Raw genomic sequence first — 94,115 nt, forward strand, 5'->3', positions numbered from 1 at the left:
TGAGCAGGCGCGAAAACAGGGGCATCATTAATTTAAGTCAGGGAAGCTAAGGTTGTGGTCACCAGGGCAGTGACATCATGCACCGCAGGTAAACTATCCACCACCATTGCCGTACAAAGCAACATCATGTAAAGAATCGAATATTTAAACATTGACTTTGCTAGGGGCTGATCAAAGGGATTTTGCTTCAATTCCCAGGCTTTTTGGATAAAAATGGCTCCCAGCACTAAGGCGGCGATCGCATAAAACAGCCCAGATGCGTGGAACGGGAACACCAGCAACAAACTAAAGGGCACAACGATTAATGTATAAATCCAAATTTGATCGACGGTTATTTTTTCGCCCTTGACCACGGGCAGCATCGGCACCTCAACTTCTGCATAATCTTCTTTGATCATCAAGGCCAAGGCCCAGAAATGGGGCGGCGTCCAGAGGAAAATCAGCGCAAACAAAATCCAGGCGGACCAATCCAACTGACCCGTAACCGCCGCCCAACCGACTAGGGGCGGAATCGAACCTGCGGCCCCACCGATCACAATATTTTGTACGTGGTGTCGTTTCAGCCAGTGGGTATAAACCAGCATATAAAACACAATGCCCGATAACGCTAAACAGGCGCTGAGCAGGTTCACAAATACCGTTAACAGGGAAAAAGACAAACTCCCCAAAATCAGCGCAAAAATTAAGGCATGGCGTGGTTGAACGCGACCGGAAGGAATGGGCCGCTTACGGGTGCGCTGCATCGAAAAGTCGATGTCCTGGTCATAGATGCAGTTGAGGGTTTGGGCAGAGGCGGCGGCGAGGGTCCCCCCCAGCAACGTAATCAGTAACTTTACCGGGTCAATGTGACCATGGGAGGCAATCCACATCGAAGCAGCGGTGGTAATCAGCAGTAGAGGAATAATGCGGGGTTTGGTGAGTTGGTAATAGCTTTTGATAACCGCCCAAAAGTTTTCATGGTGCGGAGAAAGGCTGGTGCCGAGCATAAAAATACCTGAATTTAATTAAAGACGCAGAGGAATGGAGAGATAGGGTTTGACTTAACTGGTGTGGGGCTGGCGATCGCGGAACGCAAAAACAGAAAACATCGCCAAAGTCCCAAGGAGGCTCGCCCCAACGGCCTGGTGGGTCACGGTGAGGGGTTCCACTTGCAGATGTAATTTAAAGGTGGCCACCCCAATCAAAATTTGTAAGCACACCAGTAACATGGCGACATTGGCCAGGCTGCGGAGAGTAGGGTGGAGCGCTGGCGTCCGCCAAGCCATGATCACAGTGACGAGCGTTGCGAGAGTAGCAGGGACAACACCGACGATGTGACTGTCCATCACCACACACATATCTCCTTGGAAAAAGCACTGGTGCAAGGCCCACTGGGAGGCGACTAAACCTCCGGACAGGCTTTGGAGATAAATAAAAATGGCTGCCGTCAAACCAAACCAAGGTAATTTTCCGGCGGTGCCGTTGCCGCGATAGTCACTCAAACAACTCCCAATGGTTAGCAGGGTAACAAAAAAGAAGAGGGCCGTACCTAGGTGGGCTGTGACGATATCAAAGCGTAGCAGTTCGGTGACGGTTAATCCTCCTAGGATCCCTTGAAACACAATCAAAAACAGGGCAAAGCTCGCAGCCCATGGCAGCCAACGGGGTAGTGCCGTCCGGAACCAGAGGGTGAGTCCCACCAAGGCGATCGCCGAGAGACCGATCAACATCGCGTCTAAACGGTGGAACCACTCCAAGAAAACCTGTAAATTCATCTGTTGGGTCGGCACCAGTTGCCCGTAGCACAGGGGCCAATCTGGACAAGCCAGTCCCGCATTCATCACCCGTGTTGCACTGCCAATCGCCATTAACAACAAGGTGGCGATCGCCATTTTCCAAACCAAACGGCGAACCCATGTTTTCACCTGATCACTCGCTGGTGAAAAAGAATTTGGAGATGAAATGGAATGAGCCATAAAGCCTCCTCACAAAACGCTTAACAATCTACGGAGTCAGAACTGCCACAGATGTAAATAGCTACACAAATTAGATTTTAGGCTAAGAAAAATAGCTAAATCTCATTAATTAACACTGTAGTGAACCCATTTAGACGCTGCTGTTCAGCGACCTATCCTGTACAAATTCTTTACATTTAAGCAACGAATAACCGAGGAAATCTAAATATAATCTTAAGTTTTTGGCTAGATAGATTACATAATTGAGTTTTAAATAACCTTGATACAAAATCATCAAGATTTGTCATCAGTCAACCATGAAGATTATGACAAACCAAAGGCATTTCCAAACAGTTTGTTTTAACGTGGTAACCAGCAGTTATTCCAAAAAAGCTCCAAAATTTCCCGTGAATATTCCCAATAGCATCACGACCTTGATCGCTGGAATTGCCATTACCCTCATCAGTCTCTGGTACGGTCAAAACCATGGTTTACTACCCGTTGCCGCCTCCGCCGACGCCAATGATGTCGATGAATTGTTTAATCTGATGATGACCATTGCCACTGGTCTTTTTATCTTGATTGAAGGGGTTTTGGTGATTTGTCTGATTCGATTTCGCCGCAAGCAGGGGGATTTGACTGACGGCCCGGCGATCGAAGGCAATGTTCCCCTAGAGATTGTCTGGACAGCGATCCCCACCGTCATCGTCTTTATTTTGGCGATCTATAGCTTTGAAATCTACAACAAAATGGGCGGCCTCGACCCGATGGTCTCTGGGGGCGGTATGGCCATGGCTCACCATCATCAACACAACCCCAATACCATGGACAACATGGTGGCAATGGAACCAGATTCTAAAATTGCCATTGGCATTGGTAAATCCATGTCGGCCAACGATGAAGACCCTTTAGTGGTTGACGTGAATGGCCTACAATATGCCTGGATTTTCACTTACCCCGATACGGGGATTGTCTCCGGGGATCTCCATGTGCCTGTGGATCGTCCAATTCAACTCAACATGAAAGCAGCAGACGTGATCCATGCTTTCTGGCTCCCAGAATTTCGCATTAAACAAGATGTGATGCCCGGTCAGGTTTCACAATTGAGCTTTGTGGCCAACCGAGAAGGCACCTACCCAGTTATTTGCGCAGAATTGTGCGGCTCTTACCATGGCGGCATGAAAACCACGATGACCGTTGAAACGGCAGAGGGTTATGACCAATGGGTGCAGTCGCGCACAGTGGCGCTGCAAGATGGCGAGGGTCAACCGCTACCCGTCGATTCTACGGCCTTAACCGATGCAGCATTTCTCCAGGCCTACGCCGAGGAGATGGGGATTATTGAAAATACCCTAGAGCAGATTCCCCATAATCCTTTGGGAATGATGTCGATGGCCCAGTAAGGTCAGGCTTTTTCCAACAATTAAACCAACTAAACCTGTAACTAATTTTTTAGTAAACGCACGATAACTAATCAACGATCAACCATGAGTGACGCGACAATACACCATGCGGGCGATCGCAAATGGACGGACTACTTCACCTTTTGTACTGACCACAAAGTCATCGGGATTCAATATCTCGTTACGGCTTTCTTGTTTTACTTCATTGGTGGTGCATTAGCAGAGATTGTCCGCACAGAACTTGCGACCCCAGACCCAGACTTTGTTTCTCCCGAAGTCTATAACCAAATGTTTACGATGCACGGCACGATCATGATCTTCTTATGGATTGTGCCCGCCGGAGCCGCCTTTGCCAATTACTTGATCCCGCTGATGATCGGTGCGGATGATATGGCTTTCCCCCGGTTAAATGCCGTGGCCTTTTGGATGCAGCCCGTCGGCGGTATTCTCCTGATTCTGAGCTTCTTTGTGGGCGCCCCCCAGGCGGGTTGGACGTCCTATCCGCCCTTGAGTTTGATCTCTGGGAAGTGGGGCGAAGAACTCTGGATTTTATGTCTGCTGATTTTGGGGACGGCTTCAATTTTGGGGGCGATTAATTTTGTCACCACGATTTTTAAGATGCGCGCCCCGGACATGGACATCCACAGTATGCCGCTGTTCTGTTGGGCGATGCTGGCGACTTCGGCGTTAATTTTGCTTTCGACTCCGGTTTTGGCGGCGGCTTTGATTTTGCTGTCCTTTGACCTGATGGCGGGCACAGCCTTTTTTAACCCGACGGGGGGCGGTGATCCGATTGTCTATCAGCACTTATTTTGGTTCTATTCCCACCCTGCGGTGTACATTATGGTGCTGCCGTTCTTTGGGGTGATCTCGGAAATTTTACCGGTCCACTCCCGTAAGCCGATCTTCGGCTATCGGGCGATCGCCTATTCCGGTCTGGCGATCAGTTTTCTGGGTTTAATCGTCTGGGCGCACCACATGTTTACCAGTGGCACCCCTGGCTGGCTGCGGATGTTCTTTATGGCAACAACGATGCTCGTAGCCGTACCGACGGGGATCAAGATCTTTAGCTGGTGTGCAACCCTCTGGGGTGGCAAATTACAACTCAACTCCGCGTTACTCTTCGCCATTGGCTTTCTTTCGTCCTTCCTGATTGGCGGTTTAACAGGGGTGATGTTGGCAGCAGCTCCCTTTGATATCCATGTCCATGACACCTATTTCGTCGTGGGTCACTTCCACTATGTCCTCTTCGGTGGCTCTGTCTTTGCCCTCTTTGGGGCGGTGTACCATTGGTTCCCGAAAATGACGGGCAAAATGTACAACGAAACCTGGGGTAAAATTCACTTTGCGATGACCTTTATCGGCTTTAACATGACCTTTTTGCCGATGCACTATCTGGGTCTCCAGGGGATGAACCGCCGCATTGCCCTTTATGATCCCCAGTTCCAGCCCCTAAACCAAGTTTGTACCCTAGGGTCTTACATTTTGGCGTTATCAACGTTGCCGTTTTTGGTCTCAATCGTCTTGGGGTTAGTCAATGGGAAAGCAGCCGGACGGAATCCGTGGCGTGCTCTCACCCTGGAATGGCAAACCACCTCTCCGCCGAGTATCGAAAACTTTGATGAACCGCCCGTACTGTGGGCTGGCCCCTATGAGTATGGCATTGACGGGGAACCCAGAGATGAGGATTCCATTGAAGAGATGCTCGCTGAAGTGGCAGAAATGAGTTAGAGGAGTCGCAAAAATGCAAAGTTCAACCACCAATACGGCGATCGCCAGCGATTATCAAGCGCCCCCGACGGAACACCATGGTCATCCTGACTACCGGATGTTTGGCCTCGTGATGTTTCTAGTTGCAGAAAGTATGATTTTCCTGGGGCTGTTCGCCGCTTTTTTGATTTATAAGGTGACGATGCCTGGTTTCACAAAGGAATTAGAATTGCTCGTGCCCACGGTGAATACGATCATCCTGGTCAGCAGTAGCTTTGTGATGCACAAGGGCCAAAGCGCGATCAAAAACGACGATGTTAAAGGTTTGCAGCTATGGTTCGGGATTACGGCGCTGATGGGGGCGATCTTCCTCGGCGGCCAGGTCTATGAATATGCCCACATGGAATTTGGCCTCACGGAGCACCTATTTGGCAGTTGTTTCTATGTGCTGACTGGGTTCCACGGTCTCCACGTGACGGCGGGGCTATTATTTACCTTGGCGGTGCTGTGGCGATCGCGCGAAGCCGGTCATTACAGTGGCCAAGCCCATTTTGGTGTCGAAGCAGCGGAACTCTACTGGCACTTTGTGGATGTGGTCTGGATTATCCTGTTCGGCCTTGTCTATCTGCTGTAATAGCTTCATTTCTTAAATCAATCCTTAAAAAGAGGAGGCCAATAATGTCTCCTCTTTTTTGTTGCTGCATTTATTTTTCACGCTGCAATTTCAACATAGGCAGAAGAAACAGAAGGCTGTGGAATTTCTAAGCCTTCTAATTGCAATCCTTCAAGGTGAAAGGCGATCGCCTCTTGCATATTTTGCGTCACTTCAACTTCTGTTGCCCCTGTTGCGACACAACCAGATAAATCTGGAGAATAGGCTGAATAACCCGTATCGGTTTTTTCGATGACGATTAGATAGCGCATCATTTCTACTTTGTTACTTTAAACCAGCTTGTTTGAGAATACTATTTTGGGTTCCAGGAGCTAGTTCGTCACTGAATTTTCCTGCAACTGTTACTAATCCTAGTTTAGTTGGATGCCTGTACTGACGGTGACTTCCGCGAGTTCTAGTGAGAATCCAACCATCTTGTTCTATGAGTTTGATAATTTCTTTAACTTTCATTATCCATGACTCATACTTGCACTAACAGGGCGACAGCATGGACACAAATTCCCTTTTCCTCACCCATGGCATCTAGTTTTTCATTGGTTGTGGCCTTAACACCCACCTGATCCGGATCAACTCCCAGGGCTTCAGCAAGACATTGAGTCATGGCTTGGATGTGCGGTTTCAGTTTCGGGCGTTCAGCGACAATCACCGAGTCAATATTGCCAATTTGCCAGCCCCGTTCTTGGATAAGTCGATGTACCTGCTTGAGCAATTCAATGCTGTCAGCCCCTTTCCACTGGGGATCCGTAGGCGGAAAATAATGGCCAATATCCCCCAAACTGAGGGCACCCAACATCGCATCCATAATCGCATGGGTCAAAACATCTGCGTCGCTATGGCCATCTAAGCCGAGGTGGTGTTCTAGCTGAATGCCTCCCAAAATGAGGGGACGACCAGGCACGAGACGGTGGACATCGTAACCGTTACCAATGCGGATTTTCATAGGAGTCAGGGGCGGGCATAAAGTCACTGGTTAGGGTAGCATATCTCTTTTTATTTTCTGGGTGTGACGACGATGAATTTCTGGGGCTAAGCTAATTTCTGGGGGAAAGCTGCCTTAGAATCACCTTAAGTAAGTTCACACATTCTGAGCACAATTTTTTGGGTTCAAGAATCCTATCGCGGGAAAAGAGTATGGCAATGAGGCAAGGCTGGCACAGTTTAATCCTGGGGAGTTTACTGCTGGGCACAGGCGGATCGGCACTGCTCTCACCTGTCTTAATACCTCCAACTTTTGCCCAAGAAGCCACCTCTACTACCCAAGAGCGTTCATTCTTTGCGGAGTTGTGGTTATTGAACCAGGGTTTTGTTGGTCTCCGGCCTGACCTAGAAGAGTTCCCTGACAATTTGGCGGCGCTCAACACTGGGACAGCGGCCTTTGATGCAGAAATTTTTCGGAATGATCGGGCTGGCCTGCAACAACTCCAAGAACAGATCCGGTTGCTGGAAGGGCAACTGGCAACGATTCAAAACCCAGCCCAACGGGAAGCTTTAACAACGGCGATCGCCAACCTTGATCAGCAGCTCAATAATCTCGCCAACCTGATTGAACCCTTTGCAGATGGCTTTAATCCGGAAACGATCCGGCGGCTCCAGGAATTTTTAGACTTTTTTGAACGGCGCAACCTCAGTGAAGCGGACTATGGTTTCTACGGTAGCGTCACCCAAACGGAGCTTGAAGAATATCTTGCACAACAGTTAAGTGACCTCAGCGAAACCCTTAAAACCCTGAATGAAACCGCAACCCAAGGGGCGATCGCCCCGGATCTGGCCACCTCGATTGATTATCTCTACACGAGCCTAAGTCTGGAAAATACCGTTGTGGATGATGGCACGACTTTTTCGGCAATGATCCAAACCCTCCAGCGGGATAATCAGCGCCTGCGACAACGCCTGCGTACCACCAATTTTCTCCTGGGGCTGCTCCTTCTGTTAGGCACCGCGACCCTTGCCCTGTTTTATCTACGGAAACCGACCCCAGCAGCTTCGCCTGTCAATCGCTATTTCCCGGATGCGGAACCGGATTCCTTTGATCTCGATCGGCTAGAAGCAAAGCTTATCAAGCGACTCCAAAACACCTACGATCTTTCGCCCAAGGAAAATTTTGCGGCGATCGCCCCGTCGCCAGTAACAACCCAACCCCCCACTATTTCCCTCAACGAAACACCGCATTCACAGCCCCTGGCCACGAATATCCCAGGCGACCTAGAGGCATTCAATCCAGCTTCACAAACGCTCGATTACCTAGAGCCGAATCCTGTGGAAACAGAAATTGATGCAGACACAGACGCTGATTTTCCGGTGCAATTTCTCAATGTCTACGATGCCCTAGTGGAAACCTATAACGCCGATGCCATGGGCCTAGCCCCAGAGGCGATCGCCTTGGCTGTCCAACCGCCTGTGACCCAAGACCCCGAAACTGACGGAGAAACTGAAAATTTCCTGAGCGGGTTATTATTCCAAACCGATGACCAAGGGGACTATTGGGCTATCGAAGTGCAAAATCAGTATTACCTTGTGCCCCGCGCCCAGCTTAAAATCACCCCCGATAATTATGCTTTTTTCCAGCAAACTTTTATCTGCTACGGTAACCAAAAGCCAGATTTACAGACAATTAAATTACTCAAACCTGCTCGCATTGCCACCACAGATCAAGACAATCTTTGGGAATTGGTTCAACCGGGCATTGTTGTTTTAGAAAACGTTGAATCTCTAGCCTAAATTTTGGACGAAATCATTTGGACAAATAATATTTACTCAACCTAGTAACGGCCCTTAATAAGTCCTTTGCGCCCCCGAAACTCTGTGGTAGAAAGCTAAAATTTACCTTAAAATAGCAGCAATTCTGGACAATTTCCGTCCCCTGGTTTTGAGGAGTATAAACATGAGCCTTGCTTGCATCGGCCGACAGCATTTAAGTCACCTGGCGATCGCCACGACTTTACTAACAGGACTCACTGGCGCGATTTACCAATCCACAGCCCAGGCCCAGGCTGCCTATGGTAGCTATGTGGGTGCTGGGGCGAGCGTTGGCGTTTCCTCCGACTGGAACGGTGAAGGTCAACAACTCAGTGCTGTTTTGGCGGCCCGTTATAAGTTTCTGAAATTACCTATTTCCCTCCGGACCCAAGCCTTTATCGGTTCTGGTAGTACCGCCATTGTGCCGACCATTTCCTATGATGTGCCCCTAACCTGGCAACTCGATGCCTATGTGGGCGCCGGCTATTCCTTCGCAACCGGGAGCAACCCTTCCCCCGTCGGCGATCGAAACACCTTGGTGATTCAACCGGGACTTGATTATGCACTACCCAACGGCAACACGGTGCTCTTTACCAATGCGGTGTTTGCCTTTGATGCCTATGAAGGTAAAAATGAAAAGGCCGTTGCGCTCCAAGGAGGGTTAGGTCTCCGCTTCTAAACGGCAACCCGTGGCTTTAAAAAAGTACAATTGAACCGTATGTTAGGCGATCGCCAACCGAGACGATATGAATAGTTGTGTATTAATGGCGCGCATCCTAGGGGAACCAGAACTGCGCTATACCCCCGACAATACCCCCCTGGCTCAGATCACCATCGAATTTCCGGCGCTCCGGGAGGGAGACCCCGCCTGTCGGCTCAAGGCCGTGGGGTGGGGCGATAACCTCAGCCAAGACATCCAGCAAAATTACCACGACGGTGATCAAGTGATCTTGACGGGACGACTGACGATGAACACCATAGAACGACCCGAAGGCTTTAAGGAAAAGAAGGCAGAGTTAGTGATTTCGCAAATCCAAGCTATTGGTGCTGGTCTAGGCCCCACCTCTCCTGGAACGACCATGGCCCCTTCTGCTTCGACTTCACCCGTCACCCCCAGTAATGTGGTGCCCATTAACCCCATGGCTCCCGCTCCTAGTCCTGCCCCGGCTCCCAGTGAACCGGAACCGAACCTCGATGACATCCCGTTTTAGACCGTGAACCTAGGCGATACCATTGTGGCGATCGCCAGTGCCGTCGTCCCAAACCAAGGCAGCATTGGCATTGTCCGTCTATCTGGCGCAGCGGCTCTCCCCATTGCCCGTCAACTCTTTCAAGCCCCTGGTCAGCAGACCTGGGAGAGTCACCGCATTCTGTACGGCTATGTTCGTCATCCCCAAACCCAAGCCATCGTCGATGAAGCGCTGCTCCTGCTGATGCTAGCCCCCCGTTCCTTCACCGCTGAAGATGTGGTGGAGTTCCACTGCCATGGGGGCATTATTCCCGTGCAGCAGGTGCTACAGCTTTGTTTAGGGGCTGGGGCGCGGTTGGCGACGCCAGGAGAATTTACCCTGCGCGCCTTTTTAAATGGTCGCATTGATCTCACCCAGGCCGAAAGTGTCGCGGAATTGGTGGGGGCAAAATCCCCCCAATCGGCCCAGATGGCTCTGGCAGGCATTCAAGGTAAACTGGCTCAACCGATCCAACAACTCCGGGGTCAATGTTTAGATATTTTGGCGGAAGTGGAAGCCCGCATTGATTTTGAAGACGATTTACCTCCCTTAGATGAGCCGCAAATTCAGCGGGATCTGACCCAGGTGCTCGAAAAAGTGGCACAAATTCTCCAGACCTCTGACCGAGGCGAACTATTGCGCACGGGGTTAAAGGTAGCGATTGTGGGCCGTCCCAATGTGGGGAAATCGAGCCTGTTAAATGCCTGGAGTCGCAGCGATCGCGCCATCGTCACAGATTTGCCAGGGACAACGCGGGATGTGGTAGAGTCCCAGCTTGTGGTGCAGGGTATCCCGGTACAGGTATTGGATACGGCGGGCATCCGGGATACAGAGGATGCCGTGGAAAAAATTGGTGTGGCCCGTTCCCTTGCCGCTTCCCAGCAGGCGGATTTGATTTTGTTTACCATCGATGCGGCGGTGGGGTGGACAGCAGCGGATCAAGAAATTTTTCAGCGAATTGTGGCGGCAAAAGCCAATCAACCTTTAATTTTGATCCTTAATAAAATTGACATCGGCCAACCGGAAGCTATTGAAATTCCGCCCCAAGTGCAAGGGGTCGTCAAAACAGCGGCAGCCCAGCACCAGGGTGTGGATGAATTGGAAACGGCGATCGCCAATTTGGTGCAAGCAGGAAAAGTGGGAGCCGCCGCTCTCGATTTTGCGATTAATCAACGGCAATCCGCGGCTTTGACCCAGGCCCAACAAGCTCTCCTTCAAGTGCAAAGCACCATTGCCGAAGGGTTGCCCCTGGACTTTTGGACAATCGATCTGCGTAGTGCGATCCAAGCCCTGGGTGAAATCACCGGCGAAGGGGTGACCGAATCAGTTTTGGATCGGATCTTTAGCCGTTTTTGTATCGGGAAATAGGGTCAGGTGCGGATTTTAAACTGGTTAAGATAACTGGCCCCTTGGTTCGGTAAAAAAGCCCGTTGGTCAATGAAGTGAATCTCTGACTTAAAAGACTCAGGCGGTAAACGCAACCCAAATCCCTGGGCGATCGCCCCGTAGGGTTCTGTAGGATAGGCTGCTGCTACCAGTTCACGGGCATTTTGGGGATATTGCCGCAGCTCAAAATGTCGCCAGCGGACCATCTGGGTGAGGAGCCACAGGCCATGGGATTGCCAGCAATAATTAGCCTGGTCGGGGGCCGTAATCCGTCGCCCTTGGTCGAACCAAATGGGACTATCCCGCCGGGCAATGGGGCGATCGCCGTCTCCCCCGTAGAAATATTGGCCACTGAAGAGGGCGGTGAGGGCGGTGGGATCAAGGTCGAGGTTACTGGCCAAAAGCGGGCCAATGGTGGCCGCATTGGTGGGATCTTGGCAATATTGGCAACCCTGGAGGGTGGCGGCAATGAGAGCCTTAGCTGTATTTGGGTTTTCTTCTCGCCAGCCCGCACTGGTGGTAATCACCGGCCCCGGGTGGCCCTGCCAAATATCCCCTGAGAGATATTGAATAAAACCAGAATCGTTGGCGATCGCCTCTTGTCCCCAAGGTTCTTGGCTGCAGTAACCTTGGATCAACCCTGCCTGCAATTTATGACGCAACTCCGTGGGCGCAAAAGTCACCAATTCTAAATCTCGATCTGGATGGAAACCCAGGGCCGCCCACCAATAGCGATAAAGATAAGCCGTTGTGCTGTAGTCGTGGTCTACCCCAAAGGTTTTTTCCGGTAAAGCCCGCACATAGTCCCGGTAGGCCGCCGCAAATTCTGCAAAATTCGCATAGTCGATGCCAGAACGAATATTATCAGCCCAGGTCTGTTGGCGGCCACAAAAAACACCGCCGTGGCGATGAATCTGCATCAACGCGACCAGATCAACCCTAGGACTTTTGAGCTGATAAATCAGTGGTGTCGAAAAAGAGGTAATCGCCGCATCAAAACGCGATTCTAGTAGCCCCTGCTCCACGGCCTGTTGATCCACCTGGGGATACAGCTCAACTTCCAGGCCATACTGCTCAAAAAAGCCTTGGGTGAGGGCCATCAGCCAGGGGGCGATCGCCAAGTCTGGTACATAACCCAGGGTAAGGGTTTGTTTTTCCGGGGCACTCAGATCTAATACTGACGGAGTTGATTCTAAGTTAGCTTGCTTCGCAGATCTTCCTGGCAGACGAACGGTATCTGGGAGTCGATTGCAAGCAGTGAGACCATAACCCCAGGCAGCAAAGGTTCCGTATTTGAGCAGGTGGCGGCGTTTCATAGGCAAAAATACAGGGAGGCTCCCAAATTTTACGGGTTCGGTTTGGCGATCGCAATTTTCTGTGACGGTTCCACCATCAAAAAATCCCCAGGGCAGCGAGGGGGCACTGGGGATCAAAATCAAAGCACAGTCAATTTTGCTTAAACGGTGGTGGTTGTCTTGGCGGCGTCTTTCTGAAAAAATGCCGCCCGAATGGATTCGGCCATCTGGGCTGGGGTCAACCCGTGGGCCGCTTTTGATTCCGCTGGAGTTGCATGATCCACAAGCACATCTCCAATGCCAAAGCGTTTTACGGGAACAAGCACATCATGATCCTGGAGCGTTTCACAGACCGCAGACCCAAAACCACCCATTAAGCAACCCTCTTCAAAGGTGGCCACTTTACCAATTTGCTTGGCGAGGGGCGCAATGAGTTCAGAGTCCAGGGGTTTCACAAAACGGGCGTTGATCACCGTGGCGCTAATGCCGTGTTCACTGAGAATTTCGGCCACCTGGAGGGTCGAGTGCACCATGGCACCATAGCCGATCAGGAGAATGTCGTCACCATTGCGCAGGATTTCTCCTTTACCGATGGGCAGGGGTTCCCAGCCGTCTTCCATTAACGGTGCACCAATGCCACTCCCCCTGGGATAACGCATGGCGATCGCCCCGTCTGTGTATTCAATCCCCGTGACGAGCATCCGTTGTAGTTCAGCTTCATCCTTGGGTGCCATCACCACAATATTGGGAATCAGGCGGAGATAGGCAATGTCATACATCCCTTGGTGGGTCGGCCCGTCAGCACCGACGATGCCCGCCCGGTCAAGGCAGAAAAAGACTGGTAACTTTTGAATACAGACATCATGGATGATTTGGTCGTAGGCCCGCTGCAGGAAAGTCGAATAAATCGCCACCACTGGCCGCATTCCTTCACAGGCGAGGCCCGCTGCTAGGGTAACGGCATGTTGTTCGGCGATACCAACGTCGATGTACTGTTTTGGTAATTTCTGTTGGAGCTTATCTAACCCGGTGCCAGTGGCCATTGCCGCTGTAATCCCGACAATTTTGGGGTTGTTTTCCGCGAGGGTGGTCAGGGCATGGGCAAAGACCTTGGAATAGCTCGGTGGGGTTGGTTTCTTCGAGGGGAAAGCTTTGCCTGTGGCCAAGTCAAAGGGTTTCTGGGCATGGTAGCCCACTTGATCTTTTTCGGCGATCGCATAACCTTTGCCTTTAACTGTGGCGACGTGGACGAGGGTCGGGCCTTTAGCCTTGTGGGCCTGTTTAAAGGTGCGGATCAACTCTTCGAGGTTGTGGCCATCCACGGGGCCAAAATATTTAAAGCCTAATTCTTCGATGACGGCGCCAACCTTCGAGACCGCCAAGCGTTTCATGCTGTCCTTGAGCCGTTCCATCTCTGGGGTGAGGGAGTCCCCAAGGAACGGGAGGTGCTTGACCTGTTCTTCGAGGTTATCGGTTAAAAACTGGACGGGATCACTGAGGCGGACTTTGTTGAGGTACCGCGAGATGGCTCCCACATTCGGGGAAATAGACATTTCATTGTCATTGAGAACCACCATTAAATTCGTATCGGGTAAATGACCTGCATGGTTGATGGCTTCGAGGGCCATGCCGCCGGTCAAGGCACCATCACCAATGACTGCCACACATTTAAAATCTTCTCCCTTGGCATCCCGTGCCAATGCCATCCCTAGCGCTGCGGAAATACTGGTCGAGGCATGGCCAGCACCAAAATGATCAAACACATTTTCACTGCGCTTAAGGTAACCAGCTACCCCATCCTTTTGCCGGAGGGTGTGGAATTCGTTGTAGCGTCCGGTGATCAACTTATGGGGATAAGCCTGATGACCGACATCCCACACCACCTTGTCGCGATCGAGATCAAGGGTTTGGTAGAGGGCGAGGGTTAGTTCAACCACCCCTAAACCAGGGCCGAGGTGGCCACCGCTTGCGGCAATCGTCTGGAGGTGTTTTTCGCGAATTTGCCGGGCAATCTCTTCCAACTGACGGACGGTCAAGCCGTGGAGTTGGTTCGGATGGGTAATTTCACTCAGGTGCATGGGTGTTTCTAGAGAGCGATCTTATAAAGGGGTCTAGTTCTCAGGATATCAGGTCTAACAATTTTAATCAGAAGATCCCGGTTAGTCTGGATGATCCCGTGGGGTTGTGTGGGAATCTTGGTCAAGGTTCCACAGATGTTTAGGATCTAATATTTACGGGTTTTCGGACTGCACTTTGCAATATTTTTTATTGTGTTTTGGGTACAGGAGTCTGGAGTTGTTGATAAACAATTTGGGCGATCGCCTGGGGATTTTCAAAATGGAGATTATGGCCGCCAGCAACCGTTAAACGTTGGGCCTGGGGGAGAGCCGCTTGGATCGCCTGGAGATCAGCAGGGCGGTTAAATTCACTCTGATCGCCATAGATGAGGGTGATCGGCGCTTGGATATCTTTGAGCAGGGCCAGGTAACGTCGTCTGCTAATGCCATTGAATTCAATGCCCGCCCGGGTACGGAGGAAAGCATCCCAACGCCACTGCACCCCTTTTTCGACGGATTTGGTGCTGCGCTGGGTGAGGAACGCCGAGAGGTCTTTGGGTAGTTGGGGCGTGGCTTGGCGGAGGCGGCGGGCGGCCACTTCTAGGCTGGGGAAGGTCGGGTGCTGGGGGGGCGCGGCGAGGTAATCGAGATGGGTCGTCAGGTGATTACCGGTTTCAGCGTCGTCAATGTCGTTGGGAACAATGGTTTCGACAAGGATCAGGTTTTTTACCTGGGTTTGGCGAATGCCTGCATACATGGCACCGATGATGGAACCCATGGAATGGCCCACCAAGGTAAAGGGGCGATCGCCTAATTGTTTGGCAAGGGCATCTACGTCAGCCAAAAAATCAAGCATGCTGTAGGACTGGGCATGGGCGGATTTGCCGTGACCACGCAGGTCTGGGGCCACAACCCAATAGCCCTGGGCAGCCAACTGGGGGGCGATGAGTTGCCAGGAGGCCCCCTGTTCAAGAATGCCGTGGAGAAGTAGCGCCAATGGTTGGTGGCGATCGCCCCACTCACAGAGACAGGTTTCTAAACCGCGCACCGTCACGAACCGCTCAGCCATGGGGGGCAAGGATTGGCTCTGGGTCGTTAGCTGGGGTTCCTGGGGGAGATCGTAAGCAAACGTTTCGGCCAACTGGATCGTATCCGGCTGGAGAGCAGCGGGCAGGGTAATTGAGCGCCATTTGTCGGCGAGGGCCGGATCAATGGTTTTGTGCTGGAGGAAATTGGGATCCCCGACGCCCATGGACTGTTGGTGGAGGCCATCGGTAAGGCGATCGCCGCTGTAGGGATTGAGGAGCGCTTCGTTAAAATCGACTCCTAGAAAATGGCAAATCTCTGTCAAAACTTGGCGGGGATTACGGACGAGATCCTCATAAATCACCTGGAGATATCGATCCGCAGCGACCGTGCGACCCAGATCTAAAATATTGCGGTTGCTGGTGCGCCAAATGGACTCCGCAAGGGCGTAGGGGTTCTGCTGCTCGGCCCCCAGCAGTTTATCCATCCGCAATCGGGTAAAGGATTCAATCACCGCGTAGGGATGGCGTACCAAGTGAATATATTTGGCCTGGTCAAAGAGGATTTCGCTGTGGTCTAGGATGTGGCGATCGCTGCCGTAGCTGGGAGATTTGTCAATGAGCACACGCTGTCCCGCCTGCCGTTGGAGATAGGCATAGATTTCGGCAATGGGGGTATCCGCTTCGACCCACTGGTTGACCTTCGCCTGGCTTGCCTCTGGGGTGAGGTTTTCTAGATCCATTAAAGCCCGTTGTAACCCTTCGCCGAGGTGGGATAGACCCAATTCCTGGTGGCGATCGCCCATGGTTTCAAAGGGGAGCAAATGCAGCTCCGGCGGCGAATATAGTCCCGGATGTCCGGCCAACATCACCCGCAGCAACGTCGAACCCGACCGGGGGCTAGAGAGGATAAAGGTAATGGGATTCGGGTTTTTGTGGTCAGGTTTTTGCCACTGTTTTTTTGTTTTGACCGAAAGGCTTTGGGAGGGAATCGCTGCTGTCGCCGTTGCTGCTTCGGAATCATGGGCCTTGGTGAATTCCGCCGCTAGATAGGCCGTCAACACATCCAGTCTGGGCCGTTCATAGATTTCCCTGGGGTACAACATCAGTTGCAAATCCTGCTTGAGGCTGGCGATCGCCTCCATGATCATCAGCGAATCCATGCCCAGATCCAACAAGCTATCGTGGCTTTGAATTTGGTCAATCTCTAACTTGAGGATTTGCGCCACAGACCGCCGCAGATAATCCAGCAAATAGTCAGCCCGTTGGGAAGCTTCTAGGTTGATTAATTTGTCAAAAATCGAAGCCGTTGGGGGCACAGCCTCAGCAGAGGGAATAACGGCTGCAAAGTAATGGGTTTTGGCAAATTCGGGGAACTGTTTGGCCAGGTTTTGCCAGTCCGGTTTAAAGACCCCCATTTCCCCCTGGGCGCCCAAGACTTTTTCGAGGATTGCTAGTCCCTGGGGGGGCGGCAGCCACGCTAAATTTTGGTTGCTGAGGGAGTTTGCCATTCCCCCTTCGGCCCAAGGCCCCCAATGGATCGCCAGGGCGGGTAAACCTTGGGCTTGTCGATATTGGGCGATCGCCGTCATGCCCCGGTTTGCGGCGGCATAATTCCCTTGTCCCGGTGAGCCGAGCACCCCTGCCACGGAGGAAAACAACACAAAAAAATCCAGATCGAGCTTTTGACTATGGCGGTGCAGATGCCATGTCCCTTTCATTTTTGCGGCGGCGACGGTCTGAAACTTTTGCCAAGTTTGTTGTTGTAGCAAACCATCGGCTAAGGTACCCGCCGCATGGAAAATTCCTTTGATGTGGGGATAGGTTTGAAACAGCTTTGCCACCTGGGCTGCGTCGGCTAAATCGCAGGGATAAACCACCGCATTAGCAGGTAACGTCTGCTGATCCGCCGCTGGCGCGCGCCGGCTGACGAGAATTACTTTTTCTGCTCCTGCTGCGGCTAGCCATTGGGTAATTTTGCGGCCAATGGCCCCCAGTCCCCCAGTCACTAGATAGGTCTGTTGGGGTTGAATCTGGAGATTTTTCTGAGGCAGTGACGGTTGCTTTTTGAGCTGTGCCCCGTAGAGTTTTTGCTGCCGCACGGCCAACTGCTGCACCTGTCTTTGTTGGCAAATCTGGGCAAAATTTGGCAGAGTTTCATCGACATCAATAATTCCCCCCCACAATTCTGGATGTTCGAGGGCGATCGCCTGGGCGAGGCCCCATAATCCTCCTTGGGCAAATCCGGTGACAGCATCGGTTTCAAGCACCCGTTGGCTCTGGTGGGTCACAAACCAGCAGGGAACCGCGATCTTTTGTTGATACAGGGTTTGGATCAGCTGGAGGGCGAAGCCACTGGTTTGCTTTTGAATTTCATCTAGGTCTTCTGGATCTTCCCCTGGGGGACACAGGTAAAGGATACCCGCTAGATTTTGGGAGCCGACGTGAGTAAATAAATTATCCAAGGCAGCGGGAGATACTTCCCAGGGGGCAGCCGTCGGAAAATGATTGCTTTGGCCGAGGTACACCCGCTGGGCGTTTTTAAATTGGGCTTCAATGGGCTGGTGAGAATGATGGCGATCGCCCAAGATTAACCACAGCTTAGCCGACGGTTCAGGGGCCAGGGGCAAAGTATCCAGGGGCATCCACGCCACCTGATACAACCAATCATTGAGATCGTCAGGGGCTGGGTTCACAGGTTCGGCCTGAATTTTTTGCCAAGAGCCTTGATTAAACCAATATCGCTGCCGTTGGAAGGGATAGGTGGGCAGGATCAGTTTCCGGCAGCGATCGCCAGCTTCCACGGTCTGCCAGTCAATGTTTAGACCTTGCTCATACAGTTTGCCGAGACTGGTTAAGATTTCCGGCCAAGGCTCACTATGGGGACGTAAACTGGGCAACCAAACCGCTTCTTGTTCAGCTAAGCAATGGCGTCCCATACTCAGGAGCACTGGTTTTACGCCGATTTCGAGATAAACATTGACACCCGCTTGGGCCAGGGTTTGGATGCTCTGGACAAATTTGACGGGTTGCGAAACGTGCTTAACCCAATAGTCGGCCTGGGCAATTTCCGCTTCAATCTGACTGCCCGTGACATTGGAAATTAGTGGGATACGAGGCTGGTGGAAAGTAATTTGTTCGGCAATTTCCCGAAACTCCGCCAACATTGGGGCCATCAAAGGGGAGTGGAAGGCATGGGACACCTTGAGGGATTTGGTTTTGATCCCTTGGCTTTGGAGTTTGTGAATACTGGCTTCGAGGCAGGGGGTCTTTCCTGATAGCACCAGATGGGAACCATTTTCGGCCCCGACGGTTAAATGTTCCGATAGGTAGGGTTTAATGACGGTTTTATCGGCAAAAACCGCCGCCATACTGCCATTGCTGGGGAGGGCGTGCATCAGTTTGCCCCGGGCCGTAATTAATTTCATGCCGTCTGCCAGGGAAAATACCCCCGCCAGACAGGCCGCGACGTATTCGCCAACGCTATGGCCCATGCAAAAGTCTGGTGTCACGCCCCAACTGAGCCATAGTTGGGCGATTGCATATTCAACGGCAAAGAGGAGGGGCTGGGTATAGACGGTTTCATGGACCAGGTCAGGATTATGATCACCGTATAACAAGTCGGTGAGGGCAGGGGCTTCGGGGGAATAGGTCTGCCAGAGGCGATCGCACTCATCCAACACTTGCCGAAATACTGGGCTGGTTTGGTACAGTTGTTGCCCCATGCCGTAGTATTGGGAACCTTGCCCCGTGAACAAAAAGGCAATTTTTGCGGGGGAACTGAGGCGATGTTGGGCCAGAAAATCTTGATTTAGGGTTTGTTGTAAATCGGCGACTTGTTTAAAGACAAAAAAACGACGTTCTTTGAGGGGCGATCTCCCGGTATTGGCAGACGAACAAAGATCTCGTGGGTCAACGCCAGGATGTTGAGTCAGATAGTCTCCATAGCTTTTTTGGAGAGTATTCAAGGCCTGGGCATTTTTAGCAGAAAGGGTCAGCAGACGCCAAGGGCGGTCTTGGGTAGCCGGAGGAGCAAGGGGAGATTTTTGTTGAGTATAGTCCCCCACAATCACGTGGGCATTGGTGCCACCAAACCCAAAGGAACTTACCCCAGCAAACCGTTTTTGTGACCCGCCTGACCAAGGCTGATCTTTGCTCGCAATGGTCACTAAACCGTCTAGATCAATGCGGGGATTGAGCTGCTTAAAATGCAAATGTTGGGGAATCATTCCATGCTCTAGGGACAAAATCACCTTGATTAAGCCCGCGATGCCCGCTGCTGCCTCGAGGTGACCAATGTTTGTTTTCACGGAACCCACCACACAGGGCTGTTCCCGCTGCGCCGTTTGTAAAACCGCCTTCAGGGAATTAATTTCAATGGGATCACCCAGGGGCGTACCGGTGCCGTGGGCCTCTAGGTAAGCTAAATCGGCGGCGGTAATACCGGCTTGGGCCAGGGCTTGGCGAATAACGGCCTGTTGCGATCGCCCGTTGGGAGCCGTCAAACCGTTACTGCGTCCATCTTGATTCACCGCCGAACCGTGGATCACCGCGAGAATATTATCCCCGTCCCGTTCTGCCTGGGCCAGGGGTTTGAGGAGGACGACCCCACAACCTTCGCCCCGCACATAGCCATCGGCCCCGGCATCAAAAGTTTGACAGCGGCCCGTTTTACTCATCATGCCCGCCTGGGTAAAAGTCTGGGTCACATCGGGAGTCAAAATCAAATTCACCCCGGCGGCGATCGCCAACTCCGATTCGCCGTTGATTAAACTTTGACAGGCCAAATGAACCGCCACCAGAGAAGAGGAACAGGCTGTATCGATGCTCAGAGAAACGCCCCGGAGATCGAGGAAATAAGACAGACGATTCGCAGCAATACTGTGGGCGTTGCCCGTCCCCATGTAGGGATTGATCGGATTGTTTTCCCGCACCTGCAACTGGGCATAATCACTATTACTAATACCGACAAAAACCCCCGTTTGGGAATGGCGTAAACTTTCTGCCGGAATATTTGCCCGTTCCAAGGCTTCCCAGGTTACTTCTAACAGTAAGCGTTGCTGGGGATCCATTTGTTCCGCTTCCCGGGGAGAAATGCCAAAAAATTGCGGCTCAAACTGGTCAATATTTTCTAAAAAACCACCCCATTCTCCCGTGGCCCAGCGAGTTTTAAGGGGGCGAACTCCATCTTTACCTTGACGTAATAATTCCCAAAAAGCTTCGGGGTTGTCGGCTTGGGGAAAACGACAACTGAGACCCACCACGGCAATTTCTTTGCCCTGAATTTTCGGCACCTGTGGTATTTTCTCTAGCGCTTGATTACCCTGGACCAAAAACTGAGCCAGGGTGCGAATGGTCGGATAATCGTAGGCCAAGGTGGGGTCTAATTTTCGACCTAGCCAATCCTCTAAGTCGGCTGTGACCTGTACTGCTTGCACTGAATCCAGCCCATAACTTGCAAAGGGTTCCGTTTCGTCTAATTGTTGGGGCGTAATGCCGAGGCGATGGGCAATATTATCCTTAAGCCAGGCTTCAATTTGCTGTTGGTGCTGGTCAGGCAGGGGAAAGTTTGTCGATGTTGTCGTAGAAGAGGTAACAGCTTGCATCCCAATTCCATCTCTTTCTTTTTGGTGGCTGGGTTGCCACTCCCCAACCACTGCCAAGCTTCCGTCTAGAAAACCAGCTTTGCAGGCATGGCGACGAATCTTCCCGCTGGATGTCTTGGGAATGCTACCGGGTTTAATAAAACAAATGGCCTGGGGTTGCAGTTGATGTTCGGCGGCGATCGCCCCACGAATAGCTTGGGCTACTGCCGCGACATTTAATTTGCGGGCATATTTACGCTCAACTTCCTGGACAATGACTAACTGTTCTTCCCCGTTAACGTCTACTGATACAGCGGCTCCGGCCCCCTGTCGTAAAGCGGGATGGGCCACTTCGACGGTTAATTCGATGTCCTGGGGATAGTGGTTGCGCCCCCGGATAATCAGGAGATCCTTTAAACGGCCCGTAATATACAGTTCGCCACCTTGCAAAAAACCCAGATCGCCCGTGCGTAAAAAGCCCGTTTCTGCACCAACGTTTCCCTGAAATTGTTGCTGGGTGAGGTCTGGTTTTTGCCAATAGCCCTGGGCAACACTTTCGCCCTTAACCCATACTTCGCCAATTTCACCGACGGCACATTCCGTTAAAGTCTGGGGGTCAACAATTTTGACAATTTGGTCACCAATCACCTCACCACTGCCGACCAAGGTCACCGTTGTTTCTGTCCCTTGGGCAGGGCGAACTTGGTTTGCTTCGATGCCCTGTTTGCTGACGATAATTTCCTGGGGAAGCTGGGCACGACCATTACCACCGGAAACGATCAGGGTGGTTTCAGCCATACCATAGCAGGGATAAAATGCTGATTTTTGAAAGCCTGCTGTAGCGAAGGTTTTCGCAAAATTTTCGAGGGTCACAGCGCGGATCGGTTCGGCCCCGGAAAAAGCTAGTCGCCAACAACTCAAATCGAGTTCTCTGATTTGTTCCGGGGTAATTTGGCTGGCACAGAGATCATAGGCAAAATTCGGCGCACCGCTGGTGGAAACCCGATAATCGTTGATCGCCTTTAGCCACCGAAAAGGTCGCTGCAAAAAGGCCACGGGAGGCATTAAAATTTGCATTGCCCCCACATAGATGGGCTGCAAAATCCCACCGATCAAGCCCATATCATGGTAAGGCGGCAACCAGGAAACGCCCATGCTAGCCTCTGTATCCTGGAATCCTTGGTTAATCAAGCCGGAGTTGTGGATCAAATTGTGGTGGGAAACCATCACTCCTTTAGGATCGCCCGTGGAGCCACTGGTATATTGCAAAAAAGCGAGATCTGTGCCGGAAATGTTCGGTTTTTGCCAGTTTTTTCCTGAAATTAGTTCAACTTGATCTGTAGCCAAACAATGAAAGTCCGTACCTTCTAAAGCTTCGAGGCGATCGGCAATTTTATCTTTAAGTTCTGTTGTGGTAAGGGCAAATTTCGCCTGGGCATCTTGGATAATGCTATGGAGGCGGTCAAAGGATTTATTCGGCCGTGGTGGGTAAGCTGGCACCGCAACAACACCAGCATACAAACACCCCAAAAAGGCACCGATAAACTCTAAACCCGGTGGATAAAGCAATAATGCCCGTTGCCCTTGGGCCTGGTTAGCTTGCAAAAAAGCGGCGATCGCCTGGGCTTTTTGGTCTAATTCTCCGTAGGTCAGGGCCGCAGATTCCGTTTCGCCATCAGCCAGAAAACTAAACACGGTTTTCCGCGCCTGAAGTTTAGCTCTGTACTGGAGCAGATCGACGAAATTTGCAAATTGACCAACCATGTATGCCTTAGCAACTCCTGTGAATGGAAATTCTGGACTCCGTATCCTAGCAATTTTTACGAATACCCACGGGCCATAGCCTAGTTAACCATATTAAACCGTGAGTTCCCTCCCCACGGTAAATCCTCCCAAAATCCGCCGTTCCTTCGATTATGGAGGGCCTGGTTTCAACTGATTTGAGTGTAAAAGCCCCAGGCTATGTTGACTGTTGTCGCCCTAACCAATCGAGTAAATAGCCGTTGACTAATGCCGGGGCTTCATCCTGGGGACAATGGCCGACATTATCGAGGGGAATAAACTCAATCTGAGGATATTGGGCGACAAGGGCACGGCCCAGATCAACCGGTTCCCATGGATCGGCTGTTCCCCATAAAACTGCCGTGGGACAATGCAACTGGGGCAGCAGGTCGTCCGGGAGTGGCCCCTGGGAATAACTCGTAAAGGCCAGGAAAACCGCCGCAGCCCCTGGGTCCTGGGCGGGGGTCAGGATCAGCTCCACCAACTCATCGGTAATCGCCGTTTTATCCCGGTAGGCCTGGGCTAAAATTTTGCGGATTGTTTTCGGCTGGGCCAATTGCTTAAAGAACAAGGAACCGAGGGGGGTTTGGGTCAAGAGTTTTTGGAAGAGGGGAACGCCCCAGCGTTGATAAAAAGGTGCTTTTAAAAGATTGCGCTCATGGAATAGCCGCAGGGAAAAATTGAGTGTCACGACCCCCCGCACCCAGTGGGGATAGGACACAGCCGCCTGCATGACAACGACACAACCAATGGAATTACCAACTAGAAAAGCCGGTTCACCAATGATTTCAGCACAGAACGCCTTAATCTGGGTGGCCCAAGTTTCAAAAGTGTAGTCCGCTTCAACTTCCGGTTGGGGTTTTGCCGATTTCCCAAAGCCCAGTAAGTCGATGGCATAGCAGCGGTAATGTTCCCCTAAAACCGGAAGATTTTTGCGCCAATGACCGGCCGAGGCTCCAAATCCATGGACGAAAAGAACGGGCGGCCCCTGGGTGCCCCACTGACGATAGTTAATATTGAAGCCGTGCCATTGCCAGCTGTAATCGGTATGGGGATGAGCGGGGGAAGTAATGGTCATGGTGAGCGATGGATAAAACCGAAATGGGGGACAAATGTCCTAGGGCGTGTTGTCTAAATCGTGATGGCAAAGATGGGGCACCGGATCATAACCCCCAGGGTGAAACGGGTGACAGCGGCCAAGGCGCTTCAGGGCGAGCCAACTGCCCCGGAGTACACCAAAGCGTTCCACGGCTTCGAGGGCATATTGGGAACAGGTGGGCTGAAAGCGACAACTAGGGGGGAATAGGGGGGAAATCCAGCGACGGTAGCCTTTGATGCTCCAGAGGATTAAGCTTTTCATGGCATTTAGGCAACGGAAGCGGTTTTTTGGAGGTCGATGGTTTGACCAAGGGCTTCGTTGACGAGACGACTAAAGTCTTCGCCTTCGATGGTTTCTTCTTCGATGAGACGATCCACCAGACGATCGACAAGTTGACGATTGTCCCGAATAATTTGCTTGGCAGTTTCGTAGCACTCGTTGATAATTTCGCGCACCTTGAGGTCAATGCGCTGGGCGATCGCCTCGGAATATTCAGGCCGCTCCCCAAACCAATCATTTCTGAGGAAAACTTCACCCCGATTGGTTTCTAGGGCAAAGTGACCCAGTTCTGACATCCCAAACTTTGTCACCATTTGACGGGCAATGTTCGTGAGCATTTGGATATCCTGGGAGGCTCCAGAGGTGATTTCATCGTAGCCAAAGACAATATCCTCGGCGGCGCGTCCCCCCAGGGCCACGGCGATTTGGGCGCGGAATTGGGCTTTGGTCGTCAGACCCTGTTCTTCGTTGGGGGTAAACCAGGTTAAACCTTGGGCGCGGCCCCGGGGAATAATGGTGACTTTCTGGAGGGGATCGTGGTCTTTGAGGATGGTGCCAACAATGGCATGGCCCACTTCGTGGTAGGCAATGAGACGTTTACTTTTGCCATCGGTGAGGGCTGTTCCCTCCATCCCTGCTACGACCCGATCAATGGCGTCATTGATTTCGCTAGTGGTAATTGCTTCTTTGCGGCGGCGGGCGGTGAAAATGGCGGCTTCGTTGAGTAAGTTTGCTAGATCTGCCCCCGAAAAACCAGGGGTACGCCGGGCGATCGCCTCTAGATCAACATCCTCAGCGACTTTTTTATCTTGGGCATGGACTTCGAGGATTGCTAAACGCCCCAAACGGTCTGGATAATCTACAGTCACCTGGCGATCAAAGCGACCGGGGCGCAGGAGGGCTTGATCTAAGACATCAGGGCGGTTGGTGGCGGCGATCACAATAATTCCAGAATTTCCTTCAAAACCATCCATTTCTGTGAGCAATTGGTTTAGGGTCTGCTCCCGCTCATCGTTTCCCCCACCAATGCCTGCGCCCCGTTGGCGACCGACCGCATCAATTTCATCGATAAAAACAAGACAGGGAGCGTTTTCCTGGGCCTTGCGGAAGAGATCCCGTACCCGTGACGCGCCGACCCCCACGAACATTTCCACAAATTCAGAGCCAGAAATACTAAAAAATGGCACCCCAGCTTCCCCGGCGATCGCCTTTGCTAGGAGCGTTTTACCCGTCCCCGGTGGGCCAATGAGGAGCATTCCTCTAGGGATCTTCGCACCAATTGCCGTAAATTTATTCGGTTCTTTTAAGAAGGTGACCACTTCGGCGAGTTCTTCCTTGGCTTCCTCGACCCCAGCCACATCCTTAAACATGATCCCCGTTTCCGCTTCCATCTGAAAGCGCGCTTTAGAACGACCAAAGTTCATGGCGTTATTCTGCATACTGGCCGAGCGGCGAATAATCAGTACTAGTCCCCCGATCAGAATCCCAAAAAGCAGGAGATTGGTAAAAATGGCGATCGCCACCGAATGATCCTGGGAAGGCACCACCTCAAAGTCAACGTTATTTTCCCGGAGAGCGGCGAGGAGTTCTTGGTTATTGTTGAGGAGCTGGATGGTCTGGGCTTCTTCCTCAGTTTGCCCCCGGAGCGTGACCTGGGCCGTATTGGTTTCTGGGTCAAGGACGAAGCGATCCACCTGGTTTTGCCGGATATCCTGGAGCAGCTCGCCGTAGTTCAAGGTCTCTGTTGACTCCGTTGGTGCTGTCGATTCTGTCTGGGCGATCGCCGCCGCTCCCCCTCCCCACAGTAAGGCTTGGCTCAAAAGAAAATTAGCCATCCCAGCCCGCCACTTAAAACGAGGTTTGGCCTGATGCTTCTGCTTGCTCGGAAGGAGGTGACGATAGTGCTTCATATTTCGGAGGGACAACGACAGAGAAACTGTTCTTATTCTAGAGTTTTCCTTTCCTAATCGGGGTGCTTCCCTTGGTTTTACGCCAAAATCTCCCTCTGTTTCCCGCAAATTTCCTCACCCAAAAGCCGTTAACAATAGCCACTTAATCACCATGCAGGGAGTAAATTGAATCTTGATCACAGAAAAAACTCCGACTCTATCCACAGTGATTTTTTGGCTGAACTTTCACCACCCCAAAAAAGTTTAGATCGTGACTCGAATTGCGATCCCAGGCGATGGTTTAGCTTGATCTTTGGAGCGTTAAGGACAAAAACGATGGTTGCTGCCCGTTGATAAATACAGTAGGTTAATTTTTTTTGTAATTTATTTTTGGGCTGCGGTATGGGATGGTGTTTTTGCTAAGTTGAAGCCGAGATTGTTTCAAAAAAGAACTAACCGCAATCTCGAATTTCAGTCAAAAACGGTGCAAAGACAGAAAATATGAATGGGATCCTCCTCGATCTCGGTGTGGTGATCGCCGAGATTATTCTCTTTTTAATCGCGATCACCGTGGGGCAATTTTTAATTATTTTGACCCTGAAACGTCTAGCCCAATGGGTGCCAGAAAAACAAGGACAAAACCCCCTAAATTTAACCCAAAAAATCCTTAATAAATCCCTCTTCGTCATTAAGATCACCGGGGCCATAATCATTGCTGCCTTAAATGGTTATTTATTCTTTCAACAAAAATCCCCTTACCTTTATCTCCTTGATTTAATTAACGGTATCTCTCCGGAACAGTGGCAAAGACTCGCCCTCGGTTTATTAAAAAGTGTTTTACTTCTGTTGCTCGTGAGTTTAATAATCGCTTCTCTGCGGCCACGCCTGAAACGGGCTGGCGATCGCCTCAAAGCTTGGAAAAATATCGAAGGCAATAACCACAGCTTAGATACCCTCTTTAAGGCCATTGATTTGGCGATCGCCAATGGTCTTTGGATTTTGGCCCTGGTGGTGTGCCTCAATTTTTTATTTGTCCCTCCGAGCATTACCCAATATTTTTATCTCGCAATCAAAGTTTATTTTTTGCTTTGCTTTGGGATCATTGCTGTACGGGCATCGTTTTCTTTGCTGGATACTTTAGATGGTTTATCAACGGAATTTATTGCCAAACATCCCCGGTCTCCCCTGCGTTTTTATCCTCGGTTTCGTTATTTATTGGGCCTCACAAAACGTTGTTTAGAAACGGGAATTTATCTGGCGATCGCCGGAGTGATTTGTGCCCAATTTCCCCTCCTCGATCACATTGCCCCCTATGCGATCCCGGCGAATCAAATTATCCTGATTATTTTTATCGCGGCCCTGGTGATCGAACTAAGCAATATCATTGTCGAAAAATTATTGTTGCGATCGCCAAACCTTAGTCCTGTCCAACAACGCCGTCGTTTAACCTTTATTCCCCTGGTGCAAAACACCGTACGCTACTGCATTTATTTTGTGAGTGGCGTTTCAATTCTCTATGTCTTTGACATTGACCCGACACCGATCCTTGCCGGGGCCGGGATCTTGGGTTTAGCAGTAGGGCTTGGGGCGCAAAATTTAATCAATGACCTCGTCAATGGCTTTTCCATTTTGTTGCAAAATTATTACCTTGTCGGTGATTTTGTCGAAACGGATAATGCCACAGGCCTTGTCGAAGAAATGGATCTGCGGGTCACACGCATCCGCGATACAGGGGGACGGCTACATATCATCCGCAATGGCGACATCAAGACCATTGTGAATTACTCCAAAGATTATGTGTATGCGGTGGTCTATGTTGGGGTCGCTTACGATTCAGATTTAGACCATGTGTATCAGGTTCTAGGGGATGTGGGCCACCAAATTCAAGGCTTACACCCTGATGTGCTCGAACCGACACGCATTGATGGCCTCGATAACTTTGCCGAATCTGAACTCACCATCCGCACGGTTACCAAGGTGAAACCAGGAAAACATCTACCGGTGCAGCGTCTCCTGCGGAAGTTAATTAAAGAAGCCTTCGACCGCGAACAGATCGAAATTCCCTTTGCCCGCCGTGTACTCATCTTCAAAAATGAAGCCCCTGACCTCGATTCACTTCGAGATTCGGAAAATATGTAAGACTTTTGTAATAGCTGGGCTCAAAATAGGCGAAATTCAGTCTAATGGGAGCAGTAGTTGTCTAAAATCCAAGATTATTTGTCATGTCTAAAGCTGCCTTATCCGGAAAAATGTTGGCGATCGCCCTTGCAACCCTTAGTAGTGTTGTACCCTTGGGACGCGCCCAAGCCCAAACTGTTTTTGGAGAAGCAGAGATCAACCCCGAATCCATGGCGGCGATCGCCGTCCCCCTCAGTAACGGTGGCTATAACCTCCTCGTGGTCGAACAGCTCGAACGGGAAGACCGCAAAGAATGTTGGGCCGAAAGCGGCGCAAATCCGACCAGCATTGATCCCCTGCTGCTGAACTTTGACTTTACTGGCTATTGTCGCCGCAGCACCGATAGTAATGGCTACTCCATGCGGATCAATGGGCAAGATTTTGGCCAGAGCCACCTATTGCGCATCACTCGCTTCGAAAATGAAATTTTGTTGGTCGCCACTCCCAAAGATAACGATCAAGAAGAAATTGTCATTGGCCGCAGTAATGGTCTCACCGAAGGCTTCCTTAAGTTCAACCTCCTCCCCGGTTGGGAATTTACCCGCCGTACCTTTGAAGAGCGACCCCTGGGCCACTTTTACTTTTCTAACGAGGGCCGCCAGTTCGCCATCCTTAAAAAACCCACCATTGATGACTTAGTTGCGGGCATCACGCAGAGTTCAATTGTGACGGTCGATAGTCTCCCCGGTCTGGCAATCTCCCCACCAGAAATTACAAATCCCTCTGAAACGCCTGATCCCGGCAGTACGGTGGCCCAATTTACTGATATCAGTGGTGATATTTACCGTAACGAAATTGCCCAAGCGGTGAATGTCGGTTTTATCGCTGGTTTTAACGACAATACCTTCCGCCCCACCGATGTCCTGACCCGCGAACAGTTGGTTTCCATGGCCATTGAAGGTCTCCAAGCTCTTCCCAATGCTTCCCTGGCTGTGCCCACCCAAGTTGCGAATGCCCCCTATCCTGATGTGGCTGCCGACCGTTGGAGTGCGGCAAAAATCACCTGGGCCCAGGCGAACAATATTGTCAGTGGCTATCCCGATGGGACTTTCCAACCCACTCAACCCGTCACCCGGGCCGAACTATTAGCTGTTCTCCGTCGCACCGCAGAATATGCCAAGGCCGCCCAAGGTCAACCGATGACCCTCGTGGCCACCAATGGCCCCATTGCTTTTAGTGATACGGCGGGTCACTGGGCCAATGATTTGGCTGCCCAGATGTCTACTTACTGTCGCGTCGCTTCTCCTTTGAATGAAAGTGGCGATCGCTTTTTCCCTGATACCGCTTCCCAACGGAACTATGCCGCCGCTGCCACCCTCCGGACACTCCAATGTAGCGTGCGGTAAATTTGTCCTTTAAATTTTGGCCATAAAAAGACCATAAAAAAATAGCCCTGATGTTTATCCATCGGGGCTATTGCTATATCAGGCTTTTTTTACCAACCGAAAAGTTTAGATAGGCGTAATATTAACCGAATCAAAAAATGCGTTGGCCTCTGGACTATCCACGCGATCGCCTTCCGTCACCATCAAAATTTGGTGGAGGGTGGGGCCGTTGGGATCGATGTAGATTTCAGCGCGGGTGGTATAAACTTCGCCATTATCCTGGGCGGCGTTCATCACCAATTTTTTCCCCGGAATCCCAAACTTATCACTTGGCTCATCAGAAACAATTGTCGAACCTGAGTTGCTGGCCGCCCCTTCCTTGGCCGCTTCAAGTCCCTGGGCCGCATCATATTGATCAGGAGAAACCGGATACGTAACACTACTCACCATAAAAAATTGCGTGTTGGCGTCGTCCGCGTAGGAAGTCATCGTGAACTGTAGTTCACCCAGATCAGAGGGAGTTGTTTGACTTTCCGTTTGAGGCGTGCCTGGAAATTTAACTGCGAGTTTGCCATTTTCCGTTTGAAAATCAACCCAATCCGCCGTGACGTTGGTGGACTCATTCGTCGCGGTTGATTCACTGGTTGTTTCTTCTGTACCTGAAGTATTTTGCTCACCGGACGTATTATTGCCAACGAGTCCGCAGCCGAATAGAGCAGCCTGAAGCGTTGCGACACTCAAAAAAAGTAAAAATTTAGATTTCATAAAATTTTAGACCAACATTTTAAATTGAGCCCGTGACCTCCTCCATGCCAAAAATAACGAGGCACAAAACGATGGGCTGCTTTCTGCAATCCTAAACATTTAGACTAAGGAGATGCACTTCTTTTAATGTTACTTAATTGAGTCTCGCTGCTGAAATATTGATCTACCCTCAGACCCTAGCACAAGACCCAATGAAAAAGGGCTGATCTCTGCGATGAGATCAACCCTAGCTCTTCGTGGGAACGCATTTAGTCGTTACTTTTGCAATACCAGTTTGACGTTCGCATTGTTGAGACCACGTTGCTTAACTTCAGCGAGGGTCTTGTTGATGGCGTACTTCTGGTTGATGGAATTGATCAGTTCAGTTTGGTTATGCTTCTTCGCGACACCCCATAGGTCGGCGATGAGGTCAAAGCTGCCGTCGGCATTGCGAGTCCAGCCGAGGTCATAATCGCCTTCGAGAGTAGCCACGATGTCTGCTTGAATCTGTTGGCCGTTGTAGCCACGAACTGCAGCATCGGTATTCACAGAAATTCCGAGGTCTTGCAGGGAAGTCTTGAGAACTGCGGCATCGGTGATTTTAGTGCGGAGAGTGCTAAAATGGGACATTGGAATAATTCTCCAAAAACAACAACATTTGAGTTTTTTTGTGTAAAGACCACTAATAAAGTGGTTTTTTAAATGCCAACAAGCTGGGAATCTTGTTGACCTTAATCCGGGACAGATTAAGCCTGTTAGAACTCCAATCGCTGGTATTCGGCGACGGAGGCTGAAGCAGGTCGGGCGCGCTGTCTGGCCCAATCGCGGAGACTATTGACCTGTTCAGTCATGGTGCGGGAAAGGGGCAAGGTTGCCTTGATCGCGGCGATAATGTCGAGTTGGGTAAACTCGCGATCTTGGGCAAAGGCCTCGTACATGGCGGCAATGATCGCCTGTTCGATTTCCGCACCGGAAAAACCTTCTGAAATCTTTGCCAGTTGTTCCGTGTCGAAGCGATCGCCGACTGGCCGACGTTTGTGGAGATGGATATTAAAGATCGCTTCCCGTTCGCTGGGGTTGGGGAGATCCACGAAAAAGATTTCGTCGAATCGTCCTTTCCGAAGAAATTCCCCTGGTAGCCGATCCACGCGGTTCGCGGTGGCCATCACAAAAACGGGGGATTCTTTTTCTTGCATCCAAGTGAGGAACGAACCAAAGATGCGGCTGGAGGTGCCTCCATCGGAATCCGCAGATCCAGAGGAACCCGCAAAAGCCTTGTCTAATTCGTCAATAAAGAGAATCGCTGGAGAAATGGACTCGGCGGTTTTAAGGGCACTGCGGAGGTTTGCTTCGGATTTGCCTACGGTGGAGCCATCATATACCCGCCCCATATCGAGACGCAGGAGGGGAAGACCCCATAACCGAGAAGTGGTTTTAGCCAGGAGTGATTTACCACAACCCGGTACACCAAGAATCAACATTCCCTTGGGCTGGGGTAGGCCATATTCCCGTGCGGCTTCGGTAAAGGCATTGGAGCGTTGCTTAAGCCAGCGCTTGAGCTCCTCTAAACCGCCGATGGCGTCAATGGTTTCGTCTTCTTCGATAAATTCGAGAATACCGTTACGGCGAATCAGTTGTTTTTTCTCGGAGAGGACAATTTCTACTTCCGAGGCGGTCAGTTTCTTCGCCTTAACCTGGGCCTTGCGATAGACTTTTTCCGCTTCGTCCTTGGTCAACCCCAGGGCTGCCTTGAGGAGTTTTTCTCGCACGACAGGGGAGATGGGATGCCGGGGGTTGAGGTATTGGGCAAGAACTTGATCGAGTTCGTCAAGGGTGGGGAAAGGAAAATCGAGGACAACAATGTCTTTTTCGAGTTCGAGGGGCACCTTTTGGTAGGGGGACATTAAAATGATGTGCTTCTGCTGGCCCTTGAAACTGGCGATCGCATCCCGTAACCAGCGGACGGTGCTGGGATCGTCTAAAAATGGATGCAAATCCTTAAAGATAAAAATGCCAGAGTCGTTGTGGTGAATGACTTCACGAATGGCCGCTTCTGCTGAGAGGGTGCGAGTTTGGGGCTTCCGGTCGGAACCGTATTCCACCAAGCCATGGGTCATCGTCCAGACGAAAACATTCTGGTATTCGCACAGTTGCGCAATGTGGGCGATCGCCGCTTCGGCCCGTTCCTCCTCAGGGGTGATGAGGTAGATCAGGGGGTATTGAGCTTGAATGAGGGTATTGAGCTCTTCTTTCATGGGTTTAGTCCTGACGTTCTAAAAGGGGGAATTAGGCGGCACCACATCGACCAGAGTGGAGGTAAATCGGGAGAAAAATAAACGGCGATCGCCAATCGGACAGCTAGCAAGTGACTAGTTCTGCCCCATCCGCAGCACCCTTTGCACTTTGCAGATCCTGTGCAATCTCTTCATCAAGGAGTACCGTTGGCTGCCTCTTGAGGGAAACCAGTTGTCCATCCCGGAGTACCACCGCCCCTTCGCAATCGGGACAAATGTGGACACGGTGGGTCTGGCCATAGGTTTCTTGTACTTCTTCTACCACTTCAGGGTGTTGTAGATAGAAGGCCACGGCTTTTTCCACTAAAGCAGACATGGAATCTGCATCGAGGGCTGCCTTGATTTTGAGCTGACGATGGATCGCCGCAGGCAGATAGAGGGTGACTTTTTGCTTATCTTGCATACAACTAATGGAAGCTTTACCCGATGGGGTATACCGCCCTACTGTACCCAGACCATCAGAGACCGTCAAGCTGCTATAGCGTTATGCCGTCTTTTTTGTAATATTCCGTTACAAAATCTAGGCGATCGCCACTGTGAGGAAATTGCCATCTGTCTGGGGGTAGACCCTGGTTTTCTCTGGCCTTTTCCCTGTAAGCTAAAGACTTTGGGAGAATCTCAAAAACCGCAACCGATTCAAGATGTGTCAGTATGCTTAAGGCATTGTGGAAAAAATTAGGAATCACTGGGGCACAACCCGCAGTCGATACCCATCCTTTTCAGTGGCTAAATGCCCTCTCGACCCAAGCGTCCCTAGAAGGAGCCATTGATGAAGCCGTTGCCCAAATCCAAGAAAATCTCTCTGGTAGTGCAGATCTGGCCATTCTCTTCATTTCAGCCGCGTTTGCCAGCGAATATGCCCGGATCTTGCCGCTATTGACTGAAAAATTAGCCTGCAAAGTGGTGATTGGTTGTGGTGGCATGAGTATTATTGGCACCGACGCAACCGGAGAAACCCAAGAATGTGAAGGACAACCCGCCCTTAGTTTAACGGTGGCCCATTTGCCAGATGTGGAAGTCGTGCCTTTCCATGTCACCGAGAAAGATTTACCCGATTTAGATAGCGCCCCAGACCCTTGGATCGACATTTTTGGGGTCACTCCCGAGGCGGAACCGAATTTTATTTTGCTGGCGGATCCCTTTTCGTCGAGTATTACGGATCTGTTGGCGGGCCTTGATTTTGCCTATCCGAATGCGGCAAAGGTAGGGGGACTAACAAGCTCCGGCGGCAGAACAGCCAGCGGTTTGTTTTACTACGAAGCAGACCAAGAACCAACCCTGTTGCGGTCTGGCACAGTGGGGGTGGCTTTAGCTGGAAATATCCAGATGGAGACCGTTGTCGCCCAGGGATGTCGGCCCATCGGTGAGGTGTATCAAATTACCCAATGCGATCGCAATATCATCACGGAATTGTCGGTGGCCGAGGGTGAACAGCTCCGCCATGGCTCCCCCCTACGATTTTTGCAGGAGTTGATCGCCGAGTTGGATGAAGAAGACCAAGCCCTCGCCCAGGATTCTCTTTTTATCGGCATTGCGATGGATGCCTTTAAACAAAAGCTTATCCACGGGGACTTCCTCATTCGCAATTTACTTGGGGTGGATCCCAGGGCTGGGGCGATCGCCGTAGGTGATCGCATTCGGGCGGGCCAAAGGGTACAGTTTCACCTGCGGGATGCAGAGACTTCAGCGGAAGATCTTTCAGTGCTGTTACAACAGTTCCAAGCAAATGATCCACTGGAACCTCCTTTTGGAGCCTTGATGTTTGCCTGTCTCGGTCGCGGCAAGGGACTCTATGGGGAGCCAAATTTTGATTCGACCCTCTTTTCTACGGCCTTGCCAACACCCAATTTAGGGGGATTTTTCTGCAATGGGGAAATTGGCCCCGTCGGCGATCGCACCTTTTTGCATGGCTACACTTCCGTGTTTGGGATTTTGCACCCGAAGGCATAAATTGAATCATCGCTAAATAATGGGGCTGACCTTCGCAACAACAAATTTTAAATAGCGTCCCTCTGGAAAAGCGGCTGGCACCGGATGATCAATAGGTTGTCCGGCCTCGTGGATAATTTGCAGGTAATAATTGGCGGCGGCGGCGGCACTGGCAAGCATTTCTCGGAAGGCTTCGGGGCTGACTTGGCTGGTGCAACTGGCAGAAACCAATAATCCATTAGGGGCGACGCATTGGAGGGCGAGGGCATTGAGTTTGGTATAGGCGCGGATGGCGGCAAACCGATTTTTCTTGCTTTTAGCGAAACTGGGCGGATCGAGGATCACAAGATCGAAGGTTTGTTTTGCTTGGGCGTAGCGGTTGAGCACATCAAAGCAGTCGGCGGTGACAAAGGTGTGTTTGCCTGGGTCAAACTGATTGAGGCGTACATTGGTGTTGGCGACTTCCGCTAATTGTTTACCCACATCGACATTGGTCACCTGGCTGGCACCACCGCGCAGGGCATAGAGAGAAAAGGCTCCGGTGTAAGAAAAACAGTTGAGAACGGTTTTATCGCGGCTAATTTCGCCAATAAATTTGCGATTTTCCCGGTGATCAAGAAATAATCCTGTTTTTTGGCCCGTTTGCAGATTCACCTGGAAAACCAGACCATGTTCAGTCACGGTAATATCGCCCTTGGGTTCCTTGCCCCAGAGCACTTGGATTTTGCTGTCTGTATCGCGATCTTCTAAATTTTCTAAATGTTTGGTGCGCCATAAAATTCCCTGTAGTGGGGCGACTTCCCGCAGCGATCGCACGAGCCAATCGAGCAGTACATTGGCCGCTTCCATATAAGTTTGCACGACGGCGTATTCCCCATAGAGATCCACCGTAATTCCTGGCAGGCGATCGCCTTCCCCAAAGAGCCAGCGGTAGGCGGTGCAATTGCTTTGGCGCAGGGGTTCCCGTAAATCCCAGGCTGTTTGTACCTGCTGTTGTAACCAGCGACGGTCAGGCAGATGCCGTTGGGAAAAAATACGCACAGCAATGGGACTTTTGTTATCCCAAAGGCCGAATCCCGTCCAGTTGCCACATTTAACTCGCAACCATTCCCCCGTTTCAAAGCGGAGACTCTTCGGCAATTTATCGCGATAGATCCAAGGATGGCCTTGCACGAGATGCTTTTTCAGTTGGGGGGAAATGGTGATTTCGCGGAGTTTTGCCATGGGAATCGTAGAATGGGCAGCCTTCTATTATTGATCGTTCCCGTCGGCGATCGCCCCCTAAATAATGAGCTACACCAAAATTCATCAAATGGCTTTTGTGGCTACAATGTAATTACGTTTTGTCGCTAAAATCAGTCAGTCATGGGCGCAGTCATTCGAACCCGCATCGTAAAAATTGGGAATTCCCAAGGCATTCGTATTCCCAAGCTACTTTTAGAACAAAGTGGCATTGACACAGAAGTTGAAATTGAAGTGCAAGGCGACCATCTAACCATTCGCACCGCCCCCCGCTCACGCCGAGGCTGGGATGAAGCTTTTTCGGCAATGGCCCAGCGACAGGATGATATTTTGTTGGACGAAGTTAATGCTACCGATTGGGATCAGACAGAATGGGAATGGTAGCCAAACGTTTTGATGTTTTTTTGGTGAATCTCGATCCCACCGTCGGTAGTGAAATCCAAAAGACACGACCCTGTGTGATCATTTCGCCAGATGAGATGAACTGCCATATCGCGACGGTAATTGTTGCGCCAATGACAACGAAAGGAAGAGCCTATCCGACTCGTGTTACGTGTCAGTTTCAGGGTAAAAGTGGGCAAATTGTTCTGGATCAAATCCGTACAATTGATAAGTCTCGACTCGTCAAAAAGCTGGGTCAAATTAATCAAGATGAACAAAGAACAATGCTTGAAACTTTGGCGGAGATGTTTGCTGAGTGAATTTTAGATTGTTGACTCCGGCGGGCAATTGGGTCAGGGCGATCGCCTTCTGAAACAGGCGAAATTGTGCCGCCATCTGATCGCAACTCCCTACGACGTAGAGCCAGACCAAGGGAGTTGTTCCTCGCCAGTAACGGCAATGTATAAAACACTGCACATCAGATAAGCGGTTCTGTAGAGTTCTGTAACTCTAATCACTCCGTAATTCCAAACTTTCCCTATGATGCAAGTCAGTCCTATTCAGGTCAGTGAAACAGTAAGTTAGCGCACAACTCATCCATGGAATCAAAGAAAAACAGGATGAATTTTGTTGTACTCATGTCTGTTGCACAGTCTATTACTTTCCTGTCCAGGATATTTATTTAGTGGACGAAACGGGGTCATGTTTACTCTCAGAGATGTTTTTTTTGCCTTTATCCTAATTGCGTTACTGGTTTTAGCGGGGCGGTACGTCAAACAAAAAGTGCGCTGGATCCAGAGGCTTTATTTACCTGAATCCATTGTGGCTGGTGTATTAGCACTGCTGCTGGGGCCTCAAGTTTTGGGGGCGATCGCCACTGCTATTTCTGGGGGAACCTCGATCCTGTCAGATGGGCTTTTTTCAGAACCGATTCGCGCCGTTTGGTCACAATCGCCAGGGATCTTTATCAATATTGTCTTTGCGGCCCTATTCCTTGGGGAAGCTATTCCACGACCAAAAGATATTTGGACAAAAACGGCTCCTCAAGTCGTTTTTGGGCAAACGTTGGCCTGGGGTCAATACGTAGTGGGAATCTTGGTAACCCTGCTGATTTTGATGCCGCTATTTGGCGTAAATCCCATTGCTGCTTGCTTGATCGAGATTGGCTTTGAAGGAGGGCATGGCACCGCTGGCGGGATGGCTGAGACGTTTACTGAACTGGGCTTTGAGGCAGGTGCGGATCTGGCCTTGGGCATTGCCACGGTGGGCATTGTTGGCGGAATTGTTGCGGGTACGGCGCTAGCAGATTGGGGCCGGCGTAAGGGCCATGTGACATCTTTTCAGAAAGCTGTAGAAGATTTAGATGGTGTACCGGAACTGACAGAAACGGAATCTCCTGAGGTGCGCCGTCGTCGTGCCCAACTCATGCGTAATCTACTGATTGATCCTCTGTCGATCAATTTTGGCATTGTCGGCGCAGCGATTGTGATTGGTTGGCTTATTTTAGAAGCACTGGTTTGGGTGGAGTCGGTTACCTGGGGACAAACTGGGTTTGAAGTCATCTCCTATGTACCGTTATTCCCGATGGCTCTGATTGGCGGCATCATTGTGCAGTTGGTGATGGAACGTTTGGGGTTAGCGCCTTTGATTATTCGCTCGCTGATGAGTAACATTGCGGGTTTAGCCTTGGATGTGGTCGTGGTGACGGCACTGGCCTCTATCTCCCTGAGTGTAATTGGTTCCAACTTGGGTGTATTTACCATTTTGAGTGTCGTAGGCATCACCTGGAATGTGGTGATGTTTCTTTATTTCGCCCCACGTATTTTTCCGAGTCATTGGTTTGAAAAAGGAATCGGCGATATGGGTCAGTCGATGGGAGTGACGGCCACGGGAATTTTACTCTTGAGAATGGTGGATCCGGAGAACCGCACCGGTGCGTTTGAGAGTTTTGCTTATAAACAACTGTTCTTTGAGCCGATTGTCGGCGGTGGATTATTCACAGCGGCAGCGCCGGCGCTTGTTGTTCGATTTGGCCTGGTACCAGTGCTATTGCTCACGGGCGGGCTGTTGATTTTTTGGTTGGCGATGGGATTCTTGATTATTCGCCAGAACCAGCAACAAAGACGGCGATCGCCTTCCCTTTGAGATTGTGTTTATTGAGGCGATCGCCCTTTCCACCATTTCACTAAGACCTCATAAAGAGCACGATCGGCGCGGTCATCGGTATGTCCATGGTTGGAATACCCCAGATCCACGATGCGACCTTCTAGGGTGAGCCAGTGTTTTTTCCCTTTGGCAGAAACGTAGCAGATGCGCGTTCGGTTCACCCAGTAGGATCGTTTTGCTCCCTCTTCGCGCATTCGGTGCCAAGCAATATCGGCGATCGCCTGGCGCGGTAACCACAGACAATTATGTCGCCCTAGGTTATCAATCAAGCGGCCCACCAGCCCATGGGACAACAGCACAATTCCGTAGCCTTCCTCTTTCCGTTTGCGCAGTCGAGAGCAATGCCAGGTACGGTAGAACGATTGGGCCAGATCCCAGGACATATAAGTGCAATAGCCGATCAAAACCGCCAAGATTAGGAACAATAGAAGCGTAAACCCCAATTCCGGTAAGTTCTGTTGGGTCAGGGTTTGCCAAAGTCGCCCATAACTGCTGGGCTGATAGATGGCCTGGGAAATTAAAGCTGGCACCAGTCCCAGAATGGGCAATGCATACATAATCATGAAGGGCAGTAAGCAGATTTGGACAAACCAATCTGTCTGTGCGCGTAAAAACCGTCCTGGTAGATGGTGGGCGCTTCCCTGGCGAAAGGCAGTCTGATAGGATTCTGGCAGTGCGGTCAGGGGATGTAGCCCTGCCGGGGGAAATGAATTGGATGAAGACCTTAGTTGCTGCACAAGTCAGGCTCTGTCGCTATGGTTAGAGGAGCAGATAGCATTGAGTGTACTGTACCGGAATAGCTTACCTACCGTTATCCCATCTGCAATATCCATAAAAGGCGATCGCCTACCCTTCGAGAGACTTGATCCACTCAAGGTAGTATTGTCCTGATCCCTAAGAGATAATCTTTAGGTGAGCTGTACAATAACACAAAATTCATAATGGAAAAAAAACTGATAAGCCTATTTGCCGGAGCTGGTGGCATGGACATCGGCTTTCACGCTGCTGGCTTCAGTACGGCGGTAGCTGTGGAACAAGATCCGTCTTGCTGCAATACTCTAAGGCTTAATATGCCGGACACTCCAGTCATTGAAGGCGACATCACCTCAATTACAACACAGGCTATCTTAGAAGCGGCAAAGGTCAATCCTCTTGAAATTGACCTAGTTATTGGTGGCCCCCCTTGCCAAAGTTTCAGCCTAGCAGGTAGACGTATGGGAATGGATGATCCGAGAGGAATGCTGGTACTTGAGTTTCTACGTGTAGTCAGGGAGGCATTGCCAAAGTGTTTTGTTATGGAGAATGTCAAAGGAATGATCAATTGGTCAAAGGGAAAGGCTCTTGAGGCTATCATGACAGAAGCATCGCAGCCTATAAAATACGCTGGAAAAGAATATAAATACGCTGTTTCGTATCATGTCCTAAATGCTGCTGATTTTGGTGTTCCGCAATTTAGAGAAAGAGTATTCATCGTAGGTAATCGTTTGGGCAAAACATTCCAATTTCCTGAACCAACTCATGGGCCTAGCAACCAAGCGAGACAGATAGATCTTTTTGGCAAGCAGCTAAAACCTTACAAAACTGTTCAAGATGCAATTAGCACTCTCCCCCCTGCAACCCCTCCTTCAGCGATGGCACTAAGAGTTTCGCAGACTATAAAAGATAGGATAAAGAATCATGGATATTAAAAACGTTCATATCAAAAATCACGAACAAACAGCTCATGCACCTTCCACTCTAGAAAAAATTCGTAAAGTCAAACAAGGGGGTAAACTCTCAGAACAGACAAAGACATTTGGTTCAACCTACCGCAGGTTAGATCCGAACCAGCCATCTCCTACAGTGACCCGTAGTGGTTATCGAGATTTTATTCATCCTTTTGAAGATCGAATGCTCACAGTTCGTGAACTGGCTTGTTTGCAAACCTTTCCCCTTGATTGGGAGTTTACCGGAACTCGACTTGATTCTTATAGTAGTAAACGTAAAGTGGCGATGACTCAGTTTGGACAAGTGGGTAATGCAGTACCACCGTTACTTGCTGAAGCTGTTGCTAAAGCGGTTAGCGAACAGCTTCTGGATGTCATTGATGAAAAATAATCAGTTTGTAAACAATTTCAGTGACCTTGTGACGACAAAAGATGCTCGCAGAAGTGGTTTTCTTGAATATGCTCTTCGTCGCAATAAAGAGTCTATTCCATTTATCGATAAGGCGAAAGCTCTACAAGTATCTCTTCAGAAGAATACAAAGTGTGCAGAGGATATTCTCAAACTCTATGACATCCGAGAAACACTCATTGAGGCAGCGGGTGTATCTGTCAAGGCGAAGGCTCACCTCGATGACATGGACAAAAATGAAATTCTTGCAGGCTTTGTTAAGGAGGTTCTTGCACCTTGTGGCAAAAAGTATATCGATGAGATTGTCTATCGTTACTTGCTCACACTTGGAGATGCTCTTGGTGGTAAAATGCGCAACATTGTTGGTTCTATCGCAGAAGAGAAATTCGTCAGATTTATCGTTGCCCAGTTACAGGTGCATGATATTGAATTTGAACTATTTCCAAAACGTTCGCAATGGATTTCAAACAAAAACTATAGAGCTGAGATGGCTGCACGAACGAAAGCCTTAAGATGGAAAAATAAAACAACTTATCGATCTCTAATTTTCAACATTAATGTTCCACAGGTCAAAAAGAATATTGATATCGTGCTGCTAAATGACAAGATTGAAGGAGTAACCTCGTCTATTTTGGCTAATATCCTTAACGATAAGAATAAGTATCTTGCCATCGGTGAGTTAAAGGGCGGAATTGATCCAGCCGGGGCAGATGAACATTGGAAAACGGCAAATACAGCTCTTAGTAGAGTAAGAGATTCTTTCAAGAACAAAATCCACTTATTTTTCATTGGGGCTGCGATAGAAACCAGTATGTCGGCAGAGATTTACGAACAATGCCAGACAGGTGAACTTAGTAACGCAGCAAATCTCACTGTTGATAATCAATTATCTGCATTGTGTGAGTGGCTAATAACGCAATAACTTTACAAAATCAAACCCGATCGCCTCTCTATTTTGATAAATCTATGTCTACTTCCCCTGTTATATCTGTAGAATCCACCACCCGACTACACACCCCTGAATTGTTGGCGCCGGCGGGAAATTGGGACTGTGCGATCGCCGCCGTAGAAAATGGAGCCGATGCGATTTATTTTGGGCTGGATAAATTCAACGCCCGGATGCGATCGCAAAATTTTGTCGAGTCAGATTTGCCGGAGTTGATGGCGTATTTGCATCGGCGTGGCGTGAAGGGCTATGTGACGTTAAATACGCTGATTTTCACCTCGGAATTGGCGGCAGTCGAACAATATTTGCGGTCAATTATTGCGGCGGGAGTCGATGCGGCGATTGTCCAGGATGTGGGGCTGTGCCAATTAATTCGGCAATTGTCGCCCGATTTTCCGATCCATGGTTCAACGCAAATGACCGTCACCAGTGCCGTAGGGGTCGAGTTCGCGCAAAATTTGGGTTGTGATTTGGTGGTATTGGCGCGGGAATGTTCGATCAAGGAAATCAATAAAATTCAGCAGGAATTGGGGCAACAAAAGATCTCAATGCCGCTAGAAGTGTTTGTCCACGGGGCGTTGTGCGTCGCCTATTCCGGGCAATGTTTAACCAGTGAATCCCTCGGTGGACGGTCGGCCAATCGCGGGGAATGCGCCCAAGCTTGCCGGATGCCCTACGAAATGATTGTCGATGGTAAGCCATTTGATCTGGGTGACAGACGTTACCTACTAAGCCCCCAAGATTTGGCGGGATTACCTGTTTTGCCGGACTTAATTAAAGCGGGCGTCGTGTCGCTAAAAATCGAAGGACGCTTAAAACAACCGGAATATGTGGCCAGTGTCACCCAGGTTTATCGCCAGGCCATTGATCGGGCGGTGCAGGGCATTGAGCAAGAGGTTTCAGACCAGGAAAAATATCAATTAGAAATGGCCTTTTCGCGTGGGTTGTACACGGGTTGGCTCGACGGCATCGATAATCAAAGCCTTGTTCATGGTCGCTTTGGCAAGAAAAGAGGTGTATTCCTTGGTGAAATCAAGCAGATTCGTGATGGTCGCGATAAACAAGTTATTTTGCACTTAGAAGCGCCCCTAAAGGCCGGGGATGGGATAGTCTTTGATCAGGGGAAACCCGCAGATCGCGAACAAGGGGGGCGAGTTTACGCCGTTGAAACCCAGGGAAAAGATACGATTGTCACCTTTGGGCGGCGGGATGTGAACTTGCGCAGGGTGCGGGTTGGCGATCGCCTCTGGAAAACCAGCGATCCAGAACTGGATAAAAAATTACGTCAAACCTTTACCAGTGAAAAAATTCAGTTTCAGCGGCCAATTACGATAGAAATTCACGGAAAAATTGGTGAAAAATTGACGGCGATCGCCCGTGATGGGCAGGGCAATATTGTCCAAGTCACATCAGAAATTCTTCTCGACACCGCAATCAAGAAACCCCTAACAACGGAACGTTTAACGGAACAATTTGGCCGCTTAGGAAATACCCCTTTTTATCTCCAGCATTTAGAGAATAATCTGCTTGGTGAGGCCATTCTCCCTGTGAGTGAACTAAATCGAATGCGGCGGGAAATAGTAGCGCAATTGGAAGCTTTACGCGGTCAGCCAAAACGTTGGCAGCTAAATGGTAACGCATCCCATCAAAATCTTTTACCTCATTTAGAAAAAGCAGCGAACCAATCAACGCAAATCATTGTTTTAGTGCGCAATTTATCACAACTCAAAGCTGTTTTAGGGACAAATATCCAGACCATTTATTGTGAGTTTGAAAATCCGATTAACTACCGTGAAGCAGTGAAACTGACGAAACAAACTGAGCAGCAACCAGAAATTTGGGTGGCACCGCCCCGAATCACCAAACCCAAGGAACAATACATTCTCAAGCAAGTGCTGTCTAGTCAAGCAGATGGCTATTTGATTCGGAACTATGACCAGCTAAACTTTTTTAAAAATGAACGGATTACCGCTGATTTTTCTTTAAATATTTCCAACCCAATCAGTGCCAATTATTTTAAACAAACTTTTCCCCTAGAACGTCTCACGGCCTCCTATGACCTCAATATTCACCAGTTAGAATCACTTCTTAAAAAAGCACCACCCCACTGGTTTGAAATCACGATCCACCAACATATGCCGATGTTTCACATGGAACATTGTGTTTTCTGCGCGTTTCTCTCCGATGGAACCGATTTCACTAATTGTGGTCGCCCCTGCGAAAGTCATGAAGTGAAATTAGGTGATCGCACGGGTATTGAGCATGTTTTAGTTGCTGATGCGGGCTGTCGGAATACGGTGTTTAATGGCACCGCCCAGACTGGCGCAGAATATATGCAGCATTTTATAGATTTGGGAGTGCAGCACTTCCGCGTTGAATTTGTGGACGAATCTCCCGCAGAGATTACCAAGACCATTGATCTTTACCAAAAATTACTCACAGGAAAAATTTCTGGATCACAGCTCTGGCAAACCCTCAAGCTCCAAAATCAATTGGGAGTAACCCGTGGTTCGCTAGAATAAAAAGGCGATCGCCCTGCTTCCTCCAATCAGAACTGTCACAGATCATCGTCAGCAATGGGCCGCACCACAATTATGGGTCGTTAAACAGACTGACCATAGTCATCTCCCCCAAGACGCCACAATCAATCACATCAACGTTCCAGATAAAATTTTATGACTCTACCCTTTAATGCGGCCCCTACCGAAGCACGGGTCAAGCAATTTTGGCAACTCGCCGCCAGTTTCGGGATGGAACGTAATGCCTACCATAATTACCTGAACGAAATCGTCAGCGATCGCTATGCCCTGATCAGCGGCCTCCAGATTTTGCGGGATGAATTGCAATTTGTTGCCTCCGATTCAACGGATATTAAAGCTTGTGGGGCCGATATGAGTTTGCCCAGTGTGGTGACTACCCTCGCCTACACCAACTGCGGCGATCGCATTCACCAGGGGGAAGCCACAAAACGTTATCGAGATGTCGTTGCTTCCCGTTTTGCCACCCTCTCGGAAATTGGCGAATTAAAATTAGAGGCGTTTTTCCCGGCGGGTGGGGGCACCGATGACGGCGAAACCTTAGCCCATGTCACCGTGGCCCACGAGCTAGATGAATCTTTAAAGCGGCGTGTGTACGCAGGCAATCCCCAATCCATTTCCCTTGTGGCCATTGATCTCAAAACCCATGTGGGACGGTTGCGTCAGGATGGCAAGCAGGTCTATGGCAAAACCCGTGAATCGCCATGGCGTGAACCCCGCAACGCCTGTGGTGCAATTGTCGGTACCTTGAAAAATTACAACGCCCACAATCCAATCCATCGCCGCATTCGCAATGATTTAGGGGAAGAAAATTTTCATTTTTTAGCCCACAATGCCGTCCTGACGGATACCAAAAAAATTGACATTACGATGGCGGTGGCGGCCAATATTGTGGCGATTCGCGGCATTCGCAATACAGCGGTGGCGATCGCCCAAGAATTAGACGAACGGGGTTTAGCCCACCTCACTGCCAGTACCACGGTCAATCGTCCTTCCCGCGACGACTTGGTGATTTATCTCGCCCGGGCCACGGTCTTTAACGGCAGCATCAAAATTCAAAGCCTCGGCACCGATGCCCGTTTATATGGCGGCAAAATCGTTGAATATGCGGGCGAAAAACGCCTCCAATTGCATTACGCCGACTGGAATTTAGACAATCTTCCCATCGAAGAAATCCCCTATCAAGTCCGCTCTTCGGGATTGTGAATTATATGTAATGGGCCAGAATGGCATCCCGTAAGCCTTCTAGGGTGTAAACCTCGGCTTCGAGATCAACCCGCTGGAAAAGCTCGAAGCAAGTCTGGGAAGTTTGGGGGCCAATGGAGGCAATTTTCAGCGGTTTTAATAACGCTAAATCCCCCCCCTGCTGCTGAATTAGCTGCCAAAAGTTGCGCACTGTTTTAGAACTCGCAAAGGTTACTAGATCGATGGTTTGTGCTTCGAGAGCTTGCCACACCGCCGCCGGAATTTGTCGCGGACAGCCCGATTCATAGGCGGACACTTCAACCACCTGGGCACCCTGTTGGGCGAGTTCTTGCACTAGGATTTTTCGCCCGCCTGTTTCGACCCGGGGAAAAAGGATTTTTTGATTTTGCAGCGGATCGGGAAAGTTTTCCACCAAAGAATCCGCAATGAAATCAAGGGGAATATAGTCTGCTTTTAGGTCATGTTGGCGCAAAAATTTTTCTGTTTTTTTGCCGACGACGGCAATTTTGAGCTTACCTAAGGCCCGCACATCTTTGCCCAAGGTTGCGAGTCGCTGGAAAAAATATTCAACGCCGTTGGCCGAGGTGAGGATCAGCCAGTCAAAGGTTTCTAGGGTGGCGATCGCCTGGTCGAGGGGTTCCCAGGTGGAGGGCTCACGAATCTCTAAAGCGGGCATTTCCAAGACCTTTGCGCCAGTTTCCGCCAAAAGTTTGGTAAATTCGCTCGATTGCGACGCAGCGCGGGTAATCAGAATTGTTTTGCCACCCAATGGAGCCGGATCCATGTAATCCTCCCGGAGACTAACTACCTGACCCACAATGATCACACAGGGCGAAAGTTTTTGAACCGTCGCCGTTTGCTTCGTAATGGTCTGTAACGTTCCCGTCCAGACCTGCTGCTCTGGCAATCCCGCCGCCCGCACGATGGCCACTGGTAAATGAGGCGATCGCCCCGCTGCCATCAAGCGCCGACAAATGTCCTCTAAATTGCGTCCCCCCATCAAAAAAACCAAAGTTTCCAATTGGGCTAGGGCTGTCCAATCAAAGGCCTCTAGATCATGGGCTGTCCCCACAAAAAAGCCGCGCCCCAAATCCTTGTGGGTAAGGGGAATGCCTGCTAGCAAAGGTGCCGCTAAGGCCGATGAAATGCCAGGGACCACCTCAAAAGCACAGCCTGCCCCTTGGAGTGCCAAAATCTCTGGGTGCGATCGCCCAAAAATATACGGATCTCCCCCCTTCAGGCGCACCACCCGTTTTGGCGATTGTCCATGCTCAACCAAAAGACGATTAATTTCTTCTTGGGGTGTACTCTTTTGGCCGCCTCGCTTGCCGACGAATAACCGTAAACAGTCCTGGGGCAGCAGATTCAACAGTTCTTGGGAACCCAGGGCATCGTAAATCACCACTTCCGCCCGTTGGAGGATCTCCCAACCCCGCACCGTTAAATAGTCCTTTGTCCCTAAACCCGCTCCCAGCAAAAATACTTTTCCCATGTGCGATCGCCCTAAACCACCGTCAAACCTTGCGTTAAAATTAGATGCTAAGACAAAATCAGACAAAAACACCCCGCAACCGTAACGCCAACACGTTACCCAACGCATTAAAAGATCTATGAACTCACCGATTCAGGCTGTACAAGCACCCTACAGAGGTGGCGGCTCCACCTACAGGACACCACCGCCAGATCTCCCTTCCCTACTGCTAAAAGAACGCATCGTTTATCTCGGCCTTCCCCTGGTCTCTCCCGACGAGTATAAAGATCAAATTGGCGTCGATGTGACCGAACTGATCATCGCCCAACTGTTATTTTTACAGTTTGATGATCCCGATAAACCGATTTATATGTACATCAACTCCACCGGGACTTCTTGGTACGGTGGTGATTCCATTGGGTTTGAAACAGAAGCCTTTGCCATCTGCGATACCCTCAACTACATCACGCCGCCAGTGCACACCATTTGCCTCGGTCAAGCGATGGGAACAGCGGCCATGATCCTTGCTGCTGGCACGAAGGGCTGCCGCGCGAGCCTACCCCACTCGACGATTATTCTCCACCAAGCGCGCCAAGGAGCCCAGGGCCAAGCTTCCGATATTCAAATTCGGGCGAAGGAAGTGATCGAAAACAAACGGACAATCCTGCAAATGATGTCTAAATATACAGGTCAACCCCTCGAAAAACTCGAAAAGGACACTGACCGGATGTTTTACATGACACCCCAGCAGGCCCTCGAATACGGCATTATCGATAAAGTGCTCGAAAGTTCGAAGGATTTGCCGTCCCCCGTACCGGCTCTGTAGCCTTCGTGATTGCTTAAAATCACCCCATTTTTTCCCGTTGTTCAGATCAAGGTAAACAAAATCCATGCCCATCGGTGTACCCAAAGTTCCCTATCAAATGCCCGGTCAGCCCTATTCTGACTGGATCAATATCTATGACCGTTTGTACCGTGAACGGATTATTTTCCTCGGTCGGGGTGTCAATGATGCTTTGGCAAACCAAATTATTGCCATCATGCTTTACCTCGATTCTGAAGATCCCAGCAAGCCGATCTATCTCTACATCAACTCCCCCGGTGGCTCGGTGACGGCGGGTCTGGCGATTTACGACACGATGAAACACATCAAGTCGGAAGTAGTCACCATTTGTGTGGGCTTAGCGGCTTCTATGGGGGCGTTTTTGTTGTCTGCGGGCACGAAAGGGAAGCGCCTGGCCCTGCCCCACTCCCGGATTATGATCCACCAACCCCTCGGTGGGATCCAAGGTCGTCGTCAAGCGACAGATATTGACATTGAAGCCAAGGAAATTATCCGCATTAAGCATCAACTCAATGAATTGATGGCAGCCCACACAGGTCAATCCATCGAAAAAATTGAGAAGGATACGGATCGGGATTACTTTATGTCAGCCCAGGAAGCGTTGGAATATGGCCTGATCGATAAGGTAATTGAAGAACGTCCTTAATGTTTGTCTGATTTTTCAACCTTAAATTCGTTGAAGCATTCTTTCTCGCGAAAGGGTGCTTTTTTATGTGGAAAATCTTTCAAATCTCTATTGTTGAGTAATGAGATTGAGGGCTTGCTCAAGGAGATCTGGGGCGGTGTTATCGAGCCAGTGAATATCTGGATTGGCGCGGAACCAAGTGCGTTGGCGTTTGGCAAATTGGCGGGTGTGGAGGACAGTGTTGGCGATCGCCTCTTCTAATGTCCCTTGACCGCGTACATAATCCCGAAATTCTGCATAACCCAGGGTATTCAGGAGGGGCAGATCCCAACCGTATTTTTTACCCAAGCGTTCAACCTCAGCAACAAAGCCTTGGTCAATCATCTGCTGGGTGCGTTGACGGATCCGTTGATCGAGGTGGTCGGGAGCGCAATCGAGACCAATTTCGAGGATCGAATAAGTCGGCGGATTCTCTCCCTGTTGGCGGCTAATCGGTTCCCCGGTGACATAAAAAACCTCTAGGGCACGGAGGGTACGCACTTGGTCATTGGGGTGAATTTTTCTGCAAGCTTCTGGGTCAAGTTTCTGCAGTAGTTGATAACTGTAGGGTTGTCCGAGTTCAATAAATTGTTGGCGCAGATCCGGTTGAGGCGCAACCCGGGGAATTTTTAAACCCTTGGTAATCGCTTTAATGTAAAGGCCAGTGCCGCCGACGAGTAAAACGGGCTTCTGTTCGGCGTGAAATTGCGCGATTATTGCTTGGGCCTGGGCTTGGTATTCCGCCAAGGTGAGCGTTTCTGTCGGTTCACAAATATCGATCAGGTAATGGGGAATTTTCTGCTGCTCTTCAGGGGTTGGTTTCGCTGTACCGATGTCGAATTCTTTGTAAATTTGGCGCGAATCGGCGCTAAGAATTACCATGTCCAGTTTTTTGGCAAGTTTTAGGGCCAAACCGGATTTACCCGTCGCGGTGGCACCACAGATGACGATGAGGGGGGCAGTCATAAAAAATTTAGGGGATCACCACGCCCTGGAGGAGTTGTTCGAGCTGGGCATTAAGGCGATCGCGGTTTTGGAACTTATCGATGCGCTCAATGATCGTGCCATCGTTGAACAAAATTAAAGTCGGGAGGGTTTTGAGGCGATAGGTATTGGCGAGCTTTAGGTTATCGTCGGCATTAACATCGACCAAAAGAAATTGTCCTTCCCATTCCTTTTGCAACTTCACCAAAAAGGGATGGAGCAAATGACACAAACCACACCAGGGTGCCCAAAAGTTCACCAAAACAGGTTGATTGGCTTCTAAAACAGTCTGGGTAAAATCCGCTTCGGTGATTGATAGAACCATAATTGCCTGTTCTTTTCGCTCACATACTCAATATTATCTGTGGTCTCTTATCTTACCTGTATCGGTCCTGGGGATCATCTTTTTTTCCGTTACCAGGGCACTTTAGCCGTCATCACCATCAACCAGGGGTGCCCCCACCAGAGCAGGGCAATGAAGGCTGTAACACCGACATAGGCAGGCTTGAGGAATTCTTCTAGTTTAAGCTGTTGACGTCCCTGGAGAATCGCCAGAAAGGGAATGATCGAGGTGCGTTCTTTCACCGCCAGAAACGTCTGCCCATAACGGGATCTCAGACGGCGATCGCCATGCCAAACCGCAAAAATATGGTGGGCCATCAAACCAATGGAGGTGAGCAACGTGAAAGAACTGCCGATCCAGAGGGTGTGAGCCACGCACCAAATTAACTGACCGACCATCTGGGGGTGACGGGTGATGCGAATGATCCCTTTTTCGTAGAGATGCACCTGGGGCTGCTTGACCGCCGCAATTTCGAGCAAGTTAAATGTCGAAGGATACAAAAAGAAAAACGAAATCGCCGACAGCCACCACACCGTCGGTTTCACCCAAGCGTCCCCCTGGATTTGCCACAACACTAGGCCATCGTAGCGGTGGTTAAAGAAGTAAATAATCAAACCAGTGGCGAAGGGAATACTCACCAAGGCAAAGAGCACCCGGTATAGGCGAGAACCGATTCTTTGTTCGCCCCAGGGACGCAACGCCGCCAAACCACTATGGGCGATCGCAAAACCGAGCAAAAGACCCGCCATAATCCAGTGACTTGTCGAAAACCAGCTCAAATCCGTCATAATTCCGTCGATCGAAGTATTTTGCTTAAAATTAGTACAGGCTATATTATCCATGAAAAGAGATACGATCCCCTTATTATGGTACTGTCAATCATAAAACCAGCCGTGATCCCTCTTTGTCGTCCCTTTTTGCCGAGGCTATATGTCTGACATTCCATTTACCCTGGATCAACTCCGTATCCTCAAAGCCATCTCCACCGAAGGAAGCTTTAAACGGGCAGCAGATAGTCTCTACGTCTCCCAACCTGCCGTCAGCCTCCAGGTACAAAATCTCGAAAAACAGCTCAATGTCCCCCTCTTCGACCGGGGTGGACGGCGCGCCCAACTCACCGAAGCCGGCTATCTTCTCCTCGATTACGGCGAAAAAATTATTACCCTCTGCCAAGAAACCTGTCGGGCCATTGAAGATTTACAAAATCTCCAGGGGGGCACCCTGATTGTCGGCGCCTCCCAAACCACGGGTACCTACCTCATTCCCCGGATGATTGGTTGCTTCCGGCAGAAATACCCCGATGTGGCAGTCCAGTTACAAGTACATTCGACGCGACGCACCTCCTGGGGAGTGGCTAACGGTCAAGTGGATCTCGCAATCATTGGCGGCGAAGTTCCTTCGGAGTTGCAAGATACGTTGAAAATTGTTCCCTATGCCGAGGATGAACTGTCCCTGATTTTGCCCGTGAGTCACCCCCTCGCCAAGGCAGAAACTATTTATCGAGATGATTTGTACAAACTAAAATTCATTGCCCTCGATTCTCAATCGACGATCCGCAAGGTCATTGATCAAGTCTTAACTCGCTGCGACATCGATACCAAACGGCTCAAGATTGAAATGGAACTTAATTCCATCGAGGCAATTAAAAATGCTGTGCAATCGGGTCTAGGGGCTTCCTTTGTCTCAGTGACGGCCATTGAGAAAGAACTGCGGATGGGTGTGCTGCACCGGGCGCGCATTGAAGATGTGGAAGTACGGCGTATTTTAAGTGTGATCGTCAATCCAAACCGTTATCGCTCCAAGGCAGCGGAAGCCTTTTGTCTCGAAATTTTGCCCCAATTTGCCAATCAGTTGAAAAAGTTTGATTTGAGTGAGCTGATGCCCCAGGGTCTAGAATCCGGTCAAAAATAAGGGTTTGATGGGGATTATTCTCGGCTCAGGTAATGGTAGGGATAACGCCGGGGGGAGCCGGGTTCGGTTTCAAGCTCGAAGTTGACAATTTGCCAGCGGTCTTGGCGATCGCCAGCATCATGAAAAAACACGGGGAGGCCGTATAGGTGGGGCACTAAAGGGGTGGCCGCATAGTCCGTTGGGGTTATGTCTCCCCGTCCAGGGGCCGATTTAAAATCGAGGGTGCGCCGCATTAAGGTTTGGTAGCGTTGGGCGATGGTAATTTTGGTAGCCCGTAACCCCTGGGTGTAAAGGCGATCAAGGGCTTCGTGGATTTCAAAGCGAATGCCGTCAGGATGGGTATGTTGACGGTACCATTTTTCTTCCCAGCGTTTCCATTGGCGACTGGACTGGAGATGGACTAAGGTTTCTGTTTCTGGATCTGCTTCAAAAGCACCATGGCGATCGCAGAGATAACTATCCGTCAAAGTTAACGCTGGAATCATTTGACGACAATGGGGACAGGGAATTTCAGCACCAAAAATAGGGTAATGTAAGCTAGATTCAACCATTGCACTTGTGTCGGTATAGTTGGAATAAAAAATTTTGCTGTGCCGTCCTCAAAGTTGTGTTCATTATATCGGAGATTTTTATTCGCTTCAGTGAGCTATGAACCCAGACCAAAGCCTCTCAAGTTATGACTACGACCTGCCGCCGGAACGCATCGCCCAAACCCCTGTCACTCCCCGTGATCGTTCCCGTCTGTTAGTGCTTGATTCTGTCGATAGCATCCAGCATCAGCATTTTTACCACCTGGTTGATTGGCTACAGCCCAATGACTTGTTGGTGATGAACAATACGAAAGTGATCCCGGCACGGCTCCATGGCCGTAAGACAACGGGCGCTCCGGTAGAAGTCCTCCTCTTGGAAGAACGTTCAGCAGATACTTGGCTGGCTTTAGTGAAACCGGGGAAACGTTTTACCCTAGGGTCAGAAATTTTATTCACTGCGCCCCATGATTTAAGCCAAACCCTGAAAGCAACGGTGGTTGATCGAGACCCAGAGACAGGGGGGCGCTTACTCGAATTTCAGTTGCGGCCAAATCAAACCCTTTGGTCTGTGTTAGACGATTTTGGGGAGATCCCTTTCCCTCCCTATGTGACAGATTCTGAAGCAAAGCCCGACCAGTATCAAACGATCTATGCAGAGACTCCTGGGGCTGTGGCGGCACCGACGGCAGGGCTACATTTTACGCCGGAGGTATTTGCAGCACTAGAAGCAAAAGGCATTGAAAAAACCTTTGTAACCCTCCATGTGGGGGTTGGCACATTCCGCCCGGTGGAAGTAGAAGATATCACCGCCCATGATATGCACTATGAGTGGATTGACGTGCCGGAGGAAACAGTGAAAAAAATCCGGAAAACGAAAGCAAAGGGCGGTCGGGTCATTGCGGTCGGGACAACGGTTGTGCGATCGCTAGAGGGAATGGCCGCCGCTTCTCCTAGGGAATTACAGTCTTTCCAGGGACAAACCAATTTATTTATCTATCCGGGTTACGAATGGCAGGTGGTGGATGGGCTGATCACAAATTTCCATTTACCAAAATCGAGCTTGCTGATGCTAGTTAGTGCGTTGATTGGGCGCGAAAGATTGCTCGACGTTTACCAGGCGGCGATCGCCCAGGAATATCGTTTCTATTCCTTTGGAGATGCGATGCTCATTTTGCCTGAGGCGAAAGTCCTTTAGGGACATTAGGATTGAATCGAAAGTTTCCGCTAAGTGGCGTTATTTACAGTTTGTAGGGTACCAGTAGGAAAATTTTATGAGCGATTTTGCCCAGCAGCTCCTGGATCTGGCACGCCAGGGGGGAGCCGAGTTTGCGGAAGTTTACCAGGGAAGTTCTGTCTCCCACCCCATCACCTTTGAGGCGAATCGCCTAAAACAACTAGAAACGGCTGAATCCATTGGCACTGCACTGCGGCTTTGGTACCAGGGACGGCCTGGGCTAGCGGTGGCCTATGGTGATGTAGCACCACAACTGTTAGTAGAAAAGGCGATCGCCTTGAGCCAACTCCAGGAACCGACGCCCCTAGAAGTCTGCGGGCCGCGCCGTGATATTAATCCTCCCATTGGCACTGCCATGGCCGTGGAAACTCTAGTCGAGAAAGGCAAAGCGGCGATCGCCCAACTGCGCGATCACTATCCCGATATTCTCTGTAGCGGTGTATTCGACTGCGAATCGAGCCATACACTCCTGGTCAATTCCGAAGGTCTCTATTGCACTGCCGCCGATATTTCCCTCAGCTATGGCCTAGAGGTGGAGTGGGTGCGGGGGGATGACTTTTTGGGCATTTATGATGGGGATATTACCCAGGATTCCCTCGATCCAGAGGCAACGGTACAAAGGATTCTGGAGCGTCTCCACTGGGCGAAGCAAAATAGTCCGGCCACCACAGGCAAAATACCAGTAATTTTCACCAGTAATGCTGCGCCCCTGCTGTGGTCAACGGTTGCCGCCGCCCTCAATGGGAAAAATATCCTCGAAAAGTCTTCTCCTTGGAGCCAAGCCCTCGGCCAACGGGTCGCCTCATCCCAGATCAGCCTCTACCAAGACCCCACCGCCAAACCTTACATTTGCCACTTTGATGACGAAGGTACCCTGACCCGCTCTTTGTCCCTGGTGCGGGAAGGTTCCGCCCAAGACATCTACGGCGATCGCCAAACAAGTCGAAGCCTTGGGATTCGACCGACAGGCAACGGATTTCGGGCCAGCCTCGGGCGCTATCCAACCCCAGAGCTCGTTAATTTGATTGTTGCCCCTGGCGCAGGCAATCTTAACACAATTATTTCGCAATTAGATACGGCAATTGTCGTCGATCAAATCCTGGGAGGAGACGCAGACCTTTCAGGAGACTTTTCCGTCAATATTGACCTGGGCTACCAGGTACGACAAGGGCAGATCACCGGACGGATTAAGGATACGATGGTCACTGGCAACGTTTATGAGGCCCTCAAACAAGTTATTCAAGTGGGAGGCGATCGCCGCTGGCAAGGTTCTTGTTATACCCCCTGCATTGCCCTCGAATCTTTGTCTATTGTTGCCTAGAAAATTATCCATTGCCTTTGCAAGCGTGCCTACCAGTGCTGTGTGCTGGCATTTTTGGCATAAAAAAGGTGGGACCACCCACCCTGTACATCCTTGAGAGAAAAACACCATCTTTAGAATACCCTTAGTTGATAAATTAAGTCAACAATATTAAAAATCTTTTTTATTAGCTGTCCAGATGGACAAAAAAAGATGGGGAGAATGCCCCATCTCAGAATGCCTAAGTCATGGTGAAAAGTTAAAAAATTTAGCTGGCAACCAGATATTCACGAATTTGCGATCGCCGGCGCCGCAGATGATTCAGGGCCTGGCGTTCTAGCTGGCGCACCCGTTCGCGGCTGAGGTTCATGCGTTTGCCAATTTTCGCTAGGGAAAGTTCTTTCCCATCGTTAAGGCCAAAGCGCAGAATAATCACTTCCTGTTGCTGGGGGGTCAAATCCGCGATCAGGTCGCGCAAATCCTGTTTGAGCAACTCATAGGTAACGTTATTGTCGGGGGATTCGCCGCTGTCTTCGAGTAAATCCATCAACTCGGTATCTTGATTATCGCCAACCCGGACATCGAGGGAGATTGGGTGCCGGGAAACGCGGAAATATTCACGGATTTGGGCCGGTTCTAATTCGAGGGCTTCGGCGATTTCAGCGATGGTGGCCGCCCGGCCTAGGTCTTGGGCCAGTTGCCGTTGGGTTTTCTTAATTTTGTTGAGCTTTTCGGTAATGTGGATCGGTAGTCGAATCGTGCGACCCTGTTGGGCGATCGCCCGGGTGATCGCCTGGCGAATCCACCAGTAGGCATAGGTAGAGAACTTATAGCCTTTTGTGGGGTCAAACTTCTCGACCCCCCGCTCTAAACCAAGGCTGCCTTCTTGGATCAAATCTAAGAATTCTAGGTTGCGCTTTTGATATTTCTTGGCGATCGCCACCACAAGCCGGAGATTTGCCTCAATCATCTTGCGCTTTGCCCGTTCTCCGATTTGGAGATCCCGTTGGAGTTGCTTCGGTGTCAGTTGAGCGGCCTCGGCCCATTCTTCACGGGTTGCTTCGCGATCAAGGGATTCTTCTAGGGTTTGGCGTTTTTCCTGGAGGGCCATCAGGCGCTGAACCTGTTTCCCATAGACAATTTCTTCTTCGTGGGTTAACAAGGGCACCCGACCGATTTCCCGGAGATAGGTACGCACCATATCCGCAGAACTTTTGCCGTTATTGGGGGCTTGTTGAAGATTTACTTTAGGCATTTACGCTTTAACTCCTTAAATCTAAAGAACGAAGAACTATATGGTGCGGCCCAGGGGGGCAGATACTTTACAAAACAATCATCATGTAGGTCACAATCTAGAACACAAAGAATTTTTCTAAAAAATAAACGACATACCCTTTAACTTTCTTACGCTTTATAACTTTTAATTGAGCGCTCACTACTTTAGACGGGCAACAATCGAAAAAGGTTCAACGATTCATTAAAATCTCAGGGATGGTGAATTCATCGGCGTTCTATACTTAATTCTCCTTGATTGACCAAGAGATTGAAAAGGGGAAAAGATGCGGGATTACCGAACTTGGAATATCGACAGACTCAATTGGAAATATAGTGTCGTTGCAATATGTTATTCAATGCGATAAGGGTGGCCCTTTCGGGGAAAACATCTCTCAAAAATAAGACCTCTATTGCAGTAGAGGTACAGGGAGACGCCCATAAATTAAGACTTTTCACTTCTTATAGTGTATCTTTTCGCGCGAATAAGATCAAGTTCGGTGGGGTTAACTCCACCCAGGGATAGACTTTTTTGCCTATGGCGGCAGTATCCCTTGTGATGATCACTACCGTTTAAAAGATTGAAAAAGAATATTTTTTTGACCAATAAGTCCAGTTTATTCAAAAAAAGACGCTTTGTATACCTTTAACAAAAAGATAATCTCAGCAAAATTAAGGGCATTTAGGCCAGAAACGAAGAACGTAGAAGTATTTTGGCAAGTCAGGGATTTCACCTAAAAATCAACGGTTGATAATCCTTCTCAAAAATAACAGAATGTCCTTGTTAGTCCAGGAAACCGAGGTGGCGATCGCCTTTGGATCAAGATCTATCCCTAGGGTTGCAGAATTTGTGCCGTGATGGGATGGCGTTTCGATTTTTGTAACCCGGTGCGATGGATTAGCCAGGTGAGTAGCGATGGATAATTTTTCCGGCCTCTTCACCCCAAAAAGATCTAGCGGCTTCCCTGGGGCATGGGATGATAGGTTAAGCTGTCTTACGGTCTTTTGCCCCTGATTTTTCTATGGTTAGAATTAACGAAAATTACCTCAAACTTAAAGCAGGTTATCTCTTTCCCGAAATTGCCCGGCGAGTGAATGGGTTTCTAGCAGAAAACCCCAATGCGCCCATTATCAAACTAGGGATTGGTGATGTCACCGAACCATTACCCGCTGCCTGTCGAGAAGCGATGGCAAAGGCCATTGACGACATGGGCGATCGCGCCAACTTTAAAGGCTATGGCCCTGAACAAGGCTATGCTTGGCTACGGGAAAAAATCGCTGCCCACGACTTCCAGGCCCGCGGTTGTGACATTGACGCCTCTGAAATTTTTGTTTCCGATGGTGCCAAATGCGATACCGGGAACATCCTTGATATCTTTGGCAAAGACAACACTATTGCCGTCACTGACCCCGTTTATCCCGTTTACGTTGATACTAACGTGATGGCAGGACATACCGGGGAAGCCGACGAGTCCGGTAAATATGGTGGCCTGACCTACATCCCCATCACCGCTGACAATGACTTTGTCGCCCAAATCCCCACAGAAAAAGTCGATCTGATTTATCTCTGTTTTCCCAATAATCCCACCGGGGCAACGGCGACGAAAGAACAGCTCCAAGCTTGGGTGGATTATGCCAAGGCCAATGGTTCAATTATTTTCTTTGACGCTGCCTATGAAGCGTTTATTACCGACGAAAGCCTACCCCACTCAATCTACGAACTAGAAGGAGCGAAGGATTGCGCCATCGAATTCCGTTCTTTCTCTAAAAATGCAGGCTTTACGGGGACTCGGTGTGCCTTTACCGTTGTGCCGAAAAATCTGACCGTTACTGCGAGCAATGGCCAAGCCGTGCAACTCTGGAGCCTCTGGAACCGCCGTCAGTCCACCAAATTTAACGGCGTTTCTTACATCGTCCAACGGGGGGCAGAGGCCGTTTATTCCGAAGCGGGTCAAGCCCAAATTAAAACACTGATCGATTTTTACTTGGAAAATGCGGCCATTATTCGCCGGGAACTCCAAGCGGTTGGTTTTGATGTCTATGGCGGCGTGAATGCGCCCTATGTCTGGGTTAAAACCCCTGCTGGTTTATCGAGTTGGGACTTTTTTGACAAGCTCTTGATCAACTGCAATGTGGTCGGCACCCCAGGCTCTGGTTTTGGGGCTGCTGGGGAAGGCTATTTCCGGATCTCTGCTTTCAATAGTCGCGAAAATGTGCTCGAAGCGATGAAACGGATCACGACAGCATTCCAATAATGATTCAGTCATTTCTAAACATTGGGTTTAAAAATTGACTGTTAATCTTCTGAGGCGCACCGGAGTGCGTCTTTTTTGTGACCTTTACCAGAACATGGGAGAGTGTGGGCGCAAAATATCGCGGACTGTCCGCTGGAGAGACAGGTGATTCATCATAAAAGTGTGCAGTACTGGTAATTGGATCACAGGATCTGCTGGAGAAAGGCGTGTTTCTTCTAGGGCAACAATGCCATCATTAAATTCTTCGCCAAAGGGACTTAAGCTCCCCCTGGGGCCACCGACGCCAGCAATTACCGTGTAGGGTGCATCTAAATTGGGGAGAGCCTTGTAAAAAGCCGGATCTGTTAAATTAAACCCACATTGGCCTGTCCACCAGCGAAAAGGAGGCAATTGCCAAGCCCAAGCCGCTAAACGAGGTGGTTGGTTCGGGGTGCCCAACATCACTACATGTTCTGGGTCTGGGGTTTTCGGGCAAGTGAGGGCAGCCCGCGTCAGGACTCCTCCCAAGGAATGGGCCACGATACTGTATTTTCCGGTTTTGGCGATCGCCTGAATTCTTTGGCGGAGCCGCACCACAATCTGTTCAAAACTTTCCATAGCCGCAAAATAGCCAAACTGCTCCGTTGCCCAACCATGGCGCTCCAAATATTGAGCTAACCCCAGGAGAGAAAAGGGCGTTCGGCTGAGGCCGTGAATACATAAAATTTTCATTGATTACACTGCACAATCGCCGCTCATAATACAAAAACCCTAGGCGGCAGGAATTGTTTTTCTGATCCAATGGTAACGTTTTTGGAGCCACTGGTACGACACCAAATTCAATAAAAGACCAATCCCTAAGAGTAACGTCATCAACACAAGCTGATACCAGGGAGCTTGCACCACAATGTCTGCGATCAAATGGCCCACATTTAGCACTGAATATAATACAGTCACCAAAAAATGTAGTCGCCGAAACCCTTTACTGTTGGTGAAAGTCGTCAAAATGATCAACACCATGGGGATGGTGAAGAAAAAAAGCATAAACCCGAAAACGAGATCTAGGTTGCCTCCAGCATGAGAGTGCTCCACCGCCTGGTCATGGAACAGAGGCATCAATCCCAAGTCCGTATGAAACAAGGTTCCCAAAAGAAAAGCGATCCAAAGGGCGTTGATCTGTGTCGGGTAGCGATTCGCCATTATCCTAAGCTCCACCATGGCCACTTGCCTCAGTCATAGCACTGCCGCACCAACCTAGCCAAGGGAGCATTTACCAAACATTACGCAGGGGCTAATTCCGAAAGTCCCCACCAGATTGAGTGAGGACTTTGATTAGATTCAATGTCTGGGACTAAGCATTTAAAGCGCGGTAGGCGGCTTGTACTTCGGTGATCGTAAACAAGCTAGAAAATTTGAGATTTTGGCTAGCGTAAAATTCGGCCCCTCCCTGCTGACGGTCAACAAGGGCAATAATTTCTTCTACTTGGTAACCGGCATCCCGGAGACGCTCAACGGCTTGGGCGGCGGACTGTCCAGTGGTCACAACATCTTCAAGGACAACCACTTTCGCGCCTGGGGTAAGGGATGGCCCTTCGATATAGGCTTGGGTGCCGTGGCCCTTTGCTTTTTTGCGAATAATCAGAGCCGGAATGGGACAATTTTCGTAGGCTGACACAACACTGACGGCGCTAACAATCGGGTCAGCCCCTAGGGTTAAACCAGCGACAGCAGCAACATCTTGATCGAGCTGAGCAAGGATGAGACGACCGATGAGGAGCGCTCCCATTGGGGTGAGGGTGACCAATTTCCCGTTGATATAGTAGGTGCTTTTTTGTCCGGAAGAGAGGGTGAAGTCGCCTTCTTTATACGCATCTGTGGCGATTTGATTGAGGAGTGTTTGTCTGAGGGTAGCTTGATCAGCGGTCAGGAGGTCAGAAAGGGCAGGCATGGTTGTATATGAAGTTCAGTACAGAGAAAACTTGACCAATTGGGTTTTGTGAGCAAAGATGCTGGTAAAGATTTGACTTATGGATGTAATGCCATGAAAAAATGGTTTCATCATTTAACCACAGTTTTTGTGGTAGGTGCGGCGGTACAGGGAATTGGCCAAGGGGCGATCGCCCAAACGTATCTAGAGGGAAGATACCCCACTTACCCAGAACATACAAATGATGTATTTACCCGCGCCCTCTACTACGAGTTGCAGGATACCTTTGCGAGCTTTAGCACGGGCCAAGTACTCAATGATTATTTTGGTGTTTCCCCCTTTGGCTTAAATGGGGCAGGCTATCCCGAACAACGGGCAAAACGAGATATCAAAAAAATCGATATTCTTTACCGGGATATTTTGTTGCAACAGGTAGACAGTGACCCGGTGCTGCGTACCCAGGATTTGCCGAATCCGTTTAACTCTTCCCTGCAAACGGAAGCTGCCTTCGACTACAACATGGGTTATTAGGGCGCAATAACATTCACCCAAGCGGCAATGCTCCCAAACGAAAGGCGATCGCCTTTGGGGCGTTTTCTTTCGCAACCTTAAATTTGCAAATTTGAAGCTCGAAAACTTATCTGAAAGTCCAGGGTGCAGGAGTTGAACCTGCCTGGGACGAATTATGAGTTCGTTGCCTAAACCGCTCGGCCAACCCTGGCAAATTTGTTGGGGCGATTTTGCCCACAGGCTATCATAGTACAATTTCTTCTTTTCCTTAACTGTTCCCTCGGCGATCGCCCATGAAGTTTCAAACGACCCTGGCTTTTACTTTCCTGCTCCTACTGGCGATGTTTGGTGCTGGAACCGTGAGTGCCCTCTATGGCTTTACCGTCGGTTACGAAGCCCTCAAAGGTGTCAAGCAACCCGAAGGAAATCCGAGTCAGCAACTGATTCGTAGCCGTCAGCCAGACAATAGCGAAGCAGATCCCGCCGAAAATTTAGAATTTGTGTCCGAGCGATCAATCATTGTCTCCGTTTATGATCAGATCCAGGCCCAAGAAAAGGAACTCCAAAAGGCCACCCCGGCAGCAACACCGCAAAAGGACGCCTTTATTGAGGAACAACCTGCAGAAACCGCCGACCAAAAAACCTTTCCCCTCAGCACCAGTGCAGACGATGTCACTTTAGAAATTGTAAGCGGCCAACTTTCTGGCAACGATTGGCTTATGGAAGTAAACCTGCAAAATAATGGCCAGGAAGCGGTGAATTTTTTGTATAACTTCCTTGAAATTAAAACCGAAACGGGACGATTGTTAAGTACCCAAATGGATGGCCTCCCCAACGAAATCCCTGCAAATCGGCAAAAGTATGCTGGCACCATTCGGATTCCGGCGGTGATCCTGGATGAGACGCAAACCCTGTCGCTCCAACTTCAGGACTATCCAGACCGGGAAATTTCCCTAGAACTTTCTCAGATTCCAGTGATACGTTAGGTAGAAACAGTACGCCTGCAAGGGTTATAGCGCAATTCCATGTTATCGAGCGGTGAAATTTTAGTCCGATTATTGTCTGTGTTGTTGTTGATCGCAATTAATGCTTTTTTTGTGACCGCAGAATTTTCGATTGTCTCGGTGCGGCGATCGCGCATTAGTCAACTCATTGCGGAGGGGGATCTCCAGGCCAAGATGGTGCAAGCCCTCCAGTCCCGTTTGGAACGCCTCCTCTCGACGACCCAATTGGGGATTACCCTCTCTAGTTTGGCCCTGGGCTGGATTGGTGAAGATACCATGGCGACGGTTATTGCTCAATTTCTGGTGGGATTGCCTCTCCCCGACGACTGGATTCAACCCTTTGCTGTTTCTATTTCGATCCCTTTTGCTTTTTTCTTAATTGCTTATTTGCAGATTGTCTTGGGGGAACTCTGTCCTAAATCCTTGGCTCTCTCCCATGCCGAAGAAATGGCCCGCTGGTTGGCCCCTCCCAGTTTGGCGATCGCCCGAATTTTTAAACCGTTTATTTGGATCTTGAATCAATCTAACCGTCTCCTGTTGCGCCTTGGGGGCATTGCGCCGATTCAGCAGGGGCTTTGGTATGACCGACTGACACCAGAGGAACTCCAACTGATTATCACCACCGAACAAGAATCCATGGGCCTAGAGGCGGAGGAACGGGAGCTTTTAAGTAATGTCATTGAATTTGGTGATGTGGTTGCCGAAGAAATTATGACGCCCCGCACCAAAATCCATGCGATCGCCAACGGCGCGACCCTCGGCAAACTGTTGCAAAAAGTCAGCCAGACCAATCACTCCGCCTATCCCGTCTACGGAGAATCCATCGATGACATTGTCGGTTTTGTGCGCTTCCGGGATTTTGCCAAACCCTTAGCCGCCGGAGGGATGAATCTCAATACAGCCATTAATCGCTGGGTAAAGCCTATTCCCTTCGTCGCAGAGGGTACCCCGATCGCCGACCTCTTACCGAAAATGCAGCGCACCAAACAACCGATGGTCATGGTAGTAGACGAATTTGGTGGTACCGCTGGGCTTGTCACCCTCAAAGATATTATTAATGAAATTATTGGCGATGAACTCGACAGTCATCCCAATGCGCCACTCCATTTCAAGGCTTTAGATCGACAGACTTTCCTGGTCGATGCCCAAATTGATCTCGAAGAACTCAATGATCTGCTAAGTATCGAATTGCCCTACACCGACGATTACCAAACCCTCAGTGGCTTTTTGCTCTACCAATGGCAAAAAATCCCAGAAACGGGTGAAGTCTTTCACTTTGAAGACCTGAAATTTCAAGTGATGGGTATTGACGGCCCCCGCCTCCAACAGGTCAAGATCACCCGCGACCCTTCTGATATTGAGGCGATCGCCGAATTTGATTTTCCTCCAGAGCCAGAGGACCATCCAGACATGGAAGAAATCCTTGGCCCCGACTTTAAACCCAGCGGCGGAACCGACTAAGACTGATCCTGGGACTCTTTTTTCTGCAAATCTGGAATCAGATCCGGGCGTTTGGCATCTTCCCAACCCGAAGGCCGCTTGGAATTAAAAAAGGCGATCAGACCAATGGATACTGCTGCCACAAAGCCCACCACGTAAACGAGGGTAAAGTATAAAGGAAAGGGTTGGCCAGCAACCGCCAAAAAGAGGGAATGAGAATCGGACATAACTTCTTGATCGTTACAATTCGTTACAAGCTTACCAAGAAACGGGTCTCTGCCTAGATCCGTCCCCGGAGCATCATCGCCATTTCGTTGGGCGTCGGCGATTTTTCTAGGGCGATTTCCTCTGTAATCCGACCTTCTTGGTAGAGGTTAAACAACGACTGATTCATGGTGACCATGCCATCAAATTCGCCATTTTGCATCAGTTCAAGCATTTTGTCGTACTGACCGCTAACGATGTAATCTTTCATGGTTTCGGTATTCACCAAAATGTCATGGTAAGCCGCCCGCTTTCCATCGGTGGTACGGCATAGGCCTTGGGCGATAACAGAAACCAAGGATTCGGCGATCGCCACCTTCATCGCATTCTGCTCATCTGCACTGTAGAGATTAAGAATCCGTTCAATGGTTTTAATCGCACTGTTGGTATGGAGCGTTCCCATGACAAGGTGCCCCGTTTGCGCTGCTTTGAGGGCCGTATTAACCGTTTCTTTATCCCGCATTTCCCCAACCAGGATGATGTCTGGATCTTCCCGGAGGGCCGCTTTGAGCGCATTATCAAACTTTAGGGTGTGCATCCCCACTTCCCGGTGCTTGATTAGAGATTTTCGACTTTGGTGGACAAATTCAATCGGATCTTCAATGGTGATGATGTTCTTTGGGTGGGTTTTGTTGATGTAGTCCACCATTGCCGCCATGGTTGTGGATTTACCCGAACCCGTTGGCCCTGTAACCAGAACGAGGCCTTTTTCTGCATCAGAAATATTCTTAAAGATGGGTGGTAGGCGCAACTGCTCCATGGTCAAGATTTTGAGCGGAATCAAACGCAAGACCAACGAGGGGCCATTTAGAGAATCAAAAATATTGATCCGCACCCGCGCGAATTCGTATTGGGTTGCACCATCAAAATCAAGGGTGTCCTTAAAGCGTTGGATTTCCTGTGGCTTAAGCACTTCATGCAGCCAAGCATAAAACGTATCTTGGTCAGTCACCGGATATTCAGTGATCACCATTTCCCCCCGATCACGATACCGAGGCACTTCCCCGACCCCAAGGTGCACATCAGAAAATCCTTCTTTGTGAGCCCTGGTAACCAGTTCCTTTAAACTCGGTTGCCCTGGCCCCCGTTGGGGAATTCGTTCGGCATTGGCCCCTAAATATTGTCGAGGTGGCGTAGGTAAAGGCGGTGGGGGCGGCATCCGTTGCAGCGGCGGTGGCGGAGGTGGGGAGGCCGGGCGACGTTGTTGGGGTTGGGCCGTGGGCTGGGGACGCCGCTGTTGGGGCATCACAATTTGTGTTTCATCCGCCGAAACAGCAGGTTGGGGCCGTGCAGAGATAATTTGGGTTGCCTCGCTGGCAGGGGGAACGGGAGGACGGGAGCCCGCAGAACGGTTCGGAGGCATGGAATCACTCATAGGTATCTTTCCGCAATGGAGGGGACTGAAAATGAGGGGACTGAAAATGAGGGGACACCCTGGTGTTGTGTGGGTTTAACCGGGGAATTTTGCCTAAATTTATTGGCTGACTTTCCCTATGGTAACTTGAAATCTTCGCTCTGCTAAAGGGGAAATGCTGCGGGCGATCGCCTTTATCCTGACCCAAAAATCAAAGATCGCGTCCTTCATCTTTAACGATTTGCCACCAACACAATCTCCAGCTCTATCTAGGGATCTTTTGTCACAACATTTCTACTGTTTTCTGGGGCAGTCCCCAAGGAGGAAACAATCTCTTTTAAACCGAGCATAAATACCCATGACTTGATGTAAATTAATGTAACAGAATCTCAGGTGTCAGGGCAAAGTTTTGACGACGAAAAAGCGTTTAATAGCAGTCCAGAAACGGCTTTTTATCACCTGAGTATAAATAACTATTTCTAATGACCTAGAGGGAGCAAAAGACTTGAATAATCAGTGGTTTCGATATTTTTTCTTGAATTTCTACCATAAAAAAAGCTTTAGAAATTAATTTATGTAAAGGGATTCTCATTTTCATCTAATTCCTGTTTATACTATTTACTATCGAAGGGCATCAACACCCAGAAATATTGATGCTTCCATTTAAGTTTTTTGACAACTAAACATATCCCTGGGAGGGGACAGATTATGGACTACTCATCGACGCGCAGTTGGGATTCAGCTTACCTATCTGTACTATTAAAAAGCTTTTTGATCTGGAGTTTTACGCTACTGGTTTGCCTTTTGGTTGTCGGTTTTCCAATCGTTGTTTTAATGATGACCATTGGTTCGCTCATGGCCATTGTGCTCCAGTCTATTTTGCCGGTTAGTGCAGTGCTCGTTGTTGCCGGAACGATTATTGGCGGCACCTTGATGGGCATTTTGGTCGCAGCGGCAATGCTAACCGCCAAGGGAGTTCACCCCCAAGAGGTGACTTGGTTAACTTGGCTCCATGGAAATGCAGAGGTCGCATCGGATTCTATTTTTGCAGCCTGCCCTTTAACCTGTGAAGTTAGTTAGAGGCACACCTGTACACTGCCTCGTTGATTAGAGTTTTCCAAAGTTCATAGTGATCTAAAAAAAGATGCTTGTATCTACCCGGTAATTTGCCGGGTTTTTTCGTGACTGGCAAGGGAATCTGTAGAATGGATAAGATCTTTTGGTGAGTGTTTTATGCCCTCAGTTTGTATCACTCTTGGTACCCGCCCGGAAGCGATTAAGCTCGCGCCTGTGATCCGGCAATTTCGCCAGCAGTCTGATTTTAAAACCCATGTGATTTTGACGGGGCAGCACCGGGAAATGGTTGATCAGGTGATGCAGTGGTTTGATCTACGGGCCGATGATGATCTCGAAATTATGCAACCGGGACAAACCTTATCAGACATTACCTGCCGGAGCTTGGCGGGTTTACAGGCGATTTACCAAAAGTTATCCCCGGATATGGTGCTGGTGCAAGGGGACACAACAACAGCGTTTGCGGCAGCTTTAGCGGCGTTTTATCAGCAGATTCCGGTGGGCCATGTGGAAGCGGGCTTACGAACGGATAATCTAATGAATCCTTTCCCAGAGGAAGCCAACCGACGCCTAATTTCTCAGATTGCCCAGTTGCATTTTGCACCGACTCCCCAGGCGATCGCCAACCTGAAAAAAGCAGACATTTTAGGGGGCACCTATTGCACAGGAAATACGGTGATTGATGCCCTTTTAGCCGTCGCGGCGGCAAATCCCCCCTGTGAGATTCCTGGTTTAGATTGGGAGCGGCAACGGGTGGTTCTTTCGACGGTGCACCGTCGGGAAAATTGGGGTGAACCGCTCCAGGACATTTTGCAGGGGTTACATAAAATTGTTACGGCGTTTCCAGATGTGGCGATTTTATTACCGATGCACCGCAACCCCACCGTCCGGGAGCCAATTCAGCAAATCCTGGGCCAACATCCCCAAATTTTTCTCACCGAACCCCTAGATTACCCGCAGTTAGTCGGGGCGATGCAACGGAGTTATCTGGTACTCACGGATTCTGGGGGGCTCCAGGAGGAAGCACCGAGCTTGGGTAAGCCGGTGTTGGTTTTGCGAGAAAATACCGAACGGCCAGAGGCGATCGCCGCCGGTACGGCCCAATTGATTGGTACCGCCCAGGACAATATTTTCCAAGCGACCCAACTCTTGCTCACAAACCAGGAAAAATATGAGCAAATGGCCAATGCGGTAAACCCCTTTGGGGATGGCACCAGTTCCGCGCAAATCTTGCAAATTGTGCGTGATTTTCTGCAAGCTAGGGCAGTGTAAGATCCCGGGCCGGAGCGGAGTTCACAAAATCCCGGAGATTGACAGAGCTTGGGGCTTGGATCATGTCTTGGCCCTGGAAATTAGGATTCTCCTGGGCGGATGTTGCCGGGTCAGGCTGAAAAGAGTCTGGGGGTGTTTGCGAATCGAGGGTCGGTACGCTGGCGACATTGTTAAGAGGGCGATCGCCTGCTGTTTGTCCACTGGGTTGACCCGCACTGGGATTGGGGTTTAGGGGCGGACTGGCGAAGTTTGGAATTCTGATATTCGCCCAATAGTTGGGATAGGGCGGCACAGAAGGCTGGTTGGTGGCGTACTGGGGAATCGCCGTCGGAATGTTGCGGAGTGCTTCGGGGGAGACCGTTTCGTAATCTTTGAGGATCTGTTCGCGACTGTCGTTTTCGGCAAAGGTGGCCGTGGTTGGTTCGTCGGTCATAAAACTTGGCTCGGAGTCGCCATTGCCAAAGGTTTCATTAGCGGCTGTTTCCGTTGTTTCAGCGGGGCGATCGCCTTGACCGAATAAACCAACTGCCGCTGGCGTCAAAATCGCCCCAGCCAGGAATAAACCACCGTATAAAAAATATTCTTTCTTTGCCATCTTGTTCAGATACAGTGCGAACTCATCTTCCTTCTAGCACATTGTTCCGTGTTTCGGTGTCGCGCCAAATTTGCCGATTAACATCCTAGGCGATCGCCGTCCCCAAACAAATTTGAGGAGAACTAACCCAGCATGGCACAATCTAGGGCGAAGATCGATTTACAATGAAGCAGCTCTCAAGTTTTTTTATTTCTCCAAGACGGCCCAATGACTACCGATATCCCCAATCTTCCCAGTCAGTACGATCCCCACAACACCGAGAATAAGTGGCAACAGACTTGGTTTGAACGGTCAGTGTTTCGGGCCGACCCCCAGAAAAAAGGCGATCCCTTTTGCATCGTGATTCCGCCCCCCAACGTTACGGGCAAGTTGCACATGGGCCACGCTTTCAATACCTCCCTGATCGATACTGTCGTTCGTTATCACCGCATGAAGGGGGAAAATGTTCTCTGTCTCCCCGGCACAGACCATGCCAGCATCGCTGTCCAAACCCTCGTCGAAAAACAAATTAAAGCCGAAGGCAAAACCCGTTACGATCTCGGTCGCGAAAAATTCCTTGAAAAGGCCTGGGAATGGAAAGCCGAATCCGGTGGGGCGATCGTCAACCAACTTAAACGCCTGGGACTCTCCGCCGACTGGACGCGGGAGCGTTTTACCCTTGACGAAAATCTCTGCGAAGCCGTTAAAAAAGCCTTTATTACCCTCTACGAAGAAGGTTTAATTTATCGCGGTAATTATTTAGTCAACTGGTGTCCCGAATCTCAATCCGCCGTCTCCGATCTCGAAGTGGAAAACAAAGAAGTAGACGGACATCTGTGGCATTTCCGCTATCCCTTAACCGATGGTAGTGGCTATGTGGAAGTAGCAACGACTCGCCCAGAAACGATGCTCGGTGATACGGGCGTTGCCGTTAATCCTAACGATGAACGCTATAAAAATTTAATTGGAAAAACGTTAACGCTGCCCATTATCGGGCGGGAAATTCCGGTGTTTGCCGATGAGCATGTAGACCCTGAATTTGGGACAGGTTGTGTGAAGGTTACGCCCGCCCATGATCCGAATGATTTTGAGATGGGGAAACGCCACAACCTCGAATTTATTAACATCATGAACCGCGATGGCACGTTAAATGAAAATGCGGGGATGTTTGCAGGACAGGATCGCTTTGAGGCGCGGAAAAATCTTGTCGCCAAATTAAAAGAGGATGGCGTACTGGTCAAAACAGAGGATTATCGCCACAGCGTCCCCCACAGCGATCGCGGGAAGGTTCCGGTAGAGCCACTCCTTTCCACCCAGTGGTTTGTCAAAATTGACCCCCTAGCAGAGAAAACCCTCGCCTTTTTAGACGAAGAAAATCAACCGAACTATGTGCCGGAACGGTGGCGCAAGGTGTATCGGGATTGGTTAGTGAAGCTGAATGATTGGTGTATTTCGCGGCAGTTGTGGTGGGGCCACCAAATTCCGGCGTGGTATGTGGTTAGTGAAACCAATGGCGAAATTCAGGATCACACGCCCTTTATCGTTGCCCATGATGAAATCGAAGCGAAACAAAAGGCGATCGCCACCTACGGTGCAGGTTGTCAGTTAGAGCAAGACCCCGATGTATTGGATACCTGGTTTTCCTCTGGCTTGTGGCCCTTCTCGACCTTGGGATGGCCCGACAATAGCGAAGATTTTCAGAAATATTTCCCCAATAGCGTGCTGGTGACGGGGTTTGACATTATCTTTTTCTGGGTCGCGCGGATGACGATGATGTCCAGCCATTTCACGGGCAAAATTCCCTTTAAGGATGTCTACATTCACGGGCTGGTGCGGGATGAAAACGGCAAAAAAATGTCGAAATCTGCCGATAATGGCATTGATCCCCTGCTGATGTGTGATCGCTATGGCACGGATGCGTTGCGTTATACCCTGATCCGTGAGGTTGCCGGAGCAGGTCAGGATATCAGTTTGCAATACGACCGCAAAACCGATGAATCCCAGTCTGTAGAAGCCTCCCGGAATTTCGCCAATAAGCTTTGGAATGCGGCGCGGTTTGTGATGATGAACCTCGATGGCAAAACCCCCACCGATTTGGGTCGTCCTAAAATGCAGGATCTCGAATTAGGCGATCGCTGGATTCTCTCCCGTCTGCACCAAGTGATTGCCGATACCCACAAAAACCTCGAAGGGTATGGCTTAGGGGAAGCCGCCAAAGCCCTCTATGAATTTATCTGGGGCGATTTCTGCGACTGGTATATCGAACTGGTCAAACCCCGTCTCTATGCCAAGGAAGCGCAAGATCAAGCTTCTCGCACCGTTGCCCAACAGATTTTGGCGTGGGTCTTAGAAGACATTTTGAAATTACTCCATCCCTTTATGCCCCACATCACCGAGGAAATTTGGCAGACCCTCACCCAAGCGGACGGCCAAACATTCCTCGCGACGCAGCTTTTCCCCGCCGAAAATGACCAGTTAGTTGATCCCTCCCTAGAGGATGAATTTGCCCTGCTCATCGAAGCCATCCGCACGATCCGCAATCTCCGTGCAGAAGCGGGCATTAAACCGGGGGCAACGGTCACCGTTATCCTCCAAAGTGAAACGGAAACGGAACTCAACACCTTGGCGAAAGGGGAAGCCTATATTCTCAAATTAGCCAAGGTGGAAACTTTAAAATTGACCAATACCGTCGATAATTCCCTCAAACAGGCGATCGCCGGAGTCGTGGGGACAATCCAGGTCTTAATTCCCCTCGAAGGCCTTGTCGATATTCCTGCACTGCGGTCAAAATTAGAGAAGAATCTCGTAAAAGTGAATAAGGAAATTCAATCCCTCAGTGGACGTTTGAATAACCCTGGCTTTGTCAATAAAGCTCCGGCAGAGGTAATCGAAGGTGCCCGGTCTGCCCTTACCGAAGCTGAAGCACAACAATCTATTTTGACGGAACGTTTACAACGACTTCAGTAATGCGTTTCCTTTACCTGTGATGCGTCACCTTGCTCAAATTCAACGTCATCCCCAATCGACTCAGCTTCAACTTGTGTTTGTGGCGCAAGAGCAGCCTGACGGGAGTTGGCTCATCCATGACCAAGGTGATCGCCCCTCCATGGTTTATTCCCAAACGGAATTTGCTGTGGGGGCACTGGTTTTAATTCAACTTGATAAACAACGGCAATTGGCCAGCATCCAAGACGCAACGGACTGGCTTTTGAATGTGGTGCACCATTATTTTGTTCCGGGAAAAATCACCCCGGAGTTTGTCCAGCAAGAGCAAAAAAAATAGAAACTTGGCGTCAAGAGATGACGGCCCAAAGCCAAGACTTTACCCGTCGTCAACTCGAACTAGAGGTACGCCGAGAGCAGCTAGAAGCCCTAGAACAGAAATTATCTGACCCCTGAGTTGTTAAATGTTGAGCAATTTTACGTTGGATTTTCTTGTCGCTGTTGCCGCCGTTCTGCGAGGGAAATGACTGTTGCTTCGCCGTTTTCCCTGGCGATCCGCACCAAAAGTCCCGTCAGCATCAGGCTCGAAATAACTGAACTGCCACCGTAGCTAAAGAGGGGCAAGGGTAAACCCGTCGTCGGCAAAGCTCCCGTTGCCACGCCAATGTTGAGCAAAGATTGACCAATGAGAATAAAGGTGGCCCCAATGGCAATCAGTCGGTGACGGAGCACAGGCGATCGCCAAGCTACATAACTCCCCAAAGAGGCATAGGCGAAGAGTAACCCCAATAGTCCCAAGGAGCCAATTAAACCAAATTCCTCTGCAAAAAATCGCGAAAATAAAATCCGTGTGTTGAATAGGCAGAAAGAATAATTTTTGCTGGGATTCGCCAAAGCCTAAGCCCCAACCACCACCGGAGGAAACCGCCAGCAAACTTTGCACCAACTGATAACCTTCATCCCGTGCAGCGCGGAAAGGATCAAGGAAAAACGTCAATCGCTCCCGTTGATAACTATTAACACTAATACTCGCTAAAGCCGCCAATCCCCCGACACCAGCGGCTCCCCCCAGCAATAGCCAAGGAATACCTGCGGCCAAGGCAATAAACCAGATCGTCATACCACAAAGGGCGGTGGTACTTAGGTTGGGTTGCTTCAAAATTGCCAATAAAATCCCAGCAAATAAGCTCAACCAAACAGCTCGGTGCCAAATTTTTAACTGACGCCAACGACTAAAGACATTTGCGGCTTCTAAGACCAAAAAAGGCTTTGCAAACTCCGAGGGTTGTAGGGCAAATCCGGCAATCCCAATCCAACGGGAAGCGCCCCATTCTTCACTGCCCCGACCAAAACCGACAATCGTCAGCAGAATGAGTACAAAAGAAATGATTAGACCGCCGAACGAAATCAAGCGAATTTTTTTCAGGGGGACGCGGGCGATCGCCCCAGCACAAATCAAACCGGCGATCGCCCAAACGATTTGCCGCTTGACATAGTACCAACCATCACCATTTTCGACGGCTGCCACCGGATAAGAGGCGGAAAAGAGGGTGACTAATCCAAGCCCAAGCCACAACAAAGTCAACCATCGCAACAACCTTGCCTCCAAGGCCCAATGCTTGACCTCAGTAAAATACGTCAAAAAATGGTGGAGGAGATCTTTGTTAGCCAACACGTTTTAAGGGTAAAAAATGCTCCCCTATTATCGCAAAGGATGCTCGATCCTAGGGGTGCTTCTCCTGGACTTTTTTGCAAACTTATTGATGAATTTTTGATATTGCTTACCGTAGGCTATTGGGTGACAAATACCGATTCAAGAGAAATGACTCTTTTTTCTCCTAAGCCGTTGCCGGAATCTCAACCTCTAAACGTGCCGCTGTGACAGCACTAAAGGCAAAAGCCATCACCAACGGTAAAGGGCAATGCCAATAATAAGTAAAAATACCTGAAACTAAGGTCACCCCAGCGGCCAAAGCCAGCCAACGTTTTTCATCTTGGGTAAAACCTTTTTCCGATTTAATGAGGCGGAGAATTTCTCCAGGAATGGGTTCGGGCATCACGCCATTTGGCGGAAAAGCCCAATAAAAATTGGTACTGACTAACGTTGGATCTGTCCAGCCATTGCCATCACACCACTCTTGAATCCACTCGTCACAATAATGCCTCATACTCATTTATTCCTGCTGATTAATTCTGTAATGTCTATTGATCTGGCAAACAATAAACAATTATTTAAGATTTGATGTTGTTTTATCTGTCCATTCCCAAAGAAAATTCCAAACACAGAACGCCTTGAAGAATGGAATTTCATCCTATCAACTGAAAAACCAAAGGCGATCGCCAAAGAAAGAAAAGTTTAGATAAAATAATTGGGTATAATTACTTATTCTTTAGGGCTTGAATATCTATTCTCACATCAAAAATAAAACAACTCATCTTTAAGAGAATCGATTTCTCCGTGATTAATCTTGCTGGCGATCGCCAAATCTGCAATCAAGGCCTGGACAAAAAATTACGCCATCTGTAAAGAAATGTTGCAAAGATCGACGGTGTTTGTTACAATTTTTAACAAAGCTCACTCCAAGATTTTACAGATTTCCATTCCAGTGGATCTGTCGGCAAAGTACCATGCGCCGTCTTGACATTGAGTTTCTCCTCTCATACAGCAAGCTCAAACTGACCAGCCCTGAAGCTTAGGCTGGTTTTTTTATGTGTTGGCGTAATTGGTTGTTAGCCTAGCGGTGTTCAGAGCCATCGGGCATCATCGCCCCAGTCAGAATGACCCCAGCAAGATTTGTGCTACTAATTTCAGCACGGATCAAGTTCGCCCGGGTTAAATCTGCTCCCATCAAATTGGCGCGGGCAAGGTAAGTATCAATCATTTCAGCATCGATTAATTTGGCCTGGGAGAGGTTGGTGCGACTGAGATCCGCGCGGTTGAGACGGGCATTGGTCAAATTGGCTTTATTGAGTTTGGCGCGATTGAGGCGGGCACCAGGAAGATTAGCCCAGGTAAGATTGGCTAGGCGAAGATCTGCATCCTCCATTAACGCCCGCTCAAATTTCGCATTTTTGAGGTTGGCTTTGACAAGGTTTGCCCCAATCAAATTCGCTTCGGTCAAGATCGCGTTTTCTAAGTTGGCCCCACTGAGATCGGCTTCATGGAGATCGGCCCGTCGGAAATTAACACCCTTGAGGTTGGCACCACTTAATTCGCCCCGGGCGAGGTCGGCACCTTGGAGGTTCGCCCCCTGTAGATCGGCTTTCCGGAGGATGGTGCCCCGCAGACTGGAATTATAAACTCGCTTTTCTTCCCGAAGATTGGCTTCCCGCAAACAGACCCCAGAAAGATTCGCTCCGCTTAGGTCTGCCCCCCGGAGATCTGCTCCCATCAGGTTGGCATCGAGTAAATTTGCCAGGGTCAGGTCGGCGTTGGTTAAGTTAGCACCAATTAAAACGGCACCATGAAGATCAGCGTTATGAAGTTCTGCCAAGGTTAAATTGGCTTGGTTGAGGTTAGCGCCGCTGAGGTTGGCATTAATGAAATTGGCTTGTTTTAGATTGGCCCGACTGAGATAGGCAAAAATCAAAATTGCGTTGTGGAGGTCAGCATCCTGGAGATTAATGCCGATGAGATCTGCCCCCCAAAAGTTCGCGCCATCGAGTTGGGCTTCTGGGAAATGGGTTTCTCCAAGCGCATATTTAGCAATGAGTTCTTGGGGGGTCATAGGTCATGGACGGGGGGATTGGTGAAAGTCGTCACGGCTTGAACAATGGCTCCGGCGGCTTGGAGATGTTCGTTGGCGTCAAAGAGTGACCGGGCGATCGCCGAAAGTTTGATTTCCAGAGCCTTGAGACTAGAGGCATCCCGCAGCACTTCGGATAATAACTCATCAAAATCACAGGTACGCAACATTGACCAGTCTTTACCACTGAGGTCAAAGGGATGATGGACGACGGAAAACAGCAAAATTTTCGTGCGGAGGGGATTAGCGTATTTCATCACCTCCAGCTTAAGTTCGTAGATGTTGAGAGCCGCCGCAAAATGCTTTTTTTTCGGTACTGGAGCAGGCGCAGGGGCCGGCATTGGTCGAGGGGGGCCGGTGTTGAGTAACATCGTCTGGGTCATCTGGGTCTCTGGATCTAGCGCCAGGGTTTGATTTTCACTGAAATCAAGATCCATCGACTTGGCAGGCTTGGGAATGGGGAGCTCGTCAATATTAAAAGCCATGGTCTGCTTATAGTTCACAGACTCTGGTGCTGGACTTGGGGCAGGGGGAGGGGGCGGCACCACTGGGGTGGGAACTGGCGCTGGGGGGTCTGCGGTGGGTTGGGTTAAACCCGTGGCAGAATCACCAGATTTGTATAGGGGGGCGATCGCCCCAAGGATCACATCAGCCAATTGGCCATAGATTTGTTGGCGATTAAGCAGAGACACTAATTTGCGCAGGATCGTCTCAAATTGGTTACGGGTGGGGTAGTTAACGACGACTTGGCGTAACAGGTTAGCCAAACTGTATTCTTCTAAAACCTGAAAACTATTTTCCCAACGCTTAAAACAAAGGGCATAGAGCAATTTTTTGATGCGAATATTCTCGCGGTGTTCTTCGAGGGTTTGCACCGCAACTTCTAGGTGAATCTCTGTAATGCTTTGGTGGCTATTCTGGCCAGCAGCAACAATACCCGTCGAAGGATCTTGATCTTTGTTTTCGTAGAGGGGGCTTAACTGGGTCAAGATATCGTTGGCAAGGCGACCATAGGTAGCAGGCCGGCTGAGGGTACTGACAGAGGTACTAAAGGCCCGCTGGAGTTCTTTGAAACTCAAGAACTGGTCAAGATTTTTTTTGACAATGCGCTCAAGGGAGAGACGTTGGAGTAACTGGGGATTACTTTCCCACCGATTGACAGCAGTATAAATTAACAACTTTTTGATGCGTTGGGCATCTGGGTGTTGTTCTAACTCTCGAATGATGGCTTGGAGAGAGACAGGGGGAGTCATAGGTTGAGAAACAATTCCCACGGGAAACCAGCGTTTAAGGGGACAGGATTAAGGCAGCCAAAGTATTTATGCTTTCGATCTTACTTGTTTATGCTAAATATCTAACCGGATACCCCGCAATTCTTTGCCACGGGTGGCCAGTTGTTGGTTACTGTGACGCTGCACAGGTAATAATTTGGTTAACGGCTTGGCGATCGCCAATGACATTGATCACAGTTTGCAAATTTTCTGCGGTAAAACCCTGGGGACAATGGATTAGACAATAGGGGAGCCCCGTTTCCTGGAGCGCTTCCTGGGGGGCGGTAGTTTGACTCAGGGCAATAATTTGGGGGAAAGGTTCACCACCATAAACGGCGATCGCCTCGATGGCTAGTTGGAATAACCCCGGCTTAAAGCTGGGATTGAGTTGCCCATCATATTCAAACTTACTGAGCATCAACTGCAACGCATAGACCCGGTCAGCTTGAAATTGCCCCATTTGCGGTACGGATTTGGCCCGAAAAACAGGCACAAGCTCGCTAAACGGAAGATCCACGCTCAGCCACTGGTCTGCGGTGGTTTCAAAGGAATAGCTGTAGCCAATGCCATCCCAACGGTTTTCGCAGCGGGCAATAAATTTGTAGCGTTGGCCATCGCCCTTTACCCGGAGCCGGAACCCCGCATATTTAGATAGATCCCAGGGATTTGCCAAACTTTTGGTGCGTACCGACGCAAAACCGCCATTGTTATCGGTGGAGACATTACCTGCAAATAGCGCCCCAGCCGGGGTTAACCGCAATTGGCTTTGGCTAACACCTCCCATCACCACATCGTCCACAGCTCCCCACAGTTGGGCGAGGGCAGGGGTCGCTTGGCGAAAATTAAACAGTTCCCACTGGGGCGATCGCCATTGGGGATCTTGGCTCACCTGGGCGAGGAGTGAGTCTCTGGTTATGGCGGCGAGATCAGCACAAAGAATAAGCATGGCCGCGCCATCTAAAGATTCATCAGCATCTTGTGCCCAATGGGTTTGATAGCCGCGAGCCGAAAGGGCCTGCACAAGGGTTTGATTTTCTGGGCGATCGCCACCCACCACTAAAATTTTCCCCATCTGGGCGCTGCCTCCAAATGTTTCATTATCTGCTGCCACGTTTTCTTGACCCAACCAAGGCTTAATCAGTTGACTCCCCGGCATAACATCGAACTGAATGAGGGTCTGCATAAAGCGACCGAAATCCCAAATTGCCATTGTGTTTCCCTCGGTTGCCGATCCGTTAGCCAAAGTGTAACGGGTTTCCCTGGGCGATCGCCAAAACGAGGCAATGATTTCCTTTCGTTAATGGCTCGGATGAATATAAGCTTTGAGTTGCGGCCAATGCTCCGGATAAAGTTCTTGGAGCACTGACCCCTGGGCAACTTCCAAATCTTGGTAGTCAAATCCTGGGGCCACCGCTTCCCCCAAAAGACCAAATTCGCCCGCTTCTAAAATGGCCGTTTTCCAGTAGCCCCCTGGTACCAGGAGTTGGGGCACTTCTCCCGCCGCCAAGTCAAAGCCGAGCTTTGTGGTCTGCCACTGGCCTTCCGGAGAAAGGGTATGGTAGGTGATCGCCGCACCGCCGTGGAAATAGTGCATGATTGGCGATTGGTTGCGGTGCAGATAGTCCATGGGCCGCGATTGACTGAGCAGATAGTAAATCGAGGTTAACAATTGGCGATCGCCTCCCGGTCTTTCGGTGGCCATAGAGAGTGTTGAGCGGTAAGTTTCCCGAAAATAGCCCCCTTCCAGATGGGGTTCTAGGCCCAAATATTCAATTACGGCTGCCGCTGTCAAAGTCATAAATTAAAAATCCTCTAATGAAAACGAACGTGAAAATTAGCTCGAATTTTGTTTGACTTCAAGATAGCGCCCGATCACAGAGATCAAACAAGCTAAAAATATTTTTAATTGATCATTTCAGGCAGTAAGACAAAATACCTAAAAATAAACTCTGATTTCGATGCAACTCTCAGCAAATCGCAATATTTTTTTAGAAAATCAGTTACAAAACCACAGGCAAGTTAAAAAAAGCAAAATTCATTAAGTTTGCTTCTGGGAAACCTTAAATGTTCATTAGGGTTTATTTTTTCTAGGCAAGGTCGCCTCTATGATCAGTAGGGTAAGCAAGTTAGGTCAACGCTGCAAAATCACTTTTTCTGCCGTAGCTGTTTCTGCCAAATTTCTCTTGAGCAATCGTATTTTTTCTCAGCCAGACCGACCTATTACAACTTTTATTGACTATTGAGATCCGTCGTATTTTCTCCTGATTTAGGCTCACTAAAGAGTCTTAAATTTTCTCCTCAAAAATCATTGTTTCCCTTGGTGACACATCATGATTCCGAAAATTTTAGTGATCGAAGATGAATCTGATCTGCGAGGTAGCTTGGTGATTTCTTTAATCGTTGAAGGCTATGCAGTGACGGGCGTAGGAAATGGTGCCCTGGGGGTTAGTTTAGCGCGGCGACTAACACCAGACGTGATTATTTGTGATTTTCGTTTGCCCTGTCTCGATGGCCAAGAAATTTTTGGTCAATTGCGCCATGATCAATCCACCGAAAAAATTCCGTTTATTTTGATTAGTGCCGATGCTTTACCAGAATATTCTGTGCCACAGCCCGATTCTTTTCTCCGTAAACCCTTTGGTCGCCCCGAATTAATGGCTGCTGTACTGCAGGCGATCGCCAAGCCCCTAGCGTCCTGAAAGTTTCACAATGCCAATGCCGCCAAAATATAAGCCCAGGACGGCCCCAGCCAAAAGTGATTGGGTCATCGGATCTGTCGAGGGTGTAATCACCGCGCCGAGCACCACTGCCCCCAGAACGACAAAGCGCCAACCCTTGAGCATCAGGCTCGAAGAAACAATCCCCAGCCAAGACAAGATCATTTGCACCACAGGCACCTGAAACGCTAGCCCCGTAAAAAACATTAGACCCAGCACCAACTCAAAATATCGTTCAATAGACCAGGCCGCCTCTACGACATCAGCACCATAGGTAATGAAAAAATTCAAAGCCGCTGGAATCAGCGCCACGTAGGCAAAGGCCAAGCCCGCAAAAAATAGCACACCAGACCCCAAGACAACGGGAGCGAGGAGACGCCGTTCTCCCCTGGTTAGCCCCGGCAAAACAAACTGAATAATTTGGTACAGGATAAAAGGGCTTGCCAGTAAAGCGCCGGTGTAGCCCGCTACCTTAAACGAGAGAAAGAAAAATTCGCCGGGGGCTACCTGGATGAATTTCACCCCAGCAGCAGGCGCTTCTAAGATCTGGACGATGGGTTTGACAAAAAAGAAACAACCGACCCAACCGACAACAACGGAAATCAGCGAATAAAAAATGCGCCAGCGGAGTTCTTCGAGGTGATCGAAAAAGGACATTTCTGCTTCATCGGGGATCTCCCGCATGGGATCTGGGGACTCGGTTGGGGGCATTTTACTTTGGGTCGAGGTCATGGTGAAGAAAGGTGCACAGCAGAGTTTTATTTTAACGGAGGTTTTTGGGGAAGTTAGGGGAAATCACCCTTTCAGTTGGTGCACCCGCAGCCATTGTTCGGGGGTAATTTTGAAATTGGTACTGCTGGGCGTGTGGATAACATCGAGATCGCGCAGGATGCCATCAAATCGCAATTCTATCTTGCGTAGGGGTTGACCGAGGAGTTTGCGAATAAAGCGGATTTGGCTGCGGGGTTTATCGGCCCGGAGTCGCTTAGGGTCAGTCCAATAGTCGAGGTCTTGAATGTCTTTGGGGGGCATGACTGTGGGCAAACTCGTGATTTCGGCGATCGCATAAATGCCGGCAGCTTCACCGGCCATCCAAATTAAAACGCCATCACCGACTTGAATTTTATTTTTGTAGCGGGTCACAAGCCAGGGCATTTCCGTTTGTTCACGGATGGCATCAAGTACACGATGATAGCGGGGGTTCCCTTGAAAAAGCCAATATGCCATCTGATCCAGATTGAGAAAATGTAAAGGATGCTGAGGAATACAATACCGCCATTTCCCCAATGCGGTAAATTCTTAGCAGAATAGTATCGCACCAGTAATACGGTTCATCTGGATTTTTTAAGCCCATTACATCGGCAGATATTTTTATGGTTGCTCCCGCTTCAAACACAATTTCCACCAGGCTACTTTATCCGCAAATTGCATCTTTACTGATTTTTCAGGGGGTGTTTGCGGATCCAGTTGGTCAGACCTTTTTGGCGTTGTTAGAAAGCTTATATTCAGATCAAGCAGCCCAATCCTCCGGGTCAACGGCCAGTATTCAGTGTTTGCGACGCTATGGGCGCTGGTTTCAAGCTTTGGCGATCGCCGATGTGAGTTGGCAAGATTGGCTTGTGGGGCGCATTCTCCAGGATGATAATCCCTTTAGTCGCCAGGCCCAGGTGAAATCCCTAGGGGAAATGAGCCGTTCCCTCCAGGAAGCGGTACGCCATGACCTGACGATTTTGCACCAAGTGTATTCGTGCGAACCTGAAACCGTCCGCTATTGGGTCACCGTTGCCACCCAGGTCGCCACAACCCTCACCCCTTGGCGGCGATCGCCCATCAAAGATTCTGCTTTTCTCCATTCCCACGACGCTTGGCCCGACTCCCTAGAGCAGTTGGCTGGTTATTACCATCGCCATGGCGCAGGCCAGTTTAGCCAATATGGTGCGTTCCGCTGGGCTGAAGGAAGTTTGCAACCTGTCCTTGATCCCGAATGGCTCCCCCTCGCCGATATTGTGGGCTACCCTGAGCCAAAAACTGCCTTGATCCGTAATACCGAAGCTTTACTTCAAGGTTTACCGGCGTTGAATGTGCTTTTGTACGGGAGTCGCGGCTCTGGTAAATCTTCCCTGGTAAAAGCTTTGTTAGGGGCCTACTATGACCAGGGCCTCAGACTAATTGAAGTGGACAAAACAGGTCTGGGCGATTTACCGCAAATTGTGGAAATCCTCCGGCAACAACCCCAAAAATTCATTATTTTCGTTGATGATCTGTCCTTTGAAGAAGACGATGAAGTGTTTAAGTCCCTCAAGGTGGTGCTCGAAGGCAGTATCCGGGCTAAGGCAAGTAATGTGGTCGTCTATGCCACTTCCAATCGCCGTCATCTGGTGCGGGAATTCTTTGAGGAGCGGCCCCGACCCAGCCAAGCAGAAGAAATTCACCACTGGGATACGGTTCAAGAGAAATTATCCTTTAGTGATCGCTTTGGGTTGACCCTGACCTTTGCCCCGGCTAATCAGGCCACCTATCTAGAAATCGTCCACCATTTAGCCCAAAGAGCTAGTTTAAATTTGGCTCCGGCTGATCTGGATTTCCAAGCGAAGCAATGGGCCACCCGCCATAATGGTCGTTCCGGCCGAACCGCCCGCCAATTTGTTGATTTTTTGGTGGCAGAACAAGCCTTGAATTCGTCCCAATAGCCTGTGATGAAAAGACCCCAACGATTAAAGAAATCTTAAGGGTAGCGAAAATCGTCAAACCCAACACAGTTCTGGGCCAATTCTTAGTTAGAATAACAGCACCTTCTTTAACCACTTAATTTTTAGTTTTTTAAAAACATTGGCTTCCTAACAATTGTGTTAGCAGGCCCTGACACCTATGGACTCCAGTGGCTCTCCCGGCAAACCTGCCGACCCTTCCCCCCGATGGTCTGATCTGCTTGGTACAGCGATCGCCCTTTTGACCTTGACCATTCCCCTACTGATTATTGGGTATTACTCCGACCGACCTGTCCAGAACCTCGCACCGGATCTCACCTCCTCTGTGTTATTGGAATAATCCTGCGGGCAAAGGAACCGCTTCTGTGTAGAATGCTTGAGGGCGATCGCCTCGCACTTTTTTAGAGTGTTTTAGGGCCGCCTCAACCCTTTGTTCTGGATATATTTGGAGAAATTACCCGTGGATTTATCTCGGATTCCTGCCCAACCGAAAGCTGGTTTGATTAATGTTTTGATCGAAATCCCCGGCGGCAGCAAAAACAAGTATGAGTTCGATAAGGATATGAATGCCTTTGCCCTCGACCGGGTGCTCTTTTCTTCGGTGAAATATCCCTACGACTATGGCTTCGTGCCCAATACCCTCGCCGATGATGGCGATCCCCTCGATGGGATGGTGATTATGGACGAGCCGACCTTTCCCGGTTGTGTCATCGCGGCCCGCCCCATTGGGATGCTGGAAATGATCGACGGTGGCGATCGTGACGAAAAAATTCTCTGTGTTCCCGCCGAAGATCCCCGTTACAACGACATTAAATCCATCAAACAGATTTCCCAGCACCGCCTAGATGAAATTGCCGAATTCTTTGCCTCCTACAAGAATCTGGAGAAAAAAGAAGTGGAAATTTTAGGCTGGAAAGACATCGATGCCGTTGCGCCCCTCGTGGAAGAGTGCGTCAAAGCTTACAAATAGAGTGCTGTAAATTGACAATGTTTAAGGGTGGGCGTGTTCTTATTGGGATGCGCCCCTTGCTTTGGGCTCTAGGCCAAAACACCATGGAGAAAGATGTCAGCGATGCCTTCTGCCATTTCCCGGAGTGACTCTGGGGTGGCGTGGGGGTCAGCGATGGTCACGTCAGAAAAGCCGGCGATCGCAAACATCCCCAAAAAGACCTGGGCGACAATGTGGGGGTTCATTTTTCGGTAAATGCCCTTTTCCATGGCCGACTCGAAAAACGCCTCTGCAATCCCCGTCATTTTATCGATCACTTCTGCCTGGATTTTTTCCTGGAGTTCTGGGTGGGCCTGGGTTTCAATGAAACAAACCTTGAGCAGATTTTTATTTTTGTGCATATTCAGCATCCGGTGGCGCATCACCTGGGCGATCGCCTTGTAGCTGCCCATCTCACTCATTTCCGTTAAAAAATCCGTGAGGAGATCCATCCAGCCGAGGGTCGCCACTTCCACAAGGATGGTTTTTTTGTTGCTAAAGTGACGAAACAAAGTCCCCTCTGCCACCTGGGCCTTGGCGGCTAATTCCTTCGTTGTGGTTTTTTCGTATCCCTTTTGGGCGAATAACTGTAGTGCCGCCTTTAAAATTCGGTCCCGGGGCTGGTCTGCCGCGCAGTTCTCTGCTAATCCTGTCTTTGGCGATCGCTGCTGAAACATGACCATCTTTCCTACGTCCCATATACAGTATCTAACTACTTTTATTGTGTCTTAGGAGACGAAATCCCCTCCCTTAGCCTTCATAAAACTTGAGGTGCTCCCCCAGAAAATATTGAGAAACATTTAGTGACAGAAAAACAAACTAAGCGGGCAATTCATTATGGAAAATACAGCGAACTATTTTTGTGCCTATTGCGGCGAAGAAAGCATTACTTTTGTAGATCTCAGTGGTGGTTTTTCCCAAAGTTATATCGAAGATTGCCAAGTCTGTTGTCAGCCGAACCGCCTATTTATTACGGTCGATGAAGAGACCCTAGAAGTAACCATTGAAACTGACATTACCGATTGATCCCCCGCATTTCCAAGCAAATCGACGGCCAATTAAACATTAAATTTCCAGTCCCCAGCGATTAATACTGTTTAATTGAAATTTGTCTCCTTTGACCACAAAAAATATTTCAACAACAGCAAAAATACCGCTAACTATTACTATTGTTATTTTCCGAGTTTTGGCGGATGGTAGTGGCGAATTATTTCACTATACTGAAGTAGTGTGCCCGTCTTATTGCCACCATGGATGTCCCAACCAAAAACCAAAGTTTGATACCATCATCTGTCAAGATCTGCCTCAGCAGTGCCTTATTTCTGAGCCTTCCCCTCGCCATTTCCGTGCAAGCCGAAGTTTATCAAGGGATTGATTTTCCCCAGGGGGCCAGCTCCTTTGCAGATCGAGTCGTGAGCTTGGAATACAACGGGGCTACCAATGTCAGTGGTGAATATCGTGACAGCTCCCGCGCCCTAGGCATTCCAGATGGTAACCACGTATCCCTCGGTAATGCCTCAGATGAAATGAATTCTTCTGCGTTGATTGTGGAGTTTGTTAATAATCGCCTGGTGGACGTGCCAGGGCCAGATCTTTACATTTTTGAAGTGGGGCCAGCGGTGGAGGCCACCAACGTGGCGATTTCTACAGATGGACAGCAATGGTACGAGTTGGGGCGTATTCAAGGCGCTACCCGTTCTGTGGATTTAGCGAGGTTTAATGATTTGCCGACTGGTGCCCAATATCGCTTCGTGCGCTTACGTGATTATCCCGACTGGCGAACAAGTGGTAGTCCCTACGGTGGCCCAGATATTGATGCCATTGGTGCCATTGGATCTGTGGCGGCATCACCGGAACCGGTGCGTGTACCTCCTGGTAATCGGCCTGATTTGTTTAACCCTGAGCCTGGGGATACGCTTCAACTGGGTAACAATGCCCAAGCTTGTCGCAACGGCAATGTGACCTTTCAAGCCATTGGCAATCCCCAAGTGTCATTGCGCTTTGAGCCAGCCCAAGGCTTTGTGACTGTTCCCTACATTGGCGTTATTAACCATCAGCAGCGGGGAGAGGTGGCTCGCTTTGAATATTCGATTTCGGTGGGCTATCCCAGAGCTAATCTCATTTTGCAAAACAGTACAACGCCGACAGATCCCCCTAGCTTTCCCATTTACTTTTTTGATGCTCGTTTAATGCCGACCTATGGGGACGTGAAATCAGAGTATGCGGTAATCTCAGGGTTTGGCTCCTATGATCATTACTTCAATGTGGAGGGGGGTTCCCGCACAGGAGGCGGAGAAATTGGCGATGTGATGTGGCGTCAACAATGTTCGGGTTAAGACAAGCCGCTAAAGTCGAGGCAGGGGGAGGCGATCGCCTTCGGGATTATCTAATAACAAAATGTGGCGATCGCCATCAATTTTTAGCCAGCCTTGCTGTTGAAATTCCTTAAAAAGTCGGGTGACAGTGACACGGGTCGTCCCAATGGTATCGGCGAGGTGCTGGTGCGTGAAACGATAACGGAGTCGAGTGATGGTTGCCTCTGATTTGCCCATTTCGTCCTTGAGGAGCAGCAGCAAAGAAATTAAGCGGTCTTCAATGCGTTTGAGACCGGCGATCGCCAAGAGATATTCGGCTTGACGGAGGCGCTGGAGAGTTTGTTGGAGTAATTCCTGCTGGAGGCTGGGAGACTGTTTCACGGCTTTGGCGGAGTGGCGCACCAGACGACTGTCCACAAGGGCGATCGCCTCAATCCCTTCCAGTTTGGTCATAAATGATCCCCAAAAACTGCCCTTTTGCAGCCAACCCAATACCGTCACCGTTCCTTCGGGGGTATGGCTCCGGAGCTGCAACACGCCCCGTTCCACCTGCCAAATATCCTGGGAATAGCGGGGAATTACCTGACCCCGGAGGAAAGAATGGCAAATTTTTTCCGCAGCGTCCATGGGCTTACACAAGTCAAAGGTTGGGCCAATAATAATTGCTGAAAAAGATAATTTTGGTTAAGAAATTATTGAAACTTCGCCCAGGATAAAGGAGGTAGTTAAATAAAATGTAATCGTGAGTTTAAGGTTAATCTTCTGCAAAGCACCAAACCACGAAGAGAACCCCGACCCAAAATATTACTTGTTGACTAAATTGAACGAGGGAGTTGAACCCCCAGTAGCCATAAATCACAGCAAATTGAGTTGTGACATAGGTTGTAACCAAAAAGAAAGCACTTAGTCCCAATAATAATCCAATCATTTTTCTCGAATTTTTATTTTAAGAAAGCCATGGTCATTATTTAGAATGTAGCATCGCCTTGGTGAAAATAGCTGCATTGGAACACCCATCATTCTCTTTAAATTCACGATCAAAATATTGGTAATATCAGAGACAATTTGAGAGACTCACATCATTTTTGCCCAGAGCCATCAACATTTTTTGCAAAACCCGAAACAGCACTGGCTCTTGATCTTAATTTCTGGGCTTCGGGGCTGGTGGGAATAAGTAGTTTTACTTATCAATAGTTGTTGTTGAGAATTAATAGCAAAAACTCGGATTCAATTCACCAAAACATTTGTTAAAGCTCTAGCTTAGGTTAGTTCAAAAGATCATGATCCTTTAGGCGGAAAAAACCAGAAAAGCAATAGTGTTTTGATTAGCCTTTCTGATGATCAGCTTTATTTTTGTTCAAACCTTTATGGTTCTTGACTTGACGGCTACTCAAGGACAATTTTCCGTCGCTATAATTAGTAGCTGTTTTAACTTGGTCTTAATTTAGATTAAGGAGTATTTATATTATGTACATCAAACGTTTTCTCTTGGTGGCGATCGCCTCTGTTATGAGCCTTGGTTTCTTAGGTGCTTGCGGCCCTGAGACCACTGCACCCACCGATGAAACCACCACGGAAGAAGTTCCCGCTGAAGGTGAAGTTACCGAAGAAGCTCCCGTTGACGGTGAAGTAACTGAAGAAGAAGTTCCCGCTGAAGGTGAAGCGACTGAAGAAGCTCCTGCTGAAGGCGAAGAAACCGCTAACTAATCATTTGGCGATCGCCTAGCACTTGGCTCCTCAATCCCTAGCTGGTTGGGGGGCTTTTTAGTGGGTTCACAAAAGTCATAGGTGAAAAACCTTAACAGCGTTTATTTAACTGCGGGGAGCATACATCATGACCAAAACCCCGGCGATCGCCAAACCACAGCCCAGCCAATCGTAGTTATCGGGACGAACTTGGTCGATACGCCAGCCCCACAGCAACGACAAAACAATAAAAATACCGCTGTAAGCCGCATAGACCCGACCAAAGTGAGCCGGTTGCAGGGTCGGAATCACGCCGTAAACCATCAGCAGTAGCCAGCCCAAAAGGGCGACGGGTAAACTTTTTCCTTCCCTAAGCCAGAGCCAGACGAGATAACCGCCACCAATTTCAAACAGCCCCGCCAGCACAAAATACAGCAAAGATTTGAGGATGACGCTGGTCATTGGGAAAGCTCCTGGGCAATTTTAATCAGTCGTTTTTCTGTACAAACATAGTCTAAGGGCACGTCCCAGGGATCGTTGGGCAGGGTTGGCACAAAGCAACATTCAAACACAATGCCCACTGTGGTGACGGGTTGGGGTAGGGTGGCAAAAAATCGATCATAAAATCCAGCGCCGTAGCCGAGGCGATCGCCCGTTTGACTACAGGCAAGGGCTGGTACTAGCACTAGATCAATGGTCGTTAGATCGATTAAAGGAGCCGTGGCTTCCGGTTCGCGGATGCCAAATTTGCCCGGTATCAGGCGATCGCCCATTTGGTAATGGTGCCAAGCGAGATCGACCCCGACACAACGGGGTAATCCCCAGGTTTTAGGAGCACTCAGTAAGGCTTGTAAACAGGGCTCTCGGTGGTGGGATAGATAGCCCAAAACTGTTGTGGAATTTTGCCAGAGCAAGCTGTCCTGGAGTTGCTGACAGATGGCGGCATTGGCCTGTTGCCAAGTTGATTCAAGCAGCGATCGCCGCCGTTGTTTAAAAGTTTGTCGTAAGTGGGTTTTTTGATCCATATCCATGGATATACCAGACCCATCACTACCGCTGCAATAGGGTTCTGATAGGCTAGAAAGCGTTTTTGCGGGGGGATCAATTCTTGCTTAGGAAATTCTGGGTCGTTGTGTTAATGGGAAAAGTGACGCCATGATGGAAGCACAGGTACACCAAATCCTGGTGGCGATCGCCCGTGAGCAAAATACTAGCCCCTGGCCCCACCATTTAACCCTGGCCCGGTTAGTGGCGCGGGGATTACGCTTAGGTCGCTCTGCTCTGATTCAAACCAGAACGGGTATCGAAGACTATGCTCTCAGCTATCTAACCCCTGCCCTCTTGAGCTCAGAGCCTGTCGCCATCGTCGTCCCCCAGCTATTGTTAACTTGGCTCCAGGCAGAGGAAATTCCTCGCCTACAGCGTTTACTGGGCACCGAGCGCCCCATTGCCACCCTTGAATCTGGAAGTCAACCCCACTCCAGCGCCATTACACTTTTAACCCCTTCCCAATGGCTAGGAATGATGACTGGCGATCGCCCCCCGGCCCCCGTGACAACGATTCTTAATCCCGTCGATGAGCTATGGCAGTGGGCCCAAGATTTTTACCGTTGCCAACTGCAACTTGCCGATTGGGAAATGCTCAAGCAACAAAACCCCGGCCAGCAGGATTTTATTCAGAGCCAGTACGACCAATTAAAGGCACAACTACTGCGGCGATCGCCGAATCCCTACCATTGCTATCCCCTCGACCCAGACAATCAACGCCGTTTGGCCACCTGTTTTCAACTCCCCCACCTCCCCGCAGCTTGGCGTACCTTTGCGGCCACCTGGCAACACCGTCACCAGTCACCTCTCTGCTGGGCGCACCTCCACCAACGGGACGGCCGATTTTCTCTCCAAGTAGCTCCTCAAACCCTTAACCAAAGCCTTGCACCCCTCTGGCAACGGCAGCCGACTTTATTGATTGGGAGTTTCCTCGAACCCCAACGAGAAGCCCCAAGCTTTTGTACACAAATTGGCCTCAACCCCGACCAGCTTACCTGTGTCGATTTCGCCCCCCCTCGCCAACAGGATCAAGTGCGCGTTTATCTGCCAGAACAGCGCCTTCCCCTACCCAATACCCCAGAATTCCAAGGGGAACTGTTGCACCAACTGCGTCATCTCATTCGCCGCCATCATCACCACAATCGCCCCATTGTTTTATTAATTAACGACGTGCCCCTCCAGGCGCAGATGGGGGCGGCCCTCGCCGCTGAGTTTGGATCGCGGGTCAGGGTAGAAACAGCAAATCCCCAGGCCGACAGCATTTTGATCTGTGGTTGGGCCTTTTGGCGACGGCTTACGGATCCCTTGTTTTATGGTCAATCCGTGGGCTTCCCGTTACCTCAACTGATGGCGATCGCCACCCTCCCTCTCCCGTCCTTAGAAAATCCCCTGGTGGCAGCCCGCGTCGCCCAATACAAACAAAAACGCCAAGATTGGTTTCGCCTGTACCTACTCCCCACGGCTCTCCAGGAAATGCAACGGGCCACCTATCCCCTCCACCAAGAGCAAAGTGTAATCGCTATCCTCGACAACCGCATCAACCACCGCGCCTACGGTCAACAAATCCTCGATGCCCTCCAGCCCTGTTCTGTGTGTAATTACCTTGAACCCAACTGGCTAGGAAATTAATTTTTGAGTACTCAGGCAAAAGTCAATGCTTTTGTAACAATTTGCAATATTTCGTAAACTTATGTTAAGATTGTTAATGTAGACAAACAAAACAGGCAATTTTATGGTTACCAACTTTAATTACAAACCTGAAAATCTCTTTACCCCCGTTATTTTTCGTAAGGACTTCAGCAACGCCACCATTTCCGCGACCCAAGCTTGGTCTCTCTTCTTCTCGGCGGGTCAAGAAGAAAACCTCTTTGGCCAAGAAAAAGAAATTGGTTGGTTCTATAACAATGTGTTGTTAGCCGGTGGTGTCGCCTTTGCCCTCGCCGCAATCTTCTTTAGCGCGCCCCTATCTCCTTTGTTCTAGATATTTCTAGGCTTGTGCTAAAACCTAAACCCCCAAGGCAGCCCCGTGGCTGTCTTTTTGTTATGGTGAAGGCTTGATTCACAACGTAAAGTTAGGTGGCGATGGCTCCTCCGATTCACAGCACGACAAATCCTTGGGATCAGAATTTTCAACCCTACACAGACATTATCGATGTGCGATCGCCAGCGGAATTTGCCGAAGATCATATTCCCGGTGCCGTCAACTTTCCGGTATTAAATAACGAAGAGCGGGCCTTGGTGGGCACCATCTACACCCAGCGATCGCCCTTTGAAGCCCGTAAAATTGGGGCCGCCCTCGTATCTAAAAATATTGGCCGTCATTTAGAAACGCATTTTTTAGAAAAACCCAAGGAATTTCACCCCCTCATTTACTGTTGGCGGGGCGGCCAGCGTTCCCACAGTTTCGCGACGGTACTCAGCCAAATCGGTTGGCAGACAACCCTCTTGACCGGGGGCTATAAAACCTATCGTCAGTATGTGCGCCAAGCCCTTGCCCATCGCGGAACGACCCTGTCTTTTCGGGTACTCTGCGGCTATACGGGCAGCGCCAAAACCAAATTACTCCAGGCATTACAGGCAGAACAGTTTCAGGTTTTAGATTTAGAAGCCCTCGCCGCCCACCGGGGATCTCTGTTAGGACAAATGTGGCAAGAAACGCCCCAGCAACAGCCTGCGCAAAAGTGGTTTGAGTCGCAACTGGTGGCCCAGCTCCAAGCCTTTGATCCCAGGCGACCGATTTGGGTCGAGTCAGAAAGTAAGACCATTGGCAAAATCCATGTGCCGAAACCCCTCTGGGACAATATGCGGCGATCGCCTGTGGTGGAAGTGGTTTTACCGATGGCCGAACGGGTTAAGTTACTCATCGCGGAATATCCCCACCTCATCGAACATCCAGCGACCCTGAAACAATTGCTCAGTCATCTCGTACCCAAATATGGCAAGGGCAAAATCCAAGCCTGGTACAACTTAATCGATACTCAACAATGGCCAGAATTTGTGGAGGCAATCCTCGAAGCGCATTATGACCCCACCTATCGGCGATCGCTGCCCCGCCATTTTCGCCAACCCCAACAAACCATTCACCTCAATGGGTTAAACGCCGCTGACATTCAAAGCTTTATCAAGACTCTTGGCTCAAGGTAATAGAGATTTAATACAGCTAATAAAAATCCCCTGCTGCGGGGATTTGTCACATTTCAAAACGATCTAGGGCAAGCTCCACAGATTAGGGAGTACGCTGTAACGTGGCATTTTCTTCTGGGATAATCGCCCCTTCGACAGGACAAACCTGAATACAAATGCCGCAATCGATGCACACATCAAAGTCAATCCAGTACCAATCGGTACCTTTGGCATTTTTACCGGGGCCATCATGGATACAAGCCACAGGGCAAGCTTCGACACAATCCGCGATGCCTTCGCAAACGTCAGTCACAATGGAATGGGGCAAGGGTTTTTCCTCAAAGATGTACTGCTTGTTGTTACTGTTTGTAACCGATTCCTTGCAAGAAGATCAACGTTTCGCTATTTCTCCCCAAAGGATGCTCCGGAATATTGCTCTTCGCTATGGGGACAGGCGATCGCCCCCAGCCCAAGCCTCAAATTTATCGACTATGCTTAAAACAGCACGCTTGATGACACAGGACTTTAGACTATGGCAGGCTTCAGTGATTTAGTACAAAAGGCCTTTTACCTTGGGGTCGGGGCCGCTTCCCTCGCTGCCGAAAAAGCAGGGGCAACGATCCATGATCTGCGCGAACAGGCCCAGGTCATCGCCGATGAGATGGTACAAAAAGGGGAAATGAATGCCGAGGAGGCCAAAAAATTTGTCAATGAAATGGTCAAGCAGGCCCAACAGCGGGTGCCCCAAAGCCCAGAAACGACAACAAGCTCCAACAGCGAGACCAAAGAGCCGCGCCGCATTGAAATCCTTGACGATGACGAACCTGAAAACACCGACGCCATGGACGAAGCGGAACGGCTCCGGCGGGAAGTAGAATCCCTCCAAGCAGAGCTGAATAATTTGAAACGGTAACTCATAGGAGGCAGTTCCGGGGTCATGGGAACGGCACGGGGGCCAAAGGTGGGATGACTTTAAGGGTTTCGAGGCGGGCGATCGCCAATTCTAGTCGCTGCTTTTCCACCAGAAGGCGATCTCGATCCTGGGGGCGATCGCCAATGACCTGGTTGATTTTCACGGTGTCTCCCTCTTCTACCTTGAGGTCATCGAGTTCAGTGAATTTGACTTTGAACGTATAGCGGCTGGGGCTATTGCTGACTTTTGCTACGGGGTCAATCTTCTTCTCCTCCTGTTGGGTGGTGGAACCGAGGGTCAACAAAAAGGCACCGCAACTCATAAAAATCACTATCACTGAGAACAGGTAGCAGACGGGTTCACTGAGCTTTAGTTTTTGTGCGGCAAAAATGGTCAAGTGGCGATCCCATTTTTCTATGACCTGATTTAGCTATGGCTTGAAAAACAATACTTTACTGACATTAAGTAACTCATGAATAAACTCATATTTCATTGAATTTTTTCAGGACTTTTAGACTCTTTATCTGCTCTTGATGAATATCAATGAATATCATATATGAATTTTAATTGGCTTTGCTTTGGCAATGGAAAATTTCGGTCAGTAAGAAAAAATAAGCGCGAATGAAAGTGAAAAACAAATTTGGATAGTTACTTTAACGTCACCACTGGAGTTGCAATAATAAGTGCTGTATTAGAAATATAAAGAGCATCGATTTTCCTTTCTAAAAATATTTAAGCACTTTTCAACTAATTAACTGAATCTTTACATCTTATATAAAGAGATTCTGAATCAGAAGATTCAGGATATATTACAGACTGTAATTTTCCCTGCATAAATGAGAGAGTAATTGTTGGGAAATGGCTGAGATCAGGGTAATAAGATGCGCCACTATCAGAGGCTGTACTAGTTTCAAAAAATCCTCGTTCTCCAGATAATAATGGTTTTTCTGCTTGAACCACAACTAAAGAATCTTTTTCTACTCCTTCAAGAACTTCCAACTCTACTTTATCAATCCAAATGAAAATTTCTGAAGAGCCTTGATAATCACGATTAGGCGTTGTTAAACATACGCCGGGTTCTTCCCTAAAAGAATCATAAACTTCTTTTGATACCCTAAAGGATTCTTGCACTCCTTCTCCAGACAATAAACCTATAGTACCCATCAGTAAACCTGCACCAAGACCCATACTATTAGACTCTTTTGCGTCATCCCAAACTGCTTTGCCTGCAATATTCCAAGTCCCATCTCCATTGTCTTCTATTCTGTCCAATTTAATAATAGTTGTTTCTAAGGTTTTGTCTCTTAATATATTCATTAATTCATCAGTTCTTTCTGAGTACTGAATTTTACATGCTGGTGTTGTATAATCGCATGCGTTAATGCCCTGATAGACATTGCCTATTGTGCTCAACGACAGCCCAGTTTGTATTGGCAACTCTCTGTTTTTTTCTACAACTAACTGATTATAAAGCACAGATGCAACAACAAATATCAAACCAACCAAGAGACATCCCATACCTGATGCTTGACCCTCACTCTTTTGAGAAGTAAGATTGATTTTTGTTTTGTTATTTTCAGAGCAATTGCTAAGAAGTAAACCTTCAATATCTTTGATGATTACTTCAGGGACTGTTGCAGAGGAGTAACGTTTTATGACTTTACCATTGCGGTCTACAAGAAATTTTGTAAAATTCCATTTTATATTTTCTGTTCCCCAAATACCTAGCGCTTGCGTTTTTATGTATTGGTATAAGGGATGGGCATTTTCACCATTTACTTCAATTTTTTGAAATAGAGGAAATGTAATTCCGAATTCTGTCTTACAAAAGGATTGTATTTCTTCACTACTACCTGGCTCTTGTTGTCCAAATTGATTGCAAGGGAATCCTAGAATCACTAAACCTTGATCTTTATACTGCTCATATAATGCTTGTAAGTCTTTATATTGAGGTGTAAATCCATATTCACTTGCTGTGTTGACAATCAGGATTACTTTACCTTTATATTCTTCTAATTTTATGGGTTGATTATCAATATCTAAAGCAGAAAATCTATAGATAGAATCTAGCATTTCTTGTGTATTTGCTTCAGTATTTTTGTTCTCATTTATAGTAAGTATTTCTTGCTTTAATCTTTTAAATTCTGTCTCTGTAATGAGCTCTTTATCGAGCATTTTCTTGAGTTCAGCAATCTTATCGAAGTTTTGACTGGTAGCAGTTAAGTCCTCATTTACTTGATCGGCAACTAAATTACGTGAATTACTTTTTATACTGGAGGCTTCTTTTCTAATTGGAACACCGCAGCATGGACAAAATGCTACAGCATTATTAATTTCCTGGTTACACGCAGAACAAGTGATTGAAGTCATTCTTGTGAGTATTGTATGGTATGAGTATAGATTCTGAGATTATACACTCAATATCTAAAATTATTGGGTACTCCTAAAAATCTGATTGACTCACAAAAGATGTAAAAGCTGTCTATGTAGGAGTTGAAGCAAAGAGGGGGGACAACGTTCTAGAATTAGACATCACTCAAAACCCGGAACGTTGTGAATCAAAACTCCCCCTTGGGCCCATCACGGTCACCTCACCACCTGCCGTTTGATACTTGTGGCCTTGAAAAAACTGGTGAAATCAACTTGACTTAATGGTTGCCTTATCTCTCCAGTCAGGGATTTTACGCCCAAAGGTATCAAGAATGATACTAGTAATGATCTACTCAGAAATACATACCTCAGATTAAAATAAATAAATAAATAAATGAAATATAATTCTTTCAAGGCACTTAGCAATTTTATGTTTAAATTTATTCTCACCTCTACTCTTGTTTTACCTTTCGCTGCGCAATCAATGGTGTTGGCAAACGACTCTGTGCCAAATAGTCTTTCCGTTGCTCAGAAAGAAGAAGAACCTCTATTGTTTCCAGTTCCTGACAATCTTTCATTATTCATGTCATGTTTTAAAGATGCTGATGATGTAGGGTGGGAAATTTCATCATGCGGCATAAAAATAGGCTTTATTAACAGACAAGGACAGTTTGTTATTCCACCTACTTTTAATAATGCTAGTTCATTTTCAGAAGGGCTTGCAGCAGTCATGATCAACGATAAATGGGGCTTTATTAATAAACAAGCGCAGATTGTTATTCCACCTACTTTTGATGATGCTTATTCATTTTCAGAAGGGCTTGCAAAAGTCGAGATCAACGATAAATGGGGCTTTATTAATAAACAAGGACAGATTGTTATTCCACCTACTTTTGATTTTACTAGTTCATTTTCAGAAGGGCTTGCAAAAGTCGAG

General features: G+C 49.2%; 87 protein-coding genes, 1 tRNA gene and 1 pseudogene (1 of these 89 only partly in view). 43 read left to right on the forward strand and 46 right to left on the reverse strand.

Annotated features, from left to right (window positions below; genetic code table 11):
• The 3 genes in view from AACR41_RS13510 to AACR41_RS13520 are tightly spaced (at most 54 nt apart) and all read right to left on the reverse strand, a layout consistent with a single transcriptional unit that may run on beyond the window.
• Positions 1 to 28 carry the 5' portion of an aminotransferase class I/II-fold pyridoxal phosphate-dependent enzyme gene (locus AACR41_RS13510; RefSeq protein WP_030006258.1) on the reverse strand. The gene continues 1,418 nt to the left of window position 1, outside the view, so the window shows 28 of its 1,446 coding nt (coding positions 1–28); it begins with the start codon at positions 26 to 28; its stop codon lies beyond the left edge, outside the window.
• 4 nt (positions 29 to 32) lie between these two features.
• Entirely contained in the window at positions 33 to 986 is a 954-nt protein-coding gene (locus AACR41_RS13515; protein ID WP_030006259.1) for a heme o synthase, read from the reverse strand.
• Between the two features lie 54 nt (positions 987 to 1,040).
• Entirely contained in the window at positions 1,041 to 1,955 is a 915-nt protein-coding gene (locus AACR41_RS13520) for a COX15/CtaA family protein (protein ID WP_030006260.1), read from the reverse strand.
• A gap of 386 nt (positions 1,956 to 2,341) precedes the next feature.
• Here AACR41_RS13520 and AACR41_RS13525 point away from each other — a divergent pair, with 386 nt between their 5' ends.
• The 3 genes from AACR41_RS13525 to AACR41_RS13535 all read left to right on the forward strand — a co-directional run bounded on the left by AACR41_RS13525 (position 2,342) and on the right by AACR41_RS13535 (position 5,681).
• Positions 2,342 to 3,337 carry a cytochrome c oxidase subunit II gene (locus AACR41_RS13525; RefSeq protein ID WP_030006261.1) on the forward strand — a complete coding sequence of 332 codons (996 nt, stop codon included), beginning with the start codon at positions 2,342 to 2,344 and terminating at the stop codon, positions 3,335 to 3,337.
• A gap of 84 nt (positions 3,338 to 3,421) precedes the next feature.
• Positions 3,422 to 5,068: a cytochrome c oxidase subunit I gene (ctaD, locus tag AACR41_RS13530; RefSeq protein ID WP_012306785.1), complete on the forward strand. Its 1,647-nt coding sequence runs from the start codon at positions 3,422 to 3,424 to the stop codon at positions 5,066 to 5,068.
• A gap of 13 nt (positions 5,069 to 5,081) precedes the next feature.
• Positions 5,082 to 5,681 (forward strand): cytochrome c oxidase subunit 3, encoded by a 600-nt coding sequence (locus AACR41_RS13535; RefSeq protein WP_030006262.1) that lies wholly within the window; start codon positions 5,082 to 5,084, stop codon positions 5,679 to 5,681.
• 77 nt (positions 5,682 to 5,758) lie between these two features.
• On the opposite strand, the gene AACR41_RS13540 is transcribed toward AACR41_RS13535, so the two are convergent.
• From AACR41_RS13540 to ispF, 3 genes are read right to left on the reverse strand one after another with little or no spacing between them, the layout of a single operon-like run.
• Complete coding sequence (locus AACR41_RS13540) at positions 5,759 to 5,974, reverse strand: type II toxin-antitoxin system HicB family antitoxin (RefSeq protein WP_223209862.1); 216 nt, start codon at positions 5,972 to 5,974, stop codon at positions 5,759 to 5,761.
• Between the two features lie 10 nt (positions 5,975 to 5,984).
• Positions 5,985 to 6,170, reverse strand: a complete 186-nt coding sequence (locus tag AACR41_RS13545) for a type II toxin-antitoxin system HicA family toxin (RefSeq protein WP_072007974.1) — start codon at positions 6,168 to 6,170, stop codon at positions 5,985 to 5,987.
• A 10-nt stretch (positions 6,171 to 6,180) separates the two neighbouring features.
• Positions 6,181 to 6,660, reverse strand: a complete 480-nt coding sequence (ispF, locus tag AACR41_RS13550; protein ID WP_030006263.1) for a 2-C-methyl-D-erythritol 2,4-cyclodiphosphate synthase — start codon at positions 6,658 to 6,660, stop codon at positions 6,181 to 6,183.
• Between the two features lie 191 nt (positions 6,661 to 6,851).
• On the opposite strand from ispF, the gene AACR41_RS13555 reads away from it, so the two are divergent.
• From AACR41_RS13555 to mnmE, 4 genes are all read left to right on the forward strand, one after another.
• Entirely contained in the window at positions 6,852 to 8,438 is a 1,587-nt protein-coding gene (locus AACR41_RS13555) for a hypothetical protein (RefSeq protein WP_030006264.1), read from the forward strand.
• A 163-nt stretch (positions 8,439 to 8,601) separates the two neighbouring features.
• The gene (locus AACR41_RS13560) at positions 8,602 to 9,135 is read left to right on the forward strand and encodes a hypothetical protein (protein ID WP_030006265.1); all 534 of its coding nucleotides are present in this window, start codon (positions 8,602 to 8,604) and stop codon (positions 9,133 to 9,135) included.
• 67 nt (positions 9,136 to 9,202) lie between these two features.
• On the forward strand, positions 9,203 to 9,667 hold the full coding sequence (locus AACR41_RS13565; protein ID WP_030006266.1) for a single-stranded DNA-binding protein: 465 nt from the start codon (positions 9,203 to 9,205) through the stop codon (positions 9,665 to 9,667).
• 3 nt (positions 9,668 to 9,670) lie between these two features.
• Positions 9,671 to 11,053, forward strand: a complete 1,383-nt coding sequence (mnmE, locus tag AACR41_RS13570; protein ID WP_030006267.1) for a tRNA uridine-5-carboxymethylaminomethyl(34) synthesis GTPase MnmE — start codon at positions 9,671 to 9,673, stop codon at positions 11,051 to 11,053.
• Positions 11,054 to 11,055: 2 nt separating this feature from the next.
• On the opposite strand, the gene AACR41_RS13575 is transcribed toward mnmE, so the two are convergent.
• From AACR41_RS13575 to ftsH, 6 genes are all read right to left on the reverse strand, one after another.
• A complete protein-coding gene (locus tag AACR41_RS13575; protein ID WP_152550969.1) occupies positions 11,056 to 12,387 on the reverse strand; it encodes a CmpA/NrtA family ABC transporter substrate-binding protein in 1,332 nt (443 codons plus the stop codon).
• Positions 12,388 to 12,527: 140 nt separating this feature from the next.
• Positions 12,528 to 14,444: a 1-deoxy-D-xylulose-5-phosphate synthase gene (dxs, locus tag AACR41_RS13580; RefSeq protein ID WP_030006269.1), complete on the reverse strand. Its 1,917-nt coding sequence runs from the start codon at positions 14,442 to 14,444 to the stop codon at positions 12,528 to 12,530.
• A gap of 187 nt (positions 14,445 to 14,631) precedes the next feature.
• Positions 14,632 to 22,797, reverse strand: a complete 8,166-nt coding sequence (gene ols / locus AACR41_RS13585) for a fatty-acyl-[ACP] elongase/decarboxylase Ols (RefSeq protein WP_030006270.1) — start codon at positions 22,795 to 22,797, stop codon at positions 14,632 to 14,634.
• A 196-nt stretch (positions 22,798 to 22,993) separates the two neighbouring features.
• Positions 22,994 to 23,893, reverse strand: a complete 900-nt coding sequence (locus tag AACR41_RS13590; RefSeq protein WP_030006271.1) for an alpha/beta fold hydrolase — start codon at positions 23,891 to 23,893, stop codon at positions 22,994 to 22,996.
• Between the two features lie 39 nt (positions 23,894 to 23,932).
• Positions 23,933 to 24,175, reverse strand: coding sequence for a membrane protein insertion efficiency factor YidD (yidD, locus tag AACR41_RS13595; protein ID WP_012306797.1), 243 nt, complete (start codon positions 24,173 to 24,175; stop codon positions 23,933 to 23,935).
• A 5-nt stretch (positions 24,176 to 24,180) separates the two neighbouring features.
• Positions 24,181 to 26,103 carry an ATP-dependent zinc metalloprotease FtsH gene (gene ftsH / locus AACR41_RS13600; protein ID WP_030006272.1) on the reverse strand — a complete coding sequence of 641 codons (1,923 nt, stop codon included), beginning with the start codon at positions 26,101 to 26,103 and terminating at the stop codon, positions 24,181 to 24,183.
• 480 nt (positions 26,104 to 26,583) lie between these two features.
• On the opposite strand from ftsH, the gene AACR41_RS13605 reads away from it, so the two are divergent.
• Together AACR41_RS13605 and AACR41_RS13610 are read left to right on the forward strand one after the other, a co-directional pair.
• Entirely contained in the window at positions 26,584 to 28,221 is a 1,638-nt protein-coding gene (locus AACR41_RS13605; RefSeq protein ID WP_030006273.1) for a mechanosensitive ion channel family protein, read from the forward strand.
• An 83-nt stretch (positions 28,222 to 28,304) separates the two neighbouring features.
• On the forward strand, positions 28,305 to 29,606 hold the full coding sequence (locus tag AACR41_RS13610) for a DUF3747 domain-containing protein (protein WP_030006274.1): 1,302 nt from the start codon (positions 28,305 to 28,307) through the stop codon (positions 29,604 to 29,606).
• A 105-nt stretch (positions 29,607 to 29,711) separates the two neighbouring features.
• Here AACR41_RS13610 and AACR41_RS13615 read toward each other — a convergent pair whose 3' ends face one another.
• The 4 genes from AACR41_RS13615 to AACR41_RS13630 all read right to left on the reverse strand — a co-directional run bounded on the left by AACR41_RS13615 (position 29,712) and on the right by AACR41_RS13630 (position 33,026).
• Entirely contained in the window at positions 29,712 to 30,350 is a 639-nt protein-coding gene (locus tag AACR41_RS13615; protein WP_012306801.1) for a hypothetical protein, read from the reverse strand.
• Positions 30,351 to 30,605: 255 nt separating this feature from the next.
• Positions 30,606 to 30,959: a DUF1257 domain-containing protein gene (locus tag AACR41_RS13620; protein ID WP_012306802.1), complete on the reverse strand. Its 354-nt coding sequence runs from the start codon at positions 30,957 to 30,959 to the stop codon at positions 30,606 to 30,608.
• A 125-nt stretch (positions 30,960 to 31,084) separates the two neighbouring features.
• Positions 31,085 to 32,584 (reverse strand): stress-responsive protein Ycf46, encoded by a 1,500-nt coding sequence (ycf46, locus tag AACR41_RS13625; protein WP_030006275.1) that lies wholly within the window; start codon positions 32,582 to 32,584, stop codon positions 31,085 to 31,087.
• A 103-nt stretch (positions 32,585 to 32,687) separates the two neighbouring features.
• Positions 32,688 to 33,026 carry a hypothetical protein gene (locus AACR41_RS13630; protein ID WP_030006276.1) on the reverse strand — a complete coding sequence of 113 codons (339 nt, stop codon included), beginning with the start codon at positions 33,024 to 33,026 and terminating at the stop codon, positions 32,688 to 32,690.
• Positions 33,027 to 33,274: 248 nt separating this feature from the next.
• Here AACR41_RS13630 and AACR41_RS13635 point away from each other — a divergent pair, with 248 nt between their 5' ends.
• The gene (locus AACR41_RS13635) at positions 33,275 to 34,573 is read left to right on the forward strand and encodes an FIST signal transduction protein (protein ID WP_030006277.1); all 1,299 of its coding nucleotides are present in this window, start codon (positions 33,275 to 33,277) and stop codon (positions 34,571 to 34,573) included.
• 12 nt (positions 34,574 to 34,585) lie between these two features.
• Here the strand turns inward: AACR41_RS13635 and AACR41_RS13640 are convergent, their stop codons facing one another.
• A complete protein-coding gene (locus AACR41_RS13640) occupies positions 34,586 to 35,776 on the reverse strand; it encodes a class I SAM-dependent rRNA methyltransferase (RefSeq protein ID WP_030006278.1) in 1,191 nt (396 codons plus the stop codon).
• 141 nt (positions 35,777 to 35,917) lie between these two features.
• Between AACR41_RS13640 and AACR41_RS13645 the strand changes: the two genes are divergently transcribed.
• The 3 genes from AACR41_RS13645 to AACR41_RS13655 all read left to right on the forward strand — a co-directional run bounded on the left by AACR41_RS13645 (position 35,918) and on the right by AACR41_RS13655 (position 38,320).
• On the forward strand, positions 35,918 to 36,178 hold the full coding sequence (locus tag AACR41_RS13645; RefSeq protein ID WP_030006279.1) for an AbrB/MazE/SpoVT family DNA-binding domain-containing protein: 261 nt from the start codon (positions 35,918 to 35,920) through the stop codon (positions 36,176 to 36,178).
• Positions 36,166 to 36,495: a type II toxin-antitoxin system PemK/MazF family toxin gene (locus AACR41_RS13650; protein ID WP_030006280.1), complete on the forward strand. Its 330-nt coding sequence runs from the start codon at positions 36,166 to 36,168 to the stop codon at positions 36,493 to 36,495. Before AACR41_RS13645 ends, AACR41_RS13650 begins: the two co-directional genes overlap by 13 nt.
• Before the next feature lie 382 nt (positions 36,496 to 36,877).
• Entirely contained in the window at positions 36,878 to 38,320 is a 1,443-nt protein-coding gene (locus tag AACR41_RS13655) for a sodium/glutamate symporter (RefSeq protein WP_012306808.1), read from the forward strand.
• Between the two features lie 8 nt (positions 38,321 to 38,328).
• On the opposite strand, the gene AACR41_RS13660 is transcribed toward AACR41_RS13655, so the two are convergent.
• The gene (locus AACR41_RS13660) at positions 38,329 to 38,904 is read right to left on the reverse strand and encodes a hypothetical protein (protein ID WP_030006281.1); all 576 of its coding nucleotides are present in this window, start codon (positions 38,902 to 38,904) and stop codon (positions 38,329 to 38,331) included.
• A gap of 378 nt (positions 38,905 to 39,282) precedes the next feature.
• On the opposite strand from AACR41_RS13660, the gene AACR41_RS13665 reads away from it, so the two are divergent.
• From AACR41_RS13665 to AACR41_RS13685, 5 genes are all read left to right on the forward strand, one after another.
• Positions 39,283 to 40,029 carry a DNA cytosine methyltransferase gene (locus AACR41_RS13665; RefSeq protein WP_030006282.1) on the forward strand — a complete coding sequence of 249 codons (747 nt, stop codon included), beginning with the start codon at positions 39,283 to 39,285 and terminating at the stop codon, positions 40,027 to 40,029.
• A complete protein-coding gene (locus tag AACR41_RS13670) occupies positions 40,019 to 40,438 on the forward strand; it encodes a DNA cytosine methyltransferase (RefSeq protein ID WP_030006283.1) in 420 nt (139 codons plus the stop codon). Before AACR41_RS13665 ends, AACR41_RS13670 begins: the two co-directional genes overlap by 11 nt.
• The gene (locus tag AACR41_RS13675; RefSeq protein ID WP_030006284.1) at positions 40,428 to 41,378 is read left to right on the forward strand and encodes an AvaI/BsoBI family type II restriction endonuclease; all 951 of its coding nucleotides are present in this window, start codon (positions 40,428 to 40,430) and stop codon (positions 41,376 to 41,378) included. Before AACR41_RS13670 ends, AACR41_RS13675 begins: the two co-directional genes overlap by 11 nt.
• Positions 41,379 to 41,422: 44 nt before the next feature.
• Positions 41,423 to 43,924, forward strand: coding sequence for a U32 family peptidase (locus AACR41_RS13680; protein ID WP_030006285.1), 2,502 nt, complete (start codon positions 41,423 to 41,425; stop codon positions 43,922 to 43,924).
• A 153-nt stretch (positions 43,925 to 44,077) separates the two neighbouring features.
• On the forward strand, positions 44,078 to 45,145 hold the full coding sequence (locus AACR41_RS13685) for a hypothetical protein (RefSeq protein ID WP_030006286.1): 1,068 nt from the start codon (positions 44,078 to 44,080) through the stop codon (positions 45,143 to 45,145).
• A 1-nt stretch (position 45,146) separates the two neighbouring features.
• Here the strand turns inward: AACR41_RS13685 and cobA are convergent, their stop codons facing one another.
• The gene (gene cobA, locus AACR41_RS13690) at positions 45,147 to 46,637 is read right to left on the reverse strand and encodes a uroporphyrinogen-III C-methyltransferase (protein WP_030006287.1); all 1,491 of its coding nucleotides are present in this window, start codon (positions 46,635 to 46,637) and stop codon (positions 45,147 to 45,149) included.
• A gap of 118 nt (positions 46,638 to 46,755) precedes the next feature.
• Between cobA and AACR41_RS13695 the strand changes: the two genes are divergently transcribed.
• A complete protein-coding gene (locus tag AACR41_RS13695; RefSeq protein ID WP_012306815.1) occupies positions 46,756 to 47,442 on the forward strand; it encodes an ATP-dependent Clp protease proteolytic subunit in 687 nt (228 codons plus the stop codon).
• A 64-nt stretch (positions 47,443 to 47,506) separates the two neighbouring features.
• Positions 47,507 to 48,106: an ATP-dependent Clp protease proteolytic subunit gene (locus AACR41_RS13700; RefSeq protein ID WP_012306816.1), complete on the forward strand. Its 600-nt coding sequence runs from the start codon at positions 47,507 to 47,509 to the stop codon at positions 48,104 to 48,106.
• A gap of 87 nt (positions 48,107 to 48,193) precedes the next feature.
• Here AACR41_RS13700 and miaA read toward each other — a convergent pair whose 3' ends face one another.
• The 3 genes from miaA to AACR41_RS13715 all read right to left on the reverse strand — a co-directional run bounded on the left by miaA (position 48,194) and on the right by AACR41_RS13715 (position 50,239).
• A complete protein-coding gene (gene miaA, locus AACR41_RS13705; RefSeq protein ID WP_030006288.1) occupies positions 48,194 to 49,090 on the reverse strand; it encodes a tRNA (adenosine(37)-N6)-dimethylallyltransferase MiaA in 897 nt (298 codons plus the stop codon).
• Positions 49,091 to 49,097: 7 nt separating this feature from the next.
• Positions 49,098 to 49,433, reverse strand: coding sequence for a thioredoxin family protein (locus tag AACR41_RS13710; RefSeq protein WP_030006289.1), 336 nt, complete (start codon positions 49,431 to 49,433; stop codon positions 49,098 to 49,100).
• A gap of 89 nt (positions 49,434 to 49,522) precedes the next feature.
• Positions 49,523 to 50,239, reverse strand: coding sequence for an NnrU family protein (locus AACR41_RS13715; RefSeq protein WP_030006290.1), 717 nt, complete (start codon positions 50,237 to 50,239; stop codon positions 49,523 to 49,525).
• Positions 50,240 to 50,381: 142 nt separating this feature from the next.
• Here AACR41_RS13715 and AACR41_RS13720 point away from each other — a divergent pair, with 142 nt between their 5' ends.
• A complete protein-coding gene (locus tag AACR41_RS13720) occupies positions 50,382 to 51,362 on the forward strand; it encodes a LysR family transcriptional regulator (protein ID WP_012306820.1) in 981 nt (326 codons plus the stop codon).
• Between the two features lie 14 nt (positions 51,363 to 51,376).
• On the opposite strand, the gene AACR41_RS13725 is transcribed toward AACR41_RS13720, so the two are convergent.
• Entirely contained in the window at positions 51,377 to 51,913 is a 537-nt protein-coding gene (locus AACR41_RS13725; protein ID WP_030006291.1) for a TIGR02652 family protein, read from the reverse strand.
• A gap of 97 nt (positions 51,914 to 52,010) precedes the next feature.
• Here AACR41_RS13725 and queA point away from each other — a divergent pair, with 97 nt between their 5' ends.
• Both queA and AACR41_RS13735 read left to right on the forward strand, forming a co-directional pair.
• On the forward strand, positions 52,011 to 53,087 hold the full coding sequence (gene queA / locus AACR41_RS13730; protein ID WP_030006292.1) for a tRNA preQ1(34) S-adenosylmethionine ribosyltransferase-isomerase QueA: 1,077 nt from the start codon (positions 52,011 to 52,013) through the stop codon (positions 53,085 to 53,087).
• Positions 53,088 to 53,163: 76 nt separating this feature from the next.
• Complete coding sequence (locus tag AACR41_RS13735; protein ID WP_030006293.1) at positions 53,164 to 54,447, forward strand: TldD/PmbA family protein; 1,284 nt, start codon at positions 53,164 to 53,166, stop codon at positions 54,445 to 54,447.
• 247 nt (positions 54,448 to 54,694) lie between these two features.
• Here the strand turns inward: AACR41_RS13735 and AACR41_RS13740 are convergent, their stop codons facing one another.
• On the reverse strand, positions 54,695 to 55,681 hold the full coding sequence (locus tag AACR41_RS13740) for an RNA polymerase sigma factor, RpoD/SigA family (RefSeq protein WP_012306824.1): 987 nt from the start codon (positions 55,679 to 55,681) through the stop codon (positions 54,695 to 54,697).
• A 1,039-nt stretch (positions 55,682 to 56,720) separates the two neighbouring features.
• On the opposite strand from AACR41_RS13740, the gene AACR41_RS13745 reads away from it, so the two are divergent.
• Positions 56,721 to 57,953, forward strand: a complete 1,233-nt coding sequence (locus tag AACR41_RS13745; protein ID WP_030006294.1) for an LL-diaminopimelate aminotransferase — start codon at positions 56,721 to 56,723, stop codon at positions 57,951 to 57,953.
• 84 nt (positions 57,954 to 58,037) lie between these two features.
• Here the strand turns inward: AACR41_RS13745 and AACR41_RS13750 are convergent, their stop codons facing one another.
• The 3 genes from AACR41_RS13750 to pyrE all read right to left on the reverse strand — a co-directional run bounded on the left by AACR41_RS13750 (position 58,038) and on the right by pyrE (position 59,880).
• Positions 58,038 to 58,664, reverse strand: coding sequence for an esterase/lipase family protein (locus tag AACR41_RS13750; RefSeq protein ID WP_030006295.1), 627 nt, complete (start codon positions 58,662 to 58,664; stop codon positions 58,038 to 58,040).
• Positions 58,665 to 58,703: 39 nt separating this feature from the next.
• Positions 58,704 to 59,135: a hypothetical protein gene (locus tag AACR41_RS13755; RefSeq protein ID WP_315862013.1), complete on the reverse strand. Its 432-nt coding sequence runs from the start codon at positions 59,133 to 59,135 to the stop codon at positions 58,704 to 58,706.
• Between the two features lie 148 nt (positions 59,136 to 59,283).
• Positions 59,284 to 59,880, reverse strand: a complete 597-nt coding sequence (gene pyrE, locus AACR41_RS13760; RefSeq protein WP_012306828.1) for an orotate phosphoribosyltransferase — start codon at positions 59,878 to 59,880, stop codon at positions 59,284 to 59,286.
• Positions 59,881 to 59,973: 93 nt separating this feature from the next.
• Here pyrE and AACR41_RS13765 point away from each other — a divergent pair, with 93 nt between their 5' ends.
• Positions 59,974 to 60,390 carry a hypothetical protein gene (locus AACR41_RS13765; protein ID WP_052349607.1) on the forward strand — a complete coding sequence of 139 codons (417 nt, stop codon included), beginning with the start codon at positions 59,974 to 59,976 and terminating at the stop codon, positions 60,388 to 60,390.
• Between the two features lie 117 nt (positions 60,391 to 60,507).
• On the opposite strand, the gene AACR41_RS13770 is transcribed toward AACR41_RS13765, so the two are convergent.
• A tRNA-Ile gene (locus AACR41_RS13770) sits at positions 60,508 to 60,580 on the reverse strand.
• Positions 60,581 to 60,662: 82 nt separating this feature from the next.
• Here AACR41_RS13770 and AACR41_RS13775 point away from each other — a divergent pair.
• Positions 60,663 to 61,355: a hypothetical protein gene (locus AACR41_RS13775; RefSeq protein WP_012306830.1), complete on the forward strand. Its 693-nt coding sequence runs from the start codon at positions 60,663 to 60,665 to the stop codon at positions 61,353 to 61,355.
• Between the two features lie 39 nt (positions 61,356 to 61,394).
• Positions 61,395 to 62,834 (forward strand): hemolysin family protein, encoded by a 1,440-nt coding sequence (locus tag AACR41_RS13780; protein ID WP_045441530.1) that lies wholly within the window; start codon positions 61,395 to 61,397, stop codon positions 62,832 to 62,834.
• On the opposite strand, the gene psb35 is transcribed toward AACR41_RS13780, so the two are convergent.
• Both psb35 and AACR41_RS13790 read right to left on the reverse strand, forming a co-directional pair.
• Positions 62,831 to 63,040 carry a photosystem II assembly protein Psb35 gene (gene psb35, locus AACR41_RS13785; protein ID WP_012306832.1) on the reverse strand — a complete coding sequence of 70 codons (210 nt, stop codon included), beginning with the start codon at positions 63,038 to 63,040 and terminating at the stop codon, positions 62,831 to 62,833. The two genes, AACR41_RS13780 and psb35, sit on opposite strands and share 4 nt — an antisense overlap.
• A 53-nt stretch (positions 63,041 to 63,093) precedes the next feature.
• Positions 63,094 to 64,452 (reverse strand): type IV pilus twitching motility protein PilT, encoded by a 1,359-nt coding sequence (locus tag AACR41_RS13790; RefSeq protein WP_030006299.1) that lies wholly within the window; start codon positions 64,450 to 64,452, stop codon positions 63,094 to 63,096.
• Positions 64,453 to 65,139: 687 nt separating this feature from the next.
• On the opposite strand from AACR41_RS13790, the gene AACR41_RS13795 reads away from it, so the two are divergent.
• Complete coding sequence (locus AACR41_RS13795) at positions 65,140 to 65,511, forward strand: hypothetical protein (RefSeq protein WP_012306834.1); 372 nt, start codon at positions 65,140 to 65,142, stop codon at positions 65,509 to 65,511.
• A 153-nt stretch (positions 65,512 to 65,664) separates the two neighbouring features.
• Positions 65,665 to 66,777, forward strand: a complete 1,113-nt coding sequence (gene wecB, locus AACR41_RS13800; protein WP_030006300.1) for a non-hydrolyzing UDP-N-acetylglucosamine 2-epimerase — start codon at positions 65,665 to 65,667, stop codon at positions 66,775 to 66,777.
• Here wecB and AACR41_RS13805 read toward each other — a convergent pair.
• Complete coding sequence (locus tag AACR41_RS13805) at positions 66,764 to 67,372, reverse strand: hypothetical protein (protein WP_030006301.1); 609 nt, start codon at positions 67,370 to 67,372, stop codon at positions 66,764 to 66,766. The two genes, wecB and AACR41_RS13805, sit on opposite strands and share 14 nt — an antisense overlap.
• 207 nt (positions 67,373 to 67,579) lie before the next feature.
• On the opposite strand from AACR41_RS13805, the gene AACR41_RS13810 reads away from it, so the two are divergent.
• Together AACR41_RS13810 and AACR41_RS13815 are read left to right on the forward strand one after the other, a co-directional pair.
• A complete protein-coding gene (locus AACR41_RS13810) occupies positions 67,580 to 70,318 on the forward strand; it encodes a valine--tRNA ligase (RefSeq protein WP_030006302.1) in 2,739 nt (912 codons plus the stop codon).
• A gap of 19 nt (positions 70,319 to 70,337) precedes the next feature.
• On the forward strand, positions 70,338 to 70,634 hold the full coding sequence (locus AACR41_RS13815; protein ID WP_052349601.1) for a hypothetical protein: 297 nt from the start codon (positions 70,338 to 70,340) through the stop codon (positions 70,632 to 70,634).
• A 137-nt stretch (positions 70,635 to 70,771) separates the two neighbouring features.
• On the opposite strand, the pseudogene AACR41_RS13825 reads toward AACR41_RS13815, so the two are convergent.
• The 6 genes and pseudogenes from AACR41_RS13825 to AACR41_RS13850 all read right to left on the reverse strand — a co-directional run bounded on the left by AACR41_RS13825 (position 70,772) and on the right by AACR41_RS13850 (position 77,109).
• Positions 70,772 to 71,969 (reverse strand): annotated as a pseudogene (locus AACR41_RS13825) (FtsW/RodA/SpoVE family cell cycle protein).
• A 163-nt stretch (positions 71,970 to 72,132) separates the two neighbouring features.
• Complete coding sequence (locus tag AACR41_RS13830; RefSeq protein ID WP_030006303.1) at positions 72,133 to 72,462, reverse strand: hypothetical protein; 330 nt, start codon at positions 72,460 to 72,462, stop codon at positions 72,133 to 72,135.
• A 567-nt stretch (positions 72,463 to 73,029) separates the two neighbouring features.
• Positions 73,030 to 74,022, reverse strand: coding sequence for a pentapeptide repeat-containing protein (locus AACR41_RS13835; protein WP_012306841.1), 993 nt, complete (start codon positions 74,020 to 74,022; stop codon positions 73,030 to 73,032).
• Positions 74,019 to 75,293: a hypothetical protein gene (locus AACR41_RS13840; RefSeq protein ID WP_030006304.1), complete on the reverse strand. Its 1,275-nt coding sequence runs from the start codon at positions 75,291 to 75,293 to the stop codon at positions 74,019 to 74,021. Before AACR41_RS13840 ends, AACR41_RS13835 begins: the two co-directional genes overlap by 4 nt.
• Positions 75,294 to 75,441: 148 nt before the next feature.
• On the reverse strand, positions 75,442 to 76,521 hold the full coding sequence (locus tag AACR41_RS13845) for a CIA30 family protein (protein WP_030006305.1): 1,080 nt from the start codon (positions 76,519 to 76,521) through the stop codon (positions 75,442 to 75,444).
• Positions 76,522 to 76,608: 87 nt separating this feature from the next.
• Entirely contained in the window at positions 76,609 to 77,109 is a 501-nt protein-coding gene (locus tag AACR41_RS13850) for a cupin domain-containing protein (RefSeq protein WP_030006306.1), read from the reverse strand.
• A 532-nt stretch (positions 77,110 to 77,641) separates the two neighbouring features.
• Here AACR41_RS13850 and AACR41_RS13855 point away from each other — a divergent pair.
• On the forward strand, positions 77,642 to 78,010 hold the full coding sequence (locus AACR41_RS13855) for a response regulator (RefSeq protein ID WP_012306845.1): 369 nt from the start codon (positions 77,642 to 77,644) through the stop codon (positions 78,008 to 78,010).
• On the opposite strand, the gene tatC is transcribed toward AACR41_RS13855, so the two are convergent.
• Together tatC and AACR41_RS13865 are read right to left on the reverse strand one after the other, a co-directional pair.
• A complete protein-coding gene (gene tatC / locus AACR41_RS13860; protein ID WP_012306846.1) occupies positions 77,999 to 78,760 on the reverse strand; it encodes a twin-arginine translocase subunit TatC in 762 nt (253 codons plus the stop codon). The two genes, AACR41_RS13855 and tatC, sit on opposite strands and share 12 nt — an antisense overlap.
• Positions 78,761 to 78,823: 63 nt before the next feature.
• Complete coding sequence (locus tag AACR41_RS13865; RefSeq protein ID WP_030006308.1) at positions 78,824 to 79,255, reverse strand: EVE domain-containing protein; 432 nt, start codon at positions 79,253 to 79,255, stop codon at positions 78,824 to 78,826.
• Positions 79,256 to 79,401: 146 nt separating this feature from the next.
• On the opposite strand from AACR41_RS13865, the gene AACR41_RS13870 reads away from it, so the two are divergent.
• The 3 genes from AACR41_RS13870 to AACR41_RS13880 all read left to right on the forward strand — a co-directional run bounded on the left by AACR41_RS13870 (position 79,402) and on the right by AACR41_RS13880 (position 81,706).
• A complete protein-coding gene (locus tag AACR41_RS13870; protein ID WP_030006309.1) occupies positions 79,402 to 80,718 on the forward strand; it encodes an ATP-binding protein in 1,317 nt (438 codons plus the stop codon).
• A gap of 178 nt (positions 80,719 to 80,896) precedes the next feature.
• Positions 80,897 to 81,076: a hypothetical protein gene (locus AACR41_RS13875; RefSeq protein WP_030006310.1), complete on the forward strand. Its 180-nt coding sequence runs from the start codon at positions 80,897 to 80,899 to the stop codon at positions 81,074 to 81,076.
• A 120-nt stretch (positions 81,077 to 81,196) separates the two neighbouring features.
• Positions 81,197 to 81,706 carry an inorganic diphosphatase gene (locus tag AACR41_RS13880; RefSeq protein ID WP_030006311.1) on the forward strand — a complete coding sequence of 170 codons (510 nt, stop codon included), beginning with the start codon at positions 81,197 to 81,199 and terminating at the stop codon, positions 81,704 to 81,706.
• Positions 81,707 to 81,774: 68 nt separating this feature from the next.
• On the opposite strand, the gene AACR41_RS13885 is transcribed toward AACR41_RS13880, so the two are convergent.
• Positions 81,775 to 82,401 (reverse strand): TetR/AcrR family transcriptional regulator, encoded by a 627-nt coding sequence (locus tag AACR41_RS13885; RefSeq protein WP_012306850.1) that lies wholly within the window; start codon positions 82,399 to 82,401, stop codon positions 81,775 to 81,777.
• A gap of 160 nt (positions 82,402 to 82,561) precedes the next feature.
• Between AACR41_RS13885 and AACR41_RS13890 the strand changes: the two genes are divergently transcribed.
• Together AACR41_RS13890 and AACR41_RS13895 are read left to right on the forward strand one after the other, a co-directional pair.
• On the forward strand, positions 82,562 to 82,750 hold the full coding sequence (locus AACR41_RS13890; protein ID WP_030006313.1) for a CPXCG motif-containing cysteine-rich protein: 189 nt from the start codon (positions 82,562 to 82,564) through the stop codon (positions 82,748 to 82,750).
• A 224-nt stretch (positions 82,751 to 82,974) separates the two neighbouring features.
• On the forward strand, positions 82,975 to 84,060 hold the full coding sequence (locus tag AACR41_RS13895; RefSeq protein WP_030006314.1) for a hypothetical protein: 1,086 nt from the start codon (positions 82,975 to 82,977) through the stop codon (positions 84,058 to 84,060).
• Positions 84,061 to 84,069: 9 nt separating this feature from the next.
• On the opposite strand, the gene AACR41_RS13900 is transcribed toward AACR41_RS13895, so the two are convergent.
• The gene (locus tag AACR41_RS13900) at positions 84,070 to 84,666 is read right to left on the reverse strand and encodes a Crp/Fnr family transcriptional regulator (RefSeq protein ID WP_030006315.1); all 597 of its coding nucleotides are present in this window, start codon (positions 84,664 to 84,666) and stop codon (positions 84,070 to 84,072) included.
• Positions 84,667 to 85,506: 840 nt separating this feature from the next.
• Between AACR41_RS13900 and AACR41_RS13905 the strand changes: the two genes are divergently transcribed.
• Positions 85,507 to 85,746, forward strand: a complete 240-nt coding sequence (locus tag AACR41_RS13905; RefSeq protein WP_030006316.1) for a hypothetical protein — start codon at positions 85,507 to 85,509, stop codon at positions 85,744 to 85,746.
• A gap of 105 nt (positions 85,747 to 85,851) precedes the next feature.
• Here the strand turns inward: AACR41_RS13905 and AACR41_RS13910 are convergent, their stop codons facing one another.
• Both AACR41_RS13910 and AACR41_RS13915 read right to left on the reverse strand, forming a co-directional pair.
• Positions 85,852 to 86,187: a YnfA family protein gene (locus AACR41_RS13910; RefSeq protein ID WP_030006317.1), complete on the reverse strand. Its 336-nt coding sequence runs from the start codon at positions 86,185 to 86,187 to the stop codon at positions 85,852 to 85,854.
• Positions 86,184 to 86,756 carry a 5-formyltetrahydrofolate cyclo-ligase gene (locus tag AACR41_RS13915; protein ID WP_223209865.1) on the reverse strand — a complete coding sequence of 191 codons (573 nt, stop codon included), beginning with the start codon at positions 86,754 to 86,756 and terminating at the stop codon, positions 86,184 to 86,186. Before AACR41_RS13915 ends, AACR41_RS13910 begins: the two co-directional genes overlap by 4 nt.
• A gap of 124 nt (positions 86,757 to 86,880) precedes the next feature.
• Between AACR41_RS13915 and AACR41_RS13920 the strand changes: the two genes are divergently transcribed.
• From AACR41_RS13920 to mnmH, 3 genes are all read left to right on the forward strand, one after another.
• A complete protein-coding gene (locus AACR41_RS13920; RefSeq protein ID WP_030006319.1) occupies positions 86,881 to 88,401 on the forward strand; it encodes a helicase C-terminal domain-containing protein in 1,521 nt (506 codons plus the stop codon).
• 103 nt (positions 88,402 to 88,504) lie between these two features.
• A complete protein-coding gene (locus tag AACR41_RS13925; RefSeq protein WP_012306858.1) occupies positions 88,505 to 88,753 on the forward strand; it encodes a hypothetical protein in 249 nt (82 codons plus the stop codon).
• Positions 88,754 to 88,854: 101 nt separating this feature from the next.
• Entirely contained in the window at positions 88,855 to 89,916 is a 1,062-nt protein-coding gene (gene mnmH, locus AACR41_RS13930; RefSeq protein ID WP_030006320.1) for a tRNA 2-selenouridine(34) synthase MnmH, read from the forward strand.
• 82 nt (positions 89,917 to 89,998) lie between these two features.
• Here mnmH and AACR41_RS13935 read toward each other — a convergent pair whose 3' ends face one another.
• Entirely contained in the window at positions 89,999 to 90,223 is a 225-nt protein-coding gene (locus AACR41_RS13935; protein WP_012306860.1) for an indolepyruvate ferredoxin oxidoreductase subunit alpha, read from the reverse strand.
• A 204-nt stretch (positions 90,224 to 90,427) separates the two neighbouring features.
• Between AACR41_RS13935 and AACR41_RS13940 the strand changes: the two genes are divergently transcribed.
• Positions 90,428 to 90,808 carry a phasin family protein gene (locus AACR41_RS13940; protein WP_012306861.1) on the forward strand — a complete coding sequence of 127 codons (381 nt, stop codon included), beginning with the start codon at positions 90,428 to 90,430 and terminating at the stop codon, positions 90,806 to 90,808.
• A 22-nt stretch (positions 90,809 to 90,830) separates the two neighbouring features.
• Here AACR41_RS13940 and AACR41_RS13945 read toward each other — a convergent pair whose 3' ends face one another.
• Both AACR41_RS13945 and AACR41_RS16555 read right to left on the reverse strand, forming a co-directional pair.
• On the reverse strand, positions 90,831 to 91,205 hold the full coding sequence (locus AACR41_RS13945) for a hypothetical protein (protein ID WP_030006321.1): 375 nt from the start codon (positions 91,203 to 91,205) through the stop codon (positions 90,831 to 90,833).
• Between the two features lie 350 nt (positions 91,206 to 91,555).
• Complete coding sequence (locus AACR41_RS16555; protein ID WP_445260569.1) at positions 91,556 to 93,178, reverse strand: redoxin domain-containing protein; 1,623 nt, start codon at positions 93,176 to 93,178, stop codon at positions 91,556 to 91,558.
• A gap of 394 nt (positions 93,179 to 93,572) precedes the next feature.
• Here AACR41_RS16555 and AACR41_RS13955 point away from each other — a divergent pair.
• The coding region (locus AACR41_RS13955; protein ID WP_030006323.1) for a WG repeat-containing protein at positions 93,573 to 94,115 on the forward strand (543 nt) is incomplete at its 3' end.

The organism is Picosynechococcus sp. NKBG042902, assembly GCF_963864045.1.
Taxonomy (GTDB): domain Bacteria; phylum Cyanobacteriota; class Cyanobacteriia; order Cyanobacteriales; family MRBY01; genus MRBY01.

What these genes read in the sequence shown, in the direction of transcription:
- AACR41_RS13515 (WP_030006259.1), bottom strand. Translation starts at nt 986, where the DNA reads ATGCTCGGCACCAGCCTTTCTCCGCACCATGAAAACTTTTGGGCGGTT.
- AACR41_RS13520 (WP_030006260.1), bottom strand. Translation starts at nt 1,955, where the DNA reads ATGGCTCATTCCATTTCATCTCCAAATTCTTTTTCACCAGCGAGTGAT.
- ctaD (WP_012306785.1), top strand. Translation starts at nt 3,422, where the DNA reads ATGAGTGACGCGACAATACACCATGCGGGCGATCGCAAATGGACGGAC.
- AACR41_RS13535 (WP_030006262.1), top strand. Translation starts at nt 5,082, where the DNA reads ATGCAAAGTTCAACCACCAATACGGCGATCGCCAGCGATTATCAAGCG.
- AACR41_RS13540 (WP_223209862.1), bottom strand. Translation starts at nt 5,974, where the DNA reads ATGATGCGCTATCTAATCGTCATCGAAAAAACCGATACGGGTTATTCA.
- AACR41_RS13545 (WP_072007974.1), bottom strand. Translation starts at nt 6,170, where the DNA reads ATGAAAGTTAAAGAAATTATCAAACTCATAGAACAAGATGGTTGGATT.
- ispF (WP_030006263.1), bottom strand. Translation starts at nt 6,660, where the DNA reads ATGAAAATCCGCATTGGTAACGGTTACGATGTCCACCGTCTCGTGCCT.
- AACR41_RS13555 (WP_030006264.1), top strand. Translation starts at nt 6,852, where the DNA reads ATGGCAATGAGGCAAGGCTGGCACAGTTTAATCCTGGGGAGTTTACTG.
- AACR41_RS13560 (WP_030006265.1), top strand. Translation starts at nt 8,602, where the DNA reads ATGAGCCTTGCTTGCATCGGCCGACAGCATTTAAGTCACCTGGCGATC.
- AACR41_RS13565 (WP_030006266.1), top strand. Translation starts at nt 9,203, where the DNA reads ATGAATAGTTGTGTATTAATGGCGCGCATCCTAGGGGAACCAGAACTG.
- AACR41_RS13575 (WP_152550969.1), bottom strand. Translation starts at nt 12,387, where the DNA reads ATGAAACGCCGCCACCTGCTCAAATACGGAACCTTTGCTGCCTGGGGT.
- dxs (WP_030006269.1), bottom strand. Translation starts at nt 14,444, where the DNA reads ATGCACCTGAGTGAAATTACCCATCCGAACCAACTCCACGGCTTGACC.
- ols (WP_030006270.1), bottom strand. Translation starts at nt 22,797, where the DNA reads ATGGTTGGTCAATTTGCAAATTTCGTCGATCTGCTCCAGTACAGAGCT.
- AACR41_RS13590 (WP_030006271.1), bottom strand. Translation starts at nt 23,893, where the DNA reads ATGACCATTACTTCCCCCGCTCATCCCCATACCGATTACAGCTGGCAA.
- yidD (WP_012306797.1), bottom strand. Translation starts at nt 24,175, where the DNA reads ATGAAAAGCTTAATCCTCTGGAGCATCAAAGGCTACCGTCGCTGGATT.
- ftsH (WP_030006272.1), bottom strand. Translation starts at nt 26,103, where the DNA reads ATGAAGCACTATCGTCACCTCCTTCCGAGCAAGCAGAAGCATCAGGCC.
- AACR41_RS13605 (WP_030006273.1), top strand. Translation starts at nt 26,584, where the DNA reads ATGAATGGGATCCTCCTCGATCTCGGTGTGGTGATCGCCGAGATTATT.
- AACR41_RS13610 (WP_030006274.1), top strand. Translation starts at nt 28,305, where the DNA reads ATGTCTAAAGCTGCCTTATCCGGAAAAATGTTGGCGATCGCCCTTGCA.
- AACR41_RS13615 (WP_012306801.1), bottom strand. Translation starts at nt 30,350, where the DNA reads ATGAAATCTAAATTTTTACTTTTTTTGAGTGTCGCAACGCTTCAGGCT.
- AACR41_RS13620 (WP_012306802.1), bottom strand. Translation starts at nt 30,959, where the DNA reads ATGTCCCATTTTAGCACTCTCCGCACTAAAATCACCGATGCCGCAGTT.
- ycf46 (WP_030006275.1), bottom strand. Translation starts at nt 32,584, where the DNA reads ATGAAAGAAGAGCTCAATACCCTCATTCAAGCTCAATACCCCCTGATC.
- AACR41_RS13630 (WP_030006276.1), bottom strand. Translation starts at nt 33,026, where the DNA reads ATGCAAGATAAGCAAAAAGTCACCCTCTATCTGCCTGCGGCGATCCAT.
- AACR41_RS13635 (WP_030006277.1), top strand. Translation starts at nt 33,275, where the DNA reads ATGCTTAAGGCATTGTGGAAAAAATTAGGAATCACTGGGGCACAACCC.
- AACR41_RS13640 (WP_030006278.1), bottom strand. Translation starts at nt 35,776, where the DNA reads ATGGCAAAACTCCGCGAAATCACCATTTCCCCCCAACTGAAAAAGCAT.
- AACR41_RS13645 (WP_030006279.1), top strand. Translation starts at nt 35,918, where the DNA reads ATGGGCGCAGTCATTCGAACCCGCATCGTAAAAATTGGGAATTCCCAA.
- AACR41_RS13650 (WP_030006280.1), top strand. Translation starts at nt 36,166, where the DNA reads ATGGGAATGGTAGCCAAACGTTTTGATGTTTTTTTGGTGAATCTCGAT.
- AACR41_RS13655 (WP_012306808.1), top strand. Translation starts at nt 36,878, where the DNA reads ATGTTTACTCTCAGAGATGTTTTTTTTGCCTTTATCCTAATTGCGTTA.
- AACR41_RS13660 (WP_030006281.1), bottom strand. Translation starts at nt 38,904, where the DNA reads ATGATTATGTATGCATTGCCCATTCTGGGACTGGTGCCAGCTTTAATT.
- AACR41_RS13665 (WP_030006282.1), top strand. Translation starts at nt 39,283, where the DNA reads ATGGAAAAAAAACTGATAAGCCTATTTGCCGGAGCTGGTGGCATGGAC.
- AACR41_RS13670 (WP_030006283.1), top strand. Translation starts at nt 40,019, where the DNA reads ATGGATATTAAAAACGTTCATATCAAAAATCACGAACAAACAGCTCAT.
- AACR41_RS13675 (WP_030006284.1), top strand. Translation starts at nt 40,428, where the DNA reads ATGAAAAATAATCAGTTTGTAAACAATTTCAGTGACCTTGTGACGACA.
- AACR41_RS13680 (WP_030006285.1), top strand. Translation starts at nt 41,423, where the DNA reads ATGTCTACTTCCCCTGTTATATCTGTAGAATCCACCACCCGACTACAC.
- AACR41_RS13685 (WP_030006286.1), top strand. Translation starts at nt 44,078, where the DNA reads ATGACTCTACCCTTTAATGCGGCCCCTACCGAAGCACGGGTCAAGCAA.
- cobA (WP_030006287.1), bottom strand. Translation starts at nt 46,637, where the DNA reads ATGGGAAAAGTATTTTTGCTGGGAGCGGGTTTAGGGACAAAGGACTAT.
- AACR41_RS13695 (WP_012306815.1), top strand. Translation starts at nt 46,756, where the DNA reads ATGAACTCACCGATTCAGGCTGTACAAGCACCCTACAGAGGTGGCGGC.
- AACR41_RS13700 (WP_012306816.1), top strand. Translation starts at nt 47,507, where the DNA reads ATGCCCATCGGTGTACCCAAAGTTCCCTATCAAATGCCCGGTCAGCCC.
- miaA (WP_030006288.1), bottom strand. Translation starts at nt 49,090, where the DNA reads ATGACTGCCCCCCTCATCGTCATCTGTGGTGCCACCGCGACGGGTAAA.
- AACR41_RS13710 (WP_030006289.1), bottom strand. Translation starts at nt 49,433, where the DNA reads ATGGTTCTATCAATCACCGAAGCGGATTTTACCCAGACTGTTTTAGAA.
- AACR41_RS13715 (WP_030006290.1), bottom strand. Translation starts at nt 50,239, where the DNA reads ATGACGGATTTGAGCTGGTTTTCGACAAGTCACTGGATTATGGCGGGT.
- AACR41_RS13720 (WP_012306820.1), top strand. Translation starts at nt 50,382, where the DNA reads ATGTCTGACATTCCATTTACCCTGGATCAACTCCGTATCCTCAAAGCC.
- AACR41_RS13725 (WP_030006291.1), bottom strand. Translation starts at nt 51,913, where the DNA reads ATGGTTGAATCTAGCTTACATTACCCTATTTTTGGTGCTGAAATTCCC.
- queA (WP_030006292.1), top strand. Translation starts at nt 52,011, where the DNA reads ATGAACCCAGACCAAAGCCTCTCAAGTTATGACTACGACCTGCCGCCG.
- AACR41_RS13735 (WP_030006293.1), top strand. Translation starts at nt 53,164, where the DNA reads ATGAGCGATTTTGCCCAGCAGCTCCTGGATCTGGCACGCCAGGGGGGA.
- AACR41_RS13740 (WP_012306824.1), bottom strand. Translation starts at nt 55,681, where the DNA reads ATGCCTAAAGTAAATCTTCAACAAGCCCCCAATAACGGCAAAAGTTCT.
- AACR41_RS13745 (WP_030006294.1), top strand. Translation starts at nt 56,721, where the DNA reads ATGGTTAGAATTAACGAAAATTACCTCAAACTTAAAGCAGGTTATCTC.
- AACR41_RS13750 (WP_030006295.1), bottom strand. Translation starts at nt 58,664, where the DNA reads ATGAAAATTTTATGTATTCACGGCCTCAGCCGAACGCCCTTTTCTCTC.
- pyrE (WP_012306828.1), bottom strand. Translation starts at nt 59,880, where the DNA reads ATGCCTGCCCTTTCTGACCTCCTGACCGCTGATCAAGCTACCCTCAGA.
- AACR41_RS13765 (WP_052349607.1), top strand. Translation starts at nt 59,974, where the DNA reads ATGAAAAAATGGTTTCATCATTTAACCACAGTTTTTGTGGTAGGTGCG.
- AACR41_RS13775 (WP_012306830.1), top strand. Translation starts at nt 60,663, where the DNA reads ATGAAGTTTCAAACGACCCTGGCTTTTACTTTCCTGCTCCTACTGGCG.
- AACR41_RS13780 (WP_045441530.1), top strand. Translation starts at nt 61,395, where the DNA reads ATGTTATCGAGCGGTGAAATTTTAGTCCGATTATTGTCTGTGTTGTTG.
- psb35 (WP_012306832.1), bottom strand. Translation starts at nt 63,040, where the DNA reads ATGTCCGATTCTCATTCCCTCTTTTTGGCGGTTGCTGGCCAACCCTTT.
- AACR41_RS13790 (WP_030006299.1), bottom strand. Translation starts at nt 64,452, where the DNA reads ATGAGTGATTCCATGCCTCCGAACCGTTCTGCGGGCTCCCGTCCTCCC.
- AACR41_RS13795 (WP_012306834.1), top strand. Translation starts at nt 65,140, where the DNA reads ATGGACTACTCATCGACGCGCAGTTGGGATTCAGCTTACCTATCTGTA.
- wecB (WP_030006300.1), top strand. Translation starts at nt 65,665, where the DNA reads ATGCCCTCAGTTTGTATCACTCTTGGTACCCGCCCGGAAGCGATTAAG.
- AACR41_RS13805 (WP_030006301.1), bottom strand. Translation starts at nt 67,372, where the DNA reads ATGGCAAAGAAAGAATATTTTTTATACGGTGGTTTATTCCTGGCTGGG.
- AACR41_RS13810 (WP_030006302.1), top strand. Translation starts at nt 67,580, where the DNA reads ATGACTACCGATATCCCCAATCTTCCCAGTCAGTACGATCCCCACAAC.
- AACR41_RS13815 (WP_052349601.1), top strand. Translation starts at nt 70,338, where the DNA reads ATGCGTCACCTTGCTCAAATTCAACGTCATCCCCAATCGACTCAGCTT.
- AACR41_RS13830 (WP_030006303.1), bottom strand. Translation starts at nt 72,462, where the DNA reads ATGAGGCATTATTGTGACGAGTGGATTCAAGAGTGGTGTGATGGCAAT.
- AACR41_RS13835 (WP_012306841.1), bottom strand. Translation starts at nt 74,022, where the DNA reads ATGACCCCCCAAGAACTCATTGCTAAATATGCGCTTGGAGAAACCCAT.
- AACR41_RS13840 (WP_030006304.1), bottom strand. Translation starts at nt 75,293, where the DNA reads ATGACTCCCCCTGTCTCTCTCCAAGCCATCATTCGAGAGTTAGAACAA.
- AACR41_RS13845 (WP_030006305.1), bottom strand. Translation starts at nt 76,521, where the DNA reads ATGGCAATTTGGGATTTCGGTCGCTTTATGCAGACCCTCATTCAGTTC.
- AACR41_RS13850 (WP_030006306.1), bottom strand. Translation starts at nt 77,109, where the DNA reads ATGACTTTGACAGCGGCAGCCGTAATTGAATATTTGGGCCTAGAACCC.
- AACR41_RS13855 (WP_012306845.1), top strand. Translation starts at nt 77,642, where the DNA reads ATGATTCCGAAAATTTTAGTGATCGAAGATGAATCTGATCTGCGAGGT.
- tatC (WP_012306846.1), bottom strand. Translation starts at nt 78,760, where the DNA reads ATGACCTCGACCCAAAGTAAAATGCCCCCAACCGAGTCCCCAGATCCC.
- AACR41_RS13865 (WP_030006308.1), bottom strand. Translation starts at nt 79,255, where the DNA reads ATGGCATATTGGCTTTTTCAAGGGAACCCCCGCTATCATCGTGTACTT.
- AACR41_RS13870 (WP_030006309.1), top strand. Translation starts at nt 79,402, where the DNA reads ATGGTTGCTCCCGCTTCAAACACAATTTCCACCAGGCTACTTTATCCG.
- AACR41_RS13875 (WP_030006310.1), top strand. Translation starts at nt 80,897, where the DNA reads ATGGACTCCAGTGGCTCTCCCGGCAAACCTGCCGACCCTTCCCCCCGA.
- AACR41_RS13885 (WP_012306850.1), bottom strand. Translation starts at nt 82,401, where the DNA reads ATGTTTCAGCAGCGATCGCCAAAGACAGGATTAGCAGAGAACTGCGCG.
- AACR41_RS13890 (WP_030006313.1), top strand. Translation starts at nt 82,562, where the DNA reads ATGGAAAATACAGCGAACTATTTTTGTGCCTATTGCGGCGAAGAAAGC.
- AACR41_RS13895 (WP_030006314.1), top strand. Translation starts at nt 82,975, where the DNA reads ATGGATGTCCCAACCAAAAACCAAAGTTTGATACCATCATCTGTCAAG.
- AACR41_RS13900 (WP_030006315.1), bottom strand. Translation starts at nt 84,666, where the DNA reads ATGGACGCTGCGGAAAAAATTTGCCATTCTTTCCTCCGGGGTCAGGTA.
- AACR41_RS13905 (WP_030006316.1), top strand. Translation starts at nt 85,507, where the DNA reads ATGTACATCAAACGTTTTCTCTTGGTGGCGATCGCCTCTGTTATGAGC.
- AACR41_RS13910 (WP_030006317.1), bottom strand. Translation starts at nt 86,187, where the DNA reads ATGACCAGCGTCATCCTCAAATCTTTGCTGTATTTTGTGCTGGCGGGG.
- AACR41_RS13915 (WP_223209865.1), bottom strand. Translation starts at nt 86,756, where the DNA reads ATGGATATGGATCAAAAAACCCACTTACGACAAACTTTTAAACAACGG.
- AACR41_RS13920 (WP_030006319.1), top strand. Translation starts at nt 86,881, where the DNA reads ATGATGGAAGCACAGGTACACCAAATCCTGGTGGCGATCGCCCGTGAG.
- AACR41_RS13925 (WP_012306858.1), top strand. Translation starts at nt 88,505, where the DNA reads ATGGTTACCAACTTTAATTACAAACCTGAAAATCTCTTTACCCCCGTT.
- mnmH (WP_030006320.1), top strand. Translation starts at nt 88,855, where the DNA reads ATGGCTCCTCCGATTCACAGCACGACAAATCCTTGGGATCAGAATTTT.
- AACR41_RS13940 (WP_012306861.1), top strand. Translation starts at nt 90,428, where the DNA reads ATGGCAGGCTTCAGTGATTTAGTACAAAAGGCCTTTTACCTTGGGGTC.
- AACR41_RS16555 (WP_445260569.1), bottom strand. Translation starts at nt 93,178, where the DNA reads ATGACTTCAATCACTTGTTCTGCGTGTAACCAGGAAATTAATAATGCT.